Origin of the sequence: Brevibacillus sp. HB1.1 (assembly GCF_013332445.1) — a bacterium.
GTDB lineage: Bacteria > Bacillota > Bacilli > Brevibacillales > Brevibacillaceae > Brevibacillus > Brevibacillus porteri.
Genome location: NZ_JABMIV010000003.1, coordinates 459,808 through 564,254, shown reverse-complemented (window position 1 = coordinate 564,254; position 104,447 = coordinate 459,808). Strand labels below are relative to the sequence as shown.

Sequence of the window (104,447 nt, the reverse complement as noted above, 5' to 3'; positions counted from 1 at the left end):
TTTTTCCTCATCGCCCAGAGGCGACTTTCTTAATTTACCACATAACCACTTGTGAAATCAAGTGTTTTTTTAAACTTTTTTCTCGGCCGCTCTGCGTTAGCGCAGCAGCAACGTTTGTTAATATAGCATGGATCACAAATAGAAGTCAACACTAATTGAAAAATTTTTATCCCATTAAAATAAAACCTGTTTCTCTGTCGCCATTTCCCCCTTCTTTGCATACGATCTCTTGGATCAACAAGCGCTGAAGCATCTTATCTATCACGAGAGGAATCTCAATCTCTGCCTCTTGAATCATCGGGTGGTTCATCAACTCTTCCAAACGCCAAGGCCCTGATTTCGTCTCCATAAGCTCAACCAGGTATCGAACAGATTCCTTTGTTCTGGATGCGATCCAAAATTCAATTGCCAGTACAAGTAGTTCAATTCGCTTCTCCAATGCTTCTGCATTAAAAGATAGCTCCTCATACAACTTATAAATAGAAGGATCTATCTGTTTGACTTGCGTCCATAATGCTGGCTGAGGATGATCTCCCGCTTCATATACAATGAGACGAGCCAAATAGTGAATCGTTTGAATGGCAGAGTGATGCGCATCCAGCATCATGCCTTGCTGCAAAAACTCTTTTGTCTCGTGGAAAAAACGAAGGATTTGGGAATACTCCTTACAGATATGTTTTTTCTGAAGAGAAGATGACAAACTAGCCAGGCGCAGCTTCATTTGTTTCATATAATGCTCTTTGTCCCAAACGATTTCTGCCCTTCGAAGCATCTCGGCAAGTCGTTCATCCAAACCACAGATGGCTCCCTTCTCCAGCTGCCACGTGCTGATTTGCTGCTCGATGATTACTTGTTCCTGAAAAAGCATGCGACGGATTTTACCATCAGCTTGGGGCTCATTTACTACGACGAAATAAAAGATTCCCTCGCGAAAGGGGACTAGCATATCCGAATCATTCAAAACAAGCACCGCTTGCACATCCAAACGCTGCTGGAGATTTTTCAGATACGTCTGCCTTACAGTCATGCCTTGTTCCTCCCTGCCCCCTGGGTTGAACTTATGGATTCTACAAGTCTTGTCCGTTTCCTGCTTGTCAACAGACAAATCCTTTGTATGCTATACTATAGGGTAGGAGGAATGATCATGAAAAATACAGAACGCCTGAGCAAGATCAAACGCATGCGCACATGGGGCAACTGGAGCATGGTAATCGGCATTTTGCTGATGTATACAGGGTACGCATTTTTTGCAGGTTATTTGGACTTTATTCCTTTACTTGGAAGCCTCTTAAAAGGCTCTTACATTTTTATGACGCTGCTTTTGATCATCGGGTTCATTCTGACAATGGGCAGTACAGTCTTGTTTATGATTTCCGGGATGGTCTCCACTTCGGCTCCACAGGTGCAATGCCCTTCATGCCAAAAAGTCACGAAGATGTTGGGTAAAGAAGACGCCTGTATGTTTTGTGGACAACCTTTACGCATTGAAGACGGACATCCTCAACAAAACCAGACATAATATGATTCCTTTCATCTATACGTAAAAAGCCACCTGCTTTTTCCCGAGCATTCGGGGTGCAGGTGGCTTTCTTTCGTGAAAGCTGTCTGTCTTTTATTTCAGAGTCTCGTCAATTGCTTGCCATATCTCCGGCACCTCAAAACCACGGCGCCAAGAAGCTGCACCCGCCAAGTCGTACTTATTGACGATCTCCATACGCTTCTTCATAGAAGTTACATCTTCTATCCACATTTTATAGACGTTGCCATCCTTCGGGTCTTTGTACTCCACGTAATGTTGACCGGAAGCTTCATCCATAACTGGCGTCAGCTTGCGTTCGTTGATCCATTCCTGGGCTTTCGTCATGGAATAAGCTTTGGAGCTAACCTTCACAGTGCCATCAGCCTGCTTGGCTTCTGTCCACAAGCGTGTGTAAAAAGGTACACCCAGCAGCAGTTTTTCGTTAGGGACCTCTTCCAACACTCCTTGCAAGCCTCGCTCCACCCATGGCAACGATGCGACAGAACCAGCTTTTGGACTCGCTGCCCAATGCTCATCATACGTCATCACCGCAACATAATCGACGACTTCGGCCAAAGCTTTCCGATCCAGGAACATGGACCATTGCTTAGCGTTTGACTTGATCGTCACATCTATGGAAACGGTCAGTCCTTGCTGATGGAGATACGGCGTCAGCTCCCGAACAAACTGAACGAGTTCTTCTTTCTCTTCTAAATACACGTTCTCAAAATCGATGTTGATACCATCGAGATCGTATAGATGAGCGTAGTACAAGAGTTGGGCAATTAACTTATCTCGCTTGTCATAGCTGCTGAGAACGGACTTCGTCCAATCAGGATTAAAGCCGTTTGTAACTAAACCCCAAACCTTGTAGCCCCTCTTATGGGCCCATTTGACGTACGCAGGATCGGCTCTGTTCAACAGATTTCCATCTGCATCCTTCATTTCAAACCAAGTAGGAGAAACTACATTTACCCCTGGTAGTGCACCAATTTTTGAAACATCCGGATTTTTATTGACGACGTGCTCCCATACGAGGTTGATCTTGCCCTCAGGCTTCCAAGTAGCGTGTTGTTGTCCGGTAGCAGTCGAATGCTCCAGCTGGACTTTGCGCACATCCGTCATCTCAATACTTTTCTCTGAAATGAATCCTCCTACTCCCGAGGCGTTTAAAACGCGATACCAGTTTTCCTTTTTGCCAAGAACGTCGACAACCTCACCCGCAGACAGCTCTGCTACAATCGGGGTTCGGTGAGAAGCACCGGTACGGACTGCTTGTTTTTCCTCGGCAGCGATCACTTTCGCTTGCTGGATTTCGTAGCCCTCTTTTTCGACGACCAGGACACCCGTATCTGCTTTTCGCTCAAAAGAATAAGGATACAGCTTTTCCAAAGGATCCAACGGGACATAGCGTGTGCCGTCGACCTCTTTCACCGGAACGAGTAAATCCACAGGTTTTTTGTTCAGATAGGCGACAACTTCTCCGCTCTCCATCCGAAGCACCTTATCCTTCGTCGTGACGATAACGGAACGTGTGGGCTCATCCCAAAAAATCGCTGGATCAATGTTCTCTTTAATGAAATCAAAGGGCAGCAATATTTGCTCTGATTCCAATATATACGAGGACTCTTTCCGCGAGCCTTCGTATACAATCACATTTTTATCTCCATCATACGGCTGCACATGCTCAGTTGAGGCACGGAGCACAAAAAACCAGTAAATGCTGCCGAAGATGGCCAACAAGAGAAAACTTAACAAAAACATCGTGCGAAAAACCCTTCGTTTTCTTCGTCTTGGTCGCAGAGTTCTACCCGACTCCCTGCTCATAATCTCCACCTGCTTCCCGGTACATAAGCCTGTCTTCTGACTTGGGCTGTATGATTTGACTCATTATTTCGATCATAGCGTTGGTTCAATCCATTCACAACCTTTTGTATTCTGGTAATTCACGGACAAGCTTCCTACCAAGAAGAAGACGTATGAGAAGCCAAAAGGTTACAGATATCGACAGAAAGGGTTATGTCCCCCAAAAGCAAACACCCCCTGCATCACCGGGATTATCCGATTCAAGCAGGAGGTGCTCATCCATCCAATACATTCTTAGTGGGGATTCTTTTGACAGGAATCACAAACGCCATAAACTTCCATACGATGCCCGGTTACTTTGAAGCCGATGTCTTTGGAAGCAGCTACTTCTGCATCCCGCAAATACGGAAAGTGGAAGTCTCTGATTGCACCACAGGTGGAACAGATTGCGTGATAATGATCTTCTTCCACATTGGCATCGAATCGGCTGGACGCATCCCCGTAAGTGAGCTCTGTAACCAATCCAGCATCTTTAAAGACTCGCAGATTGTTGTAAATCGTTGCAACGCTCATATTCGGGAATTTGCCTTCAAGGGCTTTATATATTTCGTCAGCCGTCGGGTGAGTCATCGTTTCCAGCAAATAGGTCAAAATTGCATGGCGCTGTGGTGTCATGCGAACCCCGGTATTCTTCAGGATTTCAACAGCTTTCTCCACACGTTGTACCATCTTGTTACACCCCACAGTCTTTCGCAAGACAAAAGAACAAGCTTCTCTAATGTCATTGATTAGAATTACTATAAATAAGTGTACGTCTAGTCGGCGAAAACTGTCAATATCCATTCATCCGATTTGAAAAGAAAGAAGTGGAAAATCAAGTTTTTCACTTTGCTTTTGCAGGCTTTTTGGTTGCAGGTTTTTTGGATTTTTTGGCTTCCGCTTGTGCAAACTTACACATGGATTGGATTGTACAGCTGCCGCACTGTGGATTGCGCGACGAACATACACGTCTGCCGTGCCAGATTAACCAATGATGCGCATCCGTCCACTTCTCTTTTGGAATGCGTTTCATGAGCTGACGCTCCACTTCGTCCACATTGTCGCTATTCGCAAGGCCTAACCGGTTTCCGACGCGGAATACATGCGTATCCACCGCAATCGCAGGAATTCCGAATGCATTAGACAAAACGACATTTGCAGTCTTTCTCCCTACCCCTGGCAATGCTTCGAGCTCGGCATGCGTTTGCGGAACTACACTATTGTATTTTTCGTACAAGATTCTACAGGTCTCTAAAATGTTTTTACTCTTATTCTTATACAACCCGAGACCTTTTATATGCTCTTCCATTTCTTCCTGTGTCAAATGAAGGTAATGCTCCGGCTGGTTTAGCTGCTGGAACATGGGTGCCGTAATCTCATTCACCCGTTTATCTGTACATTGGGCAGAAAGAATGGTCGCAATGAGAAGTTCAAACGGGGTTGTATAATTCAATTCACAGTGCGCATCCGGATAAAGCTGCTGCAAATTATCCAAAATGTCGGCCACAGGTACTTTGCGTTGTGCCATAAATATATCCCCCTTTTCCCTACATTATACCGCCTTGGTCAACACAGCGATCGATAGCACCACAAGCTGCACCTGTTGTACAATAAGTCTGGAAGGATTTAACGGGAGGAGGTTTTCCATGAAAGTATTCCTGACTGGTGCCACAGGGTTTGTTGGAAGGGGTATACTCGAGCGCTTGCAGGCAGAAGGATATGAGACGGTTTGCCTCACCAGAGCTGGTTCAACAGCTAAGCTTTCCTACAACGAAACCGCCAATGCGCATATAACGGAAGCAACTGGCGATCTATTTAATAAAGAATCACTGATGAGAGCGATGCAAGGCTGCGATGCTGTCATTCACCTCGTCGGAATTATTCGCGAACAACCGGGGAAAGGCATTCTCTTTTCGCGTATCCATGTAGAAGGCACAAAAAATGTACTGGAGGCCGCCAAGCAAGCTGGAATCAAACGTTTTGTCCATATGAGTGCTCTGGGTGCACGTGAAAACGCCACGAGCGCCTATCACCGAACCAAATACGAAGCGGAGCAGCTTGTTCAAGCAAGCGGTATTCCGTACGTCATTTTCCGTCCATCTGTCATTTTTGGTCCTGGGGATGAATTCGTGAACATGCTCGCCGATCTGGTTCGGTTACCTATCACACCGGTCATTGGCGATGGCTCCTACCCTTTGCAACCAGTTGCTCGCAAGACGGTGGCCGATGTATTCGTCCAAGCCTTGAGCAGACCCGAATCAACCAATCAAACCTACGAAACAGGTGGGCCCGAACCACTCTCCTACGAGCAAATCCTCGATACGATTGGCGAGGCCATCGGTAAGCGGAAGGTCAATAAATTTCACATTCCCCTTGCTTTCATGAAGCCTGTGGTAAATATGATGGAGAGATTCCCCTTTTTCCCGATTACCAACACGCAGCTCACCATGCTGCTAGAAGGAAACGCATGTAAGGACGGAAAGCTTCTCTACGATACTTTTCACACAGAGAAAATCGACTTTCTCCCGGGAATCACCACTTACCTGCGGACCAAATAAAAAAGGGAAGCCCCCTGCTTGATCACAGGGGGCTTTTGCCTATTCGTGCAGCGTTTTCTCAACTGCATCTGTTTCTTTATTAATATGACGAGCCACAACGAACAGATAATCAGACAAGCGGTTGAGGTATTTGACCACGGACGGGTTTACCTGCTCCTGCTGTGCCACATGGACTGCTTTGCGCTCTGCACGTCTGACGACCGTACGCGAAACATGGAAGGCTGCCGCAGCCGGATGTCCGCCAGGCAATATAAAATTGGTGAGCGGAGGCAACTTTGCATCTAGCATGTCAATTTGCTCTTCCAGAAAAGTAACGTCTTCTTCTGCAATTGGCCAGCCTACCTTTTTGCCTTCTGGCGTCGCCAGCTCAGCCCCTACATGGAACAGCTTTGTCTGAATGACATGGAAGACATCCTGCAATTCCTTCCATTCTTCTGTCGCAGGCAACAGAGCCAGTGCCAATCCAATCTGCGAGTTGGCTTCATCGCACGTACCGTATGCCTCTACACGGTCCGCAAACTTAGGCACGCGGACACCTGCAACCAGTGACGTCTCGCCCTTATCCCCTGACTTTGTATAAATCTTCATTCCGAATCCCCTCCACAGGTTCCGTTTACAAAGCTTCTGCGACCAGAATCAACTCTGAGCTATTCGCATCAAAAGGTGTCTTTGCAAAAGAACCGTATCGTTGTGTGACCTTCAAGCCGTTTAAACGAAGCAGATGATGGAGCTCCGCGGGGAAAATATAGCGGAGAGTAAATCGGCCCCTCACCCGTTCCGTTATAACTCCCTGTGCATCCGTACGCTCGTATATGCGTGTCACTTCGGACAGTTGCTGAAAATGGTCATAACGAGTGTAATCCCACATCGCAACCTCTTCCCCCGACGGGAGTGGATACGTGCCACGCAAGGACATTTTTTCATTTTCCTCGTAAAAATGATGAATCTTGGGGACAAACACGTTCATGATGAACTTCCCGCCTGGAGCCAGATGCTTGCGAATGCACGTCAATGCCTTCATTTGCTCTTGAACATGCAACAGGTGCAAAAACGATCGAAAAGGAATCATAATCAGCGAAAATGACGCCTGCAGATCAAAGGTGCGCATATCCCCCTGCAATAGCTTCAAGCCGGATGTTACACCTTGTTCCTCTGCTTTTACCTGAGCCCTTGCCAGCATATCTTGGGATAGGTCAATTCCGGTAACGTCGATGCCAGCCTGCGCCATCGGAATGCTGATTCTTCCGGTGCCGCAAGCGAGATCTAGCACGTTTCCCCCTGCCAGCTTGGCTTGTTCCAGATAGAACTCAACATCACCCGGAACACCGCGTTGAGTGAGATCATAGTAGTCAGCCCATTGATACATATTGCTCATCTGGCCCTCCTATGCTTGCATTTCTTCTGATTGAAGGTAGGCCATAACGAGCTTTGCCGTGTTATCGAGTGCTTCTTTATGTGTACGTTCATGGGAGTGGGATGCATCTACTCCCGGTCCGATCAAGCCATGGACAACGTCATATCCGGCTCTCAGTGCAGCACTCGCGTCAGAACCATAGTAAGGATAAATGTCCACTTGGTAGTTCAGACCGTTCGCTTGTGCGAGCTTGGTCAGATGGCTGCGCAATCCGTAGTGGTACGGTCCAGTGGAATCCTTCGCACAAATGGACACACAATACTCATCTGTCGTCTGTCCATCCCCAATCGCGCCCATGTCGACAGCCAGATACTCCACCACGTTGGCAGGGATGCTGGAGTTGCCGCCGTAGCCGATCTCTTCATTATTGCTGATAAAAAAGTGCGTAGTGTAAGGCAGCTTCACACCGGATTCACTCAGTTCTTTTAGAACCCCCAGCAGCACAGCTACGCTTGCTTTGTCGTCGATATGGCGGGACTTGATGAAGCCGCTATCCGTTACCGTCACGCGCGGATCAAAGGAGACGAAATCTCCGACGGAAATCCCAAGCGCAAGTACTTGCTCTTTGTTTGTGACCTTTTCATCCAGCCGAACTTCCATGTTCGCCTCATTGCGCTCAGCTTTCCCCGCTTCTGAGCTGTATACATGCACGGAAGCTTTGGTAGACAAAATCGTACCAGTTACAAGACGACCGCTACTAGTCTCTACAACGCAGTGCTCCCCTTCAATCGCATTGAATGCAAATCCACCGATCAAGGTCAGCTTCAAACGTCCGTTGCTCTTTATTTCTTTTACCATCGCGCCCAGCGTATCGACGTGAGCGGTCAAGAGTCTTGCTTTGTCGTTATTGGCCCCCGCTACGGTTGCAACGATTGCCCCTTTATTTGTCTGTTTATAGGAAACGCCAAGATTTTCTAACTCTTGTGCAACCCAGGCCATTACTTTTTCCGTATTGCCAGACGGACTTGGGATGTTGGCCAATTGGCAAAAGCTTTGTACAACATATTCTGTGGATACACTCATTTGTATGTTCCTCCATTCGCCCGTTGCGAAATAAACGTTAGGATTGAAGCTCTTCCTTAATAAATTGAAGCACTTCCTGTACATGCCCTTTGACCTTTACTTTTGCCCATACTTTTGCAATGTTGCCTTCTTTGTCGATGACGAACGTCGTGCGTTCTATGCCCATATACTCTCGTCCGTACATTTTTTTCAATACCCACACACCATAAGCCTCTGCCACTTGGTGATCCGGATCTGCCAAAAGTGGAAAAGGCAATTCGTGCTTCGCGATAAATTTGTCATGCGATTTCACAGAATCCGGACTGATTCCGAGAACAACTGAATTCAGCTCAGCAAAGCCCGAATGGAAGTCACGAAAGTCGCATGCTTCTGTGGTACATGTCGGCGTTTGGTCCTTCGGATAAAAATAAAGCACTATATTTTGTCCATAAAATTGGGAAAGTGAGAGGGTCTGATTGTCGCTCGCCTGCAAAGTAAATGCAGGTGCAGCTTGTCCTACTGCCGTCAAACTTTTCCCTCCTCTCGATAATATCCTGTTTTCGCTGGTCCCATTTTACCACAATCTAGTAGTCACTTCATCCGCATACAAGTTGCGCTTTGATTCAGAAAAGGATAGAATAAAAAAAAATAAAATTTGGCCTAGTCAGTTGGATGGTGAATTCGCATGAAAGAGTTTTTTGAAGTAACAGATCCAGAAGCGCTAAAATCGCTTGCTATAGCGGAACGGGTTAAAATTTTGGAACTCTTTGAAGATTTGGAGCCCAGAACGGCCAAACAAATCGCTACAGAACTAGGCGAAAATGCTGCACGGCTACATTACCATGTGAAGGAGCTCGTGCGTGTTGGGCTGCTCGAGCAAGTGGATACCCGGGTAAAAGGCTCTATTGTGGAGAAATATTATGAGCCTGTTGCCAAGGTCATTCAGGTCAAGCTCCAATTGATGATTGAAGAAAACGCTCAACAATTAAGTGATGTCATGTTTACTCCGTTTCGTACTACGGAAAAGGATCTCATGCGAACTCTCAATCGCTTCGTCGCAAGTGACCAAGATGTTCGGAAAGAATACCAAAATACGTTCGCTTTTAATTTGACTGAATTTTATTTGAGTCAAGATGAACGCAATCAATTTGTGGAAGACATCTCTGAGCTGTTGCAAAAGTACAAAGGGTTCAAATCGGAACCTGGCCGTCGAAAATTCAAGTTTTTCGACATCCTGTTCCCATTGACTCCAGCTGACCCAACAGATGATTCAGATGACCCTTTTGATGATTCAGATGAGTAAGTCACCAAGAAAACCATCAGATACGATGGTTTTCTTTCATTTTCTAATCAAAGGAGGACTCCAATGCGGACGATCTTGTTTGATTTCGACGGCACAGTTGCCGATACCCTCCCCTTGATCTTCACCGCTTTTCGCTCTACCTTTCAGCAGTTTTTGCAGGAGCATTATACCGACGAGCAGATTGTAGCTCTCTTTGGCCCCACGGAGATAGGCATTTTGCAAAACGAGCTTCCCCCACATGCGCATGACAACGCCCTCGCTCATTTTTATCGTGTATACACAGATGAACACTCCCGCGTACAAAACCCGGAAAATATCCGAAGCATGCTCGACGAACTTCACTCAGCAGGTATCCAAATGGGAATCGTAACAGGAAAAGGACGAAAAAGCGCTGACATCTCCCTTCGAGAATGGGGATTAGATTCGTATTTTTCCGTCGTGATCACAGGGGATGAGGTCACACATCCAAAGCCTCATCCAGAAGGTATTTTTACCGCTATGAAACAGCTAGGCGCTACGCCTGCGGAAACCATTTTCGTAGGCGACAGTGATGCTGACGTGTTGGCTGGTCGAGCCGCTGGTTTGCGAACAGTCGGTGTGGATTGGCTTTTGGTTACACAAAAGTCGGGAAAATTCGATCCCGAGCCTGACTACCACTTTACGGATGTGCACGCTTTTACCGATTGGATACTCAGACGCTAGATGAAAAAAGGGTGTGCCCTGCCGCCGAAGCGTGGACACACCCTTTTTTTGATTAATACGCCCGTCCGAACCAGACGCTATGCTGTGAGTCTTTACCGCAGCAAATGCAGGCTTTCTTTCGTACAAGAGGCTCAAACGGGATGTTGCGAGAGGTGAACTTGGTTTCCTCTTTGATCTTCGATTCACAAGCATCATCCCCACACCAGCCAGCTAACACCCATCCACTCAGCTTGTTTTCGCTCTCGCTTTTGGCAATATGAGCGGACAGTTGCTCCAGTGTATCGATCCCCAAATGTGAGTTCTCATCACGGAAGGCTAGTGCTTTTTGGAACATATTTTGCTGAATCTCTTCCAACAGTTGTACAACTGTTTGCGCGATACCTTCAAGTGAAACCGTCACCTTCTCCCCTGTATCACGTCGAGCCAGAATGACTTGACCATTTTCCACGTCGCGTGGGCCGAGCTCCAGACGCAGAGGAACCCCGCGCATTTCCCACTCATTGAACTTCCAGCCTGGTGTTTCTTCACGAAGATCAGCACGGACACGCACTCCTGCGGCCTTGATCTCGTCAAAGAGTGGATCAAACGCCTCCATGACTTTCTCGCGCTGCTTCATCGGACCGACTGGGATCATAATAACCTGTGTCGGAGCCATGCGAGGCGGCAACACTAGACCACGGTCATCGCCATGCACCATGATCATCGAACCAATCAGTCGCGTAGAGGTTCCCCATGATGTGGTGTGAACGTACTTGAACTGATTGTCACGATCCAAAAACTTGATTTCAAAGCCGCGCGCGAATTTATCGCCCAAATAGTGCGAGGTACCCGCTTGCACTGCTTTGCCATCCTTCATCATCGCTTCAATGGAATACGTGTCGACAGCACCAGCAAAGCGTTCACTTGGTGTTTTTTGTCCCTTCCAAACTGGAATGGCCAGCTCCTGCTCGACGACCTCTCGGTAAATCTCCAGCATTTGCATCGTTTCCTGACGAGCTTCCTCCTCTGTCGCATGTGCCGTGTGGCCTTCCTGCCAGAGAAATTCCGATGTCCGCAAGAACGGCATCGTCCGCTTTTCCCAACGAAAAACGTTTGCCCATTGGTTGATTAATACAGGCAGGTCGCGGTAGCTCTGAATCCATTGGCTGTACATATGTCCGATGATCGTTTCGGAGGTTGGACGTAGCGCGAGCTTTTCCTCTAGCGGCTCGCCCCCAGCCTCTGTTACCCAAGGCAACTCTGGATTGAAGCCCTCGATATGCTCTTTTTCTTTTTGAAAGAAGGACTCGGGGATCAGCATCGGGAAATAGGCATTGCGATGTCCTGTCTCTTTGAAGCGCTTATTCATCGCCTCTTGAATTCGCTCCCAGAGCTCAAAGCCATCCGGCTTGAACACGATGCAGCCGCGTACCGGTGTGTAGTCCATCAAATCCGCCTTTTTAATGGCATCGATGTACCAACGCGAAAAATCCTCCGATTGCGGTGTAATTTCTTTTACAAACGCTTTGTCCTCTTTCATCCGTCTACGCTCCTTTTTGATCTTACGTAAAATGCAAAAAATCCCCCATCCCAAAAAGGGACGGAGGATCAACTTCCGCGGTACCACCCTGATTGACTACAGCATAGCCATAGTCCTCTCGATAACCCGATAACGGTGGGCATCCGGCTAAGCTCTTCACCAGCGGCTTCAGGATGGGGTGCAGTTATCCTTTACGTATCAGCCTTCCAGACTAGGGCCGACTCTCTGTCACGGGGAATAGCTGCGGGTCCTTTCATAGCCTTTTGTGACTATCTATTAACTAAACATATTAGCGAGTCACATCGTGGTTGTCAATTGTTGGTACGCGCAGCGATTCTGGAGCCGAGCTTCACGTAGATCGGATACGCGACCACTGAAATCATAACACCTTTGAAGAGATTGAATGGTACGATTCCGTACAGAACCAAAGACCAGATACTTGTCGCATTGAACATGGTCAAGAGCTGTTCAATCGGCATTTGATAAAGCACAGCGTACGCAGGCAACAGCACATATGCATTTGCCACAGCCATGACAATCGTCATCAACAGCGTTCCCAGAGCAAGACCAGTCAGGAAGCCTTTTTTGCCTTGGCCGAGACGCTGCATGTAGACAGCCGCAAAAATAAAGCTTGATCCTGCTACGACGTTTGCGAGCTCACCGATCAACAGACCGTCTGTATTTTTGAAGAGCATGTGCAATGTATTTTTTAGTACCTCGATAATAACGCCAGCTACAGGTCCGTACATGAGTCCCCCGATCAATGCTGGGAGTGTACTGAAGTCCAGCTTCAAAAAGCTTGGCATCAGCGGAACAGGAACCTCGAGATACTGCAGAATAAATGCAACGGCCGCCAGCATGGGAATCGTCACCAGCTTTTGGGTTGCACGTGTGCGCGAAGAATGCAGCGCTGTTTCTTTCATGTTTACCATCTCCTCATTTTTCTACTCCTTCTTGAGGAATGGCAACAGTCGTTGTAGGCTCACACGTCTTGTTACACAAACAGAATAAACCCTGTGGCTATAAGTTCCACAGGGCATTTGCAAGCGTATGACAAAACCGTGCGCAAATAAAAGGTACAAGAAACAAGAGGGCTTGCCTCTACGTTCTCGTCCCGTTTGCACAGGCAAACAAGCACGTGTGATAAACGTACTGTCGTCATCCTTCTCCCATCCAGACTGTACTGTCGGCTCTGGAATCACACCAGATCCTGCACTCCGTCGCTATTTGCAGCTCGGGAGGCTCGCGGGCTTAACATGCACAAAGCATGATCACCGCCGGTCGGGAATTTCACCCTGCCCCGAAGGAATGTGTAGTTGTATACAGCATATTATACTGCTGTTTTTTGATTTGACAATAGAGGAAACTGCCAGCTCGACACTTTTTGTTTATTTTTCCGATGAGTTTAGTTTGAATAACGAATAAAAAAAGACACTTGCTAACTAGAGAGCACTTCATGCTATCATTCGCTTGTACAATAGAATCGGCTCCTCAAGGGTGGTCGCGGCTCATCCCCATTTGAAAGGGGGTGAGGCCTGTGGTAACGAATGATCGGACTGCTTTTCCAGTTTGGGTTGTTCCTGGTCGCTTTAATCGGCTTGGTTGTTACCTTGACCAAAAAGAAATAGACCGCCCTTGAGTTGACAGCTCTGCGGTCTATTTCACAACATAGTATTGAGCCGCACCCCTTTAGGGGAAGCGCCTTTTGTACCGACCGTTCCGGTTGCCGCCGGGACGGTCTTTTTTTACCTTATGCTTTTCGATCTCGTTACATCCAATATTACCACAACGACTTCAGATTATAAATCATCAAGAACCTGCTCCCCGATACTTCGTGACACCCCAGTTCCAAACGAGTAGCCCAATCCCAAAGAAAATAATAGCCACTACTGGCGTCATTGCCGCATAGGTGTACCAAACTTCCTTGCGCAAAAAGTAAGCCGCCGGATAAACACCCACGAAGGCAAACGGCAGCACGTAGGTAAGCACAAAGCGTATGGCCTTGTTGTACACGTCTACCGGATAGCGCCCATACTGCTGGATGTTGTAAATCATCGGGGCAATCCCTGTCCGCGAGTCAGAAAAGAAGCTAACCGCAGCAATCGCGGTGTACACGCCACCGTAAATCAGTGCCCCGCTGATCGAGAGCCCGATAAAGATGAACACGTCGTACCAGTAAAACGACAAATCGAGTTGAATGGCAGCATACCCCATGATGATGATCCCGGTTATGACTCCAAAAATGCGGTCTGGCGCAATCGACTCGAGGCATACCTGTGCCAGATTGTGAATCGGTCTCGTCAGGATACGATCCATCTCGCCCCGAATGATATACCGTTCGTTGAAGTCCCAAAAGCCAAAGAACATCGAGAACAACGCGTATGGAACCAAAAAGAAACCATAGATAAAGATGATCTCATCACGCGTCCAATCCCCCATCAAAGGAACATGCGTGAACACGACAATAATAAAGACGAGATTGATCAACTCTGAAACCAGATTAGACACAAAATCCCCGAGAAAATCCGTTCGATAGGCAAGTCTCGTCTTGAAGTACTGGCTCAGGTAGTCGGCAAAAATACTGAAAATATGTCTCATGTTTTGCATGCTCTACCCTCCTTGCACAACCAGCTTGTTGCGGGCAAGACGCCACATCACCAAGATGGGAACCAGTATGACAAACATCCAGATGACCTGAAAACCGATCAATTCCCAGGAACGTTCCGTTGTAATTGCTCCTGTGAAAATCAGGCTCGGATAGTAGTTAACCGCCTGAAATGGAAGGTAACCCATTACCGTTTGCGCCCAGCCCGGGAAAAAGCTGATCGGAAGCACGAGACCAGACAACAGATCCACTACGACCCGCTTGGCTCGCATCATACCATCGTTTCGGAATAGGAAGAAAGTCAGTAAGCCTGTCACCAGATTGATTTGTGTATTGATCAAAAACGCACACATCAAGCTGATCAAATACAGTCCCCATCCTGTCCCTGTCGCCGGGAAGCTAAACGGAATAATCAGGCTGATAAGGAAGATCCCCGGACCCGCAAAAAAGAGAAAGCGAAAGATCCCTTCCCCAAACGCCTGCGCCGTTTTCACGGACAAATAATTATAAGGGCGTATCATTTCGATCGCGACCTTGCCTTCTCGGACATCCTGGGCTATTTCTGTATCGATGTTGTTAAAATAAAACGCCCGCGACATCCAAGCAATCGCAACGTAGGAAGTCATCTGTTCCACTGTAAGCCCGCCCAGCTGCTGCTGGCCTCCGTAGATCGCTCCCCACAAAAAGTAGTACGCACCGATGTTGATCGCGTAGATAATGATCCCGCTGTAATAGTTCACACGATAGGCAAGCATCGTCAAAAACCTCATGCGGATGAGTTCCATATAAAGCTTACGCATGGCTGGCTACCTCTTGGTCGGAGGAATAAATGTTGCGAACGATATCCTCTGTGCTCGTCTCTTCGATTTTCACGTCGCTGACTTCAAACGATGACATGACTGTCGACAAAACAAAGGGCAGCATTTCCTGACTCCGCGCTACTTTTACACTGAGGGTAAAATCATTGATTTGCTCGATCTCACAAGGCATCTCTCCCAATGCCTGACGGAGTGCGGCTGTTGAAGTGCGCTTTTTCATTTGGAAGGACACCTCTGTGCCATTGCCCCATTTTTCTTTGAGGTCATTCAGCAAGCCATCGAAGATCAGCTTCCCTTTGTCCATGACAAGCACGCGTTTACAGAGTGCTTCGATGTCTGACACATCGTGAGTCGTCAACAAGATCGTCATATTTTCCGTCTCATTCAGATTGCGGAGAAACTCCCGGATTTTTTGCTTAACGAGCACATCGAGTCCAACTGTCGGTTCATCGAGAAATAGCAGGCGTGGCTTATGAATCAAGGAAGCAGCCACTTCACAGCGCATCCGTTGTCCGAGACTTAGCTTGCGTACTGGCTGACTGACGAACGGAGAAATATCCAGCTCCTCAATCAAACGCTCCAGCCACTTTTCTCCTTCTGCCTCGTCTACCTTATAAACACTTTTCAACAGACGGAAGGACTCTAGCGGAGATAAGTCCCACCAAAGCTGAGAGCGCTGCCCGAAAACAACTCCGATGGATCGAACGTAGTCTTCCCGCTGCTTGAAAGGCACATAGCCGTTAATGACGATTTCGCCGTCGCTCGGGGTCAAGATTCCGGTCAGCATCTTGATCGTGGTCGATTTTCCGGCACCATTTTCCCCTATCAGTGCGAACATTTCCCCTTCCTCTACTGTAAAGGAAAGGTCATCCACCGCATTTACCGTCTTGTACTCCCGACTGAACAAATCACGAAAAGCACCACCAAGACCCGGTCTGGATTGATGGATGCGGAAATCCTTTTGTAAATGATTTACCTGAATCATGGAATACCGTCCTTTTTTCTTCGCTTAAATACCATTTGTAGTGTATATGAGCCAATCGAATTGTGCAAAAGGCAAACTGCACCAAACTGTTAATGAAGAGAAAGGATCATTCCCGTTTTGTCGTCTGACTTTTTGAAGCGGATATAGCGGATGCACTCGGGATCGTTGTTTTCCAGAGAGATGAGCTCGTCTGTATAACGTTGCAGCCCTTTATGTACGATCGGCAGCACCGTCTCTTCCCACTTCGGCTGTGCTCCACCTAAAGCTCTCGGCATGAAAAGACCATCCGTTGCCAGCACCAATGCCTTCACGCCAACTCGATTCATGCGGCCATACTCTATAAAATCCCGACAGGCAGCATCACCATTCAACACTCCGTAGCCTCCTGGTCCATTCGCCTGATAGCGGTTATGGATCAGGATGTCCATACATCGTTCGTACAGCTCTGTTCGCGTACACAATCCTTCTTTGATTCCTTCTTCCCACTTCGCCAAGGCTGCCTGTTCCAAATGGCTGACTTGCGTATGCGTCAGGGGTCGTACCGTGTCATCATCATAAACGGCAAATATCATGCAATCTCCCAACTGCGCGTACTCGATATGGGCATCTCCTACACGGACGACTGCACAGGCCGCTCCCCACAATGCTTCCTTTTTCTCAAGATCAATGCCGCTTTGCCGCATCTGCTCCTGAAGGGCTACGTTTATCGTCTCCAAATAATCGTGCAAAGCTGCATCCTCAGGCATTGCTTCCAGTTGCTTTTTTACGAGCTCAGCCGCGATAGCTCCGCCTGTCTGTCCTGCTGCGTTCTCATACGGAATCAGCGACGTAATGCCGTCGATAACCGCATACACATGCTTGACCTGCTGAATCACATAGGCGTCCTCATTGCTTTTGCCGCTTCCTTTCATGGAGATGCTCTCAAGTTTCATGATGACCCCGCCTTTACCCATGGAGTGATTTGCTTGAAAATTGTATCATTTTTCCTTTCCTTCATCTATAGCTCTCCGTTCATATCCAGTTGTTGAACAGCTGTGGTAAGATAATGAAGGACTTTTTACAAAAGAGGTAGTTTCAAAAGAAAAGAGGGAATATGCATGAAACGTGAACGATCCGCGCAACTGCACGAGGAAGCACTCGACGTCATTCTAGGCGGGGTAAACAGCCCTTCCCGCTCTTTCAAGGCTGTAGGCGGGGGAGCACCCGTAACGATGGAACGTGCCCAGGGCGCGTATTTCTGGGACGTGGACGGCAATCGATATATTGACTACTTAGCAGCATATGGCCCCATCATTACTGGCCATGCACATCCACATGTGACCGAAGCGATTTGCGAAGCAGCTGCCAACGGAACCCTGTACGGTACTCCTACTCCATGGGAAATTACTTTCGCAAACATGATCCGCGAAGCAATCCCTTCGATGGAGCGCATTCGTTTTAACAACTCCGGTACAGAAGCAGTCATGACCTGCATTCGTGTAGCACGTGCCTATACCGGACGTGTCAAAATCATCAAATTCGCAGGCTGCTACCACGGTCACTCTGATTTGGTGCTGGTTGCAGCTGGCTCCGGACCATCAACCTTGGGGATTCCAGACAGTGCGGGTATTCCACAAAGCATCGCCAGCGAAGTCATTACGGTACCTTTTAATAATGTCGAAGCATTTGCAGAAGCTATGAACAAATGGGGCAGCGAAACGGCTTGCGTCCTCGTGGAGCCGATTGTCGGCAACTTCGGTATCGTGGCACCTGAGCCTGGCTTCTTGGAAGAGGTTAACCGCATTACGCATGAAGCAGGCGCACTTGTCGTCTACGATGAAGTGATTACGGCCTTCCGCTTCTGCTACGGCGGAGCACAAAACCTCCTCGGAGTCGAGCCTGATCTGACTGCATTGGGCAAAATTATCGGTGGCGGTCTGCCAATCGGTGCTTATGGCGGTCGTCGGGAAATCATGGAACAAGTCGCCCCACTCGGACCTGCGTATCAAGCAGGAACAATGGCTGGTAATCCTGCTTCCATCCGTGCGGGAATCGCCTGCCTGGAAGTATTGAAGCAGCCGGGCGTGTACGATGAATTCGAACGACTGGGCTCCATGCTTGCGAACGGAATCACCGAGGCAGCCAACAAACACGGCGTAACCATCCAGCTCAATCGTGTAAAAGGGGCATTGGCTGTTTACTTTGCGGACGAGCCTGTTCATGATTATGATGCAGCTCAGAAAGCGAATGGAGAAATTTTTGCCCGCTTCTTCCAGCTGATGCTGAATGAAGGTGTATGCCTGGCACCATCTAAATATGAAGCTTGGTTCGTGACCACAGCTCATACAGAAGAAGACATTCAATTCACCATCGCAGCTGTAGACCGCGCCTTTTCTCAGCTGTAAACCATTCCCACGTCCTTTCGCATCCGTCCAAGGAAATAATAAGCGTGTTCGCGATTATGTTTTCGAGGAGGATATTTCGGTGTCCAAAGGTGAAAAATCATATCCGCAGGCTCCTGAAAAGACGTTGGATTCCAAAATGAGCAGTAAAATGCTCGAAGTGACCGGCTTTCAAAACCCGCGAAAAACCGAGCACCACAAAACTCAAAATCACGACAGATAATCAAGAAAACAGACACATTCCTAATCATGATGACGAGGAATGTGTCTTGTTTTTTCGCATGTGGCAACATTGTCAATAATGGTCAGAGATTGTACAATAAAATAGTGAAACTGTCATAGGACTTATTCGTATACATGAATATGGGACAGAATGAAGTAGTAAGGTTACATGTATGGCTTAGCAACATTTCGTTTTCATAGATTACAACGAGGAGTGAGTGTGGAATGTTTTTCCATCCTATGGATTTCCTGATTCTGATTGCATTCGGACTGTCGCTCTGGGCACAGTTTCGTGTGAAAGGAACTTTTAACAAATTCGCCGAAGTTCCTACCTCCTCCGGTCTTACCGGTGCAGAGGCCGCCCGCCGCATGCTCGATGCGAACGGCTTGACGAACGTTCCTGTTCAACATATCCCAGGTACATTGACTGACCACTACGACCCGACTGATCGTGTCGTACGCCTGTCTGATCCTGTATACTTCGGCAACTCGATTGCCTCTCTGTCCGTTGCTTGTCACGAGGTCGGCCATGCGATTCAGCACAAGGTCTCGTACCCGATGCTGGTAGCACGCCATCGCATTTTCCCGGTAGTCAACCTGGTGTCCGGTGTAGCGCCATTGCTGCTGTTGGCTGGTTTCTTCTTTAAAATGGCTGGACTTTTGCTCATCGGGATTATCTTCTTCTCCGGAGCGGTTGCCTTCCAGCTCGTCACACTGCCTGTCGAGTTTAACGCAAGTAGCCGTGCGAAAGATCTGATGCTCAAAATGGGCTTCATTCGCAATGAAGAAGAGCGTGGCGCAAGCAAAGTACTGGGCGCAGCCGCTCTGACGTACGTAGCTGCTGCTCTGATCTCTGTTCTGGAGTTGGCGAAATACATCATGATTTTCCGTAGCTCTGACGACTAATCCGTTTAATGAAACGGCAAAGGTACAGCTCTCTCACAGGGGGGCTGTACCTTTTTTCATAAGGCTACGTTACAATTAGGCGGGGGGTTTTGCACATGCGAATTGGAATCATTGGATTAGGCAGTATGGGACAAATGCTGGTGAAATCGCTCTGTAAAAGCGGTGTGATCCAGCCCGAGCATATCACCGTCTTCAATCGAACAAGAGAAAAGGCTGAACATCTGCAGGCATCACATGGTATTCTCATAGCCGAAAGTGCGCAAGAGGTGTGCAACCAGACAAATCTGGTCTTTCTCTGCACAAAGCCACTGGATATCCTGCCTGTACTGCGAGAGTTGTCTATCCCTGAAAGTGTACATATCGTTTCTGTGGCAGCAGGTGTTAGCATCGATGATTTGGAAACCGTCCATGCTGGTGCCGTAAGCAAGGTAATTCCTACCGTCACTTCGCAAGAGCTGCATGGTGTATCTCTATTTACATGCAGCAGTCGAACAAGTGCAGAGGATCGAGATGAGCTTCTCACTCTCCTGTCTTCCATTAGTCAATCACAGGAAGTATCCGAGGTCGAGATTGAAACAGCGACGATCCTCACCAGCAGCGCACCTGGACTGATCGCAGGGATTCTTGATTCGTTCGCGCAGGCAGCCGTTCGCAAAACACCAGAGCTAGACCTGGATACGGCGAGAAGCATGCTGGTGGAAACGATGCTGGGAACCGCTCTTTTGCTCAAAAACGAACAGCTTAGCTTCGACCAACTGATCGAACGTGTGGCTACCAAAGGTGGCATTACCGAGGAAGGCTTGCGTGTTCTTGACAAGACGCTTCCTTCTGGGTTTGACGAGTTGTTTGCGATGACAGAATCCAAGCACGCTGCTTTGAAGATACTTGTCCAACAACAAATAAAAGCATAAATCGCGGATAGGAGAACAAGACGATGATCATCGGTTGGATTGGTTTGGGAAACATGGGCATACCAATGGCTAGCAATCTGCTGGCTGCTGGCTACGACGTACGTGTCTGGAATCGTACGCCAGGAAAAGCTGCACCATTGGTGGCATTGGGTGCGAAAGAGACAGCCGCTCTGTCAGATTTGGTAGCACAATGCGATGTACTGTTCACGATGGTAAGCGATGATGATGCAGTAAAAGCAATCTATACTGGCACAGACGGTCTCTTGAGCCTGTCCATTCAAGGCAAGCTTGCAGTAGATATGAGCACGATTTCACCGGATACATCCCGTTATATCGCAGAGCAAGCCCAGGAAGCTGGACTGCGCTTTCTCGATGCACCTGTGTCCGGTAGCGTAGGGCCTGCCAAAGAAGGCAAGCTCGTCATCATGGTAGGCGGAGAGCAGGCTGATTTTAAGGTAGCCAAGCCTATGCTGGACAAGCTGGGCAAAGCCGCGTTTTATTTGGGACCAAACGGAGCGGGTACATCTGCGAAGCTGGCGATCAACCTGCTGCTCGGCATTACAGTACAAGGTGTGTCTGAAACATTACTATTCGCACGATCCCTCGGCATTGGTACGGAGCAAATGCTGGACATCATTTCCGAGAGCGCCGTAGGAACACCACTCATTCGCGGAAAAGCGGCTTCCATCCTCGCTGACAACTATCCGGCTGCCTTTGCCCTAAAGCATATGGCCAAGGACCTTCGACTTGCGAATGAAGCAGGCGTCTCTACCCCATTGGCTGAATCCGTAAATGCGACCTATCGTCATGCATTGGAAGAAGGCTTGGGCGAGCTGGATTTGATGGCGATCCTGCGTCATCTCGAGGGAAAATGATACTCCCGCCACTTACCTACCGGTTGGGGTGGGGGGTTCTTATGTGTCGTCGTTACTGGACTATGTACGTACAGTGTTGCAATTATTTTTGAAATCACCGCAAGAAAGCGAAGCTAACAAAAAAACAGGTCAATCATGGTTGTATCTGACCATAATCGACCTGTTTTTTGTATCGGAATAGCACTTTTTAGGGTATAAAACTAAAACATTGATGTGCGTACAAATAAAATGAAAAAGTCTTTATTCGAATACAACTTGAGTTAAGTCTACTTAGATTCATCTGCCCTACTCATTCGGCACTGGGTGGGGTCTACTCATCAACAAACCGCAATAGGATAAAAAACCACAATACGGGTGGCTATCTCGTATTATGGCTATGTTGGGTGTATTGTACGATCTTGTTGTTGAGGTCGTAAATAGGCTTACAAAAAAATCTTGATTCTACCCATTATTCTTCAATGCTATATTTCTCTTTAATTCTTAATAAATATTCGTTAATTTCATCTTTTTTATCTTCGTTCTTTTCAATATAGAAATTACATGCTACCTGTAAGTAATCAAATAGTTCTTTATAACTGACAATATCATAAGTATCATCTACACCATAATAAAACAAAATGCAATTCTCACCAAAATACCCTTCATCCCCTACATCGTATTCATCAGAATATATAACTCCTATATAATCTCGTCTCTCAACATACTCGTTAAAAAAACCTTCTAATACCTTAACAAAGTCATATTCCAATACAAAATCACCAAGAACATCAATGACTGAGCCTTTTTCAAGTCCTTTTTCTTCGTACATGAGAATCAACTTATTCTTATCGTCGTAAACAGTGGTCATTATGTTATCTCCTTAATTTTCTTCAAATTTCAATACCGGATAAAAGTTTTCGATTTCTCCAGTATCAGTATTTTTTATTCCTTCAAACTTCAACCCATTACTTGAAACTCCTTGGATTTTTTGCTTATTTGTTTGACTTTTTAATTGATTGACTCTTTGCGATTTTATTCCTTCTTCCATTGCCTCTTTTCCTAATCGAACAATATCGTCATTGGAAATTACATTAGGGTCATATATGGTTTTCTTAAGAGGTGGCTTATCTTCTTTTGGTACAACTTTATATTCCCCTGTTCCTTTTCCTTGGTAGTTCTTTACTTCAACCTTTAATCTATATTCAATATCATATATTCCCTGGATATCCGGATGTTCTTTTCTTCCTATTTCTTCATATCCATATTTCCCATTTGTGTCAAAGAATTTCTTAAATTCCTCATAATTATGCCCACCACTAACACCTTTCCAGTCCGTACATTTTGTAACTTCTCCGGTTAAATGTTCAACATAGTAACCTTCTTTATACTTAAGATTACCCGTCCCCTCATTATCTCGCTTATTATTTCTATTATTCCCATGATTATTGTTATGCCCGCCACCACCATTCCCGTCCACCGAAAAGAACATCGGCCTACCTGTATTAGGAACCAGATTGGAAAATCCTTGCATAGCAGCTAAAAAACTATTAACCATCTCTTGCATTTCTTTCAACGCATCTTCAACAGTCTTCGCCTTTGTTTTGAACTTCCCATCCAGCGTTTCCATATCTTTTTTAATAGAGTCAAAAAGTCCGAATAATGGAGTTTCATTTCCGTCGCTTCTATTGCTTCCGTTGCTTCCGTTGCTTCCATCGCTGCCGTTACCGTCTGGCGTACGATCCCTTTTTGGTCCATCTGGCGTCAGTTTGGCTGCTGTAGTCACTGTCTTCATAGCGGCTCCACCCATTCCACCTGACAGTCCACTCACGATTACCTCAGCACCTATGACATTTACTCTTCCCGTATTCCTACCTCGTTGGTAGCTTTCCTCCAGTGTTCTTTTTAGCTTTGCTTCTTTACCTCCATGCTTGTCTTCGAACTGGTGTAGCCAATTCATCCCGACCGGAATAACGTAGTCCTGCATGACGCTCTCACCGACTTTTTCACCAGCCGCTTGTATATCTTGACCGATTTCAACGAACGACTTCTCGCCCTGAAACACATCTCCTACATATTTTGCCGCACTTGTAGCTTTTTGTTCTGTTTCTTTTGCTAAGTTGTTCCCCTCGGTTAACGACTTAACCTCCGTTCCCCTGATGTTGGTGACCGTCTCACCCTCATCACTCGCTAACAATTGTACTCCCGTGTAGGCAACATCGGCAACATCTACGGCAAAGTTCCATAGCGACGACAGGGTCTCTTCAACGACTTCCCCTTCCCCTTTGGATTCCGCCGCATCGTGATCTGCGAGTCGTTTATCTACCGCGCCCTGCCAGCCTAGACTCTTCATATCTTTTTCAAACGGACTCAAGATAGGATCAAACGTCTGGCTCTTCTCCGCATCCAGAAGAATCTGGTCGCTACTCGTGCCGTTCTCTTCTACTAATGCGATCGTATCCGTAGCTGTATCGAGATACATCCCTTCCGAACCCACCATGTAGACAGCGGCACCATTTACATTCAGTTCTCCTGACGCGTGAATGTTTACATTCGTGGTACTGTTCAGACTCACACCCCAGAGGCTACTCAGCGAGATTTCCAACGCACCTTCTTTGGCGGTCATCCTCAGTTCTGTGTCTCCCATGGTGAATTCTTTTCCTTGTGGGTTGCCAAACGATTTGACTCCCGGGTCCACCATTCGCTTATCGTTCTTCTCGACAAAGCTTCCCTGTGGCGCATGACGGACGGAGTTGATAACCATCGCATCGTCCTCATCGGCACCTGGGAAATACAATTTTACTTTAGAGCCGATCTCCGGCATGAGGTATAGGATTTGGTTGCCTTCCGCCCCATACGGGAACCACTGTGCCTTGCTCTTATCTTGCGTTTTATCGATAGTGAGATGGATTTTGACTTGGTTTCGTCCGATTTGAATGATTTTCCCGTCGATAGCGGCACCGATGATGGCTTTGTTATAGATCTTCTTTTGTTTCACACTTTTGCGAGTTGCGCAAACATACGTCCATCTGAATAGACCATCTACCATGCTTGCTATTCGCTTGGTAATAGCGAAGGTCTGCCCCTCTCGCAACACTTCATCCCCAAGCTCTAAAACATCGTCGTGTTCAAACGTGTAGGTTCTATATGGTGCGATGGACTGGTTAACCTCGTATGGCCTGTCTTTCAGCTTGATCTGCTTTCTTCCCTCTGGTAGACCGACCCAGAAGCGCACCTTATTCGCACTCACATCTGGTACGAGGACAGCCCCTACGTGAGAGGCAATTCGTTTTAAAAACACCCAGTCCGTCTCTTCGTATTGCATGATGTATTTGCCCTGTTTGAGATCATCGAAGGCGTTATCGATCATATCTCCACCAGGATACTTCGACACGAGCTCATCTACAATACTTGAGTACAATCGGCTCTCGTCTTGAAATGAACACATTTTCACGCTCATATCCATGGCATAGGTATGCGATACAGCTTCCACCGTCAAATAGTGGACATCACGGACAACCTTGATCTCCACATGATGTAGCCGTCCGATAAATATCGACTTCTTCTGCTTTCCTACCTTCTGACACAGCTCAATTACGTCCTGGCTGCTTGCTCTATGTATAATCTCATCTTCTTTTTCTTCGGGAACAATACCTGTAAAGCGTAATTTTGCGTGTTCGCCAGTTTGATGGACAAATTCCAACCGATCAAGTCGGATCGTTCCATAGGACCAGACAATCTGTATATCCTGATAGGTCATGACTCCATCAGTTACCTGCATAAACTTCTCTCCTTCAATCACATCAATCCTGCCCATCCTTTTCAATCGTAATAATCCCTTTGACAGTACAAATCAGCTCCGACTTACTGAGCAATGCTGGCTCGTTTTTTACGAGTACATCGTGCTTTCCATCCGTCCACTTGTTAGCTATCATTGGTTTACATACGGTTCCTGTGTCCCTGCAAATACCAAAACATCCAATATTGGCATCGACAACGTTATCCGCAATATTCATGACCGGTTTACCACGTGCGTATACTCCGTGGCATTGCGGTAAATTTAAAAAGCTGGTGTCTGTTCCCTCACTGCATTTTACGGTTGCCCCACGTACGACATAGGAATACTCACCGTGTGCCTTCGGAGCCAGAAGTTGAAGCAAAGGCAAAAGCATCTCCCTACTCCCCTTTCGTTACATAACATTGCAATAACTCATACCAGTCGCATCGTTCGAATCAAGGCTCTAGCTAATGGCTGCCATACAATCACTTCGTCAGCTGCGAAATGGAAGCTACCGAGCAGCATTCTCTCCTTTAGTGCAGTAACAAACAAGATTTGATAATACTTCCCGTTCTTTAGCGGTATGACGAATTCGCTACTCGCCACCTTCACTTCACTGAGCTCAATCACTTCGTTATGTACGACTTGCAAGCCCGCTTGCTTTTTTTTCAACTGAATCGTCATTGTACTCAAAAATTGCTCTACATCGTCCATCTGTATGAGGTGCGTCATATGTGTCAGACCAAACATGACTGTGCCTTTTTCATTTTTGTAAGTCATCTGATCATGCTGGTGAGTTGTATTTCCTTTTGATTCGATCCCTCTAGGAATCAGCCACATAGACGTGGGGAGATGAATCGCCATCTGCTCGTCGAAAAATAGCTTCTCTTCACAATAAATCGTTTGCCCTTCGTACTCAATGACACCAAGCTGCACTCCTGCCAGCCATTCTTCAGGTGACATTTGTGCCATCTTCTCTTCTACTTCCTTGATTTCACGTCGTTTCTGGATGTCATTCCAGGCATCCAAGATCTTCTCATCCCAGTAGACGGTCATGACTCCCTCCGTTACGCCTGCTCTACTTTTTGTAAAACGAAGCCCGTATAGCTTCTACGCAGTAAGCTTTCTGCTGCATCGAGACTCACCACGATATACGGCTCCAAAATTCCTTCAATGGCAAAAAAATGATGCGCCTTGACCTTTTCGCGGTCTAACACAAGTCTCTTTACGGTTCCATTTAGATAAAACTCGCTATCCTGTGAAAGACAATCCAAGGTAGGTATTTGCATGACCCAGTACACGTTTTGTGAGCCAGATCGCTTGTCTATCAAATGGACACATTTCCACTGAATTCTCGGATTGTATTTCTCGATAATCGACTTCATCTGTTGTGACATCATAGGCACAGGCTTTTCCAGCCAGTCTGTGTACTCATTGAAGCTATGTTCAGCGACATCTAAAATCGAGACAAGCGGGAGCTGTGCGAAGCTGTCTTCATTTCGTAGACCCTGCGGTTTCACCTTTTGAGCGATTCGACTGTCATCCATGAGTTGGTAGTAATCTCTCATGTCATCCCGCCCCCTTGATTTGATCTCGTGTGGAACCATCATCGATATGCACATCTTCGCTAAAGTCTTTAAACTCCCCGACTCTGATGCGCAAACATTTCGCCTTATTTATCTCCGAATACTCTGGGAGTTTTATGGCTTCTTGGATCGCTATCCGGATCAGATCCGTCACCATTTGACTAAAACAGTCCAAACGCTTCCATACCATATGCTCCACATCCGCTGTGTGTAGAACACCGATGTACTTTTTACGCTGCTCATCTAGAAGACGAATCAACGATGAAATCTCTTGAAAAGCCCAATTGGCGTCGTATCTGGCATAGCATTCGACAGGTTCCCAATACCACTGATCTGTATAAGCCTCGATGAGGTAGGTATATGTACCTTCCAGAATAGATGTCCTCAGCATGGAGTAATGAATAAATCCAACTGGTGCTAGCTCCTCACGATCCTGCATGACTTTGATCCGACTTGCGATCTGTCGAAACGACTCCACAAACTCATCGACGAGCTGGGCTTGATGTTGATGGAAAAATAGCTGGACTGCCGCCACTCGTTCTGCCAAAGCAGGTAAAAACACCTGGTCGTGCAGATGCTGGAGTGCTTCTTCTTTCATCATGACCGTGTGTTCCTCCCATTAGTTCATTTTTATCTCTGATCCCTTGATCTCGATCTTTTCATTTAATGAAATGGTGTTTCCTTTTCCAATCAGCTCGATCTTATCGGCTTTGACGCGTAGCGTTTGCCCGATCAGATACGCCTCTTTACTAGCACTAATGCTCACATTTTTATCACTCACGATCTCGATTCCGGTATCATCGCTGATTGTGATAGACATACCGCCTGCTGATATCACGATCTTATCTGGCGCCAGCATGATCTCCTTGCCGTATTTCGTGCGGAAGGTCTTCACAGCCGGATCTTTCATCCGATCGGGACCCGCGCCCGCGCTCGGTCTTGAGCTACTTGGAGCGGAGGACTTTTGGGGAGCCGGAGATTTGGCATCTGGGTTATCTCGGAGCACCGAGCTGATGGCAATACCGTCCTCTTCCTTTTTACTCGGGAAGTAGATTCGTATCTGGTCGCCTATTTCCGGCATGACATACCAACCTGTATTGTTCTCGGACGTATAGATCGTCGAATAAGGGAACCAGTAAGCGGTACTCTCATCCTGTTGATCATCCATGTCTAGTTTGGCTCTGATATTATCTTTTTGAATCTGAAGAACGCTCCCTTGGATAGAGGCACCGATGATCGCGTTGTTATACATTTTCTTGCGCGAGAGTCCCTTATGTGGAAAGAGCTTGTAGATATGCGTCAGTATTCCTTCCTTCATTTCAGTGACGGCTTCTCCGACGACAAGCTTCTTGGACTTGAAGCTCACTTCATCACCGACTTCGAGGATCTGCGGGCTTTCCACTTCATATACCGTAAAATCTTGATCATCAATTCCTGGCACTCGGTTTTCCGCAGCGCTCTGATATTCCCCCACCCTCTTTTGTACCGTATAATGCGCGACCTCTAGCTTGCCTTTATCCTTCCCTTTGGGCAGACCGAAATAAAATTTGGGTAGATCAAAAGCCGTTGCAGGCACCAAGCCTGTATAGAATCGCGAAGCCATCCGCTTGAGAAACTGCCAGTCGGTTTCTTCATATTGCATCACAAACGTATTGATTGCCTTGCCGTTCGTGACCGAATCAATAAAATCGGCTTTCCCATATGAGGACAGCACCATTTTGACTAGCGCCGCATAAGTCATCCCTGGATTTTGGAATGAGCGTTTTCTCGGTTTGACATCCAATAAGTAGCTATGTGAAACAGCCTTCACTGTTAGGTAATAAATGCCCCTGACAGATTGGATGTTTACATTCGTCACGATGCCTTGAAACCATGGCTTCGGCTGCCCCTTCTCGTCCGTCAAAGCTATTTTGATATGCGTTTGTTCATTTGTTAGATTCACATAGCTGTCTTTCAGCTCATCTGGAATAATGCCCGTGATCGTTACCTTCGCGTGTTCGTTCATCTTTTTAACCACTTTTAGTGATTGCAAATGCGTGAATTTGTAAGGTGTCACTTGAATATTTCCATAGGTTAAAACCCGATTACTCACGTAGACTCATCCCTCCGTAGATATATCCAATGTTCTATCTCCTATACCAAAATAGACCATTCTTGATAGATAAATTAATGGTAGTAGTTGTTTCGATTACCATAAATAAGCATAAAGTCCTTTTTTTATTTTCAACCTAGTGCTTTTTACCCTGTTTTTGGAAATGTCTAATTGCCCTACCTACTTGTTGACCATATCCTGTAACTACTAACACATAGGTAGCTGGGCTACAAGAAGAAGCACAAAACGCACCGACTATATGGACAACCTTTGGGGTGTTTTATAATGGAGAATTCATTACGCACGAAATATTGAGCTCAAACAAATTTGACAAATTACTAACAGAGCTTTTATTAGATGAAAAAAAAGAAAGACCGGAATTCTCTCCGGTCTTTCAGGCTATTGCTTGGCCTTCAGCCACGCATTAAAAATCTTTGCTTCCTCTACTGCCCGTTGATCTGACCATACATCACCGGGTTTGTTGCCTTCCCCGATCATATAGCCTGCAAATGGCATTCCGACGAAAGAAAAAACATAATGAAACTGCTGGATTAGTGGCAGCCCCTTTAATCTGGGCTGGTCTCCACCAGTCGTAATGACATATGCCTGCTTTTGTCCGAGAGATTCTTTGAAGGAATAACGCTTGTCACGCAAGCTCTGCGACCAGCGATCCACATAGTTTTTCATATGCCCTGACATGCCGTACCAATAGATGGGCGTAGAGAAAATCAGAAAATCATGGGCGAGTACCGCTTCTGTCACTTCATCGTAATCATCCGCGACTGCATCGAAGCCTCCCTCGTCATGCCTTTGGTCGTGAATCGGGCGAATGTTTTTTTCTCGCAGACGAATACTGGTGTGCGGTACGCCGTCCAATGCCAAATTAGTCAATTGCTCCGTGTTTCCTGCATCTCTTGAGCTTCCATGCAATACGAGAATGTTCATGTGCTCACCCATCCTTACATCTTTGTTTGCTCCTTTTATTGTATGGGGAAAGAAGGGCTTTCTCAAACCTTAAAGGGCCTAACCGATTCTTTAAACTGTCGGACGACCACCTCCAAACAAAAAAGGCTGCCTTCCCAGTAGAAAAGTCTACGGAAAGACAGCCTGTTCTGTTTTAATTTACGGAAACCCCACTCGAATGCTCCGTCTGCTTTTTTTGCAAGCGCAACGCAAAAAGGAAAGCAACGAGTAACAATCCAGCAGATACATAATAAACAGCCCGGACTCCCTGCCATTCAGCGATAGCCCCCATCACCAAGGCAGAAGCGCCAAAGACAAGTAAATCAATCGTCCCCTTCGCTGACATGACATAGGGCAGTGCTGATTCCTCAGTCTCTTGCTGCAAAAGTGTCTGCTTGCTTACATGCACCATTTCCAAAAATGGGCCCAGTGCAAAGGAAAACAGCAGTGCCACAAGAGCGTTCGTACTGCTGCCAAAACAAAAGGTAAAGAATCCGACGCCAATCGTACCGCAAATGATCCAGCGAAATAAATGGCGACGCATCCGCTCCGCATACATCAATAGCAGCGTCCCACCTGCAATGGCTCCAAGCATGTAACCGGCATTGATGTAGCCCCACCATTCTTCGCCTTGTCCAAGCACATCGAGGACAAATGGCAGCATAATCGCAGCGATCCACACACCCCCCGACAAGCCGATCACGATATCCATTGCGACCAGCAGTCGCAGTACAGGTACATCGCGAATTGTCTTCCATCCAGTGAGCCAATTTATTGTCGCCTTAGCTGCCTGTTCTTCACGCGGCTTTTCGCTTGCGGGTACAATACCTGTCATCGCGATCGTTGCCACAACATAGGCACCAACCGTTCCCCACAGAACAACACCTGCTCCCAGCCAAGAAACGAGTAATCCCCCTGCGGCCCAGCCAGCAAAATGAACGGTTTGATCCGAGGTGGCAAGCAACCCATTCGCTCGCATGAGGTCTTCTCGTCCGACCAACTGCGGTACCATGGCATTACGCGCAGGGTTTGCCCAGCCATCCATAAAGGCGATGGTTGACCCCAATCCGAACAACAGCCAGATCCACTCTCCCTGCTCTCCTACACCGCTGCTGACAGCTAATGAAGCTGCAGCCAAAAGTATCGTCTTCAAGCCTTGCGACAGCACGAGCATGCCCGTCAACGACAATCGCTGAAACACCAACGGAGCCAACAAGCTGCTCACAGACTGCGACGCTACGATGACAACCGGAATAAACGCCGTGTACATGACAGAGCCAGTTGCAGCGTAGATGATCGAAATAAACGCGACAATATAAAATACATCCCCAAGGTTGGCCAATGTCTGACCCGCCCAGAGGCAAATAAAGCGTCGATGCCACATAAAGCACACCCTCCTGTCGGTTCAGGACCAGCCTATACGTCCTGATGGAATATGAAGTTATTCACACCGACTCGCCATCACAATGGAGGTGCACCTCTTTTCGCGAAAATTACCTTTTATTCTATTCCAGAATCAGAATGCTGTACAGATTTGTTTCGGAAAAAGCTGTAGTACACCCAGCCTGCGTTAATAAACAAGAAAGCACTCGTCATGTAAAAGACTCCGCTAATACTCACATAGCCTGCCAAAAAGCCACCAATCATCGGTCCAAGCATGCTGCCGATACTGACGAAGCTGTTGTTATAGCCGTAGACACGACTGACCATATGTACAGGTGTTGCTCGTCGCAGCAAAGCATTGACGGATGGAAGCAATCCTCCCAGCGATAATCCTAACAAAAACCTGAGCGCGACCAATTGCCATACCGTATGTACCAGACCTTGTGGAATGAAGATGATTGCGGCAGCCAAAAGCGAGAACAAGAGCACCTTTTGCGAACCAAACCGATCTCCTAAACGCCCCAGCTGTGGAGAGGCAAAGACGTTTGCTACCCCCATGCATGCCTGGACAATACCGGCCCACAGTGCTACCTTTGCCCCTTCTGATCCAACCAATTGCGAAATGTAGATCGGCAACACAGGGATAATGCTAAACAACGCAAACTGGATCATTACGGTTACAAAAAAGAGCGCCGGGAGTTCTTTGGAAGAGAAGATCATCTGAAAATCTTCCCGTAGACTCGACCGTTCCTTTTTTTCAGGTGGAACAAAATTCTCTTTCACCATAAACGTAATGACCAAGGTCGCCAGTAATAATACGCAACCGGTAATCACAAAAATCATCCGAAAGCCGATCTTCTCCGCGAGAACACCGCCAAACAGCGGTCCCATAATGGTTCCAGCCGTAATAAACGACTGAAGCAACCCTGTTGCATAGCCAATTCGTTCTTTTGGTACAGAGGATGCTACCAATGCGGTACTGGCAGGGATGATTCCCCCTACAAGTCCATTGAGTAGACGAAGGGCCAAAAGCTGCCACAGACTTCCCGCAAAACCAGTCAGTGCCATGGTAATGGACATGAAAAATCCCGAGCGCAAAATCATGATCTTGCGCCCGTGCTTATCGGCCAAATTTCCCCAAATAGGTGAGACGAGGCCCGCCGTCAAAAAGTTGGCTCCAAAAATAATCCCCGCCCAAGCCGTTACTTGATGAGGGTCTTCAATTCCGAAATCCTGCTGAATGTAAAGCGGTAAAAAAGGCATGATCATGCTCATCGCCACCATGACGAAAAACAAGGATCCGCAGAGTACATATAAATTACGGCGCCATATCTCCATCGGATTTCCTCCAATCCCATCTGCTTATCCCAGTTGCGGGTCGGATGTACTTCCTAAATCTTGCACACTCCACAGGCCATAATATACTCCCTTTCTCGCAAGCAATTGCTCATGCGTGCCTTCCTCAACGATTTGTCCCTCTTTCATGACAATGATTTTGTCCGCATGGGTAATCGTCGAAAGTCGATGGGCCACGATGAGCGTGGTTCTTCCTTTTGCCAACCTAGACAAAGACTCCTGAATCGTGTGCTCTGATTCCAAGTCGAGTGCAGACGTCGCTTCATCCAGGATCAGAATACCCGGGTCACGCAGGAAAACACGCGCAATCGCGATTCGCTGCTTTTGTCCGCCCGAGAGCTTCACGCCACGCTCTCCCAGCTCCGTATGGTACCCATTCGGTAATTCGCTAATAAAGTCATGGGCATTTGCCGCCTTCGCAGCTTCTTGCACAGCATTGTCATCCGCATCAGGATTGCCCATTAAAATATTCACTTTTGCTGATTCACTAAACAAAATATTATCTTGCTGCACCATCCCGATGTGGTGACGCAAATTTTGCTGCTTCACATCGCGGATATCGATGCCATCAATCGTAATTTTCCCTTCTGTCACGTCCCAAAAACGCGGGAGCAAGCTAATCAGAGAAGATTTTCCGCCGCCTGACATCCCGACAATTGCAACCGTTTCGCCAGAAGAGATGTTCAGATTCACATTGTTCAAGACGAGAGGGCCTTCCTCCCGATAGCGGAAGGACACGTTCTCGAAGCGGATTTCCCCGTGAATGCGTTTGGTTGCAGGGTCGACAGGCAGCTCCCCCGCGTTTGGCTTGTCGACGATATCGTACGATTCATCGATAAACTCGAACATCCGATCCATCGAGGCAATTGCCTGTGTCAGCACCGTACTGGAATTGACCAAGCGTCGCAGCGGCGTGTACAAGCGATCCAAATAAACATAAAACGCAACCAACGTCCCTACGCTCATGCTCCCGCCAATAACTTGATAGCCAGCATAAGCAATGACCAGGAGCGGTGCGATATCCGTCACCGTATTAATTACAGCAAAAGTTCGAGCATTCCAGCGTGTTTGCGCCAGTGCCTTATCCAAAAACTGATTGTTTTCCTTTGCGAATTCCTTGCTTTCCTGCTTCTCCAAGGCAAAGCTGCGGATGAGCGCCATCCCATTGACGCGTTCGTACAAATATCCTTGCAAACGCGCCAGTGCCGCAGAACGATCCTTGGTTAATTGACGCAAGCGCTTGTAGAAAAATTTGACTGAAATACTGTACAAAGGGAAAACGACAATCGCCACAAGTGTCAGTTCCACATCCATGTAGAGCATGATCGCCAGTGTCAGGATGATCGTAATCAGGTCCAACCAGAGATTCATCAATCCCGTTTCCACGAAGCTTTTGGTTGATTCCACGTCGTTAATGACGCGAGAGATGACCTCACCCGTTTTTGTATTGTTGTAGTAGCGCATCGACAGTCGTTGTAAATGAGAAAACAATTGATTGCGGATGTCAAACAAGATACGACTGGATACCCACTGTGCATAGTATTGCCGGATGTACTCAACAGGGGCGCGAACGACGGTAAATAACAAAAAGGCCCCGAGCATCAGCCAAAATAACTGTTTCAGCTTTTCCTCTTGAGGAAGCGGACTTGGCAGCAGGTCATCAATGACGTATTTGATAAGAAGCGGCAGAGCAAGTGGGATCGCAAACTTTATAATACCAATGAATATGGTGCCCAATATTTGTTTCCAATAGGGCAGGACATAAGCCAAATAGCGGCGTATGCTCAACCATCATACCTCCTTTGCAAACAAGGAAATCCCTCCCCCGGTCATTCGGGAAAGGGATTATTCCTCATCATCTCGCACTAAAAGATAACGTTCGTACCAACGTTGGACGAAACCGTTTTGAAAAGGGCCACGTCGCGCGCTTACCCAATCCAGCACCTCTCGCAATGCTGTCTGCACTCTTTCCACAACAAATGGAGGATAGTTCATCTGTTTGCTGTGCAAAAGAAACTCCTCTTCGTCGAGAATCGAGTACGTCATATCGGGAAACACTTTTACGTCGAGATCATAGTCTATGTAGCTAAGCAATTGTCCCTTCATGCTGAAGGGCGAACCAATGTTGCAATAATAATAAATACCGTCATCACGAATCATGGCAATGGTATTGAACCACTGGCCTCTACCAAATGTACAAATGGCCGGTTCACGCGTACGCCATTCCCGCCCGTCTGCTTCTGTCACCTTGACCCGATCATTTCCCCCAATCACCACCGCATCACTGGTATGAATCAACGTAGATTTGTCCCATATGCGGTGCAACGAATGGTCATGTTTATAACTTTCTATGCGGATATTGGAGCCCGGAGTTGGTGACATGACTCTCCCCTTTCTTCTCTTCTCTATTTGAATGGGGACAAGCCTCCTTTAAGAAGAGAGCTTTTTGGAAAGTGTAACATATTTTTGTACTTCATAGCCAAGTGAAAGGTAAAACGGAAGGACTTCCGGATTTGATTGATTGACCATGATCAAGACGTTATTGACACCTCGTTGCTTGAAACGCTTTTCAATTGCTTCAACGAGTTCGCGACCAATACCTGAGCCTTGCATCTCTGGAAGTACAGCCAATCGGTAGAAATAGGCACGTGCACCGTCGATCGTGCCAACCACGACCCCTACAACTCTGCCTTCCATTTCTGCAACCATTACCAGATCGCTGTCCCAAGCCAAATGCTGGGCCAAATCGTTCAATGACTCTTTGTCCGATTGGTCCAACCCCGTCTCCTGCCAAATACGTGTGATAGCCGAATAGTCACCGAGTCGAAACGGACGAATCAGCATGTGTTGCCTCCTTCGTAACCTTCTTCCTCTATTGTACAACACATGGACAACTTTGTCTTGTGTCGCAACACCACAAAGTCTCCAACTCCATACTCCAGCTTCAATAAATCATTATGTCAAAAGAGAAATACCGCCGTCTACAATCAATGTTTGTCCGCGAACCATCCACGCTTTGTCAGAGAGCAAGAATATCACCGCATTAGCCAAATCTTCCGGCTCCACAATACGTCCTGCTGGCGTACGCTCTGCTGAGCTACCGAGCAATTCTTCGCGATTCGGGAAATGTTTGAGTGCATCCGTATCCACCGCTCCGCCAGAAACAGCGTTTACTACAATATTATGCGGCGCGAGCTCGACTGCCAAATAACGAGTAATCGCTTCTACAGCTGCCTTCGATACGCCAACCGCTGTATAGTTGTCGAGAACGCGAATGGACCCAAGGCTGGACAAGCTCACGATTTTTCCGCCGTTGCCGCCCTTGATCATTAGTTTTGCCGCTTCTTGCGCACAGAACAATAGCGCCTTGCTGTTAATTTCCATGGTCCAGTCCCAATGGCTTTCTTCCAGCTCCATCAGCGGACGCAGTACACCCGATGCCGCATTGTTCACAAATACATCCAAGCGACCGAATTCCTGGTCAATTTCTGCGAACAACTCTTTGATTTTTGCTACATCCCCTACATTGGCTTTGATCAGATGGACACGAGCGCCCTTTGCTTCGAGCTCTGCTGCTGCTTCTCTTGCCGCAGTGCGGTTACGCAAATAGTTCAGCACCAGGTCATAGCCCTGTTCCGCCAATTGAAGCGCAATCGCTTTTCCGATTCCTCGCGTTCCGCCAGTAACCAGTGCTACTTTTTTCGTTGTATTCATAAAAAGATTACCTCCCGATCTGACCAACTATTAATAGCAGGTACTAATAAATAAAAATCACTCATTCATTATACAACTCCACCTGCGCTTTTTCTACCTGCGGAAAAAATCCCGGCATGACTTGATCCTCTCGACTATAGCCATACTAAGCTCGCAGTATCAGGCAAACCACTACCACATAAGGAGGAATGGCAGGGTGTACATAGGTCGGGAATTGTCTGAATTAACCATGGTGCCACTGGCTGATTGGGAAATGAATGAGCTGCTTTATTACCATCACAGCTTTTCACAACTGGCAGCTTATCTCAGTACAGAAGGAGCCTCTCTTCACGTCAAAGTCATCCATGAGCTTGAATCCCGTGGGCCAGTGAATGGAGACAGTGGGGGATGGGATCATTCCTCGTCACCTATTTACGATTAAGTAAAAAACCCGGCTGCTCGTGTATGTAAACACGGCGCCGGGCTTATTTTTATATACGGAATTTGCCGAGCTGGTTTTGCAATTCCTCCGCGAGGTGTTCGAGAGAAACGGCTGAGGAAGCGATCTCTTCCATAGAGGCTAGCTGCTCCTGGGCAGCTGCGGATACACTTTGTGTACCATCAGATGCTTGCAGTGTCACTTCGGAAATATGGCCAATGATCTCAACCACTTGCTGTGCCCTTGTGGAGAAATCACGCGTCGCTTCAGATACCTGACCGATTTTCTCTGCCACTTCATTGACGGCTGATTGAATTTGTCCGAAGGACTGGCCAGCTTCGTTCACTTTTTCAATACCTTCCGTTACTTCATGCTTACTCTGATCCATAACGATCACAGCATGGTTTGTCTCCGCTTGAATCGCTTTGATCAGTTGACTAATTTGTTGTGCTGAGCTTGCGGATTGCTCTGCCAGCTTGCGTACCTCATCAGCCACCACAGCAAAGCCTCGTCCATACTCCCCTGCTCGAGCCGCTTCGATTGCTGCATTTAATGCGAGCAGGTTGGTTTGATTAGCGATGGCAGTAATCACATCCACGATGTTTCCAATTTCTTGGGAACGCGTCCCCAGATTATCCACAACTTTTGCCAGACCGTGAATCGATTCGCTAGATGCGTTCATTTGCATCACAGCCGATTGAATGGCTTTGTTACCGGCGACTGACAATTCTGATGATTCCTGAGCTGCGCTGAATACATTTTGAGTATGCTCTACAATCTGACCGATTCTTGCCGACATTTGTTCGACTGCTGCATTCCCCTCCTGCGTATGGTAGACTTGCTGCTCGGTTCCCTCCGCCATTTCTTGCATGGTCTCTGCGATCTGTTCTGTCGCTTTGCTTGTCTGATCCGCACTGGCCGCGAGCTGCTCTGCCGAAGAAGCCAGTTGCTGAACAGAATCATTCACAGAAAGGAGCAAGGAACGAAGAGATTCCGCCATATGATTGAAGGCTTTGCCCAACGTACCCAACTCATCGTCACTTCGTATAGCTACTTGTTGTGTCACATCGCCTTGGCTCATTTTTTCCGCTGCTTCTGTCAACATACGCAAAGGACGGAGTAAAGAGCGCAAAATCACGTAAATGGCTCCGCCAGCTACCACCAGTGCAGCAATGATAATCACGAGCATCGTGTAAAAAATCGGACTTGCTGCTTCTGCTGCTTCACTTTCATACATCACGCCTATAAGCTTCCAGCCCGTATTTTCGTTCGTAGTAAACACGGCTTGGACGGGATTTCCTTCGTGCTGAAATTGTAAACGACCTGACTCTTCTGCATATACTGTATCCGTCCAAGACGCTGCAACCTCAACGCCAGACTCTCGATTTGGATTGACCAGCATTTTTCGGTTTTTATCCAAAATCGCCATATATCCTTGGGTACCGATTTTCGCTTGCTTGACCGTCGCGTCCAGCGCTGTCAGTTGAATATCAATTCCAAGTACACCAGATTTATCAGGCAAGGACATCGCGATTCCCAACACAACTTTTCCGGTTATGGCATCAATGTATGGGTCCACAATGACGCTCTTTCCTGGTTGCTTCATGGCGGCTATGTACCAATCCCTCTTTCTTGGGTCGAATCCGTCGGGAAGCTTGGAATCAGTCGCAGTCAACATGCCACCATTCTCATCCCCGATATACGCTTCACTCACTTCTGGGTTCATCGCGAGAAAACGCTGCAATTGCTTTTTCGTTTCCATTTTGGTCTCTTCCAAGATGTCATGGCGTACAATATCAGAAGCAATCCATTCCACATTCCTCGATTGCTCCAGCAGTGTGTGGTTCAAAAGCGCATCTATCAACCGAACGTTTTCAGAGGCAGTCGTAAGCAATTCATCAGACAACTCTGCCTTGGCACTCTGATAAGAGAGCAACCCGAGCAAAAGCATGGGGATCACTAAAATTGTGGAAAATGTAGCGATCAGCTTGGATTTTACAGTGAGTCTGGGGGTTTTCATTCGCTAGCATCACCTTTCTGCGTGTCATGATTGTCCTATATTGATACCCGCTATATGCCTAATGGTAAACCTTCATTTGCCCACTAAACTGCACATTCGTTTATTATTTATTATTTTTTATTATATTCAGAATATACTTTCTTCTAGAAATAGGTAAAAAATCGCTTTACAACAAGAAAAAAATGCCATATTCTAAGAGTACGTTCCACACACTACTACTACTACCACTACTACTACGGAAAGAAAGGAGGCAGCACCATGATGATGATAGCAATGAATCCAAATCCAGCTCTTATTGATCGTCTTGTGGATGTTTTAACTGAATATAGCAGCGCCTCCTGGGTCGACGAATTCCAGTAGTATTCGTACTCTTCAACATTTCCATTTCGTCTATTACCGACCACAGGCGTTGTTGCTTGTGGTCTTTCTATGCCCTTCAAAACGGCATGTCCGTTTGTTGATGCCAGAAGACCGCAGGCTTTCGCCCGTGGTCTTTTTCTTTCTCTTCAATTAACATTTTCCACCTTGAAAGGGGGTGATTGGTAATGGTACTGAACTTTTTGCTTTTCACAGTCAAGATTGAACGCAATAAGGAACAAGCGGAGACACTTTTCGCAGAATCTGCTCGCTGTCGTTATCTCGAAGAACGCGCCGAAGAACATGCTTTTCAAGCAGCACAATTTGTGAGCCGTATTTAATGGACGAAACACGATTACTTGACTACAGGAGGGATTTTAGTATGAAAAACAAACAACGGCGTCAGATGATGAGGTTTACGGGAGTCAAAGCGATAGATGGTAGCTGACTGCACCAAACTAACGGGATGGGAGGGATACACTCATGTACATTCCAATGATTTTCTTCACAATCATAATTGAGAAACGGAAATTGACACCGAAGCAAATTGAAGCAAAATACATGCAACAGCAAGCGCTGAAACGCATCGAAGAACAAAAGCATCAGATCGTCACACAATTTCCAGAGTTTTTGATTCGATAAAAAGAAACGGTTTTACAAAGATCATGTCTGCGGGGGCATGATCTTTTTATTTTCCACTGCTCTTCCCCTCTCTCGAAGCTTTATAATGGATTCAAAAGAGAAAAGTGGGGAGTGAAATCATGGAGTATCAAATCGTCTTTATAGACATTGATGGAACACTCGTCAATGAAGAGAAAATCATACCACCGGATACACTCGAAGCGATTCAAGAGCTACAAAGAAACAAGATCGAGGTCGTCTTAGCAACAGGCAGAGCTCATTATTATTTTGACGAGCTTGCCCAGCAGTGCGGCATCGATTCGTATATCAGTTGCAATGGCGCATATGTCGTCTATCAAGGAAAAACCATTTATGATCGCCCCATCCCGACCACAACACTCGATCAATTGCAGCAGATCGCAGACCAGCACGACCATCCCATCGTGTTTCAAGGCAGTACGGCGGGCTTTTCTACTCATAAGCAGCATCCTTATTTGGATTGGACCTTTCAGCAATTGAAGCTTGATTCCCCTGATCACAATGCAAACTTCGCCCATTCTGAAAATATTTATCAGGCGCTGTTGTTTACACCAGAAGCGCACGAACAACAGTACAGAGAAGCGATTCCGGCTCTCTCGTTTATACGCTGGCATGAGTATTGTATGGATGTTTTTGCGAAAGGCGGTTCAAAAGCCCTCGGTATTGAAGCCCTCCTCTCGCATATCGGGCTTGCGCCAAGTAAGGCGGTTGCTTTTGGAGACGGTCTGAATGACAAAGAAATGCTGTCTTATGTCGGGATGGGAATCGCGATGGGCAATGCGCATGAAGCTTTGTTGCCGCATGCCAATTACGTAACACGGCACGTCGATGATGGCGGGATATCTCACGGCTTGCGTCACATCGGTCTGATGAAATAAAAGCTGCCGAGAAATGCTCGACAGCTTTGCCTAATCGTTATTTTTGTCCCAACAGCTCGCGAATTTTTTGATGCGCCATCGGGATGGTGTAAGCATCTAATTCCTCCCAAGCTGCGTATCTTGCATGAGCGGGGAGCTCTTCCCCTTCGATCCAGTCACAGGACCATACTTGCATGTTCCACTGCAAATGGGAGAAGACGTGCTGAACCGTACCGAGTGGCTGCATGACTTCTACATCAATTCCGAATCGTTCACGCAAACCAACTGCAAGTGCCTCCTGCTTGGCAGCATCATTTTCCTGTTCGGTTTCAACAGTAGGGAATTCCCACATGCCGGCGAGAAGCCCCTGATCGGGACGCTTGTTCATCAATACTTTGCCGTCGCGAATGATAATGCCTACTTGCAGGTCAACAGGACGTGGAGGTTTGGCTTTGCCTTTGACCGGCAGCTCTTCTGCCACTCCCTCCTGACGGGCCATACAGTAGTCAAACACCGGACAGGTCAAGCATTGCGGAGTGCGCGGCACACAGACCATCGCTCCCAGCTCCATTAAAGCCTGATTGAAATCACCAGCTCTCCCCGCTGGAATGACCTGGCGTACGAGATGCTCGATTTTGATTCTCGTGGCAGGCTTGGCGATGTCGTCCGTTAAATACAGCAGACGTGAAAAGACACGCATAACATTTCCATCCACAGCCGGCTCCGCCTTTTCATAGGCAATGCTAAGAATGGCACCTGCTGTATACGGACCGACACCTTTTAGTGTAGCGATCTCTTCTGGTGTATCCGGCACAACTCCTCCATAGCGAACCGTTACCTCGCGGGCTGCGGCTTGAAGATTGCGCGCGCGGGAATAATAACCGAGCCCTTCCCACGCTTTTAAGACATCATCCTCGGGCGCTTTCGCTAAATCACTCACCGTCGGAAATTTCTCCATGAAATTCGCATAATAAGGTTTAACGGTCTCTACGCGTGTTTGCTGAAGCATGATCTCCGATACCCAGATTCGATATGGGTCTTTGTTGATCCGCCAAGGCAAATCCCGCTTTTGTGAGTCGTACCAGGCCAGCAAATCTTGGGCAAAGCCAAACACATGAAATTGTTCAGGAAGGGTATATTTCAAGCTTTCTTTTTTTCTTGCCATTTGCGTTTATTCTACTCCTTTTCATCCCAGTTCCGCGGGACGAAACGCCCACACATGCAGTTTCGCAGCTCCGCCGGAAATACAGTCGCAAAAGTCTTGGTCTGCCAAACGGTTTGCCTTGATTTCTTCGTATACGTGAACAGTCTCGACCTCAAACGTTTCAACAAACAGACCGGGCTGATCCAAGCCCTCCATTGAGCGATACTGACGTGCACCCATCGCTTCCATTCGCTCAGACATCGAGGAGAGCAATCGCAGAGCGTGACTCCGTTTTTCAGTATCCAACTTGTATTCAATGAAAACCGTTAGCATGCGACATGTTCCTCCTTTAACGATTCAACGCTTTCATCATACCCTTCCCACCCGGTGCGAACAAGCACACAAATATTTTCAGAACGGGCGGGAATTAAGCTTAGGCAAACGCTATAATAAACAATAAAAGTGGAAGGAAGGGAGGAAGACAACGATTCCATGGATACAGCCACACATTTTGCCATGGGCTTTGGATTGGCCGGGCTCGCCTATCTTGATCCTGTCGTAGCTTCTACTCCGTCACTTGCAGTGGCCGTCATGATCGGTACGGTCATTGGCTCGCAGGCACCTGATTTGGATGGCTTAGTCCGCCTTCGTGGTACCGCTGCCTACATTCGCAACCACCGAGGTGTTTCTCACTCGGTTCCGGCTTTATTTCTCTGGACGGGAGCCATTTTCGTTCTCATCCAGGCCATGATGCCACAGCCCCATTGGCTGCATTTGCTCGGCTGGATATTCCTAGCCGTCTGTTTACACGTCTTCGTTGACTTGTTCAATTCCTATGGCACAAAGGGCCTGTACCCGTTTCGCGACAAATGGGTGGCTCTCAACGCCATTTTCATTTTCGATCCGTTCATTTTCGCTGCTCATCTCGTCGGCTTTATGCTATGGGCAGCAGGTGCGCATCCAGGACACGTCTTTTTATGGATATACGTGATCATTGCCGGATACTATTACTGGCGTTGTCAGGCGCAAAGACGAACGACCGAGTTGGTTCGTCAGCGAATCGGCAAAGCTGGTACCTTCACCATCATCCCTACGCTTTCCTGGACGTATTGGACCTTCGTCGCCAAGACAGACCAGCATTGGTATGTAGGTGAAGTCATTTCAGGCGACGTCGTCATCCTGGACACCTTCTCCATCAAACCGGAAAATGAGCGGATTGCGGCAGCCAAGAAAAGCTACAAAGTCCAGTCCTTCCTCGCTTTTACCCATCATGTGCATGTAGAAACAAAGGAGCGCTCCTTTGGCTATGAGGTCAAATGGATTGATCTGCGCTACCGCTCCCGTTTTCAAGGGAAAAGTCACTACATGTTCGTCGCCGTGGTCTACCTCAATTTTGATCTGACCATCCGCGATTCCTTCGTCGGTTGGATCCACCACGGAGAAGAACAGCTTACCAAAAAATTGGATTCAAAACGCTCGTAATCGACGAGACTGCCGCCCCTGCCAGTAGAGGGCGGTTATTTTTTTGTCATCTGACCCGTTCATTTTTACCAAAATTGCACCTGTTCTCCTAGTCAAATACCCATTACGATCAAAATAACAACGACAGACTGGGGGACTCGACATGATACCAATTCGTTATTCCAAGCGTACCATTACTGATCAGGAGCAAATTGACCAGTTTTTGCAAGTGGCTAAGGTCGGCCATCTCGGCTTGTCCAATGAAATCGAGCCGTACATCCTCCCTTTGAATTTTGCATGGTGGAATGGCTGTATTTATTTTCACGGCGCAGATTCTGGCAGAAAAATCGAGATGATGAATGGCAACAACCGTGTATGTTTCAGTGTTTGCGAGGAGTACGGCACAATCGCCTCACCTGTGCCTGCCCATATCGATACGGCTTACATGAGTGTATTTATCGCTGGGACAATTGAGCGTGTTTCTGAACCTGAGGAGATGCGCGATGCGATGCAATCCATGATCGACAAGTACGTACCCGGCTACTATTCAGAAGCGTTGCCTTTGCAGCATGTCCTCAAGTATCGTTCTTCGATGGGCAGTACGACCGCCATCTTCCGGATTACGCCTACCGTGCTGACCGCCAAAGGTAATCCACTTTCCGAAGAGAAACAGTTCTATCCAGGCAGAAAAGTCGAGATGGATGTATAGCAACGAAAAAAGACACGCTCCCTTTTCCTAAGAGCGTGTCTTTTTCTTGACTGATCTTTACTTATTATACGGAGCACTCATTCCTGTCGAAATCGCGATTCGGTTCCAGCTGTTGATCGTATTGATCGCCATAATCAAGGCAACGTACTGATTCTCGTCAAAATGCTCGCGGACCTGCTGATAGAGCTCTTCCGAAACGCCGTTAGCCGTAATGACAGTGACAGCTTCTGTCAGAGCAAGGACGGCCCGCTCTGCCTCTGTGTAAACCGCAGATTCTCTCCATAGGCTGAGTAAATAAATGCGTTGCTCTGTTTCACCGAGTTTGCGTGCATCCTGTGTATGCTTATCCATGCAAAAAGCGCAGCCGTTGATTTGGGAAGCACGAATTTTGATCAGCTCAATCAGTTTTTTGTCCAAGCCGCTCTCATTCACGAAATTTTCCAGCTTGAGCATGGTTTGTAACGCCTCAGGATTTGCTGCACGATGATTGAATCTAGCTTGCATCATTCATCTTTCCTCTCCACTCGAATTTGCTTTCAATCTCAAAGACGAGTGAAGCGTCCTTCTTGTGACGAATCATCCATTTTCTTTTTGCAAATGGGCAAGCTTATCTGGATTGACCATCATGTACAAGCGTGCAATGCGATCTTCTTCTTCATTCATTGTGATCTGGATGATCATTTTCAGCTGACCTTCGGAGTAGACGGCAATCCCATCTTGACCATTGATCGAGCGAATCTGCATCGTAGCATGAGAAGCCCACCTCGGCCATACACCCATCCAGAAGGCAGTAATCCGCTCGTCTGAAAAGATGGGATGAATAGCCGCACGGACTTTCCCTCCACCATCGCTGACAAACACAGCATCTTTTGTCAAAAGTCCGATCAACGACTTCGCATCTGATTGGGAGATGGCCTGCATCAGCTGTTCTACCAAGCTCGAAGTCCGATTCGACTGAGGGACGATCGCCTGATATCCTGCTTCAGCCAGCTTTTTTCTCGCAAGGCTAAACTTCTTACGACAGTTTACTTCGGTCATTTCGAGCATCGCTGCAATTTCGCTGTATTCGTAGTCGAGTGCCGTTCGGAGCACAAAAACGGCACGTAGCGTCGACGGTAGATTCTCTAAGAGAACAAGCAAGCCATACGAGACTGTTTCTTCGGCAATCACTGTTTGCAAGGGATCATTGGTTTCCGAAGCGTCCAGCATCGGCTCCGGCAGCCATTCCCCTACATACTGCTCCCGCTTCCAACGGGCTGATTTTAATAAGTCCAGACAACGATTGGTCACCGCTTTGCACAGATAGCTTTTTACATGGTGAATGTCTTGGATGTCGGTACCTGCCAGCGCAAGAAACGTATCCTGTACAATGTCCTCCGCCTCCGTTACCGAGCCAGTCATCCGGTACGCAAGGGAAAACAGTAATGATTTATACTCCCGATAAACATCCCCCATGTGCACTGTCATTATTTCGTATCACCAAACTGCCAAATGGTGTGACTGAGACTTCCATAACGGATGCTCATATGCAGGCGCTTCGCTGTACGTTCATCGTCTGCAGCTCCCATGACGTACACAAGCGGAACAAAATGCTCGGTTCCATACGCGGGAACAGCTTTTTCGGCATGTGGAGCAAGCTCACGGTAGTTGGCGAGATCCTCGACATTCCAGTCAGTCAATGTTGTTTGCAGCCAGTCTTCGAACTGCTCCGCCCACTCAAAGGTAGCACTATCGGACTCTCTCAGGTTCATATAGGAAAAATTATGGACGGTTCCGCCACTGCCGAGGATCAGAACGTCTTTTTCGCGGAGCGGACTGAGTGCTTTGCCGATCTGATATTGCTCTGTCACGGTCAGGTTCGGATTAACCGATAAGGCAACAACAGGAATATCTGCATCCGGATACATATGGCGCAGAATGACCCAATGTCCATGATCAAGTCCGCGTGTCGTGTTGAGAGCAACTGGTACGCCCGCTTCCTGAAGAAGGCGGACTGTTTCCTCCGCTATTTCTCGCTCTCCTTTTGCTGGATACTCAATCTCATACAACTCCTGCGGGAATCCGCCAAAATCGTGAATAGTCGGGAAGATATCCATCGTTCCCACCGTTTGCTCAAAAGCTTCCCAGTGAGCCGAAAACATGACGATTGCTCGCGGCTTGCGTGGGAGCAGGCTAGGCAATTGGTTCAGTGCTTCTGTATAGGCATTGTTTTCTATGGCAAGTAACGGGGCACCATGTGCAATGAAAAAAGACGGCATCATTTGCGTACACTCTCCTCTATACTTTTTAAACTTAGTTACTTTTAGTAAGTATTATATCTCATAATCACTACGGTTACAAGTGTATCCTAAATTGATGCCGTTTCTTTTCTCTGAACAAAAAAAGGCTTGCCGCTCTTAAAGAACGACAAGCCTTATGACAGGTAAAGTTACAATTACTTCGCTGCTGCGAAACGCTTGCTAACTTCATCCCAGTTTACAACATTCCAGAACGCGCCGATGTAATCAGGGCGTTTGTTTTGGTAGTTCAGGTAGTAAGCATGCTCCCAAACGTCCAGACCAAGGATAGGTGTTTTACCTTCCATGATTGGGCTGTCTTGGTTAGGAGTAGAGCTAATTGCTACTTTTCCGCCTTCTGCAGTCAGCCAAGCCCATCCGGAACCGAAACGAGTAGTAGCTGCTTTTGCGAATTCTGCTTTGAAGTTGTCAAAGCTTCCGAAAGCCGCGTTGATTGCGTCAGCCAGTTCACCAGTTGGTGCGCCGCCGCCATTCGGGCTCATGATTTCCCAGAACAGTGTGTGGTTAGCATGGCCTCCACCGTTGTTGCGAACAGCAGTGCGGATGGACTCAGGCAGAGCATCCAGATTGCTGATCAGCTCTTCAATGCTTTTACCTTGCAGGTCAGCGTGTGCTTCCAGAGCTGCATTCAGGTTGTTAACATAAGTAGCATGGTGACGTCCGTGATGGATCTCCATGGTTTGAGCGTCGATATGTGGTTCCAAAGCGTTGTGTGCATAAGGCAATGCAGGAAGTTGATGTGCCATTGTAACATTCCTCCTCAAATTATGTAGGTCAAGCTTACGCCTTCATTATACTGTAAGCCAAACAGTTTTTCAACAAATCGGTATGCAAAGTATATTAATCTATTTATTATTTCAAAGATTTCTATCTTGAAAACAAAACCGAGCGTGCTAGACTTGGATTATTACAAACGAAGAGAATCAGGTGATATTTAGTGGAAATGGACTTATCAACGATCGTACTTCTCGCTGTCTTTGGATTCATTGCAGCATTCATCGACAGTACTGTTGGTGGAGGCGGACTCATCTCCCTCCCCGCTCTGCTCGGTCTAGGAATGCCACCGTACCTTGCTCTTGGCACGAACAAATTGGCTGGTACGATTTCATCAGCCACCAGTTCTTACACCTTTATCAAGAACGGTAAATTTGACAAGAAGCTCATGCTGATCTTATTTCCCGTCTCCCTGATCGGCGCCTATTTCGGAGCGAAAACAGTTCTGTTCGTTCCCCAGGAGTTTTTGAAGATCCTTGTCGTTATCATGATGGCACTCATTTTCGTTTACACCCTTTTCAACAAACGTTTCGGTCAAGATTCCAACTACAAAGGGCTGACCAAATTTACGCTAGGCATCGGGATTCCTTTTACCTTTTTAATCGGATTTTACGATGGATTTTTCGGGCCTGGAACCGGTTCGTTCTTTGTTTTTCTAATGGTGCTTTTGTTTGGCTATGATTTTGTGATTGCGGCCGGCAATGGCCGAATTTTGAATCTGGCCAGTAACATTTCAGCGCTTTTTGTCTTCACAATGGAGGGCAAGGTTGTCTTCATGACTGGTCTTATCATGGGGATCGCGATGCTGTTGGGCGCTAACCTTGGTGCCAAAATGGCCATCAAAACGGGGGTACGTTATGTTCGTCCATTGTTCTTGGTCGTATCCATTACCTTAATTGTGAAGATGGTGTATGAGTTGATTTTTACTGGTTGATATAAAAAGACCTTCTTGCACGTTACTGTAGTGGTGGGGAGGAAACAGGAGAAAACGCTCAGCTTCTAAGGCGACCCGCTGTGGGATTGACTGCCCGACTCCATGCAAAAAGCGAAACCGCGTCCAAAGTAGTCCATTCAGGAAGTTTTTCAGAGGTGGACGCTTGAGAGCGTGTTTCGCTTTTTCCATTCCGTCTCGGTCGGTGTCCCTAAGATCTTCGCTTATTTCTCCTGTTTCCTCTACGAGCTTTCCATGCTTAAACGGGTTTTAGAAGACTTTAAATCTTCAGCAACGACAGAGAAGAATATTTCCAGACGTAGCGACTTGTGGAGTCCTACCGAGCGGAGAAGGGATTCGCGGGCAAAAGAAACGCAACGTGCCCGCGCTACGAAGTGGCTACCACTTTTGCGTTTCCCCGCGAATCCCTTCGGAGCGGGCAGTCTTATCCCCCAGCAGGACGGAGCCTGGAGCCTAGACTGGAAATATTCTTCTCCCCACTACAGCCATAAGCACGTGATGAGTCAGCCTGTAACCATCTACAGGCTGACTTTTTATGTTTGGCTCTTAGTTTGGCTCTTAGTTTGGCTCTTAGTTAGCCCCGGCTGCAACAACTTTGGCCTGATGATCACGCACCGCCTGATTGCTCGCCGCCATAAACGCCTGCGCGACCGCCATCAGTACATCTCGATGCTCGGCAACTCCTTTAAAATGACTTCCGTTAGCGCTGACCGTCACGATCGCTTCGCCTGTCGCATGTTCTCCCGACGACAACGAATACAGCTCCATGTCCGTAAACTCTACGTCGAACGGCAGTGCCTGCTTGATGCCTGCCACCAATGCCTCGACAGGTCCTTCTCCGGTGCCCGAGTATGCTTGTTCTTCTCCTGTCACATTGTTCGTAATGGTGCAGGAAGCCATACGACTTCCGGATGTGCCGGTGAGCACTTGCGCATTGACCAGTGTGAACGGCTCCAGTACCGCGTTCACGGTATGTCCTACCAGCTCAAGCAACTGATGATCCTGAACAACTTTTTGCTTGTCAGCCAGCTCTTTAAATTGGACGTACAGTGTCTCCATCTGTTCGTCGGTCATCTGTATCCCGAATTCGTTTACACGGTGCTTGATGGCATGACGACCGGAGTGCTTTCCGAGAATGATCATGTTACGAGGTACGCCCAAGCTCTCCGGGTCCATGATTTCGTATGTGCTGCGCTCTTTCAAGAGGCCGTCCTGATGAATTCCCGCTTCGTGCTGAAAGGCATTGCGACCGACAATTGGTTTGTTGAAAGCAATCGGGAAGCTCATGGCACGGCTCACCTTTTGTGAAGTGGTGTAAATGTGCTCTGGTCTGATGCCAGTCTCAGCATCCAGTGCTTCTTTGCGCGTCTCAATTGCCATTACCAGTTCTTCCAAGGAGCAGTTCCCTGCTCGCTCACCGACCCCGTTGACCGTTACTTCGACTTGGGTGACCCCAGCACGAATTGCAGCCAAACTGTTTGCAACCGCGAGTCCCAGGTCATTGTGGCAGTGTGCACTGAACTCTACCTTGTCGCTGCCACGGACATTTTTCATGACACGAGTGAACATGGCTCCGTACTCTTCCGGTAGCGCATATCCGACCGTATCGGGGATGTTGATAATGGTTGCTCCTTCTTCGATCGCTGCCTCGATCATCTCAAACAGGAACTCATCTCCAGTACGGGTCGCATCCATCGGTGAAAATTCGATCCGGTCTACAAACTGTTTGCCGTACGCAATCATCTCGCGGGCGATTTTAATCACCTGCTCTCTCGACTTACGCAGTTGGAAGTCCAGATGAATGCTGGAGGATGACAGGAACATGTGGAGTCTGCGACGCTCTGCCGCTTGTGTAGCTCGAACGGCTGCATCGATGTCCTCTTTCACCGCACGAGCAAAGCCACAGATCTCCACGCCGTGCACCTCTTGCGAAATACGTTGCACCGCCATGAAGTCACCAGGACTGGAGATCGGGAAGCCCGGTTCAATGACATCCACGCCGAGGTCTGCCAAATGCTTCGCTATCACGATTTTTTGCTCCGGAGAAAGAGACGCTCCTGGTGCTTGCTCTCCGTCACGCAGTGTCGTATCGAAAATATGAATTCTTTTTGCCATGGGTATTGCCTCCTCATTTTTCGTTATTTTCTCAATAAAAAAAGCCCGACGTCTCCATATACAAGAGACGACAGGCTTTTGGCTGCCGCGGTACCACTCTCGTTGATCCCCTCTTTTTTCAAAAGAGAATCCACCTCGCTATCCCGATGACGTGGGACGATCCGTCAAGGTCTACTGTCTATGTTCAACCTTGCCGCTCCCGGGTGAGATTCGAGCATTTCCTGACTGCGTCGCACCTACCCGCAGCTCTCTGGACAAGAAATTCGCTTTACTAGCTCCCGTTCTTCGCGTTTGCTCTATGTCGTTGTGAAAATCAAAAAGGCCTGCCGTCTCTATCGAAGAGACGACAGACCTTGTCTATCGCGGTACCACTCTCGTTGACCCCAGCTACTCGCCAGAAGTCCACCTCATGTACTGATCCTAGTCGATCAGCACAACCCAATCACGGAGGTTAACCGTCAGAACTTACTGCTCGATGCAGCGCTACATCTTGTTCAGTCCTGCCGCTCCCGGGCGAGCTTCACTGGCTTCTCTGACTGCGTTGCACCATCCCGCAGCTCTCTAAACAGATCAGACCACTTACTGTTCCCGTTCTTCGCGTTATTGTTATTATTGTTTGAAATTTTATTCGGTTTATATCTGGTTGTCAATGGAGTCTAGCGATAAAAATATTTTTATTAACCCAATCAATGGAGTTCTCTCACCGAGCTGCGGCCGAACTGTCTGTAATAAAGGAAGGCGAGACCCAGTATCACGAGTACTAAAGCGGAGTAAATATTGCTATAGACGGACGCTCCAGGATAGCTATTGAGCAGATTCCAGCTCACAGCAGCTCCTCCATCAATCGATTTGCCGAACAAGGTAGCTGCAAGTGCACCTGCAATAAAGTTCAGCATTGCCAACAGTCCCATACCGACGCCGATCTGTTCCTTTGGTAGAGTCTGCGAGATTGCGTTTGACATCGAAATCATCATAAACGATAGTCCGACATTGCCAAAAATCAGAAAAACGGCAATGAGAAACGGAGATACTCCCGCAAAGGAAGAGAAGAGCACAAAGCTGCTCAAAAGCAACCCAGACGCTGTGTAAAATAAATACGAATTCCCTTTCTTATCTGCAAGAATCCCGGCCTTTTTCCCCAAGAACGCGGTCACAATTGCTCCCGGTACCATGACAAAGCCGATGAGTCCTGTTGCCAGGTGATTCACATTGGCCAACAACTGTGGACTAAGGAAAGCGAACGAATAGCCACTCCCTATCATCAAAAAGGCAATGAACAGCCCGAGTGAATAGCGTTTGCTCCGGAATAAGCCAGGGCGAACAAAAGGTTCTGCGGTCGTCCGAATTCTTACCAAGAACAGAACGAATGAGAGGATGCACCCCAGTGCGAGCAGCAAGCTCTGATTCGTAATAGCCAACAGAAGCAACGCAATCGTGATTGCGAGAAGCCCACCGCCGATCCAATCCATTTTGACGGCTTGCTGCTCCTCCTCCTCCAAATACTTACAGAAAAAAGGCACGGCAAAAAGCGTGAACAACGGCATGCAGAACAGCCATCTCCAATCGAGCAGACTGACCAGCAAAGAGGAAAGAACGGGACCTAATGCGCTACCGATTGCCATCCCGGTCATTGAGATCCCTAGAGCTCGCCCCCTACTCTCCGGGGGAAAATAGCGCACCGGAATAATGGAAGACGTCGCCGGAACAACCGCAGCTCCTGCTGCCTGCACAATTCTCCCGAAAAGCACCATGCCATAATTATGAGCGAAAAATCCGATAAGGGAGCCGATAGCAAACAGAATTAATCCGAATGTAAGCAAATGTTTGAGCTTGTAGGAATCGGCTAGCTTTCCGTACATCACGGTTCCAACCGCATAGATTAACAAAAAGGCAGACGTCACCCAGCTTACTTGGCTAAAAGATAAATGAAATTCTGTCCTGATTTGCGGTAACACGATATTGAACATCGTAGCACTCATCACTGTAATCATGAGGGTAAACACGAGTACGCGAAGTACTTTTTCAGCAGATTGTTGTTGTGGTTCGCTTTGCATATTGGAAAGACACCTCTCGTTATCACCGATTTCTTCCCGGGAAGGTGATTGTTTGCCTTGCTAGATGTAGTTTATAATGATTTTAAAATAAACGAAAATATATCTTTTGATATGCAGTTGATATACCTGAGTATATGGAGTTGAATCGAATGGAATTGTTGCAATTGCACTATTTCCGGACAGTGGCCAAGTGGCAGCATATGACGAAAGCCGCCCAAGAGCTGCGGATTGCTCAGCCTGCTCTCAGCAAAACCATTGCTCGGTTGGAAGAGGATGTCGGGGTTCCGTTATTCGACCGCGAGCGAGGACGTATTCGGCTGAATACATTTGGGAAGGCGTATCTGGAGCGTGTAGATAAAGCACTGAACTTGTTGGAGGAAGGTCAAAAAGTCGTATCGGATCTGGCCGGAATGGAACATGGTCGTATTCATCTGGCAACGTCAACCTTGGATTTGTTATCAGAACCGTTGGGGAAGTTTCTCGCCCTCCATCCCGATGTACACTTCCAGATCACGCAAGCCAGCATCGAAGAAATGGCAACCCTCCTGGAGTCAGGCGAAGTGGATATTTGCTTCACGCATTTGCCGATCAGAGTGCCGGATGTTTTGACTACGCCCGTATTGAAAGAAGATATTCATGTAGCTGTCCCCCGCACACATCACTTAGCCAAACAAAACAGTATTCGTCTAAGTCAGCTGGCTGAAGAGTCATTTATCGGCTACAGGGAGGACTTTCCCATCCAAATGCTGTACGATCAGTTCTTTCAAAAAGCAGGGATTACCCCCAAATTCGCTTGTCGGGTAGATGATCCAGGCTCTATACAAAAGCTGGTCCGCGCAGGTCTTGGCATCGCCCTCTATGGCTGTATCAGTCGAGAAGAAGACCCTCACCTTGTCATGGTTCCGATCGAACACCCGATCTGCCAGCGACATTTTCAAATGATTCGTCACGAAAAAAGATATCTCTCCCTGGCAGCACGCAAATTCTGTGATTTTATCGTCCAGTATTTTGCTGATTCTCTTGAAAAATAAGCCCCTTCCCAAAAGAAAAAAAGCCTGGCATCATTCGCCAGGCTCTTCCCCTACTCTTGTTTTCTTTTTTTCATACGTAAAATAATGCCGTCAATGAGCAGTCCAATCCCCGCTCCGTAAAAAGGGGCCGCAAACCGAGTTCCTTCAGCAAGCGGCAGGTCTTTCAAATACACGATAAACACCCCGATTATAAAACCGATCATCGTGTAGCGCAGCCGGGTCGCCCCCATCAAACGACACTCCCTTTCACGCTACTTCCCGAATTTATTTGGCATTTTCATGTTTTTCATCGTACGGCTCATTTGTTTAAGCTGCTTTTGGTTGAGATTCATCCCCATTGAACGGGCCATGGCTTGAAGCTGCTTGTCGTCCATTTGCATGTTGGACATTTGTTTTTTCAATAAATAAGTCCCTCCATAAAATCCACCAGCGAGACCGATTAACAATGTAACAATTGGAATTACCCAGTTGTACCAAGCCATCAATACATTACCATCCTCTATACGTAATTATGAACTCTTTTATTGTACCATAGTTGAGCTATCTTCTGTAAATTGTGATTAGAAAACTTGGAAAATGAGAACACTGCCCTCAACAATATCTTTGTCTCAAGCATATTCTAATAGCAAGAGGTGAAGCAACTATGGCTCCAATTGTGATTCTGGACGCTGGACACGGTGGCAGCGATCCAGGTGGAGGAAACAACACGCAGTTTACCGAGAAAGATATGAATTTGCAAATATCGCTCTATCAATATAATCGCTTTTTGGCTCTAAATATTCCTGTCGCTATCACACGGACAACCGATGTGACTCTGACAAGTGAAGCTCGGACTGCTCTGGTTCGCAACAGCGGTGCTCGCTACTGTATAGCGAACCACATTAACTCAGGTGGCGGTCGAGGCTCCGAGGTCATTTACTCGATTTACGGGTCCCCAACCTTTCCCCAATTGATCCAGGATGCCCTGGCAGCGGAAGGGATGCCAAATCGACGCATTTTTACGCGGACACTGCCAGATAATCCGCGGCTCGATTACTACTTCATGCACCGGGAGACTGGCAGCGTAGAGACGGTTATCGTCGAGTACGGCTTTGCTGACAATGCTTTGGACGCAAATAAACTGCAACAGGATTGGCGAGATCTCGCGGAAGGGGTAGTCCGAGCATTTTGCACGTACGCCAAACTTCCCTACCAGCCCCCTACGTCTCCTACTTCTACTCCAAAACCTACTGCAGCACCGACTCTTGCTCCCACCACTTCTCCTGGAAACGGGACGGTCCCTGACTGGAAGCAGGAAGCTGTCAACTGGCTGTATGATCAAGGCTTATTAACCGACGAACAATGGCGTAAGCAGCCTGACCAGCCTCTGCCGCTCTGGGCACAGGCTGTCATCCTAAAACGTTTATTCGAAAAGCTCAAAACGTAACGTAACGTCTCCGTTTAATCGTCGGTCTTAAAACGGGTCAGCGGCGTATCCATTAAGCCCGAATAATTTCTCTTTGCTGGCACACTCACCAATTCGTCCTCTGGGTAGCGGTAGGCGGTTAACATTCCGCCGAACACACATCCTTGGTCGATGTTGATGGTGCCATTTTTTCGTTTTGGTTCTGGATGCGGATCATGTCCCCATACGATGATGGGCGAGGTCACTTTTCTCTCTTTTGCCCATTCTCTGCGGATCGGGCGTCCATCTGGTCCCGTCCCTGCCACATCGCCATATCGGCAAAACGTGTAGACCGCAGGTGAATCCATCCCTATGTAATCATCACGAATCCCCGCATGAACGGCGACTGCTACTATTTTTTCATTCCGTTTGATGATCATGTGCGAAGGAGAAGAAAATAGCAATCTGCGACTCTGCTCTCGTAGCAAGGAGGCCTTCTTCGGCCCGTATTCTTGCTGATACAGCCGAATCTCCTCTTCTACCTTTTCATCTCCATGTGCCAATGTCACTGGTCTGCCATCCAACCAGCGGGCTACTTTCCACCCATGATTACTATCCACCATCTCAGCCAGGCCTGCCGTGACATGATGGTGAAAAAATTGCAGCATTTTGATTGAGTAAGGTCCACGACTCGTGATATCACCGAGGGAAAGGAGCTTTCGGCCGTGGGGATGGCGATAGGTCCCGTCTGGGGTTTGTTCATATCCCAAGCGTTTGAGCAATTCTATAAATTCGTCGTAACAACCGTGAACATCTCCAACGATATCCACACCATCGTCAGCCGAAAGCACCTTGGAGCGTGTTTGAGGTTTGTGCCTCATAACCCGTCCCTCCTTTCCGTAATCTCTCATTCGTTACTTACTATCTTTACCACATCTACGAAAAAAACTCACGGTTTGTATACAAGAAAACTGTTTAAACAAGTAAACGCGCGAAAGAGCCCCTGTTTACCGAGGAGCTTTTTGGCGCGTTTACTTATACATGATGCTATGTGATTAGCCTAAGCTATGCGTATGCACGTAAATGGCCGCTTGCGTGCGATCCTCCACATTCAGCTTGGCAAGAATGTTGCTCACATGAGTCTTGACCGTTTTGATCCCGATAATCAGCTCATCTGCAATCTCCTGGTTGGACTTGCCCTGACCGATCAGCTTCAAAACCTCCAACTCACGCGGCGTCAGTTGCTCATGGGGATGGGACTCTTGACCGTGACGGAAACGGGCCATGATTTTTCCTGCTACCCTCGATTCCAAAACTGGCTCACCCGCCGCAGCAGAGCGGATTGCCTTTGCAATCTCGGCTGCACGCGAAGTCTTCAGCAAGTAGCTGAATGCCCCCGCTTCAATGACCGGATATACCTTTTCGTCATCAATAAAGCTGGTCAAGACGATAACCTTACTGGATGGACAGCTTTCACGAATACGCCGAGTCGCTTCCACACCGCCGATGCCTTCCATAACTAAATCCATCAAAACGACATCCGGGCGCAGTTCTTGCGTCATCCGCACCCCTTCTTCTCCACTGCCTGCCTCTGCTACGACTTCAATATCGTCCTCTGTAGACAAATAAGCAGCCAGACCCATCCGAACCATTTCGTGATCATCTACCAGTAGTACCCGAATCACCTAGCCTTCACCCTTCCCGTTCCGTCTGTGACATTAGAGGAATACGGACCTCAATTTGCGTCCCCTTCCCAATTGCCGAGTAAATCTCCATAGAGCCTCCGACCTCTGCTACGCGCTCTTGCATGCTGCGCAAACCGTAGGACGTCATTTTCTCCCCATCCGGATCAAAACCAACACCGTCATCCGATACTCGCAGGCGAACCTGCTCTTGCAGCGTAAACAGCTTCACTGTAATCTGGGTAGCTCTGGCATGCCGCAATGTATTGGACAAGGACTCCTGCAAAATACGGAACAAATGATCCTCAATTCCACTCGGCAAGCCTTCGACGTCTTCGATCTCCCAAGACAGCTGCATGGTATTTTTACGCGTCAGCTCATCTAAAAGTTCCAGAATGGCTTCCTTCAATGACTTGTTTTGTAACGTAGCCGGGCGAAGATGCAAGAGCAATGCCCTCATCTCCGCTTGTGCTGCTGCTGCCATCTCTTCGACCAATTCAATCTGTTGTGCTGCACGTTGCGGATTTTTTTCTACAAGCCGTTTCATCGCCGCAGTCGTCATCGCGATGGCGAACAGCTGCTGACTGACTGCATCATGCAGTTCTCTCGCCAATCTCTGTCGCTCCTCTGTTACCGCTGCATGCTTCAATTGCTCTGCGAGAGCCGCATTGTGGTTCGACAGCCGCTGCAAAGATGCCACTTGCTCTTCCCATTGTGAAGCCAAGCGATTGATCTGCCATCCTAATTCGCCGACTTCATCGACGCCCAATTCTGGAACCCGATACGACAGCATCCCGCGCCCAAGCTTCATGGCAGCTTCCCACAATACACTGAGTCTCTTTTTCAACAAATTGCCAATGATATAGGAAATGATCAATGCCACTAAGACACCTGCAGGCAAAGAGACAACAAAAGCAGCAAGCTGAATCAAGCCCTCTGGATCGGCAGGCAGATTGATGCCTATATATTCTTGAAGCCACCACATGAAGTTGCGGTCGCTAATCATTTCGTTGTACCACCGATGAATCCCGGGGTGGTCTCTCCATAAAAAGTATAGCCAAAAGAAACAAATAAACGCGGCAGTAATTGCACTGACGGCCAGTAACATGCCATAGCGCACGTATTGCCACTGAATACTTGCCAATCGCTGTCGACGCATCCGCCAGTACCTCCTAGATGTACTTGACTTTTATATCGCCGACAAGCAGCGAGATATGCAAGTTTACTTTTTGCAATGCTTCATCATACTGATCTGAACGAATCTTAACACTGCGATTGATACCTCCCTGACGGTGGCTTAGCACCTCCAGGTCACCAATACTCAACCCTGCTGTTACCGATACAGGAAGATCCACAGGGACATAAATCGTCACATCGCCTATCCAGCCCTCTACGACAAGAACTGCCTCATCCCGCATCAGCACTGCCCGGGAAAGATCAATCACAACATCCCCGATTCCATGCCAGACATGCAAGTGATTCAGTTCAAAACGCCCCGAGGTCAGGTGATAATCTCCAATCAGAGAACTGCGGGAATCTTTTGGCAACGTGTCGTCAGGTGATGAAGACATTCTTTCGTGATGTGGAATTTTGCCACCAACATGCTTCCATTTGTTCCAGCTGTCTAGCCAAGGGCGCTCCTCTGTGGAAACCTTCACGTCACTCGGAACACTCGCATCACTTGTCACAATCGTCTCCGCAGCAGATGAGGTCCCCGTATCACCCAATGGTTGATTCACACGGTGATCTCGTCTGCTGTTCTTGCCCCGAATCAACTGAAACCCGAAATAAATAAACACGATTGGCACTGCAATCTGGAACAAATCATCAACCCCGACACCAAACCACATATCCATCGCGATGATGGTCCCCAGGGAGAATAGAATCCCTCCGCCAATCCGATTTTTCTGCCCCCACAAACGAAGGCCGAAATAAATAAGCACCATCGGCCACAAATCAAACAGACCGAACGAAATGATACCCAAACTGTCTAATAAAAGGCCGATTCCCGTAAAAATAATCAGGATACCAGCCAACATTTTGTGCAAACGGGACAGTTTCACAAAAGTCTCCTCTCTCACGCCCCATGCTGATCGTTTTCACTTTGACCATTACGACATGTATAGATGAATGCAGGCGGAATGTTCAACAGGGTAAAGTCGATCTTGACCCAGGGAAAACGACCCTGCAACTCAGCTTGGAGTTGTAGCGAATATTGGAATGTAATAAACAGGCCCCCTGGCTTCAGTACAGATTGAACTTCGTCCAGAATTGCTGCCCGCAGCTCTTGTGGAAAATTGGCGAATGGCAGACCTGAGATAATAACATCTGCACCTGCAAGGTTCTGCTCCTCCAAGTAAGACCTAAGTTTAGTCGCTTCCTCCCTGATAGGAAGATCGGGAAAACGTGATTGAAGCATAGAGCGAAAATGGGGATCTCGTTCCACAAGCACGTAATGTGTGCCGGGACGCAAGCGCTGATAGATCGTTTGGGTAAATGCCCCTGTACCAGGTCCCAGCTCCAGGATCACATCGGTTGAAGCCCAATCGACGTTTTTCAACATTTGCTCACATAAAAAACGAGAGCTGGGGATTATACTACCGACGCGTCCAGGCTCAGCGATAAACCGCCGCAAAAAGACCAAGAAGTCCTGCAAGAATCGTACCTCCTAGGGGAAAAGCAGCCTGATGTACACAGGCTGCCGAATTGACACAATCTATTCTACACCTAGTCCCCCAGTTCCTGTCGAATTAGGATTGTACTGGTTTGGCTACCGGTGTTTTTACTTCATTAATGGATGCTTTGATGCTGGCAAGTTCTGCATCGAGATCATCCTTTTCCAGTTCAGACAAAGCGTTCTCCCAAGCGCGGTTCGTTTGGCTCCATTGTCCACTCATTTGCGCTTCTGCTTCCATGCGCATCACTTTTTCTTCCATGCGGGCGAAGCCACGGCCTGCGGACTGATTGCCGATACCGACAACTGCTTGATTGACTTGCTTTTGTGTACGAGCTACTTGTGCACGTGCCATCAGTGTGAACCTTTTCGCACGCATTTTATAGAACTCTTCCTTCAGCTCAGCCAGCTTCTCACGCATTTGCGAAGCTGCCTCGGATGCTGACAGGTAAAGACCTTCGTATTCCGCTGCACGGCCTTCGTACTGCTTCTTGTCAGCGAGTGCTCGACGAGCCAACTCGTCTTCTCCCTCAGTCAAGGCGAGCTTGACTTGACGATCGCGTTTTTCAATCAGAGCATTGGCTTCATCCAATTGCTGGCGGAATTTCTTTTCCAGTGCAACCTGACGGGCAACCGCTACTTCAACTTGTCCGATTTCTACTTCCATGTCACGCATATATTGATTCAGCATTACTACCGGATCTTCCATCGAATCCAATGCATCATTCACCGAAGCTACTGTCAGGTCACGCAAACGTTTAAAGATACTCATTATTTTTTCCTCCTCATCATATCACATCATATTGTTCATCCAAAAGACTCTTGCGACGTAGCGTTATTGTTGTCTTCGTGTTACATGTTTCTCCCAAGTGTCTAGCGTATCTTCCTTTAATACTTTTTGGGCCCATTCACGCTCCCAAGTAGGTGGAGCTTGCTTTGGTTCTTGACTGGGACGCAGTAAGCGATATCCCAGATAAATTACCCCAATGGCCAGAAGCGCGTGAAACAGTAGGTCAAGCTTGCCAATCAGCATCAGGAACCCGAATAGAAAGACGAGGATTCCCCAAAAGCGTGAACCGGTTTGTCCCATAATCTTTTTGGCACCGTATATCATGATCACACCGGGAATGATGAACCCGAGCAAGTCTCCGATATCGATACCCACCAGATCTAGAAGAACCAACCCACCGACTAGCAGCAGAACCAGCCCGAGTAGAACTTTGCCAGACCGTTCGCTCATTACTCGCTTACCTCCATTCGTTTTGCATGTGGTGCTTGTGGAACGTTATGCCCTTATTGTAGCCCTCGGTATAGGCTTCCCATAACGGGCGTGCGGTTGGTTTTTCCCTCCGCCCTTGGACGGAGACAATTTCCTGCCCTAATCGGACGAGCTGTCGCGCAAGGCAGAACAAGCCTGCGTCGAAAGGCGGCTTGCTCTGTCGAGCGAAAACGTTACAGCATTTGACGGTAATTTTGTGACGAATATGTGAACTAACGGATGAAAAAGAAGGAAAAAAAGGACTGGCGTAGAATCTTCGTAAGAGTGCGTGTAAAAAAACATCGAAAAATAGCCGAATTCCGCTTGGCGGAAACGGGGGAACCACGTTTTTGGGGTGAATGGTTGCTACTCCTAGCAGCCTAGGGCGTCCTTTCGACCGAACCCTTCAGCTAACCTCGTAGGCTCACGAAGGGAGCAGTTTCTTTTGCGCAAGGTGGTTTTATCTTTATTTATGGCTGGAATGCTTGCTATGGGGGCAGGCGCTGCACAGGCTGCTGAGGAGAATTCTCTCAATGAAGTAGTCAGCGACTTGTACGGTACCCCTTACAAATCTTCCGGCTCGTCCAAAAAGGGCTTTGACTGCTCCGGTTTCACGCGCTACGTATTTGATGCGTTAGGTGTAGACCTGCCTCACAATTCTGCTTCCCAGTACGAATTAGGTACAGAGGTAGCCAGAAAAGATTTGCAGCCAGGCGATCTCGTGTTCTTTAATACGAACGGTCGCAGCATTTCTCACGTGGGTATCTACATTGGAGACGGCACATTCGTGCACTCGGAATCTGGTCGTGGAGTCGTCAACACCAAGTTGAACGATCCATACTACTGGAGCAAACGTTATGTAGGCGCTAAGCGTCTCAGTGCTCCTGTTCTAGCGAAAGCAGAAACTCCGAAAAAGGTAAAAGCGGTGCAAGCTGCATCGTTGCCGGAAAAACCAGCTCAAAAATAGTCGTTCGGCAAAATAATAAAAAGCCAGGGACACAATGTCTCTGGCTTTTTCTGACGAAATTTAGTACCTGGTCTAAAGAGGTACCCTTACATATTAGAACAACTTAATAACTTACGGGGTTTCTTCCCCTGATGAGGTCAAAGCATGTTATGATAGACAAGACCCATTCTTTGAATGGTATTCCTTATTAATAGAAGTAACTGGGGGTTGTTCCGGTGAAAGATCACATTTTAATTGTCGATGACAATCTGGAGATTATTGAACTGCTAGAAGACATTTTGGAGAACGAGGGCTTCACCGTTTCCTCCGCAGAGAGTGGAGAAGATGCTCTCTCCCTGCTCAGCCAAGGAGAGCGACCTAACCTGATCCTTTTGGATATTATGATGCCCAACATGAGTGGCTACGAGCTCTGCTCTCAGATTCGCCGTGAGTGGGATTTGCCTATACTGTTTCTCAGTGCAAAAGGAAAAGCGGTAGATAAGGTAGTCGGCTTCGAAATCGGCGCAGACGATTACATCACGAAGCCTTTTGATACAGAAGAACTGCTCGCTCGCATTCGTGCCCACCTGCGTCGCTATGAGCGCATTCGCAAGCATACGGAAGAGCAGCCTGAGAAGGAAACAGCCTCTTCTCCGATTACCGTTTTGAAATTCAAGGACCTAGAAATTCATAAAGAAACGTATTCCGTTTATGTATGTAATCAAAAGATTGAGCTCTCTACAAAAGAATTTCAACTGCTCACATTCCTCGCAGAAAATGCGGGCATCGTCTTTACAAGAGAGCAAATCTATGACCGTGTCTGGGGATATGGTTATGGCTCGCTCAATACAGTGACCGTCCATATCAAAAACCTCCGGGAAAAGCTGGAAACAGAGCGTCAGTTTATTAAAACACAATGGGGGACAGGCTACGTATTTATCGGGGAGAAGCTTTAAATGAGCTTACGTAATAAAATTTTTCTCTCCTTCATTGCCTTGATCACACTCAACATCTTGTTGTTTAAATTTGTTTTTCAAGACATTATTGTCGCTCAACTCAAAAATGATCGGCATAATCAGTATCAGGCTGAGAAGGAAGCCGCAGAGAAGGTCATGCTCAATCAACTGCTTCTCGTCAGTAATTTCAAGGACCCAATCGAACGTTTGGAGCTTGAGAAGCAGTTGCCAGACGACGTGATGTACCGCATGCTCGTGAAGGATGCCAATGGAAACACCATCTACAGCAAAACATCGCGCGCCTATAATTTGAAAATGCCTTCTCCCTCCTCATCAAACCGTGGCGATTCTTCCAAGCAAAATGACCTCAAAGTGGTAGCTGAGTACCACTTTCAGCAGGAGCCACCGCGTACAGGGGAGATCGTTGTTTATTTCTACACAGATGATTACGACATGATGGCTACGACAGGGGTTTCCATGATGCTCTGGTTTATTTACGGAAGCATTAGTCTGGTGGGATTGGTTCTGCTCGCTTTGTTCGTTCGCTGGATACTACGGCCTGTGAACGAATTATCGCGCGTCACCCAAGAAATCCAGGAAGGGAAACGGTTAGTGACATTTACGTATCGCTCGCATGATGAATTTGGGCAACTCTTTCGATATTTCGGGGATATGGTTGATGAGCTTCGCTTAGCGGAAGAAAGACAGGCCGAAATGATTGCGTCGATCGCCCACGACTTCCGCACACCTCTCACCACGATCAAAGGGTATGCGTCATATATCGGCTCCGGTCGTGTGACGGATATGACCAAAATACAGAAACAGATGAGCAAAATCGAGCTAAAAACGACGGACTTGGAAAAGCTGCTCGATGAATTGCAGGACTTCACCGCCCAAAGCTCCGAAGTCCGACTCAACATTAATCGTATTCATGTCAAAAGCTTCTTGAGAGGAATCATTGAGGACTATTTGCCGAGGATTAAAGAGGCAGGCCTCACCTTTCACTGGAAGCTGCGTATCTCTAATGAACTACACATCGAAGCGGATGAGACCAAGCTGCGACGTGTCATGGAAAACCTGTTGAACAACGCCATTCACTACAACAAACCAGATGGCTCCATTTACCTTACATGTGATCAGCGAGAAGGACATGTCCTTTTTACTGTGATCGACAAAGGAGAAGGAATCGCCTCTGAAGACTTGCCGAAGATTTTTACCAAGTTTTATCGGGCGGAAAAATCACGAAATCGCAACAGTGGCGGTACGGGCTTAGGCTTGACGATTTGCAAAAGTATCGTCCGGCTTCACGGCGGAGATTTGATGGTAAACAGTGAACTGGGAATGGGAAGCAGTTTCTCCTTCACCATCCCCTTCTTCCACGGGTAGCTTTCACAAGCTACCCTTACTTTATATAGATTTATTCTCAGTTAATTATTTCTTTATATTTTACTAGTAAAATAATTTTTGTAAGCATGTTGCTTTCAGTGATAAATAACCCCCAGTTCGGTATCTGACACAATCGGCGAAACCGTAGTGACAAGATGCCTCTTTTTTTGCCCTCTATTTCCATTTTTTTCTATCTCTTCTCCAAACGCATCGGCAATCCGTTCTTTGGACGCAAGGTGACCAACGGCTCGGGTTCCACTTCCTGATTTGGTTCAGCCAGTCGTAGTCGATATCGCTGCGCGATGGTTGCCAATAGCAAAGCTGCCTCCATCAAAGCAAAGTTGTTCCCGATACAAACACGCGGCCCACCGCCAAACGGGAAATAAGCATAAGCTGGATTTCTTTTTAAAAGGTCGCTGTCAAAACGCTCTGGAATGAATTGTTCAGGCTGCTCATAATAGCGTGGGTTACGGTGCATGACATATTGGCTCATCATCAGTGTTTCACCTGGCTTGTACGTTTGACCGCCGATCTCCACCTCTTCTACCACTTCCCGGTTGATCGTCCAGGCTGCTGGATAGAGCCTCAGCGTTTCCTGTACAATGAGATTCGTATACTTCAGCTGGGGTAGGTCCTCTACTGTCGGCAGCTTTTCACACAGCACGGTTGACAGCTCGTCATGCAGTTTTTTCTCCACCTCGGGATAGGTAGCCAGCAAATAAAAAATCCACGACATGGTATTCGCAGTCGTCTCATGACCAGCTACAAAAATGGTCATGACCTCGTCGCGCACCTGCTCATCTGTCATTCCTTCCCCATCATCTTCATCACGCGCAGCCAAAAGCATCCCCAACAAGTCCTTGTGCTCTTCTCCTTCGCTATTACGACGAGCTTCGATCAAGGAGTAGATCGTTTTGTCCAGCAGCTCACTCGACTCCAGGAACTCCCGATTGCTTTTAGTAGGTACGGACAAAGGAATGTCGATAAAAGAGGAGCCTTTATTAGCCACGTATTTCAAACCGACATCGATGGCATGCCCAATCTGATCGGCACCTTCCTTGACGGTTTTGCCAAACATAGTCTCCGTAATGATCGCAAGGGTTACTTTCATCATGTCCGAGTGAATATCGCGCAGCTCCCCGGTTTTCCAATCCGACATAAGATCAACTGCTTGCCGGACCATCACCTCTCCGTAGCTGGCGATACGTTCTCGATGAAAAGCTGGCTGCATAAGCCGTCGTTGTCGTAGATGCTTTTTTCCTTCACTGGTGAGAATTCCATCCCCTACGACAGGTCGTGCGGACTGCAATGCTTTTCCTTTTCGAAAATGCGCCTGCTTGCTGACCAAAACCTCTTTGATATGATCCGGATTCGTTAACAGGTAAACATGGCGAGAAGGACCAAAGCGAAAATGGACGACTTCTCCATGCTCTTCTACAGCGTCGCGGATGAACTGAAGCGGCGATCGGCGAAATGCCATCAAGTTCCCTGAGATCGGAAGGCCTTTTGGGCCGGTGATCGTGATATTCATGTGTCTCCTCCTTTTTACATGCAAAATCCTACCGATAGTATCCGGCACGATAAGGAGATTATGCGAAAAAAAGCCACCCGAACTTCGGATGGCTTACGAAATCATTTTGTTTATCGTGTAACAGGTTGATCTGTACGCAACAGACGAGAAGCAATCAGTCGCTCGCGGACCTTGATGCCAATCAGAGAAGCCAGAACTGCTTTGACAACGCCTACAATGAGGAAAGGTGTTGCACCAAATGCGACAGCTTTATCCCATGGAATGTCCATGACATATTTGAGTTGTACTGTACCAAAAGCGAGTGTGACAAACATGCCAATGATATTGGCGATAATGGCGTTTTTCAGGTTGAATCTTGTTTTCTCCAGGTAGAGTCCGGTCACATAAGCGGTTGCAATAAACCCAAATATGTACCCGCCTGATTTACCGACCAATATTTGCAATCCACCTTTTGCCTCGCTGAATACAGGCAATCCGACTGCACCGAGTAAAACGTAAATAACCAAAGCCAGTGTCCCGTATCGTCTTCCCAAAATGGTCGCCGTCAGCCCTACTGCTAACGTCTGCGCGGTAATCGGAATCAACGGCAAGGGAATAGTCACCTGCGACAATACCGCTGTCATTGCGGCAAAGATGGCAGAGAGCAACAGCCATCTCAAGCGTTCGTTTCTCATGCGTACTAGCCTCCGTTTTGTTAACTGAAAATGTTATAAGGTTAACAAAATAATAATACGCATCTGCCCTTTTGTAAATCCCCGTTCTGTCCGCTTACCTTTTTGCTTGTTGATCCATGTATAGTTGCAGCTTTTGAAGGGACTGAACCGTATAATCGATTAATTCGTTCAGGTCATCGATATTGCCTTCATCAATTTTTCGATGAAAGTCCAGCGTCACCTGGTTGGTTATTTGCTTCGGTGGCCAATCGATTCGATGCTCCTCTAGCTTAGCCGATACTTTCTGTGTAATATACGGACGCTGCCCCCAGATGTCATTGAGAATCGATGTGATTTCTCTCGCTTCTGCGGGCACATCTCTGTAATCTTCCATCTGCAAGTAAAAATGGATGCAAATCGTACATCCGATATGATCTGTCAACGGCTGTTCTAGCTGCTCGGCTGCAATATCAGCTAACTGAGTACGAAGCTGCATCTCAGCACGAACAGCTGCGGTATGATCATGTTGATCAGCCAGCTTGAACTGGATCTGAAACTGTCGATGGAATGTAGCCATATCCATGACATCCGAACGGTTCGTAATCGTAATTGCCCCTTCGAAGTCCCGGTCGTATACCGCACCTTCCAACACAACCCTGATATTGTCAAAAACAAGCGGATGAAACATCTCGCGCCCTCCTTATCCCAAGCAATCGGGCCCTTTCTATTTACAGTATATAGCATGCCTGCTTTCTACTTGTTTTGCAAGCAGACCGACTTCCCCATGGCGGTGCCTCCAGGAGAGTGGTACCATGAGAGTGATCAACCTTTGAGGTGACAGCTATGTTTTTAATCGGAATTCTAATCGTTGTTGCAATCCTTGGTGAAATTATTCATCGTTTGAATCCATGGAAAAAGCCGGAACCTGCCTATGAGGATCTCGTCGCCCAAATCAAACAGACAGACTGGTACCAGGAGTTGTCTCGTGATCAGGCGTGTCGTTACGTTTTGGACAACGATCCTCATGTCCAAGCCTACTATGCGAGTACGTACGAAGCCAAACGTCTCCTTACACAGGAAGGCTTTCAATTGGGGCTGATTGATTACGTCAAGCAGGAAGCTGCAAAACAGGCCGAGAAACCGCGCTGACATGCGAAAAAGCCGTTGTTATGGAACAGCGGCTTTTTCTTTGAATCAAAAAAAAGGTATACCTGCCATGGCTCATGCCCTGTGGTACACCTGTTTTATCCAGTATTCATGTTCGACTTAGCGTTTTTGATGATAGTACTTGTAAGCGTCAAAGGATGCTTGCTCTTGGCATGGTGTGCATTCAGTTGCATACGATTCTGCTTGTTCGTGGATCATCTGACCGCAAGCAGCACAGCATTTTGCTTCGAGATTGCGAAAGAAAGTAGTGATCGGCGTCATGATTAAAACCCCCCGTGTGTTATTATCTGTATTGTATTACAACAGCATCTGTTTTATAAAAGTTTGTTATAATACATTACGCCGATTTATCTTTCTCTCTCGCTCATTCTCTCTTCATTGCTCCTTTTTTCGCTGTATTCATACATTTTTGCAAATTCCGCATCTGTTGTAACACAAGGACCTAAATCAACAAATTGAACAAATATGGATCATGCGTAATCTCTACATAGCGGATACCATGCTGCTTCATCCGACTGACTAACGGCTGATAGTCATCTTTGCATTTCATTTCAATGCCAACCAGCGCTGGACCATTTTCTTTGTTGTTCTTTTTCGTATACTCAAAGCGTGTGATATCATCGTGCGGCCCCAGTACTTTTTCCATAAACTCTCGCAAGGCTCCGGCACGCTGTGGGAAATTGATCACAAAATAGTGCTTCAATCCCTCATGCAGCAGGGAGCGTTCCTTGATCTCTTGCATCCGGTCAATGTCGTTGTTTCCACCGCTGATGACACACACTACGTTTTTCCCAGCGATTTGATCCCGGTAGTAATCGAGAGCCGCAATCGAAAGGGCACCTGCAGGTTCTACGACGATGGCATTGCTGTTATACAGCTCCAAAATGGTTGTGCACACCTTGCCTTCTGGCACCAGCACGATGTCATCCAGCAGCTCCTGACAAATACTCATCGTGAGCTGCCCCACTTGCTTGACGGCTGCACCATCGACAAACTTGTCAATTTCATCTAAGGTGACAACGTCGCGTTGTTCCAAAGCGGCTTGCATCGAAGCTGCTCCGGCTGGTTCCACACCAATGATCTGTGTGTTTGGGCTGATGCCTTTTACGTACGTTCCCACACCCGCTGCCAATCCACCTCCACCGATACTCATAAAGACGAAATCAGCTGGTTCTTCCATGTCATTCATAATCTCGAGTCCGACGGTTCCTTGTCCGGCTACCACCAATGGATCGTCAAACGGGTGGACAAAGGTCCGATCTTCCTGAATGCAATACTTCATCGCCTCTGCGAATGAATCATCGAAGGTGTCACCGATCAATACAACTTCTACATAGGAGCCACCAAACAGCTTGACCTGCGATATTTTTTGACGTGGGGTGGTCGCTGGCATAAAGATCGTGCCTTTGATTTGCAAATGGTTACACGAGTAGGCTACACCCTGCGCATGATTGCCCGCACTTGCACAAACGACACCACGCTCTCGCTCCATTGTCGAAAGATTCCGCATAAAATGATAAGCACCGCGAATTTTGAAGGAACGAACCACCTGCAAGTCTTCTCTTTTCAAATACACGTTGCAGCCGTAACGCTCAGACAGTACTTTGTTTTTTTGCAAGGGAGTCTTCTCCACCACATCTTTCAAAGCATGATTGGCTACTACGATGTCTTCCACTCTGACCGTATGCATATATATGTTCCTCCTAAGTACCTTCTCTTTTGTAGTAGGGACCAGACCAAATCAAAAAGCCCCCGCCCCAAACCAGCTACGCACAATTTGCGCACGGCTGGCTGAGGCAAGGGCATCGCGGTACCACTCAGCTTCTCTGTCTTCCTCACGAAAAACAGACTTAGGAAGTTCACTATGAAACTCCCGTCCGATAACGAGGACGAATTCGTTGTCCTATACTCACTGGCTAGACAAGCTGATTTTCCAGGACAATGCTCCAAGGTGATTTTCAAAACAGGCTGGCGACCATTCTTTCAGCACAGGGAACGGCTCTCTGCACGCTGCTTACTGTTTCTACTCTTCCTTTTCAACGCTCATACATACGAACTATTCGAATTAGTTAAACATTCTACGCCGAAACCCACAAGTTGTCAATCTTCTTGTTATTTGGCAGGAAAGCCATGACAAAAAAACGGGTTACCTTTCGAGCTATTTCACTCAAAACGGTACCCGTTTTTCTATTCGCTACATCCTATACTGCTTCGTAAATCGCTTCGTAACGCTTGCCGATTTCTTCATCAGTCAAACCAGCTTCACGCAGACGGCCGATCAGTGCATTTGCCCAAATCTCAGTGCGCTGCGCCATTTTTGCGTATTTTTTCGCTTCCTTGGTTTTGCGCTTGGAACGATCTTCACCGTTCGACTTGAGGTTGTCGAGGATGAACAGCATGAGCATGGTATCTTCCTCGTTCAACGTCTCCCAGCTATCGTTTAGAAACGCGGTTACCTTTTTGTAGTAGCCATCAAACTCGTCAAAAGAAATCTCAGTATCCATGTTGAGATATTCTTTCATTTTTTCAAATAGATCTTGCATCTAGCGTCACAACTCCCTCATTATTCTCCGCACTATTATAACAAAAACAAAGCTGGACAGGAAGTTACCATTATCTGTGAGGCTTTGTGAGGCACTCTAGACCTTCTCGCATACATGCAACCTCTCTCGTAATGCTCTATAATAGGGAAATACTGAATTGCTTGAGGAGAACGGAACAGATGACAATGCATAAAAAAGAACAAGACGCCAGCATCCGTGTCGGCCAGCAAATGACGCTCACGATCAAGAGCTTGGGCATTAATGGCGAAGGGATCGGCTATTTTAAAAGAAAAATCGTTTTCGTAGAGGGTGCTCTCCCTGGTGAGGTCGTCCATGCAGAGGTGACCGAGGCAAGAGAAAAATACGCGACCGCGCGTCTTTTACGCGTCGTTGAAAAATCAGCCTCTCGCACGAAGCCTCTCTGTCCAGTCTATGCGGAGTGTGGCGGATGCAGCTTACAGCACATGGATTATGCCGCACAGCTCGCGAGCAAGCAGGAAATCGTCATCGAGTCACTGCGCAAGTACGCTCGAATGAATCAGCCACCAGTCTCCCCTACGATTGGTATGGATAACCCGTGGTCGTATCGAAATAAAGCACAGTTTCAGGTGGGCAAGGAAAATGGCAAGCTCATCGCTGGACTGTATCAAACAGGTAGCCACAAGCTCGTCAATTTGGAAGGCTGTCAGGTGCAGCATGAAGCGACAACGAAAATCGTCCAAACCGCGAAACAAATCATCGAAGAGCTCGGGATTCCGATCTACGACGAGAAAAAACGGACGGGCGTCATCCGCACGATCGTCGCTCGTGTCGCTTTTGCCACGGGTGAAACGCAATTAACGCTTGTAACGGCTACCCCAGAAATCCCACGAGTGAAGGAGCTACTTTTGGAGCTCCGTACGAGACTGCCTGAGCTGGTAGGAATCGCGCAAAACGTAAACACGCAAAAAACATCGCTTGTTTTCGGTGACAAGACATTATCCTTATGGGGCAGGGCTTCCATTGCTGAAAAGCTGGGTGAGCTATCCTTCGACTTGTCTGCTCGTGCCTTCTTCCAATTGAATCCCGAGCAGACGCAAAAGCTGTACAATCAGGTGAAAACGGCTGCTGGACTGACCGGAAAAGAGCTCGTGCTCGATTTGTATTGTGGTACAGGGACGATTGGCTTGTGGCTCGCTCCTTATGCCCGTGAGGTTCGCGGGATCGAGCTGATTCCTGAGGCTGTAGAGGATGCCAATCGCAATGCACAGCGTAACCAAGCGGCGAATGCCAGCTTTCACGTGGGTCGTGCGGAGGTCTTGATGCCGAAATGGGCCAAGCAAGGGACTCGACCGGATGTCGTCGTAGTCGACCCGCCGCGGACTGGGCTGGATGATGCGCTGATTCGTTCCTTGTTGGATGTGCAGCCGAAGAAGATTGTGTATGTGTCTTGTAATCCTTCTACGCTGGCGAAGGATGTTGGGAAGCTGATGCAGCGGTATGAGTTGAAGAGCGTGCAACCGGTGGATATGTTCCCGCATACGGCGCATGTGGAGTCGGTTTCACTACTCGTAAGGAAAGATAAATAAAAAATGTAGCAGTGAGAAAAGCCCCCTTTTCCTAATGAAGGGGGCTAAATTTTAGGGTAATCGAAAAATAGTGTGGAATTGTTTTCTGATAACTTTTTTTCAACAATAGCGCCTATTAAAAGAAGATCATATAACAGTATGAAGAACCTTCTGCAATATCTATGATCAATTACAACCAAATACATTTCAGAAACTTTCTTCATCTATGCGTCCTTTAAGTTAGTATGGAAAGGTATCTTCTATTATTGTTTTGGTATTGTTCTCCCAGTCTTCTCTTATCATTGCATACCCAACAGAATCAAATAATTGTCCGCTTTGTCTCCATGATCTACGATTATAAGATTCTTTTACAAATCCGCTATTAAAGAACGTTTTTCTCATCGCAAAATTATCATATCTAGTATGACCTTCGATTCTAATAATATGAGTGTATTTATTGAATATATAAGTACTCAACCAATTAAGGACATCCTTTGCTATTCCTTTGCCTCTAAACTTTTCTTTCAATCGCAAATCGAATAAACATATGGGATCTTCTAAATCAAAAACTCTTATTAAACCAATTTTTGTATGATTATCCATGATCCAAAATGTTTGGTTCCCATTTTCGTTATAATTTCCGTTGGCTAAATTTTCTCTTATAGACTCCTCAGTAGGATTCTCCTGTCCATGAAAACTCCATGTTTCTGATGTTAAAAATTCTACTAATTCATCAACCATTTTATTTTCAAACTCTAAATATATGTACATCGTTCTCCCCCTTGAATACCTACCTTCAATTAATGAAATCCACATACATGAAATTCTTTCACCTGTTAATAGTTAACTAAATGTTTTTTTCGATGAACGTAAGACTATAATTAAAAAGCTTAGCTAGTAACATTAACTTTGTCGATTGGGAAAATGGTGATGAAGATAAAGGAAGTGAAGATTACCCAGATTATATAGTCCAAGTTCAATTTATAAAGACATCCAATAGAGCTGATAGCATAGACACATATGAAGACAACATAAACTTTCAAGTGAGCAGCGAGGTTTGCGGTGGTATGTTACTTTGTGCTACTTACGGAACAATCTATGCCAATAATGAGCTAGAAGTTACGCATAATTGTTAATAAAAGAGTAACTGCCGCAAATACTCGTAGAAGGCCTTGAGAACTTAGGAGGATACATGTCCTGGAGCAAAGTGAAGAAACAACTGGAGAGCTTTCTCTGTCCTGCATTAGATGGAAGGGTCGAATACCGTGCAACCGGTTACCGTTATTTACCTGATAAATCCGGAATTTGTTATATTGCCGTAGATAAAAAGAACGTACTTAATATGAGTGATACAACTAGCTCAATCAAATGGTATCAGACGGAGCAGGAAATTAAGAATGATTCAGATATCCAAATTCCTATCACCAATGAAGAAATTGAAGCGGTCAGAAAAGATACCAAGGGAATCGTTCCAGAGGATCGTCTAAAAGTAATTGCAAGAAGTAGAAAAATATCAGAATATGCAAAGGAGCTTGTGTCAGCACAGGCATCATTAAGTAAATCAAATTTTATCGTTGTGGCTAATAGGTTTTTATCTATTTCTATAGAGGAAAGCATAGAGAGCAATGATATCTTATTAAATATTCTAGCCTTGGTGGACAGAAGAGTTGGAAAAAAGAGGATTTTAAATATGTCCGAGAAGATGAAGTTAAAGCATCCAATTGTGCAGTATTTTTATGAATTACGGCTTAGTACATTGTGAAAATAAATATCGTGTAAATGAGTATCTGAATAATATAGGAAAGCACCCAAGCGTGTATGCTTTGGTGCTTTCCTATCAAACCAAACTGTTAGGAGGGAAAGTAGCCCTTTTTAAATAATTCGTACCATTGATTCAATTCATCGCCTTCTAATACACCCAATCTCTCCAAGATATGTCTTGAAAACTCCAATGCACCGCTTCCATTCGCAGTGATGAGATTCTCGTCACGGATTGACTGACCGTCTACATAATGTTGATCTCCTCTGTAGTTCGGAGCCCCTTCCTTCAAATAAGGTAACGTATTGCCTGTATGTCTATGATTGTCCAAAAATCCGTGATTCCCTAAAAAAGTCGTAGCGTCACAGATGGCAGCGACAGGAATATCCTTGCTCACACAATACTCAACCACTACTTTTGCTTGCTGATTCTTTTCTTCTCTCCATCCCGTTCCACCAGGTATGATTAACATGGCGATATCCAAATTCGAATCGAATTCGCTTACGCTATAATCTGGAAGGACCGTTACCCCCCCCATCGAAACTTTCGGTTCCTGATCAATGGCGATTGTCTTTACACGATATCCTGTGCCTGGCTTGTTTAGCTCAGAACTGACGTAACTTGCCTCCCAATCAGCAAAGCCATCCGTAATAAAAATGAACACTTCCTTCAAAGTGATTCCCTCCTTGTCATGTTTTTACAAATCAATTATAAAACAACTTCACTGACAGTTATGGTCAGGAAAGAAAACGGAATTACATGAACATCTTGAAGCGATCAAGATGAAAACAAAAAACGTAAAACCATCACGACAATAATGCCTACGAGTACAGTTGCCAATAAACTACGTGTTTTTATCGCAATGAAAAAGGTTGGTATAGCTGCTAAAAGTTCAACGTTATTAGTGGAAAAAGAAATTTTTTCATCATGTTTAAATATCTCTTGCGCTACTAGAGCAGCCATAACAGATATGGGGACATAGCTTAACCATCGTGTTGCCCACTCTGGTAATTGAAAACGACTCAGTACCATAAGAGGAAGGACTCTAGGGATGAATGTAACAATAGCTGTTCCTACAATCACCAAAAAAACATCCCATCTTACTTCCATTTTTCCATCACCATCCCTATCGTTGAAGCAAAAATGGTAGCAACAATAACTCCCATACTGCCAGACAACACTGAACTGGCTCCCACAGCAATAACAACTGCGATTATCGCAACAACCACATCACGTTTCATTTTCCTTCGACTTAACATCGAAAGTACCAAAAGTCCAATAAACATCGCTGTCAAAGCAAAATCCAAACCAAATTTTTCAGGATTTGAAATCCATTGTCCGAAGAATGCTCCGGCTATATTAGCTGCGCACCAGTTTAGATAAGCCGTTATATTTAGACCGTGCATCCATTTTTCACTAATGTAATTCTTTTTTGCAGCTTCGTTGATAGCAACACCAAATGACTCATCGGTAAGTAGAGACCCTACTAGCATGTTCCTAAGCGGAGAAAGATGCCGAAAATATGGTGCTAGGGCTGCACTAAGTAAAAGATGCCGAAGATTAACAAAGAAAATCGTAATAATAATGGTGGTAATCGAACTGCTTGCTGCCATCATACCAGCAGCGATAAATTGGGCTGAACCAGCATAAAGAATTAAACACATCAGAGCTATCTCAGCTATACTAAGACCCGCTGTCCTTTCTATAACACCAGCAGCAAAACCAATACTTAAATACCCCAACAACGTAGGGACACAATCTTTTATACCTTGGCGAAAAGTATCCTTATCTCTTACATCTGCCACCGTTTCGATTCGGTCATTCGCTAAACCCATTTTATCCCTCCTTAATCTCACTCACATTGCAGGAGTTATCATCATAACTACTATGAAAAAGTGAAAGAAAATACGGTTCAAATTACTTGAACCGTTTTCCTGTGACCACATGGAACAGGTCAGGATGGTTAATCCAGACAGCTTCGGCTTTCTCGGGGCCAATTTCCTTCACTAATTGTGCAAACATGATGTCGTGCCTGATGTACTCCATTGCTACTAATACTAATGCTGGATCTTGTGTTTTTATAGCCCATGCAGCGGTATTTGGAGCGAAATTGGCTATTAATACTTCTTCATTGTCCCGGGAAACAATGGTTAAACGACCACTCATACGTTCCTCTGCTACTTTAGGAGACATGTAATCATGATGAGTGGTTGCACCTATCTCGGTATCGGGGGCTCCAAACAAAATAGAAAATACAGGGAGCCCCTCTTTTACCCGCTTATCTGCATCCTGTTTAATAAAAGAAACCTGTGGTTGCCAAATTGATAACCATAGTTCTTCTCTGGCTTTATTTATCATGTCAACCATTTCTGTGATAACCAGTTCATCACTACTAATGCGTCGAACCACGTCTACTTGCTGTTCACTTTCTAATGCAGATAGATTTTTTTCAAGATAATCAAATGATTGCTCGAAAGAATTACGCAATCGCGTGATTAATTCTTTAGCTGGCAAAGGCGAGTAGGTCAGAGGTTCAGAAGGTACCGTATAAACTGCTCCTTTATCTAACAATTTCCCTAATACTTCATAAATCATGGAACGAGGTACACCTGATCTTTTACTAATCTCATATCCCGTTATAGGAGACTGCTTTAAAAGTCCGATATATGCTTTGCATTCATATTGTGAGAATCCCAATTTCTGAAGTTCTTTATAAATTTCATCCAAAGAAAACCACCACCTTGCACACTTATCTTTAGTGATTATTGCAATAACCTCTAAGTTCTATGGTGGTTATTATAATAATCACTAATAATATAGTCAATAGGTGACATGAGTCATGGATTGGATGGTTATAATCTTAAGGGAACACCCGCCAATGAAAGAAGTGATATACGATGGATTTAGAAACGATCATGCAAGAGCTGGAAGCTCTCGGCAAGGAACGAACCAAGAAAATTTATCTATCCAATGGTGCTCACGAACCACTTTTTGGCGTGGCTACAGGCGCTATGAAGCCCATGGCGAGAAAAATCAAGATCAATCAACCCTTGGCTGAACAGCTTTACGCTACCGGGAACTACGACGCCATGTACTTTGCCGGAGTGATCGCAGACCCAAAAGCAATGACCAAGGCAGACTTTGATCGGTGGATGGATTCAGCTTATTTTTATATGCTGTCCGATTATGTGGTTGCCGTAACCTTATCTGAAGCAGATATTGCCCAAGAAGTTGCCGATCACTGGATCACAAGCGGCGAAGAGCTCAGAATGTCTGCGGGCTGGAGTTGTTACTGCTGGCTTTTGGGTAATCGCCCAGATCGTGAATTTTCCGAAAGCAAAATTGCCAATATGCTAGATACTGTGAAAAATACGATCCACGCTTCTCCCGAACGAACAAAATACGCGATGAATAATTTCATTTACACGGTGGGGACTTCCTATTTACCACTCCACGATAAGGCGATCGAAATCGCAAAGGCAGTAGGTCCTGTAGAAGTCCAAAAAGACAAAGCAAAAAGCAAGTTCCTAAACGCTTTCGATAATATTCAAAAGGCAGTAAGTAAAGGTCAGCTTGGCTTCAAACGGAAACATGTGAGGTGTTAATATCGTTGGTTTAGTCATGATTCAAACGGAGTAGCCCTTTAGAGGGTGCTCCGTTTTTTTGCGAGCAAGTCGAAGCGCTCTATTTGTAATAGTAGGCGAATGTAAAGGCGATACTGGTCGTATAGAGGCTTTTTTCTTACAAGCGAGATCAAACTCCTTCTCGAGACCGAGGTCAAAATACATCGACTGTGGGATGTAACTACTTCCTGTAGGGATATTATGGTATATAAGTCTCAAAAATACGGTACGAGGAGATGTAATCAGTGAAGGCATTAATCGAATTCAAAAAAGTAACGAAAGAATACAAAATCGGAGAAGTGCCAATCAAGGCGCTTAATGGTGTTGATTTTTCCATAGCAGAAGGAGAATTCGTCGTTATTTTGGGTGCAAGTGGCGCTGGTAAAAGTACGATTTTGAATTTGCTTGGCGGAATGGATATGGCTACCTCAGGTCAAGTATTTGTTGGCGATCAAGAAATCACCAGATTCAACGAAAAAAAATTAACGCAATACCGCGGTGAAAAAGTCGGCTTTGTCTTTCAGTTCTATAACTTAATTCCGAATTTAAACGCTCTCGAAAATGTTGAGTTTGCTACGGAAGTATGTAAAAACCATCTGGATGCGAAAGAGATTTTACATAAAGTTGGATTACAAAATCGTATGAAAAACTTCCCTTCCCAGCTCTCTGGTGGCGAACAACAAAGAGTTGCAATCGCGAGAGCTGTTGCCAAAAATCCATTGCTTCTACTTTGTGACGAGCCAACCGGAGCATTGGATTATGTGACAGGTAAGTCGGTCTTAAAGCTTCTCCAGGATTTGAACAAAGAAACGAAAAAGTGCGTCGTATTGGTCACACATAATTCCGCCATTGCTCCTATGGCTGACAAAATTATTAAGGTAAAAAGCGGAATGATTGAAAGCGTTACCATGAATCATGAAAAGCAAAGTGTGGAAGGGATTGAGTGGTGATAATGAAATTATTTTTAAAATTAGTAAGGGATATCAAACAATCGATCGGGCAATTTATCGCCTTTGTTTTGGTTATCGCAGTAGGAGCCTTTTTCTACGGGGGACTAGTAACTTATAGCAATAATCTTAGTGCTTATACAGAAGGTTATTTTAAAGAACATAACATAAGCGACCTACATGTATTTTACAAGCAAATTTCCAAAAATGATGTCGCTGCTTTAAGTGAAATAGAAGGCATTAAAAAAATAGAAGGACGTTATACCTTTGATGCCACGCAAGCCTTTGATGGTGATAAAGCTTTTTTAAAAATTCATTCCATCCCTGTCAAAAACGAAATCAACACGCTTGCTATGATTGAGGGCAGAATCCCGTCAAGAAAGAATGAGATAGTAGTCGATTCTCGTTATGCGAAAGAACATCTTTTTCAAGTCGGTGATGAAATCAGTATTCGTGCGAATGAAAGAAATCTTACATTTACCATTAGCGGCTTCGGTGAGAATGTCGAACATGCAAAAAAGAACGAAATACAAGACCATAAAACCTACGGAGTCGCTTATATTGCCGAAGAAACAATCTCTGAAATCTTAGGTGGCACCTCCTATAATGAAATCATGATCGATGCTACAGAAGGTTACGATATGGACAAATTAGGTCAATCCATTGAAGCACAATCCAAAAGCCTTACTTATGTAAACCAAGTAAGTAAAGAACGGACTTTCAGCTATTCAAAAATAAAGGAAACGATCCATAATAATAAATTGATGAGTATGGTTATCCCTTTCGTTCTCTTTTTGATAGTAGCCATTATCCTGTTTCTTACCATGTCGAGAATGATTGACTCTCAAAGAAACCAAGTAGGGATTATGAAGGCTTTAGGTGTCAAAAACAGAACCATCATGCTTCATTATATGGGTTACCCTGTGCTGGCAGGTATCATAGGCTCAATCATTGGGTGTGCTATTGCCGCTCTCGTATTTGTTCCATTCGTAACGGCATCAAGTGCAAGAGCCTACTCTCTGCCTGGCATTACCTACTCCCTTTCTTTTTATTCTTTCATCCCTCCCATTATTTTCTCCAGTGCTTTTGGAATCCTAGCGTGTTACTTAAGTGGTAGAACCCTATTAAAAGAACGTGCGGCTCAAGCTATGCGTCCTAAACCGCCAAAGCAGATGAAAACGCTATTGATTGAAAGAATTCCGGGTATTTGGAGTCATCTTTCCTATAGCTACAAACTCATTTTGAGAAATATTTTCCTAAATAAACCAAAAGCTATAGCGAGCTCAATTGGCGTTGTTGTAAGCACGGTCTTATTGATAACTGCTTTTGGCACTCAATCTGCCTTGCAACAAGTAGCTAGCCAAATCGAAGATGTTTATACGTATGATTTACGAGTAGATTATACGATCGGAACATCTGCGGATACGGTAAAGCTCCCCTCCGGTATGAAAAATCGTTATTCTCTATCCACCTTTCCTGTTGAATTCATAAAAGGTGATGAAAAAGATAATGCCACTCTCGTTGTTACGGAAAGAGAAAACTCTCTCATTCATTTCTTTGACGAAAATGATAATCGGATCACCTTAGAAAATAATGGTGTGCTGGTACCAAAATCCTATGCAGACAAATATCATATTTCAGCAGGAGATATCATCCATATAACGTTCAAGGCACCAGAGCTTACAAATAAATCTGTAGATATGAAGGTTTTACATATATCTACGCAGTATTCGAATCCTTCGTTTTATATCACACCAGACTATTTAAAGAGCTTTGGCATAGACTACAGACCAACCTCGCTTTTAGTTGAAGCAAATAGCTCTGTAGATCTTAATAGCGTTCGTACCTTCTTTGAACAAGATCCTCAAGTAGAAACCATCGCTGATAGAGATGATTTAAAGAAAACCGCTGAATATATTTTGAAACAAAACAGCTTTGTATTTATCATGTTTATCGTATGCGCCGTCATCCTCTCCTTTGGCGCCATCTATACGATCTCTTCCATCAACATTTATGAAAGGAATCGTGAGCTTGCAACCCTTAAAGTATTAGGCTACCAAAAACATAAAATAAACAGACTTATCTTTTTTGAAAACATCCTACTCACTACATTTGCGGTCATTGTCGCTTTACCGATAAGTGGCTATGTTTATGCCATGATTGTCAAAGCACTGTCTAGCACCCACCAACAGATCCCGGATCAGTTACATATTTCTATCCTATTGGTTTCTGTTATTCTTGCCTACTTGCTTACGATTCTCTCTAACTTGCTACTTCGTCGAAAAGTAACCAACATCAATATGATTGAGTCTTTAAAAAGTGTAGAATGAGCTGAGCTGTTTCATCCCCATCCCCCAGCAGAATAGGTCATCATCCGTTTCCATCCTATCCCTGTCTTCATACGATAAACAAAAACAGGGAGGAAACGAGGAATGCCCAAAAAAGTCTCGCTTTGTGAGCAGTTCTCCAGAATTATCAGGGGGCAATCCGGTTTTGCCGGCGGAAAATGCGTCGCGACCATCAATCGAAATCAAATAAAAGCGACCATTTTGGGGAAAAGATTTCGCGTTACGTCTTCTTTTTCATTCGAATCCTTCAATCAAAAAACGGGCAAAGCCCTCTGTTTAGGCAGAGCGGCATTCCTACAGAAAGAGGTCAATCCGTTCATTGCAGCCATTCGGAATCAAGGCATAAAAGTCTCGTCTATCCATAATGAATGGTTATTCGATCGTCCCCGCCTGATATATGTAAATGTGGAAGCGGTTGATAAACCTCTTGCTTTCGCAAGAAAAGTAAGGCGAGCATTAGATGCCATTCCTTCATGAGAATAGAAAGAAGCGAGTCCTCTCTGTCACCGCAGGGAGGATTTTTTCGTCTCTAGAACATAACAACTCGATACGCTATAATGAAAAACAACCAAAAATAGGAATTATAGTGAAAATTAGTTCTTACTCACACCTCTTACTAGAAAGGATTGATTCTCTTGGATACACAGATCATCGATATAGGCGTAAACCTGATGCACCGTTCCTTTCAGCAAGATCGCGATGAGGTCGTTACCAGAGCTGAGAAGCAAGGAATTTACCCATTAATTTTGACAGGGACAAGCTTGAGAAACAGTATGGATGCCTCCCGATATGCAAGTCGCTCCAAAGGAAAGCTGTACACTACGGCAGGTATTCATCCTCACGATGCAAAAAGCTGTGATGAATCGACGATCAAAAAATTAAGAGAACTGGCATCGCTTCCCCATGTGGTAGCGATTGGAGAGTGCGGGTTAGATTATAACCGTGACTTCTCGCCGCGTGATATTCAAAGAAAGTGGTTCATTGAACAAATTTCCCTGGCCACAGAGCTTCAACTGCCGTTGTTTTTGCATGAACGCGATGCTCATCTTGATTTTATCTCGATTCTGAAAGAGCATCGTCAAAATATCAATCGTGCGGTTGTGCACTGTTTTACCGGAACCTCCAAGGAAATGGATACGTATTTAGAAATGGACTTTCATATCGGGATTACGGGATGGATTTGTGATGAAAGACGTGGGAAACATCTTCGGGAGCTTGTCCAAAAGATTCCCTTGAATCGTTTGATGATTGAAACGGACGCGCCATTTTTAACCCCTCGTGATTTGAAAGAAAAGCCTGTGGATGGTCGGAATGAGCCAATGTATTTGAGACATATCTTACACGCGGTCGCACAATGTATGGGGTTGAGCCCTGAGGAAGTGGCCAGCGCAACTACCAAGACTGCGAAAGAATTTTTTAACGTATAGGTAGTTTTCGCAGGAGGGCCTCGCGCCCTCTTTTCATTTTGTGACAAGACAGTAAAAATAGAATTGCAGAACCAACGCTTTCGAAATCGTCCGAACTAAATATTTCATCCCATGCCTCACTAAAACAATCCCTATCAGCGAGCTCTTCTTATGGAGCGAAAATGTGGATCAAGAACAATCAACTGGTCCCACAAGGCTGGGTTGTTACCGATCGCTTTAACACGCAAATTCAAATCACTTTTATGGGCTAAAGACCGCTACTAGAGTGGGACGCGACTAATCTGCGTCCCGCTTTTTCATTGCGGCTGTTTTTTGACTCATCTATTTTTTTACAACTCGATTACATCCCCATGCTATGCTTTACGGGAGGTGATCCAAAGTGGCAACCATCCTAATTGTCGAGGATGAGATTCCAATCAATGAGCTCATCAAAAGAAACCTACAAGCAGTGGGACATAGATGTATTTCGGTAATGGACGGAAAAGCGGCACTGGAGGAGATGGACAAGCACGAGGTGGATCTCGTTGTGCTGGACATTATGCTGCCGGAGTTTGATGGATATGAGGTTTTCCGCCAAATTCGTGGGACGCCCACTATTTTTTTGACAGCGAAAAGTAGCCTGTCGGACAAGGTAAAGGGACTGACTCTCGGCGCAGATGACTACTTGGTGAAGCCTTTCGAGATGCTGGAACTGCTGGCGCGCGTAGATGCGGTGTTGCGACGAACGAAGAAAACGAGCAAGACGTTTGAACTCGATGGGGTCCGAATCGAATTTGAGAGCAGACAACTATTTCTCCATGATCATCCGGTAGATTTCACCCCCAAGGAATTCGAATTGCTGGAAGTCCTGGTGAACAATCGGAATATTGCCCTTTCCCGTGAAAAGCTGCTGGAGCTCGCATGGGGCTATGACTATGTTGGGGATACAAGAACAGTGGACGTTCATATTCAAAAGCTGCGAAAAAAGCTGGACATGGAATCCCGAATTAAGACAGTCTATAAAATGGGGTATCGTCTTGAGGTCTAGATTAACGAAAAACTATTACAACTCCCTAACAACTCCATGACGATTCGATAATTCCTCCCTCTTATACTTCTAACTGTGATCACAACCAAATAATGAAGGAGAGGTTCATATGAAAGTCAAACAAACCATTTTGGCAGTCACCGCAATTATTGGCACCAGCACATTGCTGTTTCAAGGATTCGTACAGGTCGTAACGGCTTCGGATTTCAACAAAACGAATACGATCCCTACCAGCTATGCGAATTATGCAGTTGCTTCCTCCCAAACGCCACAAAACAGTTTGCCGCCCGGATACAAAAAAGCGAATTATACCGTGAAAGCCATGAACAACCAAATGCCAACGAGTAAAGACCTTACAAAAGAAGCGGCGGCGGAAATCGGAGCGAAAGCTATTTGGCGGATGTATGACCAGAGCCTGGAAGGAAAGGTGGTAGAAATGACATACCAACCCCCACGTGAAGACCTTCCTCGCGCACACTGGTGGGGTGAAGTAAAATTCAATGACAAGCTCAATTATTATTTCTCGATCGACGCTGTTACCGGAGAATATTTCAGCATGTTCCGTGAGAGAACGTTCACAGAAAAAGCGACCTACGATGAGGAGCTTGCGAAAAATCCGCAGGAGTATGTGGACCTAGCCAAAAAGGCAGCAGAAAAGTTCAATATTGTCAACGGTCCAGTCAAGTCCGCTGTATACGAATTCCAAAGCATGGTCGAGAACAATGACCCCCTCCTATCGGCGAAGATCACAGGCGAGAACGGTGAAATCGCCACTGTGTATATAGCGCGCAAAGATAAAGAGTTCATCGGCGCCACCTATCATGCTAAAGAAAAGTACAAGGACCACCCCAACCAAATAATATCCTATCCTGAGATCGCCGAGCCAAAAAAATAAGGAAGCCTTTTCAGCCGCCACACCGTGCTGGCGGCTTTTTCCCATGAGTTGCGAGCTCTCTCATGAAACCAGAGGTGAAACGAAAGGAAATCTATGAAATACCGGACCTTTTTAACAACCCTTGCCCTTTTTTTATTTACATTCAACCTAGGGATCGTCATTATATCGATCACGACCTTCAAAGACACAATCCATCGTGCACAAGAAAGAAGCTTGGATGAGCATTATTTCATCACCTCTGCGCTCCTCCAAGATTTTTATGCGGTAGGAGGACGCGGAACGGATATCGACAACTCCATCCCGTCTCTGCTCCAGCCTTACAGCTATCTTGCCGGGGATCAAAACGTGACATTGGTACTTTTTAAAGACAAGGAACTGGTCTATTCAAATTCGTCTGTCTTATCGGTCCCAAACGGGTTTCCTGAGCTGCCAGGTGACGGCAGCAGACTCGTTTCTGTGCAAGAATCAGACGGGAACACCTCAGTCCTCGTTTCAGGAAAGCTGCCTGCTCCCTATGATGTATATACAATGGTGTACCTATACGACATAACAGATGAGATTGCTGCCTGGAGGCAAATGAAAAACATGCTGTTTTTCGCAGGCTTGATGGTTTCTGCTTTGTTTGCTTTTGGTCTTCATATATTGCTGTCTAAACTATTTAGACCACTCTCGCAAATTTCACAAACGTCCCGTCAAATCGCGGCTGGTGCGTATGATACCCGTCTTCCCGTGTCTGGACAAGACGAGCTGACTGAAATGGCGCAAAGCTTTAATCACATGGCAAAGGAAATTCAGAGTCAAATCCAGCAGTTAGCGACAGCCGCTCAGCAGAAGCAGCAGTTTATCGACAACTTTGCACATGAGCTTCGCACACCGCTCACGACTATTTACGGCTATGCAGAATACATACAAAAGGTGGCTCGCACAGAAGACGACAAGCTGTTTGCCACAACCTATATCATGTCTGAGAGCCGCAGACTTCAACAGATTGCGTATCGTTTGCTTGAATTGGCAACCCTTCGTGAAAACAAGATCGAGCCAACGACTGTACAAATAAAGCAGCTGTTTCTTGGCGTCGAGCAAGCTCTGTCTCTTATGGCAGCAGATCAAAGCGTTCGGATTACTTCGGAATGTCACTTTGATTCGTTGGAGTGTGATCCTGATTTCATGCATATATTGCTCGTCAATTTCGTAGATAACGCGTTGAAGGCTTGTGGTACTGGTGGACAAATCAAGATGGCTGCTTTTCTAGATCATGGACAAAAAGGAATAATGGTCGAAGATAATGGAAAAGGAATGTCAGCAGAACATCTCCTCCACATAACAGAGGCATTCTATCGCGTAGATCCCTCCCGCACTCGCAATGGCGGCGGGGCGGGATTAGGCTTGACGCTTTGCAAACAGATTGCTGATTGCCATGGGGCAGAACTGAGCTTTTCCTCTGAACCGGGGAAAGGGACAATAGCCAAACTGATCTTCCCCGCCAACTAGATCTATGCGAGAGAACAAAGACACCTGACTGATCATCTGAGGTGTCTCATTTTTTTATTTTGAAAGTGAAAGATTGTCAGCAGCTTTTCCGTCTATACAGTGACAAGGAGGTGTAACACCAGTGGAGGATCATACTGGCGCACGAATCGAGCAATGGTTTCACTCATACAGCCAGGATGTATATCGATTTCTCGTCTATTACACGGGACGAACCGATATCGACGATCTTGTTCAAGAGACCTTTATTCGTGCCCTGAAAGCCATACACGACACAGAGGTTGAGAATCCCAAAACGTGGCTGTTTGCCATAGCACGAAACGTAGCCATCGATGAAAGGCGCAAGACAAAACTGATTAGCTGGTTGCCAGATATCTTCTTGCAGCATCTCGTTTCGCACGACAAAACACCGGAAGAGTCGCTGGAGTTAAGTGAAAACAAGCGTCTGCTTTATGAAATGATCAATCAGTTAAAGTCTTCTTATCGGGACGTGTTGATACTCAGAGGGATCAAGGGATTATCGAGCAAGGAGACTGCGGAGGTTTTGGGATGGACGGAAGCCAAGGTCAATCTCACAATGCATCGAGCGATAAAGTCGATTCAAAACAAACGAAATGTTTCGATTGCGGAGGTGATGAACGATGCCGTCACGTGATGAACAGATTGTTCTGGAAGAATTGAATCAATTCCCGGAGCAACTCCTTTCACGGGAACGAAGCCAAGCAATATTAGAGGGTGTGCGAAAAGAAGGAGGTAGACTTCAAAAAGTGAACAAACGAAGAGTGTACTACGGATGGATGGCAAAAGGATTGATCACCTGCGGCCTGTTGCTCGGTTTTTTCTGGATGAAACCATTTTCTGTACCAGCAGAGTCAACGAGCAGTGCAGCTTTAACTCCCGAAGAGCAAAAGTATTTTACGGCTGCCCAGCAGGCAATCACTACGGCGAGTGGCATTGAGAAGAACTTTCCTTTTGAAGAGATCGAGAAAAACGAAGAGTCCTTTGTTGTACAGACAAAGGATGACGCAACCTGGGTGCTTTTTAAGCCTGATACGACAGAGGTGATTGCCGTCAAAGCAACTTTTGCCATCCAAGAATTGACGGAACCTTATCAAAAATATGTAGAGACTGCACGTGAAGCCTATAGGGTTACGAAACAACCGGTTAACTTCGAAACAACAGAATTTTATAAAAGAAAAGACATAGCTATTCTAAGCTTTGACTTGGATCAAGATCAGGATGTTGATGTTGATTTATCTACAAACAAAGTCATTGATTATACCTTGAATTACAACCCTAAGGATGCAGATCAAAAGTCTCTGGACATCGCGCAAAAAGCTTTGACGCGCTTCACCAATAAAAATGATCTCTCCTTCACCCTAGCCGTAAAATCATCAGATGAGAAAGAGGATAGGTGGACGTTTCACAACGAGCAAGAAAGATATGAGGTGGAAGTCGGAGCAAAAACAGGCCAAGTATATGATGTGCAGCATGTAACGGAACACAAGCATATTATCATCAAATCAATCGATGAAGCGATTCCCGTCACGAAGCCGCTTATTCAAGATATTTTTGGCATAGACACTACTGGGTACAAGGCTTATGGCGGCAAGGATTGGGGCGGCTATATATTGAGAAGTGACACTCCTGGGAAACCACGTTTATCCATAAAGCTTTTTGATAGGGATGTTGGAACGATTTATGGGATCGGTATAGAAAGAGACTGACTTTGAGTTCGGAGGTCACAGCAAAGGAGCAACGGGTTCTATATCGTATATGGAACCCGTTTTGTTACACGCTCATGCTTTCATATATTTTTACTTGCACGTATTTCTTCGATTCGGATTCAAAATTAGCGCATCATCTTCCAGCTCAAACAATTTATCCAACAGCGCATCCAAGCCATGCTCCAATTTATATTCCATCTCTTCTTTATACAAAGGAATCAAGAAATAGGCATGAACCTTGTTCCCATCCTTGGTGGGAATGACGCTGATCTCTTCGGATAGCTGAAACAGAACGACTCCATTTAAGCCAGTGCCATCCGCATACGGTACATAGTCCTCATAATTTGGTATCGTATGTCCGTATCCCAACCACGTATTGTACTGGTGAGGAAAACGAGCCATTTGCTTCATCAGCCTGATCGGCCAGTAGTTGTTTTCATCCTGTAGTGATTCTTGTGTCAGCTCCCAGGAAGCCGGCAAAAATATCATCACTTCTGCTCGATCGAAATTCTCTTCCATCTGCTCCTGTATTTCATCCGGGATCGTCATCGGTAAATCACTCATCCCAGTCGTATACAGAACCCAAAATGGTTCTTCTTCTGTAGGACTCATTACATTCACATCAATATGTATCATATCGGAAATAATTTCGTGAAAAACACTGCTTTCTCTTCCCGCAAATACCGTCTCAAAGTGGGCAACAATTTCTTCTACATATTCCATGGGAGCTGGAGGTTCATAATCAGCTTGTTCGTTATATGTGTAAATCGCAGTGCCGTCCCCTGACTTTTCTCCGTTGTTCGTACCGCCGAATAGCTTCTTGAAAAAATTCATCGCAAATCCTCACCTTCTCATATTTAGACGCTAGGTCCTCTCTATTGTATCGGCATGAGATACACCCAACATTTACCTTATCTTTGTAATTCTTGCAAGGGAATTTCGAATCAACTTGCACAAAAAAGAGGGGCGCCACTCTAGCGCTCCTCCCATTTCCTTCTTATTTCAGCACCATATAGTACCTGATCTCCTCTTTATCTACCTCGAATCCAACCGATTTGTATAGAGACAAAGCAGTTTCATTCGTCGTTTCCACCATGAGATACGCGGATTTCAGTTCATGCGATTTTAGATATCCCAATGCTTGTGTCAGTAAAAACTTCGCAAGCCCACGCTTTCTCCAAGGTTCCTGTACGAAAACATCCTCGACTACTCCTTCTTTTTCCTCCTGCCATGCCATCAAGCTGGCAGCAATCGTGTCGTTTTGACGAATCACCATGGATGTCCAGAGCGCCTTGTTCTTGTATTCAGAAAGTCTTTCAAACCCTAAAGGAGCGTCCGGCCAAATCGTGGCTTCCAGATCCAAGTAATCTTTTTCTTCCTGTGCGCTCTCCATTTTCCAATACGAAAAGTGAAAGTTTTCATTCAGCGTTAACGCGGGGATAGGTTCTAGTAAATCACGCTTCATCTGAAACAAGCTATTCCAATGGGTATAGCCCTTTTGGATAAAAAAGCGGTTGTTTTCTAGTTCGGATGAATCGTTACCGACACACAGCATCGTTTGATATTCACTTGGCAACGTTTCTTTTACTTGCAAGGCTCTTAGAAATAGGTGCTGATACACGTTTTCTAGCAAATCGAAGTCATTGTCTCTTTCCGGTAGCGTCTTCAGATTCAGGTAGATCGAATGCTTATTTGCTGCTGAACGTCCAGGAGGGATAATCGTAATAATACTGACTTGACCCTTCGCCACCATCTTTCCATTTTCAAATGCACAATAGACATTACTCCAGTTTGCTTCTTCACCGACCCACCAAAACGTGGCGTTCTCTTTTGAGGTAACGGCTTGATATAGCTCGCCAAGTAACGAGAAGTCTTACTTTTGAAAATTACGAATATTCATGTCAGTTGATAATTGACTCACAATAATCCCCCTTTCATCCTCGGGGAATATCGCGGGTTTGCGGGCTACTTACGCGAGTTCCCCATCAAAAATTTGCCCTTTGTTAGCATGTACCCAATCACAATAAACGCCTCCTTTAACAATTGTTACCATCTGAATTATCATACCGTGTCCCTTCTTGGCTATCAAACCATTTTTCTATCAGGTTAGAATTCATCTTGCGAGAAAATTAAAAACCAAGTAAACTTTATCTCATTTACTGGTGGTATGAAAATTATGGAAGTGATCAATTTCACAGGCGACTTCGAAAAAATTGGGGAGAAGGAGTTTCCTTATGGACACGAGAATCCCAGAAAGTGTTAGACCATTCTTACATGACTATACGCAGCGACTCATGGCAGAACTGCCTGATGTCATCTACGGTGTGTATTTGTATGGCTCTATTGCGCTGTCAGGCTTCGAGGAAGATAACAGCGATATTGATTTTGTAACGATTTTGCATAGTGGGTTAACGAATACAGAATTAAAAACGCTCAAGAACATTCATTATGCTCTCCAAAACGCTAACCCACTCGCTAAAAGAATGGACGGCATGTATATCAAGCTGGATGACATCGGAAAAACCAATCCATCCTTGGAGCCTTATCCTTACGTTGACAATGGGACATTCAAATCATCCGGCCACTATGATGTTAATCATGTGACGTGGTGGATCCTCAAGCAACAGGGCATTACCGTTATGGGGAAAAGTATTGAAGCATTACACATCCCGACCCAGTGGTTTGATGTCGGGGAAACGATGAAATACAATGTCCATGATTATTGGTCACCGAAAGGAAAAAGCATGCGGAAATTCTTGCTCGATGGTTGGGTAGACTTCGCCGTTTTCACCTTATGCCGAATCTATTACGCGCTCATCCATGAGGACATTATTCCGAAGAGAAAAGCGGTAGAACAGGCTCTGCAAGAACTCCCAAATGAATGGCATCTTTTACTGAAAGAATCCTTGCGAATACGCTACCAACCAAACGAACCATCTTTATTTTCGAACAGATTCAAGCGGGCAAAGGAAACCCAGCGCTTTATACACTATATCTGCGAGCTGTCGCCTAGTAAGAGGGAATAACACCCCACAAAGCATGGCGCACAGATCATCCCAAGACTCCACCTTGGACCAAAGAAAGCGTACAGCGAGCTGAAGCTCTCCGGAAAAGCCGCTTTACATAAGGAAGGAGATTTGCTTGTGAAGATCATGGAGCATTTGCACCTTGAGCATTTTAGACAGATGGAACAACTCGAGCTTCAATACTATGATGCTGAATTTATTACACCGTACCAAGAGAGCTACAATTGGTATTTGTTTCGTCCCGATTCGGTCGTTGCGATCGAAGAGAATGGGCGCATCATCGCTTTTATGAACCTACTTCCCGTCAAGCCGCATATCTACCTGCAAATTGCACAAGGGACGTTTAAAGACAGCCTGATGACGACAGCGGATATCGAAGATTTAACTACTTCTCCCGAGCAAGTCTATTATTTTCTGTCCTGTGTCGTTGTCGATCAATCTTATCGGAAAAGCCCTGCCTTGCGCATGATGCTGCATCATTATCTCGATGTACTGGCTCATGTCGAACAGAGTGGCTGCCGCATCCAATCGATCATCATGGACAATATCACCAAAGCAGGCAATCGGTTCGCTCAGCGCCTGTGCATGAAACATGTCTGCATAAGCGACCACGACTCTCATATACATGCCTCGGACTATGAAGGCTTCAAACAGCATGTGCATGCGAGTTATCCCATGCTTTCTCGCTAAAGGCTTCGCATCGACTTGGTGCGAAGCCTTTTGGCGTATGCTACTTATAGAGTGCCATCCTTTCTCGCAGCCTCTCTTTTGCAAAAGTTCTTAATTCCGCTGGCTCCACTACCTCCATATGTCCGATCATATCCAAAATATCGCGACATGCTCTTTCATAACTGTACAAATTAACCGTCAATTGCTCGTAATCTCCCTGCTGCACAGCGAAAATCACCTCCAGCCTCTCTCGCACGGCCAGCTTTTCAGCATGCAATCTGATCACTACAGGAAAATATTCGACTTCACGACAAGCCTGCTTGAACGCCGCCTCCTGATTCGTCCAATAACCTGCCAACGAAAAGCTTTCCGGAATCTCGCATGCCTCCTCCAGTACATGAACAGAAGGAATCCGCTCGCACTTGAATGTTCGAATCTCCTGGGCGTTTTCACAGTAAGCAACGAGATACCACTCCGTTTTTTTCACGACGAGACCGTAGGGACATACGGTACGTGACGAGCTGCTCCCATCCATTTTGCGGTAGGCAATGACGACTTTGCTTGATCGCCAAACCGCTGCCCGCAAAACCTCCAGATGCGGTATGACTACTCTCTCTTCCCACCACGGCGTCTCATCGAAATAGAAACGCTTCTTCGCTTTCTCGATATCCGGCCGATAAGTCTGCGGCAATGTCTTTTCCAATTTGAGCAAAGCAGACGTTAATTTGTGTCCAGTCTCGGTATCCTGTCCAACATGAATCCCCATCCCGGTCAAATACAAGTGCACGACATCATCGACGTACAGCTGTTTCAGATTGACCGTATATCCTTCCATCAAATAAATTCCACCGCTAGGTCCCGAAGTTGCCGCGATCGGAATCCCTGCCTGGGACAGTGCGTCAATATCCCGATAAATCGAGCGAACAGACGTCTCCAGTGCTATAGCGAGTTCTTTTGCTTTCATTTTTCCTCTTGATTCAATCAGCAGCAAGATCGCAATCAATCGATGCAGTCTCATCCCCAGCCTCCATGACAAAACGACCACTCTATTTTTCAACCCGGTCAAATTGATGACACAATGCTGTCAACAATACAAAGATATCATAGAGCTATCATTATGGGAGGGATGCAAGATGAACATTGCGGTATTAGGAACTGGCTTTGGTGCGTATCATGCGCATCTACTGAAAAAAATGAATGGTGTAGATAGATTAGTAGTTTTCGGTCGGAATGAATCGAAGCTGCAAAAGTTGAAGGAAGAGCTGCATGTGGAAATTACGAAGCATATGGACGAGATCATGTGCGATCCTACGATCGATGTCGTGGATATATGCTTGCCTTCGCAGCTGCATCGGCAATTCGCAGTAGAAGCACTCGAAAACGGAAAGCATGTATTCTGTGAAACACCGGTTTGCTATACGCTAGACGATGCATTAGCCATGAAGCATGCAAGGGACCGGTCGGGGAAAAAGCTGTTGGTAAATCAGTTTATCAAATTTGATCCGGCGTACGCCTACCTTCGCAGCGCTCAGACAGAAAACAAGTACGGACAGCTCCTCTCCCTCTCGCTCAAAAGAGAAACAGCTCCTTTATGGGGGGATCTAGGCTTGTCCTCCATTACAACCAATCTGATGATCCACGAGCTGGACTTCGTAACATGGCTGTTCGGTCGCAATGCCAATATGAGCGCATGGGGGACAGAGTCATCGGATAAAAAACAGTCCATCGTCCACTCGCACTTTCATTACCCTGATGCGCATGCTGAAATAGTCGCCTCCTCGCAGATGCCGACCTCGTACCCATTCACTGTCGGTTACGAGGCGTACTTTGAGAAGGCAAAGCTCGTCTTTCAGGAAGCTGACAGCCATGGTCAGACCGAAACTTTTTTATGGGAATACACGTCCTCAGGCAAGAATGAGCTCGTTCTAGAACCTGTCAATCCGTATGAAGAGAGCTTGCGTCATGCCATTCAATGCTTTGCGGACCATACACAATCGATCATCGATGTTGATCATGCAGTCGAGTCTTTGGAGCTCGCGCTTGCACTACAGAAACAGCTTGCGCGCCAGTAAAGAATCAAAACCTCCATGAAGCGTCTTTTCATGAAAGTTCGTTGCGTGCTCTTTAATTAATGACCTTGCCTGTCGTGGCTTCTATTGCCCATGGCTGTTCTGAATCCCGTCGGATTTGAAAAGCAAGTGCTGGCTCCGCCCCTTTTTCCGCTAGTAAGTATACGAGTTCCAGTGGAGCATGCTGTACAAATAGAACAAGTGCCTCTTCCTTGGAGAGCGTTTTTGCTGTCTGATCCGTATGTATCCAAGATAAATCCGAAAAGTTGCCCGTAAGCTCGGTATTAAAATCCATATAATACCAGATAATGAATCACATGGAAATAGGCGTGTTATGCCGACAACTTTGGGCAGCCAGGGCATATGATGACCAGTAGAAACAAGGCACAAGGCTACTACGGGAGGTAACTAACTTGAATCTGACATTAAATCGACTCAGTCTGACGAATGTGGATGACGCTGCTGGTGTGTGGCAATATGAAGGTGGTAAAGTGTATGATGGAAATAACCATGTAGCCTATTACGCGAGTACGAAGCGCACCGTGCATCAGGGAACTGAAGCGCAGAATACGGCAATGCTCACATTGACAATATTCTTTTATGGTCTCGAGAATATTACGCTCCAAGGAAGTCATGACTACAGCTCTGGCAGGCAAATTGGAAGCGTTAGCGCTGCTTCATCTCAATTTGCTTCTTCTATTGGTAAACAGTTCACAGTATCAGGAACTAATCTCGTTATTCAGTGATTTTAGGCGATCTCAAAACAACTTTTCATGAGAAAAGCCGATTCCCCATCATTTCAGGAGGATCGGCTTTTGAGATTTTACTGGTCAGGGGTAGCACCAACAAAATGCGCAATTTACAACATTAAGGCTCTAACATTGAGTTATTCGTTTTGTGTCGCTTATATTTTGCAGGAGCCATCCGCGCAATTGTCGCCGGATTGCTCGTCTTTTTTCTCGTCGTTCTGTACGAATTTCAGAGCAGGAGCGGCGCTTTCTTCTTCCCATACCTGGTTCAATGCACCTAAAAAGACTTCTCCTGGCTGCGCGCCAGAGACTGCATATTTGTTATTAATGACAAAGAACGGTACACCTGTGACACCCAAATCGTTGCCTCTTTGTTTGTCCTCTTGTACTTGCTCTCTGTATTCGTCTCCTGCCAGCATGGCGAGCGTCGCTTCCTTGTCCAAGCCTACCTCAGAAGCAAGCTGTGCCAGCACCTCATGGTCACCGAGATGGAGCGATTCCGTAAAGTACGCCTTCAGCATTCGCTCCTTCATTTCCTTCATTTTTCCATGGGCATGAGCATAGTGCGTCAAGCGATGCGCATCGAATGTATTGGTCGGAATCATCGTGTCAAAATGATAGTCGAGACCGACGCCTTTTGCCATTTGGGTTACTTGGTCATTCATGCCCTTCGCCTGTGCGAGCGGAATGCTATACTTGGCTGCCAGTACTTCATGCATGTCCATATCAGTATCGCGTTCCATCTGCGGGTCGAGCTGGAAGCTGCGATATACCACCTCTACTTGATCCTTATGCGGAAATTGAGACAGCGCTCCTTCCAGACGGCGCTTTCCGATATAGCAAAACGGGCAGGCAAAATCAGACCAGATTTCAATTTTCATGTTCCATCCTCCTCTATTTGAACGGTGCTGACCAAAAGACAGCAGACCGCACACTACAAAATTCGTCGTATGCACATTATACAACAACGTACGGTACGACTATGCACTTTGGAGGCTGAAAGCTGCACTTTGCCCTTAGCGAGTCATTCGAATGATGCGATCACATATTGTTTCCGCATCTGCTTTGTCATGCGTGACCAGGATCGACGTCATCTTGGCAGCTCGGAGCATTCGCTTCAAGTCATCGCGTATTTTCGTTTTCAGCTCGGCATCCAGATTACTGAACGGCTCATCCATCAACAAGATAGCCGGTCTAGGTGCCAGTGCACGCGCAAATGCGACACGCTGCTGCTGTCCCCCGCTCAGTTCATGTGGATATCGCTTGCCATATCCTTCGAGCTGTACGAGCGCCAACATCTCTTTCAAACGAACCAGACGCTCTGCTTTGGATAAGCGATGCAGACCGAACAAGATGTTTTGCTCGACAGTTAAATGGGGGAACAGCGCATAATCCTGAAAAATCATACCGATCCCTCGCTGCTCTGGCTCCACAAACTGCCCCTGATCGACCAACACCTTCCCATCGATCTGGATGCGTCCGCTCTTGGGTGACTCCAGTCCGGCTATCAATCGAAGCAATGTACTTTTTCCGCAACCGCTATTCCCGAGCAGCCCGACAACTTCCCCCTGCTCCATCTGCAAAGAAAAATCCCGGATGACGCTGCCGTTCCCGCTTGCATAACCAAACGTCAGGTTTTTCACTTCAAAAAAAGTCATTTTGCCTGTCTCTCTCCTAACCAGTGATAGAAAATAACGGAGACGATCCCCACCGCAATAATACAGAGCGACGGAATCGCGGCCTGATGAATTTGTTCATCGCTTGCATATTGATACGCCTTTGTTGCCAGCGTCTCGAAGTTATAGGGACGAAGGAGCAAGGTAAGCGGCAATTCCTTCACAATTTCCATGAACACCAAGATAAAACCAGTGAGCACAGCCCCTTTGATTAATGGTAAATCCACCTTAAAAAAAGTCCGTGTCATGCTCATCCCGAGCATACGTGCCGCTTCTGAATAGCGGTTTCCCGTCTTCTCAAATCCTGCCTCGACTGCATTGAATCCAACTGCAAGAAAGCGGATGATGTAGGCAAACGTCAGCATGAACAAGGACATGCTGAGTACCAGCTTATTGGCGCCCAAACCCAGCCAGCTATAGAAGGAACTCAGTTCTTTATCTACGGACATCACCACCGCCATCACACCGATGGACAAGACTGCGCCCGGAATAGAATAGCCCATGGAAATCAAGCGCGTCAGTGCCACTGCGAATATCGAGCCTCGGGAGAATCGGATGACATTCGCTACGATTACCGCAAGCAGCATCAAGATGGTGATGGAGATACAGGAAATGAATAGCGTATTGCTCAAGAGCTTCCAGAAGGTCTCGTTCAACACTTCCCCATACGTCCACGTCGCCCAGACACTCAACTGCGCAACAGGGATTACAAACGAAAACGAAACAATAACCAATCCGAAGATGACGGCAGCGTACATCGGGATTCCGCGCAATTTTCTGCGTGTGAGCGGCGTGCTCCTGTTCGTAGGCGAGCTGTATTTTTTCCGTTTACGCACGAGACGTTCGACGATAAAGATCCCGATGATCAACGTCATGAGCCAGGCGGACAAACGGATGGCCGATTCTACGTCATACATGCCAAACCACGTCTTGAAAATCGCCGCTGTAAAAGACTGAATCCCAAAATGCTTCGTCACTCCAAAATCATTGAGCACTTCAAAGGCCACAAGACTAGCCCCACCGACGATGGCTGCCTGCGACATAGGCAGGACGATGCGAAAAAAGATATGCGTTTGGTTTTTTCCGAGCAATCTGGCATTTTCAATGAACACAGCACTCTGCTTTTCGAGAAAGGTTTTCGTAATCAAATAAATGTACGGGAACAAAAACAGAGTAAAAATAAAAATAGCGCCCTTCATCGACATAATGTCAAAGTAGCGTTGATCGAGCGTCAGCCCGAATGTATCACGCAAAATCGTCTGAACGCTCCCCGTGTAGCTGAGCATGGAACCGTATGTGTATGCCGCGATATACGGAGGAATCGCCAGCGGCAGTACAAAAGCAAATGAAAAAAAGCGACGCAATGGAAAATCGTAGGCAGCGACCAGCCAAGCTAGCGTCACACCTACGATGATCGTACAGGCTCCAGTACCGAGCACGAGCCATAACGATTGCAACGCGTAATCCAACAGCATGTACTCTTGGATATGCTGCCAGTTTTCATTCTGTTTTTGAAAGAGTCCGAAAAAAATATAAAGAGACGGGAGAAGGGCCAAAAAGGCCCCTATCACGCTCAGCGTTACCCACCCGTTCAGTTTTCGTCTCAGGCTTCTACGCAAAAGTGCTCCCGTCATGCTTATTTCCAACCTGCTTGATTCAGCAGTTCTACCGCTTTTTTGTTATACTCGCCGAGCTTAGCAAAGTCGAGCTTTTGCGTTTTAAATTCTCCCCACTCTTTCAAAAGAGCAGGCTTGTCAGCCTCTGCATTGACAGGGAACTCGTAGCTTCCGCTTGTCAGCATCGTTTGAGCCTCTTTCCCTGTAACGAACTCAATCAATTTCACGGCATTGTCCTTGTTTTTCGCGTGCTTAGTCAAACCAATACCGCTGATGTTCAAGTGTGTGCCTGTCGTTTCTTGGTTCGGGAAGAAAACGCCGATGTTTTGCGCGACTTTTACTTCCTCTGCATCTTTAGAGTTCAGCATTTGTCCAACATAGTAGGTGTTCATGATCGCAACGTCACCGACTTTGGCAACGACAGCTTTTGCCTGATCACGGTCTCCACCTTCAGGCTTTCGCGCGAAATTGTTTACAAGACCCTTTGCCCAATCCAATGCAGCCTGCTCGCCATTCAGCTCAATAAAAGAAGCAACGAGTGACTGGTTGTACAGGTTGGAAGAAGAGCGTACCAATACTTTGCCTTTCCATTTATCTGTAGCCAAATCTTCATACGTAGACAGCTGCTCTGGCTTCACGCGATCCTTCGCATACACGATTACACGTGCACGGGTAGCCATACCGATCCATTGGTTGTCAGGATCACGCAGTTCTTTCGGTACGTTTTTCTCTACTTCGGCAGATTGAATCGGTTGCAGAACGCCATTTTGCTTCGCGTAGTTCAGAACACCACCGTCAACCGTGATGAACAAATCTGCTTCGGAGCTCTCTCCTTCACGCTTCAAGCGCTCAACCAGCTCTTCTGCTGTACCCTTCACTTCATTTACCTTGATGCCTGTTTGCTTCGTGAATTCTGCGAACAGTTTACTATCAATATCGTAATGACGCGCAGTAAATACGTTAACGACTTGCTCTGTGGCAGCCGGCTCCTGTGCCTTTGGTGCTTCTGTTTGTGGCTGGGCAGTATTCGCACCGTTTCCGCATGCAGCAAGCAAAGGCAGTGTCAGCATCGTACTCAGCATGACCGCCAGCATCGATTTTTTTCTCATTTTGATTCTCCCTCTCTATCGCACTGATTATTGATAATGAATATCATTGCCAATTGACAAGGCTTATTGTAACGAACAAAAATGAGAAAATGCTGTGAAAATAAAAAAACACCCCTAATTATTTTTTGTGATAGGTGGATCGGGTGAAACTCACTGACGAAGCGGTACAAAAACAGTCACAGTCGTCCCTTTCTGTTCCACACTTTGAATCGTTATGCTGCCGTTGTAACGCGCAAGCAATCGTTTGGCAATCGCCAGTCCGAGTCCGTGCCCGCTTTCCCCGCTATTTCTCGCTTTGTCTACCCGATACAATCGGTCCAAGACATACGGCAAATCCTGCTCGGGTATGCCGATTCCTTCATCTATGATTTCCATACAGACTACATTTTCTTGCACCTTGGCCCTCACGCAGATTCTTCTGCTCTCCCCGGAATACTTGACCGCATTATCCAAAAGGATCAGTAACACTTGCTCCAGGTGTTCTTCTGATATGGCAAGGATTTCTCCAGCCAAAGGTGCAAGTTCTTGCTCAATCGTAAATGTCGGCTGAATCATGGCGAATTTCTTGATCATGTGACAGACAGCCCGATCCGGATCACGGAGCGCGACATCCTCTTCTATCTCCACATGCTCCGCTCTCGTCAAAGCGAGCAGTTCCTGCACCAGTCCTTTTAGTCTGGCGAGCTCTTGAATCGATGTCTGCAAGGATTCCTCCAAAACAGCTGGATCATTTTTGCCCCAACGCCGTAGCATTCCCAGATGCCCTTCGATAATCGCAATCGGCGTGCGCAGCTCATGTGAGGCATCTTCGACGAATTGTCTCTGTTTCAAAAAGGACCGCTCCACCTGATCCATCATTTTATTGAACATTTTCATCAAGGTCGCAACCTCATCCTGATTATCGTGAAACTGCACACGTTCATGGAATCCTTTTTGCCGGACGTTGCTCATCGTTTCATTCATCGATTGCAGGGGCCTAAGCAACTGTCGCGCGAGCAATCTGCCCCCCAAACCACTTATGATCACAGCGGTCAAGCACCCAATTGCCATGACCTGAAAAAGCGCACCACTCAACTGCTCAAACTCTTTCATATTCTTCAGAATCATGACTGTCCCGTTAAATTGAAAGATCGTAAGCGGACTGCTCATGATCAACAGGTCATCACGCACTTCTTGGGTTTGAGTGCGAATCGACTGAACAGGCGGAAGCGCTGGCAGTGGGATATCTTGAAAGTTTTCCGAGACCACGACAATCGGATTACCCTCTTCGTCCAGAATGCGAATCATCTGGTTTCGTTGATTGATTTTCTCCAGGAAGCTGCGCAACTCTGCGAGGTCCTCTCCCTCAAAAGATTGCTCTTTTTCCAGCGCGTAGTTCAGGAACTCTCGCATCGTCTCTTGCACAACCTGCTGCTCATTATTAAACATCCACTTCTCTACAAAAAAATATTGGAAGCTATTATAGCCAATGAATACGAGAAAAAGCAGAAGTGACGACCAAAGTGTCAGCTTCCATTTAATCGGGAGCTTTAAGAATCTCGATGGTCCTCTCATTTTCTCATTACGTAGCCAATCCCGCGTACAGTCGAGATATAGCTGTCCTCATTGGGAGAATCGATTTTATTGCGCAAATACCGAACGTACACATCGACAACATTGGTCTCGACAGCCGCCTCGAATCCCCATACGGTATCGAGTAGCACCTCGCGAGGCAGGACTCGATTGATATTTTTCATGAACGTCACGAGCAAATCGTATTCTCTTTTGGTCAACTCAACAGGTTGATTATTTTTGGTGACGATACGTCCCTCCATTTGGACCACCAGCCCTCGGTGCGCAAGCAAGGTTTGGGGGACATTCTCCTTCTCTTCCTGACGGCGAAACACAACGCGTATGCGTGCCAACAACTCCTCGATCGCGAATGGTTTCGGAATATAATCATCGGCACCACTATCCAAGCCTGAGACGCGGTCCGTAATGCTGTCTCTGGCTGTCAGCATAATAATCGGCGTTTTTTTCACGCTGCGTATTTTTTGACAAACCGCTATACCATCGAGCCCCGGAAGCATGACGTCCAATAAGATGACATCCCATTCTTCCTGTAAAGCGAGCTCGAGTCCTTTATGTCCATCATGCGCGACTGTAATCGCAAACGATTCATAGCGCAGCTCCAATTCAATAAATCGGGCCATATTGATCTCATCTTCTATCAGCAGCACTCTTTTCACGTTTTGCCCACCCTTTTGCCCATGCCGGGGAATTCCACCTGATTGTAGATGAAAATAATTATCAGCGTCAATGTTCTCCTACGCAGCCCAGTAACCATGTGCCCATCCCTTACATAAGATATGGCAAACTGGATAAATGTAAGGTGGTGTGTAACATGTACGGATATCAGCCTTATGAATACCCATATGAGCATGACTTACGAGCCGTATCCTCACAACATGGACGGAGAACAGGACAATCTTTTGCCGAAATTCAGGGTGGTCCACTGGCACCGAACCTGCACGGCTACGTTGTGTTTACCGATGTCCCCTACGGCACCGAAGTGTTCGTGGAAGTCAGCGGTCTTCCCAATTTCCAGCCTGCTTCCGGCAATCACCTGCAAATCGGGCCATTTGGTTTTCATTTACATGAGCATGGCGTCTGTACGGTAGGAAATCCGGAAGATCCCTTTACCGCAGCAGGCAGTCACTGGAACCCCACGCATCAGCCACATGGCAACCACGTAGGCGACTTCCCCGTGCTGTTTTCCAATGACGGCTATGCACGAATGACTTTTTTCACAAACAAAATCAGTGCAGCAGATGTGGTCGGCAGAAGCGTGATCATCCATCAAAGTCCCGATGACTTCCATTCGCAGCCGGCAGGTAATAGCGGAAAACGACTGGCATGTGGATTGATCTACGCTGGATAACGCTTTACTCGAACAGGAAAAGGGGGCAACTCTGCAAGCTGCCCCCTCCGATTATTGAATCAGTTATCGCCGTAATGTCGACAAATCAAATGCTGGTACAAGCCCTTCCTCGGCTGCACGACCGAGCAAAGCCTCGACTGCTGCATAACCATCGTTACCCAAATTTCTCGTAAACTCATTCACGTACAAGTTAATATGTGCTTGCGCTACCTCCAGGGACAGCTCTTGGGCATGGGACATGACATATTGTTGTGATGCGGTCGGATTCGCCCAAGCATATTCCACAGAGGAGCGCGTCCAATTGGTCAGTGCCTCGATGTCCATTGATTTTTTCGCGATGATGGCCCCCAACGGAATCGGCAAATTCGTATCAGACTCCCACCAGTTGCCCAAGTCAGTCATAAGAGACAGCCCGTAGTTTTGATACGTGAAACGCGCCTCGTGGATCACGAGTCCCGCATCGATCTTGCCGTCACGTACAGCAGGCATAATCTCATGAAACGGCATGACGACGATCTCCCCTACACCACCCGGGACATTTTGTGCAGCCCAGAGCCGGAACAGTAAATAAGCTGTGGAGCGCTCACTCGGAACTGCTACACGTTTGTTGGACAGGCGTGCTGGATCGTTCGCACTCTCGCCAGAATTTCCTTGGGTCAAAACGAGTGGCCCGCATCCTCTGCCCAGTGCACCGCCGCAAGGGAGCAACGAGTAGTTGTCCATCACCCAAGGCAATGCCGCATAGGAGATTTTCATTACTTCTGGGCCTTCCCCCTGTGCAGCAAGCGTATTCGTAATATCGATATCTGCGTACATAATATCGAGCTTTGGCGCTCCCGGAATTAAATCATGTGCCCAGGCATGAAAAACAAAAGTGTCATTCGGACATGGTGAAAACGCAATTTTCATGATAGTACCTCCCGTAGTACAGAGCTTCCCTTTTCCAGTGATTCCAACGCATCTTTTATCCGCCAAGCGGATTTATCCCGCGGTCCAATTGCATTCGATACCGTGCGAATTTCCAGAACAGGTCGTCTGGCAGCCTGGGCAGCAGTCGCAACCCCATACCCCTCCATCGCTTCAGCTAGCGCGTCTGGCATCCGCTGTGCCAAAGCAGCCGCTGTTTCCGCTGTTCCCGTCACGGTTGATAGTGTGAGTACAATGCCTTTTTTGGCGACCAAGCCTGCCACCTTCATTGCTTCCGTGACCCGTTCGACCATCTCTTGATCGACACTTACCCGAGCTGATCCAAATCCCAGCTCGTCCACACTGCAAAAGCCCTCAGGCGTTTCTGCCCCCAAATCCGCACAAATAATCTCTGTCGCGACAACCAGCGACCCAATCTCTGCTTCTCCCACGAATCCACCGCATATTCCTGCACAAATGACCAGATCGTAGTCCGCGCAAGCAAGCGCTCTGGCTGTACTCGCTGCGGCTGCCGCTGGCCCTACTCCCCCAGCGATGACTGTGAAACGCTCATCCCCTTGAATGCCGCGCATTACTGCATCCCGTTCTGCGTCAACGGAGGTCACGATCAGAATGCTTCTATATTGTTGTGACAAAATCATTTGCCCTGGCTCCTTTCAACCGCTTTCCATCTTCCACGTTATCGCTACTTTTCGTTCGTGTAAAGCCGTTTAAAGAGTTTGTCAAAAGACAGGGAAATTATTACAATGATACCTGTTGTGCATTTTCGTTAGATGAGAGGTGACCAATCATGCTTCATCCACCGAATCCAAACACCCATCCCGACTGGCTCGCCCCCCACTCTTTGGCCTGGTACACTCAGCTGGGCGAAATGACTGGTGAATACGTATACCCGTGGCGCTCTACCATTACGGAACCGAATGGCGAGTCGCTTTTTATGGAAGAAATTAGTCGCATGGTTCCGAATCAATCCGTTCTCGACATCGGCTGCGGACATGGTGCATTCACACTGCACTGGACCCGTTCTGTCAAAGAAATTGTCGGCTTAGATGTGACAGAAAACTTTGTGCAAAAGGCCCGCACGCAAACACCCGAAAATGTCTCCTTCGTTGTCACCAATACGAAATATACTCTCCCCTTCCATGACGATACGTTCGATTGCGCCTACAATCGCAAGGGACCTACCTCCGCCTATCCAGATATAGCACGCGTCGTTAAAAGAGGAGGCTCCTTCATCGGATTACATCCGGGCGATCAGTTGTCCGCCGAATTATTCGAATGGTTTCCTCATTTATTTGGTTCACGTCCAGTGGACACTCCGATCCTGCAAAATTTGCAGGAGAGACTCAGACAAGCTGCTTTTCACCGAGTGGATATTCAGACGGTGATCGCCACCGAGTATCTTCAGACCCCGCTCGATGTCATTCGCATGCGTTGCTTCGGACAAAGTCCCACTATTCTCTCGTCCGCCATCGAACAGCACATGGAGAGTGTTATGCCGATTTTTGACCACTATGCGACGTCTGATGGTCTACCAACTACGCACATGTATTACCTCGTTCGCGCGATTGTTTGATTCGTCCTAAAAAAAACCTCCAGCCGCATTTGGCCAGAGGTCTTCACTCCGCTTATCCTTTTAGCAAATAGCTGTTGCCATCTTCATCCTGAAAAGTCGCATAGGTCCCCCACTGCATCTTGTTCAGTTCTCCTTGAAAAACAACACCGTTTGTGCGCATCGTTTCGTACGTCTTTTCAATTTCTGTACATTCAAAAACGATCGAGGCTTTTTGTTCCTGCCAGTTGCTCATCATACTTTTCGGATAGAGTACCAAAGCAGTCTGTGCACCTGCTGGTCCTACCTCCAGCCAACTGCTGTTTGGTCCCATCGGGTGCTCTTGCTTGACTTCAAATCCAACCTTTTCTGACCAGAACACTTTTGCGCGTTGTTGATCTTCTACGTAAACAGCTACCGTTGCCATTTTGGTAATCATCATTTCCTCCTTACTAACTCGAACCTTATCATCCCATTCTAACCGAAAAAAAGTTTACTTATCGCTATCAGCACACCCAAATGTTGACAGCAATTTTACAAGAATTTATATTTAATTACGAAATGTAAGGAACCATGCATTGAATAAGCTTCTCCCTTTCAATGCATCATGTTAGTGTAAAAACAAGTTGCAGGAGGAATGCAGAGTGGGTAAGGATTTTATTGCAGCCGTAAAAGACAGAAGAACGTACTATGGGATCAGCAAGGAAAATGTTGTATCTGACGAGCGTATTAAAGAAATCGTGCAGGAAGCAGTAAAGTACACACCATCCTCATTCAACTCCCAAAGCGCTCGCGTTGTTGTCCTCTTGGGTGCGGAGCACGATAAGCTGTGGAACATTACCAAAGAAACACTGCGTAAAATCGTTCCCGCCGAAAATTTCGGGGCCACGGAAGAAAAAATGAACGCTTTCGGTAGCGGCTACGGCACTGTTCTTTTCTTTGAAGACCAGAGCGTCGTCGAAAACCTCATGCAGCAATTCGCAGCGTACAAAGATAATTTCCCGATTTGGTCCGAGCAATCTTCCGGTATGCTTCAATATGTTGTGTGGACTGCGCTGGAAATCGAGGGCTTCGGTGCTTCCTTGCAGCATTACAATCCACTCATCGATGAAGAAATCCAACAAACCTGGAACCTCCCTAGCGCATGGAAGCTGCGAGCACAAATGCCTTTTGGCAAACCAACCGCTCAACCAGGCGAAAAACAATTCCAGCCTTTGGATGAGAGAGTGAAGTTCTTTTCCTAAGTAACATTTTGTTCAATGTTGTAATGGACGGCTCTGATCATTTCGTATTCGGGCCGTCCTTTCATGTATTGAGCGATTGCTTTCCTCTTTCTTCTGTGATAGTATTAGCTTAAACAAAAGATTCTTATTTAAAGCGTTCACATATTGTAAAGGGTTTACACTTATGTTTGAACCTTTTACAATGTGTGAATTTTATTTTATCCATAAATAAAAGTTACATATTCATTTTATTTTGTTGGAGGTAACACCCATGCAAACAGGTACAGTTAAATGGTTCAATGCAGAAAAAGGTTATGGCTTCATCGCAGTTGAAGGCGGAAACGATGTATTCGTTCACTTCAGCGCAATCCAAGGCGACGGTTTCAAAACCCTCGAAGAAGGCCAACGCGTTGAATTCAACGTGGTTGAAGGCAACCGTGGTCCACAAGCTGAGAACGTAACAAAACTGTAAATTACACATAAAGCTGCCCTTGCGAATAACAAGGGCGGCTTTTTTTTTCAGCTTTTTTTCTTCGCAAAATTCGTTCTTTGTTCCTAAAGAGCAGTTGACATTAGCCATGCCTCCCCATATAATCACTTTATAATGCAGAGTAAAGCAACGGCGCTTTCTAGCATAAGTTTCTAAAATGACACAATAAAATAAACGTGATTTGTATTTTT

Annotated in this window: 112 protein-coding genes, 2 pseudogenes, 2 riboswitches and 3 other annotated features; of the genes and pseudogenes, 44 read left to right on the top strand and 70 right to left on the bottom strand. The window is 46.5% G+C overall.

All coding sequences use genetic code 11. The features are described 5' to 3' along the window. Positions 1–166: 166 nt before the first annotated feature. The gene (locus HPY27_RS12580) at positions 167–1,027 is read right to left on the bottom strand and encodes a hypothetical protein (protein ID WP_174225122.1); all 861 of its coding nucleotides are present in this window, start codon (positions 1,025–1,027) and stop codon (positions 167–169) included. Positions 1,028–1,144: 117 nt separating this feature from the next. Here HPY27_RS12580 and HPY27_RS12575 point away from each other — a divergent pair, with 117 nt between their 5' ends. Further along, complete coding sequence (locus HPY27_RS12575) at positions 1,145–1,519, top strand: YgzB family protein (RefSeq protein ID WP_007728760.1); 375 nt, start codon at positions 1,145–1,147, stop codon at positions 1,517–1,519. 93 nt (positions 1,520–1,612) lie between these two features. On the opposite strand, the gene HPY27_RS12570 is transcribed toward HPY27_RS12575, so the two are convergent. The 3 genes from HPY27_RS12570 to nth all read right to left on the bottom strand — a co-directional run bounded on the left by HPY27_RS12570 (position 1,613) and on the right by nth (position 4,892). Next, complete coding sequence (locus HPY27_RS12570; protein ID WP_173622805.1) at positions 1,613–3,346, bottom strand: glycosyl hydrolase family 18 protein; 1,734 nt, start codon at positions 3,344–3,346, stop codon at positions 1,613–1,615. Between the two features lie 273 nt (positions 3,347–3,619). After that, the gene (gene perR / locus HPY27_RS12565) at positions 3,620–4,054 is read right to left on the bottom strand and encodes a peroxide-responsive transcriptional repressor PerR (RefSeq protein ID WP_017250178.1); all 435 of its coding nucleotides are present in this window, start codon (positions 4,052–4,054) and stop codon (positions 3,620–3,622) included. 154 nt (positions 4,055–4,208) lie between these two features. Next, complete coding sequence (gene nth, locus HPY27_RS12560) at positions 4,209–4,892, bottom strand: endonuclease III (protein WP_017250177.1); 684 nt, start codon at positions 4,890–4,892, stop codon at positions 4,209–4,211. 118 nt (positions 4,893–5,010) lie between these two features. Between nth and HPY27_RS12555 the strand changes: the two genes are divergently transcribed. Then, the gene (locus HPY27_RS12555; protein WP_174225121.1) at positions 5,011–5,922 is read left to right on the top strand and encodes an SDR family oxidoreductase; all 912 of its coding nucleotides are present in this window, start codon (positions 5,011–5,013) and stop codon (positions 5,920–5,922) included. Between the two features lie 39 nt (positions 5,923–5,961). Here the strand turns inward: HPY27_RS12555 and HPY27_RS12550 are convergent, their stop codons facing one another. The 4 genes from HPY27_RS12550 to bcp are packed head-to-tail and all read right to left on the bottom strand — an operon-like array spanning position 5,962 to position 8,867. Continuing rightward, a complete protein-coding gene (locus tag HPY27_RS12550; protein WP_017250175.1) occupies positions 5,962–6,510 on the bottom strand; it encodes a cob(I)yrinic acid a,c-diamide adenosyltransferase in 549 nt (182 codons plus the stop codon). Between the two features lie 25 nt (positions 6,511–6,535). Next, entirely contained in the window at positions 6,536–7,297 is a 762-nt protein-coding gene (locus HPY27_RS12545; protein ID WP_106836549.1) for a class I SAM-dependent methyltransferase, read from the bottom strand. A gap of 9 nt (positions 7,298–7,306) precedes the next feature. After that, positions 7,307–8,359 (bottom strand): M42 family metallopeptidase, encoded by a 1,053-nt coding sequence (locus tag HPY27_RS12540; protein WP_174225120.1) that lies wholly within the window; start codon positions 8,357–8,359, stop codon positions 7,307–7,309. A 37-nt stretch (positions 8,360–8,396) separates the two neighbouring features. After that, positions 8,397–8,867 (bottom strand): thioredoxin-dependent thiol peroxidase, encoded by a 471-nt coding sequence (gene bcp / locus HPY27_RS12535; protein WP_174225119.1) that lies wholly within the window; start codon positions 8,865–8,867, stop codon positions 8,397–8,399. A gap of 156 nt (positions 8,868–9,023) precedes the next feature. On the opposite strand from bcp, the gene HPY27_RS12530 reads away from it, so the two are divergent. Both HPY27_RS12530 and HPY27_RS12525 read left to right on the top strand, forming a co-directional pair. Next, positions 9,024–9,641, top strand: a complete 618-nt coding sequence (locus tag HPY27_RS12530; protein ID WP_017250171.1) for a winged helix-turn-helix domain-containing protein — start codon at positions 9,024–9,026, stop codon at positions 9,639–9,641. Positions 9,642–9,704: 63 nt separating this feature from the next. Continuing rightward, complete coding sequence (locus HPY27_RS12525) at positions 9,705–10,343, top strand: HAD family hydrolase (protein WP_173622802.1); 639 nt, start codon at positions 9,705–9,707, stop codon at positions 10,341–10,343. A gap of 52 nt (positions 10,344–10,395) precedes the next feature. Here HPY27_RS12525 and proS read toward each other — a convergent pair whose 3' ends face one another. Beyond that, positions 10,396–11,862: a proline--tRNA ligase gene (gene proS, locus HPY27_RS12520; RefSeq protein ID WP_174225118.1), complete on the bottom strand. Its 1,467-nt coding sequence runs from the start codon at positions 11,860–11,862 to the stop codon at positions 10,396–10,398. Between the two features lie 311 nt (positions 11,863–12,173). Continuing rightward, complete coding sequence (locus HPY27_RS12515; RefSeq protein ID WP_017250168.1) at positions 12,174–12,785, bottom strand: ECF transporter S component; 612 nt, start codon at positions 12,783–12,785, stop codon at positions 12,174–12,176. 234 nt (positions 12,786–13,019) lie between these two features. Further along, positions 13,020–13,174, bottom strand: a riboswitch (FMN riboswitch). 235 nt (positions 13,175–13,409) lie between these two features. Between HPY27_RS12515 and HPY27_RS30595 the strand changes: the two genes are divergently transcribed. After that, positions 13,410–13,490 carry a putative holin-like toxin gene (locus HPY27_RS30595; protein WP_371814327.1) on the top strand — a complete coding sequence of 27 codons (81 nt, stop codon included), beginning with the start codon at positions 13,410–13,412 and terminating at the stop codon, positions 13,488–13,490. A 181-nt stretch (positions 13,491–13,671) separates the two neighbouring features. Here HPY27_RS30595 and HPY27_RS12510 read toward each other — a convergent pair whose 3' ends face one another. The 4 genes from HPY27_RS12510 to HPY27_RS12495 all read right to left on the bottom strand — a co-directional run bounded on the left by HPY27_RS12510 (position 13,672) and on the right by HPY27_RS12495 (position 17,202). Continuing rightward, positions 13,672–14,469 carry an ABC transporter permease gene (locus HPY27_RS12510; protein ID WP_017250167.1) on the bottom strand — a complete coding sequence of 266 codons (798 nt, stop codon included), beginning with the start codon at positions 14,467–14,469 and terminating at the stop codon, positions 13,672–13,674. A gap of 3 nt (positions 14,470–14,472) precedes the next feature. Continuing rightward, positions 14,473–15,267 (bottom strand): ABC transporter permease, encoded by a 795-nt coding sequence (locus HPY27_RS12505; protein ID WP_173622800.1) that lies wholly within the window; start codon positions 15,265–15,267, stop codon positions 14,473–14,475. Then, positions 15,260–16,270 (bottom strand): ABC transporter ATP-binding protein, encoded by a 1,011-nt coding sequence (locus HPY27_RS12500; RefSeq protein ID WP_017250165.1) that lies wholly within the window; start codon positions 16,268–16,270, stop codon positions 15,260–15,262. Before HPY27_RS12500 ends, HPY27_RS12505 begins: the two co-directional genes overlap by 8 nt. 89 nt (positions 16,271–16,359) lie before the next feature. After that, on the bottom strand, positions 16,360–17,202 hold the full coding sequence (locus HPY27_RS12495) for a protein phosphatase 2C domain-containing protein (protein ID WP_254612885.1): 843 nt from the start codon (positions 17,200–17,202) through the stop codon (positions 16,360–16,362). Between the two features lie 165 nt (positions 17,203–17,367). On the opposite strand from HPY27_RS12495, the gene HPY27_RS12490 reads away from it, so the two are divergent. The 5 genes from HPY27_RS12490 (at position 17,368) to HPY27_RS12470 (ending at position 21,565) form a co-directional block, all read left to right on the top strand. Beyond that, complete coding sequence (locus tag HPY27_RS12490) at positions 17,368–18,654, top strand: glutamate-1-semialdehyde 2,1-aminomutase (protein WP_217437952.1); 1,287 nt, start codon at positions 17,368–17,370, stop codon at positions 18,652–18,654. 79 nt (positions 18,655–18,733) lie between these two features. Then, positions 18,734–18,874 (top strand): hypothetical protein, encoded by a 141-nt coding sequence (locus HPY27_RS12485; protein ID WP_007729817.1) that lies wholly within the window; start codon positions 18,734–18,736, stop codon positions 18,872–18,874. A gap of 224 nt (positions 18,875–19,098) precedes the next feature. Then, on the top strand, positions 19,099–19,779 hold the full coding sequence (locus HPY27_RS12480; RefSeq protein ID WP_047073720.1) for a zinc metallopeptidase: 681 nt from the start codon (positions 19,099–19,101) through the stop codon (positions 19,777–19,779). A gap of 95 nt (positions 19,780–19,874) precedes the next feature. Beyond that, on the top strand, positions 19,875–20,690 hold the full coding sequence (locus HPY27_RS12475) for a pyrroline-5-carboxylate reductase family protein (RefSeq protein WP_174225116.1): 816 nt from the start codon (positions 19,875–19,877) through the stop codon (positions 20,688–20,690). 23 nt (positions 20,691–20,713) lie between these two features. Then, positions 20,714–21,565: an NAD(P)-dependent oxidoreductase gene (locus HPY27_RS12470; protein ID WP_174225115.1), complete on the top strand. Its 852-nt coding sequence runs from the start codon at positions 20,714–20,716 to the stop codon at positions 21,563–21,565. Positions 21,566–22,013: 448 nt separating this feature from the next. On the opposite strand, the gene cdiI is transcribed toward HPY27_RS12470, so the two are convergent. From cdiI to HPY27_RS12435, 7 genes are read right to left on the bottom strand one after another with little or no spacing between them, the layout of a single operon-like run. Beyond that, positions 22,014–22,412, bottom strand: coding sequence for a ribonuclease toxin immunity protein CdiI (gene cdiI, locus HPY27_RS12465; protein ID WP_174225114.1), 399 nt, complete (start codon positions 22,410–22,412; stop codon positions 22,014–22,016). A gap of 12 nt (positions 22,413–22,424) precedes the next feature. Then, on the bottom strand, positions 22,425–25,322 hold the full coding sequence (locus tag HPY27_RS12460; protein WP_254612884.1) for a CdiA family toxin C-terminal domain-containing protein: 2,898 nt from the start codon (positions 25,320–25,322) through the stop codon (positions 22,425–22,427). 22 nt (positions 25,323–25,344) lie between these two features. Next, positions 25,345–25,713: a DUF4280 domain-containing protein gene (locus tag HPY27_RS12455; protein ID WP_174225113.1), complete on the bottom strand. Its 369-nt coding sequence runs from the start codon at positions 25,711–25,713 to the stop codon at positions 25,345–25,347. Between the two features lie 38 nt (positions 25,714–25,751). Next, positions 25,752–26,375 (bottom strand): hypothetical protein, encoded by a 624-nt coding sequence (locus HPY27_RS12450; protein WP_017250155.1) that lies wholly within the window; start codon positions 26,373–26,375, stop codon positions 25,752–25,754. A gap of 11 nt (positions 26,376–26,386) precedes the next feature. Next, positions 26,387–26,887, bottom strand: a complete 501-nt coding sequence (locus tag HPY27_RS12445) for an imm11 family protein (RefSeq protein ID WP_174225112.1) — start codon at positions 26,885–26,887, stop codon at positions 26,387–26,389. 1 nt (position 26,888) lies between these two features. Next, a complete protein-coding gene (locus HPY27_RS12440; protein ID WP_173622792.1) occupies positions 26,889–27,506 on the bottom strand; it encodes a hypothetical protein in 618 nt (205 codons plus the stop codon). Positions 27,507–27,524: 18 nt separating this feature from the next. Then, a complete protein-coding gene (locus tag HPY27_RS12435) occupies positions 27,525–28,997 on the bottom strand; it encodes a contractile injection system protein, VgrG/Pvc8 family (RefSeq protein WP_017250153.1) in 1,473 nt (490 codons plus the stop codon). Between the two features lie 230 nt (positions 28,998–29,227). Between HPY27_RS12435 and HPY27_RS12430 the strand changes: the two are divergent. Next, a pseudogene (locus HPY27_RS12430) lies at positions 29,228–29,425 on the top strand (YoaP domain-containing protein); the annotation flags it as partial. Here the strand turns inward: HPY27_RS12430 and HPY27_RS12425 are convergent. The 7 genes from HPY27_RS12425 to fabL form a co-directional block, all read right to left on the bottom strand. Then, a complete protein-coding gene (locus tag HPY27_RS12425) occupies positions 29,397–29,942 on the bottom strand; it encodes a flavodoxin family protein (RefSeq protein ID WP_173622790.1) in 546 nt (181 codons plus the stop codon). The pseudogene HPY27_RS12430 and the gene HPY27_RS12425 sit on opposite strands and share 29 nt — an antisense overlap. Before the next feature lie 172 nt (positions 29,943–30,114). Beyond that, complete coding sequence (locus HPY27_RS12420) at positions 30,115–31,344, bottom strand: MFS transporter (RefSeq protein WP_173622789.1); 1,230 nt, start codon at positions 31,342–31,344, stop codon at positions 30,115–30,117. Between the two features lie 116 nt (positions 31,345–31,460). After that, a complete protein-coding gene (locus HPY27_RS12415) occupies positions 31,461–32,681 on the bottom strand; it encodes an MFS transporter (protein WP_017250150.1) in 1,221 nt (406 codons plus the stop codon). A 24-nt stretch (positions 32,682–32,705) separates the two neighbouring features. Continuing rightward, the gene (locus HPY27_RS12410) at positions 32,706–34,487 is read right to left on the bottom strand and encodes an ABC transporter ATP-binding protein (protein WP_174225111.1); all 1,782 of its coding nucleotides are present in this window, start codon (positions 34,485–34,487) and stop codon (positions 32,706–32,708) included. Positions 34,488–34,544: 57 nt separating this feature from the next. Continuing rightward, positions 34,545–35,081, bottom strand: a complete 537-nt coding sequence (locus tag HPY27_RS12405) for a DUF402 domain-containing protein (protein WP_007729805.1) — start codon at positions 35,079–35,081, stop codon at positions 34,545–34,547. Between the two features lie 48 nt (positions 35,082–35,129). Continuing rightward, positions 35,130–35,543, bottom strand: a complete 414-nt coding sequence (locus tag HPY27_RS12400; protein ID WP_017250148.1) for a GNAT family N-acetyltransferase — start codon at positions 35,541–35,543, stop codon at positions 35,130–35,132. A gap of 111 nt (positions 35,544–35,654) precedes the next feature. Continuing rightward, positions 35,655–36,413 carry an enoyl-[acyl-carrier-protein] reductase FabL gene (gene fabL, locus HPY27_RS12395; RefSeq protein WP_017250147.1) on the bottom strand — a complete coding sequence of 253 codons (759 nt, stop codon included), beginning with the start codon at positions 36,411–36,413 and terminating at the stop codon, positions 35,655–35,657. A gap of 196 nt (positions 36,414–36,609) precedes the next feature. Here fabL and HPY27_RS12390 point away from each other — a divergent pair, with 196 nt between their 5' ends. After that, positions 36,610–36,834, top strand: coding sequence for a hypothetical protein (locus HPY27_RS12390; protein ID WP_017250146.1), 225 nt, complete (start codon positions 36,610–36,612; stop codon positions 36,832–36,834). Between the two features lie 49 nt (positions 36,835–36,883). On the opposite strand, the gene HPY27_RS12385 is transcribed toward HPY27_RS12390, so the two are convergent. Beyond that, on the bottom strand, positions 36,884–38,851 hold the full coding sequence (locus HPY27_RS12385; RefSeq protein WP_174225110.1) for a methyl-accepting chemotaxis protein: 1,968 nt from the start codon (positions 38,849–38,851) through the stop codon (positions 36,884–36,886). Positions 38,852–39,396: 545 nt separating this feature from the next. Here HPY27_RS12385 and HPY27_RS12380 point away from each other — a divergent pair. From HPY27_RS12380 to HPY27_RS12370, 3 genes are all read left to right on the top strand, one after another. Then, positions 39,397–39,549 carry a hypothetical protein gene (locus HPY27_RS12380; protein ID WP_017250143.1) on the top strand — a complete coding sequence of 51 codons (153 nt, stop codon included), beginning with the start codon at positions 39,397–39,399 and terminating at the stop codon, positions 39,547–39,549. 142 nt (positions 39,550–39,691) lie between these two features. Further along, on the top strand, positions 39,692–39,850 hold the full coding sequence (locus HPY27_RS12375; RefSeq protein ID WP_007729792.1) for a hypothetical protein: 159 nt from the start codon (positions 39,692–39,694) through the stop codon (positions 39,848–39,850). 119 nt (positions 39,851–39,969) lie between these two features. Continuing rightward, on the top strand, positions 39,970–40,746 hold the full coding sequence (locus tag HPY27_RS12370; RefSeq protein WP_174225109.1) for a Cof-type HAD-IIB family hydrolase: 777 nt from the start codon (positions 39,970–39,972) through the stop codon (positions 40,744–40,746). Between the two features lie 37 nt (positions 40,747–40,783). Here HPY27_RS12370 and mutY read toward each other — a convergent pair whose 3' ends face one another. Both mutY and HPY27_RS12360 read right to left on the bottom strand, forming a co-directional pair. Beyond that, entirely contained in the window at positions 40,784–41,890 is a 1,107-nt protein-coding gene (gene mutY, locus HPY27_RS12365) for an A/G-specific adenine glycosylase (protein ID WP_173622785.1), read from the bottom strand. Positions 41,891–41,911: 21 nt separating this feature from the next. Beyond that, entirely contained in the window at positions 41,912–42,202 is a 291-nt protein-coding gene (locus HPY27_RS12360) for an MFS transporter (RefSeq protein ID WP_017250140.1), read from the bottom strand. Between the two features lie 159 nt (positions 42,203–42,361). On the opposite strand from HPY27_RS12360, the gene HPY27_RS12355 reads away from it, so the two are divergent. Together HPY27_RS12355 and HPY27_RS12350 are read left to right on the top strand one after the other, a co-directional pair. Beyond that, a complete protein-coding gene (locus HPY27_RS12355; RefSeq protein WP_017250139.1) occupies positions 42,362–43,351 on the top strand; it encodes a metal-dependent hydrolase in 990 nt (329 codons plus the stop codon). Between the two features lie 142 nt (positions 43,352–43,493). Continuing rightward, a complete protein-coding gene (locus tag HPY27_RS12350; protein ID WP_017250138.1) occupies positions 43,494–44,039 on the top strand; it encodes a pyridoxamine 5'-phosphate oxidase family protein in 546 nt (181 codons plus the stop codon). A gap of 57 nt (positions 44,040–44,096) precedes the next feature. On the opposite strand, the gene HPY27_RS12345 is transcribed toward HPY27_RS12350, so the two are convergent. The 4 genes from HPY27_RS12345 to HPY27_RS12330 all read right to left on the bottom strand — a co-directional run bounded on the left by HPY27_RS12345 (position 44,097) and on the right by HPY27_RS12330 (position 47,082). Beyond that, positions 44,097–44,543 carry a carboxymuconolactone decarboxylase family protein gene (locus HPY27_RS12345; protein ID WP_174225136.1) on the bottom strand — a complete coding sequence of 149 codons (447 nt, stop codon included), beginning with the start codon at positions 44,541–44,543 and terminating at the stop codon, positions 44,097–44,099. Positions 44,544–44,615: 72 nt separating this feature from the next. After that, positions 44,616–45,506, bottom strand: a complete 891-nt coding sequence (gene sigJ, locus HPY27_RS12340) for an RNA polymerase sigma factor SigJ (RefSeq protein WP_174225108.1) — start codon at positions 45,504–45,506, stop codon at positions 44,616–44,618. Next, entirely contained in the window at positions 45,506–46,300 is a 795-nt protein-coding gene (locus tag HPY27_RS12335; RefSeq protein ID WP_106836519.1) for a dioxygenase family protein, read from the bottom strand. The genes sigJ and HPY27_RS12335 overlap by 1 nt, the downstream gene beginning before the upstream one ends. Positions 46,301–46,473: 173 nt before the next feature. Next, positions 46,474–47,082, bottom strand: a complete 609-nt coding sequence (locus HPY27_RS12330) for a superoxide dismutase (protein ID WP_012684750.1) — start codon at positions 47,080–47,082, stop codon at positions 46,474–46,476. Between the two features lie 191 nt (positions 47,083–47,273). Here HPY27_RS12330 and HPY27_RS12325 point away from each other — a divergent pair, with 191 nt between their 5' ends. After that, positions 47,274–48,044 (top strand): sulfite exporter TauE/SafE family protein, encoded by a 771-nt coding sequence (locus tag HPY27_RS12325; RefSeq protein WP_017250134.1) that lies wholly within the window; start codon positions 47,274–47,276, stop codon positions 48,042–48,044. Between the two features lie 588 nt (positions 48,045–48,632). On the opposite strand, the gene HPY27_RS12320 is transcribed toward HPY27_RS12325, so the two are convergent. Both HPY27_RS12320 and HPY27_RS12315 read right to left on the bottom strand, forming a co-directional pair. After that, positions 48,633–50,177 (bottom strand): 2-isopropylmalate synthase, encoded by a 1,545-nt coding sequence (locus HPY27_RS12320; RefSeq protein WP_017250133.1) that lies wholly within the window; start codon positions 50,175–50,177, stop codon positions 48,633–48,635. Between the two features lie 60 nt (positions 50,178–50,237). Beyond that, positions 50,238–50,472, bottom strand: a binding site (T-box leader). Positions 50,473–50,513: 41 nt separating this feature from the next. Then, positions 50,514–50,782 (bottom strand) — a binding site (T-box leader). Between the two features lie 81 nt (positions 50,783–50,863). Continuing rightward, positions 50,864–52,231: an MFS transporter gene (locus HPY27_RS12315; protein WP_174225107.1), complete on the bottom strand. Its 1,368-nt coding sequence runs from the start codon at positions 52,229–52,231 to the stop codon at positions 50,864–50,866. A 149-nt stretch (positions 52,232–52,380) separates the two neighbouring features. On the opposite strand from HPY27_RS12315, the gene HPY27_RS12310 reads away from it, so the two are divergent. Then, positions 52,381–53,262, top strand: coding sequence for a LysR family transcriptional regulator (locus tag HPY27_RS12310; protein WP_174225106.1), 882 nt, complete (start codon positions 52,381–52,383; stop codon positions 53,260–53,262). A 50-nt stretch (positions 53,263–53,312) separates the two neighbouring features. Here the strand turns inward: HPY27_RS12310 and HPY27_RS12305 are convergent, their stop codons facing one another. Together HPY27_RS12305 and HPY27_RS12300 are read right to left on the bottom strand one after the other, a co-directional pair. Then, on the bottom strand, positions 53,313–53,492 hold the full coding sequence (locus tag HPY27_RS12305) for a hypothetical protein (RefSeq protein ID WP_017250129.1): 180 nt from the start codon (positions 53,490–53,492) through the stop codon (positions 53,313–53,315). 21 nt (positions 53,493–53,513) lie between these two features. After that, positions 53,514–53,744 carry a YneF family protein gene (locus HPY27_RS12300; protein WP_012684742.1) on the bottom strand — a complete coding sequence of 77 codons (231 nt, stop codon included), beginning with the start codon at positions 53,742–53,744 and terminating at the stop codon, positions 53,514–53,516. Positions 53,745–53,905: 161 nt separating this feature from the next. Between HPY27_RS12300 and HPY27_RS12295 the strand changes: the two genes are divergently transcribed. Next, the gene (locus HPY27_RS12295) at positions 53,906–54,688 is read left to right on the top strand and encodes an N-acetylmuramoyl-L-alanine amidase family protein (protein WP_173622780.1); all 783 of its coding nucleotides are present in this window, start codon (positions 53,906–53,908) and stop codon (positions 54,686–54,688) included. A gap of 14 nt (positions 54,689–54,702) precedes the next feature. On the opposite strand, the gene prpE is transcribed toward HPY27_RS12295, so the two are convergent. The 7 genes from prpE to HPY27_RS12260 all read right to left on the bottom strand — a co-directional run bounded on the left by prpE (position 54,703) and on the right by HPY27_RS12260 (position 60,242). After that, a complete protein-coding gene (prpE, locus tag HPY27_RS12290) occupies positions 54,703–55,527 on the bottom strand; it encodes a bis(5'-nucleosyl)-tetraphosphatase PrpE (protein ID WP_173622779.1) in 825 nt (274 codons plus the stop codon). Between the two features lie 174 nt (positions 55,528–55,701). Further along, positions 55,702–56,331, bottom strand: coding sequence for a response regulator (locus HPY27_RS12285; RefSeq protein WP_007721557.1), 630 nt, complete (start codon positions 56,329–56,331; stop codon positions 55,702–55,704). A gap of 7 nt (positions 56,332–56,338) precedes the next feature. Continuing rightward, on the bottom strand, positions 56,339–57,487 hold the full coding sequence (locus HPY27_RS12280; protein WP_174225105.1) for a HAMP domain-containing sensor histidine kinase: 1,149 nt from the start codon (positions 57,485–57,487) through the stop codon (positions 56,339–56,341). A 13-nt stretch (positions 57,488–57,500) separates the two neighbouring features. Then, a complete protein-coding gene (liaF, locus tag HPY27_RS12275) occupies positions 57,501–58,391 on the bottom strand; it encodes a cell wall-active antibiotics response protein LiaF (RefSeq protein WP_174225104.1) in 891 nt (296 codons plus the stop codon). Positions 58,392–58,405: 14 nt separating this feature from the next. Further along, entirely contained in the window at positions 58,406–58,984 is a 579-nt protein-coding gene (locus tag HPY27_RS12270) for a class I SAM-dependent methyltransferase (RefSeq protein WP_017250123.1), read from the bottom strand. Positions 58,985–59,078: 94 nt separating this feature from the next. Beyond that, the gene (locus HPY27_RS12265) at positions 59,079–59,774 is read right to left on the bottom strand and encodes a PspA/IM30 family protein (protein ID WP_017250122.1); all 696 of its coding nucleotides are present in this window, start codon (positions 59,772–59,774) and stop codon (positions 59,079–59,081) included. A 63-nt stretch (positions 59,775–59,837) separates the two neighbouring features. After that, positions 59,838–60,242 carry a LiaF transmembrane domain-containing protein gene (locus tag HPY27_RS12260; RefSeq protein WP_017250121.1) on the bottom strand — a complete coding sequence of 135 codons (405 nt, stop codon included), beginning with the start codon at positions 60,240–60,242 and terminating at the stop codon, positions 59,838–59,840. Between the two features lie 319 nt (positions 60,243–60,561). Further along, a riboswitch (cyclic di-AMP (ydaO/yuaA leader) is annotated at positions 60,562–60,701 on the top strand. 4 nt (positions 60,702–60,705) lie between these two features. Here HPY27_RS12260 and HPY27_RS12255 point away from each other — a divergent pair. The 3 genes from HPY27_RS12255 (at position 60,706) to HPY27_RS12245 (ending at position 63,548) form a co-directional block, all read left to right on the top strand. Beyond that, entirely contained in the window at positions 60,706–61,227 is a 522-nt protein-coding gene (locus HPY27_RS12255) for a C40 family peptidase (protein ID WP_017250119.1), read from the top strand. Between the two features lie 215 nt (positions 61,228–61,442). Further along, positions 61,443–62,162 carry a response regulator transcription factor gene (locus tag HPY27_RS12250; protein ID WP_007721564.1) on the top strand — a complete coding sequence of 240 codons (720 nt, stop codon included), beginning with the start codon at positions 61,443–61,445 and terminating at the stop codon, positions 62,160–62,162. Beyond that, positions 62,163–63,548 carry a sensor histidine kinase gene (locus HPY27_RS12245; protein ID WP_017250118.1) on the top strand — a complete coding sequence of 462 codons (1,386 nt, stop codon included), beginning with the start codon at positions 62,163–62,165 and terminating at the stop codon, positions 63,546–63,548. It abuts the gene before it with no gap. Positions 63,549–63,738: 190 nt separating this feature from the next. On the opposite strand, the gene HPY27_RS12240 is transcribed toward HPY27_RS12245, so the two are convergent. The 3 genes from HPY27_RS12240 to HPY27_RS12230 form a co-directional block, all read right to left on the bottom strand. After that, positions 63,739–65,079 carry a cytochrome P450 gene (locus HPY27_RS12240; RefSeq protein ID WP_017250116.1) on the bottom strand — a complete coding sequence of 447 codons (1,341 nt, stop codon included), beginning with the start codon at positions 65,077–65,079 and terminating at the stop codon, positions 63,739–63,741. Positions 65,080–65,189: 110 nt separating this feature from the next. Next, the gene (locus HPY27_RS12235; RefSeq protein ID WP_017250115.1) at positions 65,190–65,753 is read right to left on the bottom strand and encodes a biotin transporter BioY; all 564 of its coding nucleotides are present in this window, start codon (positions 65,751–65,753) and stop codon (positions 65,190–65,192) included. 94 nt (positions 65,754–65,847) lie between these two features. After that, the gene (locus HPY27_RS12230; protein WP_174225103.1) at positions 65,848–66,420 is read right to left on the bottom strand and encodes a hypothetical protein; all 573 of its coding nucleotides are present in this window, start codon (positions 66,418–66,420) and stop codon (positions 65,848–65,850) included. A gap of 155 nt (positions 66,421–66,575) precedes the next feature. Between HPY27_RS12230 and HPY27_RS12225 the strand changes: the two genes are divergently transcribed. Next, the gene (locus HPY27_RS12225) at positions 66,576–66,881 is read left to right on the top strand and encodes a hypothetical protein (RefSeq protein WP_174225102.1); all 306 of its coding nucleotides are present in this window, start codon (positions 66,576–66,578) and stop codon (positions 66,879–66,881) included. A gap of 117 nt (positions 66,882–66,998) precedes the next feature. On the opposite strand, the gene yhfH is transcribed toward HPY27_RS12225, so the two are convergent. The 3 genes from yhfH to HPY27_RS12210 form a co-directional block, all read right to left on the bottom strand. Then, the gene (gene yhfH, locus HPY27_RS12220; protein WP_017250112.1) at positions 66,999–67,160 is read right to left on the bottom strand and encodes a protein YhfH; all 162 of its coding nucleotides are present in this window, start codon (positions 67,158–67,160) and stop codon (positions 66,999–67,001) included. 181 nt (positions 67,161–67,341) lie between these two features. After that, complete coding sequence (gene ilvA, locus HPY27_RS12215; RefSeq protein WP_173622776.1) at positions 67,342–68,589, bottom strand: threonine ammonia-lyase IlvA; 1,248 nt, start codon at positions 68,587–68,589, stop codon at positions 67,342–67,344. 99 nt (positions 68,590–68,688) lie between these two features. After that, positions 68,689–68,948 (bottom strand) — a binding site (T-box leader). Between the two features lie 152 nt (positions 68,949–69,100). Beyond that, entirely contained in the window at positions 69,101–69,442 is a 342-nt protein-coding gene (locus HPY27_RS12210) for a hypothetical protein (RefSeq protein ID WP_017250110.1), read from the bottom strand. A gap of 179 nt (positions 69,443–69,621) precedes the next feature. Here HPY27_RS12210 and rlmD point away from each other — a divergent pair, with 179 nt between their 5' ends. After that, positions 69,622–71,010 carry a 23S rRNA (uracil(1939)-C(5))-methyltransferase RlmD gene (rlmD, locus tag HPY27_RS12205; RefSeq protein WP_174225101.1) on the top strand — a complete coding sequence of 463 codons (1,389 nt, stop codon included), beginning with the start codon at positions 69,622–69,624 and terminating at the stop codon, positions 71,008–71,010. A gap of 219 nt (positions 71,011–71,229) precedes the next feature. Here rlmD and HPY27_RS12200 read toward each other — a convergent pair whose 3' ends face one another. Next, the gene (locus tag HPY27_RS12200; protein ID WP_174225100.1) at positions 71,230–71,760 is read right to left on the bottom strand and encodes a GNAT family N-acetyltransferase; all 531 of its coding nucleotides are present in this window, start codon (positions 71,758–71,760) and stop codon (positions 71,230–71,232) included. A gap of 421 nt (positions 71,761–72,181) precedes the next feature. Between HPY27_RS12200 and HPY27_RS12195 the strand changes: the two genes are divergently transcribed. Continuing rightward, entirely contained in the window at positions 72,182–72,751 is a 570-nt protein-coding gene (locus HPY27_RS12195; RefSeq protein ID WP_174225099.1) for an SF0329 family protein, read from the top strand. An 88-nt stretch (positions 72,752–72,839) separates the two neighbouring features. Here the strand turns inward: HPY27_RS12195 and HPY27_RS12190 are convergent, their stop codons facing one another. The 4 genes from HPY27_RS12190 to HPY27_RS12175 all read right to left on the bottom strand — a co-directional run bounded on the left by HPY27_RS12190 (position 72,840) and on the right by HPY27_RS12175 (position 75,475). Continuing rightward, positions 72,840–73,421, bottom strand: coding sequence for a type 1 glutamine amidotransferase family protein (locus tag HPY27_RS12190; protein ID WP_174225098.1), 582 nt, complete (start codon positions 73,419–73,421; stop codon positions 72,840–72,842). Between the two features lie 104 nt (positions 73,422–73,525). Continuing rightward, positions 73,526–73,858, bottom strand: a complete 333-nt coding sequence (locus tag HPY27_RS12185; RefSeq protein ID WP_106835213.1) for an AzlD domain-containing protein — start codon at positions 73,856–73,858, stop codon at positions 73,526–73,528. Further along, positions 73,849–74,583, bottom strand: coding sequence for an AzlC family ABC transporter permease (locus HPY27_RS12180; protein WP_106835212.1), 735 nt, complete (start codon positions 74,581–74,583; stop codon positions 73,849–73,851). Before HPY27_RS12180 ends, HPY27_RS12185 begins: the two co-directional genes overlap by 10 nt. 82 nt (positions 74,584–74,665) lie before the next feature. Continuing rightward, positions 74,666–75,475, bottom strand: a complete 810-nt coding sequence (locus tag HPY27_RS12175; protein ID WP_174225097.1) for a TrmB family transcriptional regulator — start codon at positions 75,473–75,475, stop codon at positions 74,666–74,668. 170 nt (positions 75,476–75,645) lie between these two features. On the opposite strand from HPY27_RS12175, the gene HPY27_RS12170 reads away from it, so the two are divergent. The 10 genes from HPY27_RS12170 (at position 75,646) to HPY27_RS12125 (ending at position 86,230) form a co-directional block, all read left to right on the top strand. Further along, positions 75,646–76,353, top strand: a complete 708-nt coding sequence (locus HPY27_RS12170) for a DNA alkylation repair protein (protein ID WP_174225096.1) — start codon at positions 75,646–75,648, stop codon at positions 76,351–76,353. A gap of 263 nt (positions 76,354–76,616) precedes the next feature. Further along, entirely contained in the window at positions 76,617–77,321 is a 705-nt protein-coding gene (locus HPY27_RS12165) for an ABC transporter ATP-binding protein (RefSeq protein ID WP_174225095.1), read from the top strand. Positions 77,322–77,323: 2 nt separating this feature from the next. Then, positions 77,324–79,648, top strand: a complete 2,325-nt coding sequence (locus tag HPY27_RS12160) for an ABC transporter permease (protein WP_174225135.1) — start codon at positions 77,324–77,326, stop codon at positions 79,646–79,648. A gap of 102 nt (positions 79,649–79,750) precedes the next feature. Further along, positions 79,751–80,143, top strand: a complete 393-nt coding sequence (locus HPY27_RS12155) for a DUF1259 domain-containing protein (protein ID WP_173622766.1) — start codon at positions 79,751–79,753, stop codon at positions 80,141–80,143. 149 nt (positions 80,144–80,292) lie between these two features. Beyond that, complete coding sequence (locus tag HPY27_RS12150) at positions 80,293–81,093, top strand: TatD family hydrolase (RefSeq protein ID WP_371813462.1); 801 nt, start codon at positions 80,293–80,295, stop codon at positions 81,091–81,093. Between the two features lie 379 nt (positions 81,094–81,472). Then, positions 81,473–82,120: a response regulator transcription factor gene (locus tag HPY27_RS12145; protein WP_174225093.1), complete on the top strand. Its 648-nt coding sequence runs from the start codon at positions 81,473–81,475 to the stop codon at positions 82,118–82,120. 109 nt (positions 82,121–82,229) lie between these two features. Further along, positions 82,230–83,015, top strand: coding sequence for a hypothetical protein (locus tag HPY27_RS12140; protein ID WP_174225092.1), 786 nt, complete (start codon positions 82,230–82,232; stop codon positions 83,013–83,015). Positions 83,016–83,108: 93 nt separating this feature from the next. After that, positions 83,109–84,506, top strand: coding sequence for a sensor histidine kinase (locus tag HPY27_RS12135; protein ID WP_017250087.1), 1,398 nt, complete (start codon positions 83,109–83,111; stop codon positions 84,504–84,506). A gap of 121 nt (positions 84,507–84,627) precedes the next feature. Continuing rightward, positions 84,628–85,158: an RNA polymerase sigma factor gene (locus HPY27_RS12130; protein ID WP_174225091.1), complete on the top strand. Its 531-nt coding sequence runs from the start codon at positions 84,628–84,630 to the stop codon at positions 85,156–85,158. Then, positions 85,145–86,230 carry a hypothetical protein gene (locus tag HPY27_RS12125; RefSeq protein ID WP_174225090.1) on the top strand — a complete coding sequence of 362 codons (1,086 nt, stop codon included), beginning with the start codon at positions 85,145–85,147 and terminating at the stop codon, positions 86,228–86,230. Before HPY27_RS12130 ends, HPY27_RS12125 begins: the two co-directional genes overlap by 14 nt. 90 nt (positions 86,231–86,320) lie before the next feature. Here HPY27_RS12125 and HPY27_RS12120 read toward each other — a convergent pair whose 3' ends face one another. Both HPY27_RS12120 and HPY27_RS12115 read right to left on the bottom strand, forming a co-directional pair. Continuing rightward, positions 86,321–87,064: a suppressor of fused domain protein gene (locus tag HPY27_RS12120; RefSeq protein WP_017250084.1), complete on the bottom strand. Its 744-nt coding sequence runs from the start codon at positions 87,062–87,064 to the stop codon at positions 86,321–86,323. Between the two features lie 163 nt (positions 87,065–87,227). Then, positions 87,228–88,130: pseudogene (locus HPY27_RS12115) on the bottom strand (GNAT family N-acetyltransferase). Between the two features lie 334 nt (positions 88,131–88,464). On the opposite strand from HPY27_RS12115, the gene HPY27_RS12110 reads away from it, so the two are divergent. Together HPY27_RS12110 and HPY27_RS12105 are read left to right on the top strand one after the other, a co-directional pair. Next, complete coding sequence (locus HPY27_RS12110) at positions 88,465–89,256, top strand: nucleotidyltransferase domain-containing protein (protein ID WP_174225089.1); 792 nt, start codon at positions 88,465–88,467, stop codon at positions 89,254–89,256. Between the two features lie 126 nt (positions 89,257–89,382). Next, positions 89,383–89,946 carry a GNAT family N-acetyltransferase gene (locus tag HPY27_RS12105; RefSeq protein WP_217437964.1) on the top strand — a complete coding sequence of 188 codons (564 nt, stop codon included), beginning with the start codon at positions 89,383–89,385 and terminating at the stop codon, positions 89,944–89,946. Between the two features lie 40 nt (positions 89,947–89,986). On the opposite strand, the gene HPY27_RS12100 is transcribed toward HPY27_RS12105, so the two are convergent. Continuing rightward, positions 89,987–90,943, bottom strand: coding sequence for a helix-turn-helix transcriptional regulator (locus HPY27_RS12100; RefSeq protein WP_174225087.1), 957 nt, complete (start codon positions 90,941–90,943; stop codon positions 89,987–89,989). A 115-nt stretch (positions 90,944–91,058) separates the two neighbouring features. On the opposite strand from HPY27_RS12100, the gene HPY27_RS12095 reads away from it, so the two are divergent. Then, positions 91,059–91,997, top strand: coding sequence for a Gfo/Idh/MocA family protein (locus HPY27_RS12095; RefSeq protein ID WP_174225086.1), 939 nt, complete (start codon positions 91,059–91,061; stop codon positions 91,995–91,997). A 52-nt stretch (positions 91,998–92,049) separates the two neighbouring features. Here HPY27_RS12095 and HPY27_RS12090 read toward each other — a convergent pair whose 3' ends face one another. After that, positions 92,050–92,289, bottom strand: a complete 240-nt coding sequence (locus HPY27_RS12090; RefSeq protein WP_254612882.1) for a hypothetical protein — start codon at positions 92,287–92,289, stop codon at positions 92,050–92,052. A 118-nt stretch (positions 92,290–92,407) separates the two neighbouring features. Here HPY27_RS12090 and HPY27_RS12085 point away from each other — a divergent pair, with 118 nt between their 5' ends. After that, positions 92,408–92,740 carry a hypothetical protein gene (locus HPY27_RS12085; RefSeq protein WP_017250076.1) on the top strand — a complete coding sequence of 111 codons (333 nt, stop codon included), beginning with the start codon at positions 92,408–92,410 and terminating at the stop codon, positions 92,738–92,740. Positions 92,741–92,898: 158 nt separating this feature from the next. Here HPY27_RS12085 and HPY27_RS12080 read toward each other — a convergent pair whose 3' ends face one another. The 6 genes from HPY27_RS12080 to HPY27_RS12055 form a co-directional block, all read right to left on the bottom strand. Beyond that, the gene (locus tag HPY27_RS12080) at positions 92,899–93,624 is read right to left on the bottom strand and encodes a DsbA family oxidoreductase (protein WP_173622756.1); all 726 of its coding nucleotides are present in this window, start codon (positions 93,622–93,624) and stop codon (positions 92,899–92,901) included. A gap of 135 nt (positions 93,625–93,759) precedes the next feature. Continuing rightward, positions 93,760–94,401, bottom strand: a complete 642-nt coding sequence (locus tag HPY27_RS12075) for an ABC transporter ATP-binding protein (RefSeq protein ID WP_017250075.1) — start codon at positions 94,399–94,401, stop codon at positions 93,760–93,762. Continuing rightward, positions 94,398–96,053 (bottom strand): ABC transporter permease, encoded by a 1,656-nt coding sequence (locus tag HPY27_RS12070; RefSeq protein WP_174225085.1) that lies wholly within the window; start codon positions 96,051–96,053, stop codon positions 94,398–94,400. Before HPY27_RS12070 ends, HPY27_RS12075 begins: the two co-directional genes overlap by 4 nt. A 2-nt stretch (positions 96,054–96,055) precedes the next feature. Further along, entirely contained in the window at positions 96,056–97,144 is a 1,089-nt protein-coding gene (locus HPY27_RS12065; RefSeq protein WP_017250073.1) for a Fe(3+) ABC transporter substrate-binding protein, read from the bottom strand. Positions 97,145–97,294: 150 nt separating this feature from the next. Then, positions 97,295–98,698, bottom strand: a complete 1,404-nt coding sequence (locus tag HPY27_RS12060) for a sensor histidine kinase (protein ID WP_174225084.1) — start codon at positions 98,696–98,698, stop codon at positions 97,295–97,297. Next, complete coding sequence (locus HPY27_RS12055) at positions 98,695–99,372, bottom strand: response regulator transcription factor (RefSeq protein WP_106835189.1); 678 nt, start codon at positions 99,370–99,372, stop codon at positions 98,695–98,697. The genes HPY27_RS12060 and HPY27_RS12055 overlap by 4 nt, the downstream gene beginning before the upstream one ends. A 155-nt stretch (positions 99,373–99,527) precedes the next feature. On the opposite strand from HPY27_RS12055, the gene HPY27_RS12050 reads away from it, so the two are divergent. After that, on the top strand, positions 99,528–100,064 hold the full coding sequence (locus tag HPY27_RS12050) for a superoxide dismutase family protein (protein WP_017250070.1): 537 nt from the start codon (positions 99,528–99,530) through the stop codon (positions 100,062–100,064). 63 nt (positions 100,065–100,127) lie between these two features. Here HPY27_RS12050 and HPY27_RS12045 read toward each other — a convergent pair whose 3' ends face one another. Next, positions 100,128–100,973, bottom strand: a complete 846-nt coding sequence (locus tag HPY27_RS12045) for a 1,4-dihydroxy-6-naphtoate synthase (RefSeq protein WP_017250069.1) — start codon at positions 100,971–100,973, stop codon at positions 100,128–100,130. Further along, positions 100,970–101,632, bottom strand: coding sequence for a futalosine hydrolase (locus HPY27_RS12040; protein ID WP_106833677.1), 663 nt, complete (start codon positions 101,630–101,632; stop codon positions 100,970–100,972). Before HPY27_RS12040 ends, HPY27_RS12045 begins: the two co-directional genes overlap by 4 nt. 149 nt (positions 101,633–101,781) lie before the next feature. Between HPY27_RS12040 and HPY27_RS12035 the strand changes: the two genes are divergently transcribed. Beyond that, positions 101,782–102,567, top strand: a complete 786-nt coding sequence (locus HPY27_RS12035; protein ID WP_017250067.1) for a class I SAM-dependent methyltransferase — start codon at positions 101,782–101,784, stop codon at positions 102,565–102,567. A 52-nt stretch (positions 102,568–102,619) separates the two neighbouring features. Here the strand turns inward: HPY27_RS12035 and HPY27_RS12030 are convergent, their stop codons facing one another. Continuing rightward, positions 102,620–102,982, bottom strand: a complete 363-nt coding sequence (locus HPY27_RS12030) for a VOC family protein (RefSeq protein ID WP_174225134.1) — start codon at positions 102,980–102,982, stop codon at positions 102,620–102,622. Between the two features lie 205 nt (positions 102,983–103,187). Here HPY27_RS12030 and HPY27_RS12025 point away from each other — a divergent pair, with 205 nt between their 5' ends. Further along, positions 103,188–103,787, top strand: a complete 600-nt coding sequence (locus tag HPY27_RS12025) for a nitroreductase family protein (protein ID WP_174225083.1) — start codon at positions 103,188–103,190, stop codon at positions 103,785–103,787. Between the two features lie 250 nt (positions 103,788–104,037). After that, positions 104,038–104,238, top strand: a complete 201-nt coding sequence (locus HPY27_RS12020; RefSeq protein ID WP_007725380.1) for a cold-shock protein — start codon at positions 104,038–104,040, stop codon at positions 104,236–104,238. The last annotated feature ends 209 nt before the right edge of the window (positions 104,239–104,447 follow it).

Excerpts from the sequence above, each read along its gene's own strand:
- HPY27_RS12580 (WP_174225122.1), bottom strand. The coding sequence starts at position 1,027 with ATGACTGTAAGGCAGACGTATCTGAAAAATCTCCAGCAGCGTTTGGAT.
- HPY27_RS12575 (WP_007728760.1), top strand. The coding sequence starts at position 1,145 with ATGAAAAATACAGAACGCCTGAGCAAGATCAAACGCATGCGCACATGG.
- HPY27_RS12570 (WP_173622805.1), bottom strand. The coding sequence starts at position 3,346 with ATGAGCAGGGAGTCGGGTAGAACTCTGCGACCAAGACGAAGAAAACGA.
- perR (WP_017250178.1), bottom strand. The coding sequence starts at position 4,054 with ATGGTACAACGTGTGGAGAAAGCTGTTGAAATCCTGAAGAATACCGGG.
- nth (WP_017250177.1), bottom strand. The coding sequence starts at position 4,892 with ATGGCACAACGCAAAGTACCTGTGGCCGACATTTTGGATAATTTGCAG.
- HPY27_RS12555 (WP_174225121.1), top strand. The coding sequence starts at position 5,011 with ATGAAAGTATTCCTGACTGGTGCCACAGGGTTTGTTGGAAGGGGTATA.
- HPY27_RS12550 (WP_017250175.1), bottom strand. The coding sequence starts at position 6,510 with ATGAAGATTTATACAAAGTCAGGGGATAAGGGCGAGACGTCACTGGTT.
- HPY27_RS12545 (WP_106836549.1), bottom strand. The coding sequence starts at position 7,297 with ATGAGCAATATGTATCAATGGGCTGACTACTATGATCTCACTCAACGC.
- HPY27_RS12540 (WP_174225120.1), bottom strand. The coding sequence starts at position 8,359 with ATGAGTGTATCCACAGAATATGTTGTACAAAGCTTTTGCCAATTGGCC.
- HPY27_RS12530 (WP_017250171.1), top strand. The coding sequence starts at position 9,024 with ATGAAAGAGTTTTTTGAAGTAACAGATCCAGAAGCGCTAAAATCGCTT.
- HPY27_RS12525 (WP_173622802.1), top strand. The coding sequence starts at position 9,705 with ATGCGGACGATCTTGTTTGATTTCGACGGCACAGTTGCCGATACCCTC.
- proS (WP_174225118.1), bottom strand. The coding sequence starts at position 11,862 with ATGAAAGAGGACAAAGCGTTTGTAAAAGAAATTACACCGCAATCGGAG.
- HPY27_RS12515 (WP_017250168.1), bottom strand. The coding sequence starts at position 12,785 with ATGAAAGAAACAGCGCTGCATTCTTCGCGCACACGTGCAACCCAAAAG.
- HPY27_RS30595 (WP_371814327.1), top strand. The coding sequence starts at position 13,410 with ATGATCGGACTGCTTTTCCAGTTTGGGTTGTTCCTGGTCGCTTTAATC.
- HPY27_RS12510 (WP_017250167.1), bottom strand. The coding sequence starts at position 14,469 with ATGCAAAACATGAGACATATTTTCAGTATTTTTGCCGACTACCTGAGC.
- HPY27_RS12505 (WP_173622800.1), bottom strand. The coding sequence starts at position 15,267 with ATGCGTAAGCTTTATATGGAACTCATCCGCATGAGGTTTTTGACGATG.
- HPY27_RS12500 (WP_017250165.1), bottom strand. The coding sequence starts at position 16,270 with ATGATTCAGGTAAATCATTTACAAAAGGATTTCCGCATCCATCAATCC.
- HPY27_RS12495 (WP_254612885.1), bottom strand. The coding sequence starts at position 17,202 with ATGAAACTTGAGAGCATCTCCATGAAAGGAAGCGGCAAAAGCAATGAG.
- HPY27_RS12490 (WP_217437952.1), top strand. The coding sequence starts at position 17,368 with ATGAAACGTGAACGATCCGCGCAACTGCACGAGGAAGCACTCGACGTC.
- HPY27_RS12480 (WP_047073720.1), top strand. The coding sequence starts at position 19,099 with ATGTTTTTCCATCCTATGGATTTCCTGATTCTGATTGCATTCGGACTG.
- HPY27_RS12475 (WP_174225116.1), top strand. The coding sequence starts at position 19,875 with ATGCGAATTGGAATCATTGGATTAGGCAGTATGGGACAAATGCTGGTG.
- HPY27_RS12470 (WP_174225115.1), top strand. The coding sequence starts at position 20,714 with ATGATCATCGGTTGGATTGGTTTGGGAAACATGGGCATACCAATGGCT.
- cdiI (WP_174225114.1), bottom strand. The coding sequence starts at position 22,412 with ATGACCACTGTTTACGACGATAAGAATAAGTTGATTCTCATGTACGAA.
- HPY27_RS12460 (WP_254612884.1), bottom strand. The coding sequence starts at position 25,322 with ATGCAGGTAACTGATGGAGTCATGACCTATCAGGATATACAGATTGTC.
- HPY27_RS12455 (WP_174225113.1), bottom strand. The coding sequence starts at position 25,713 with ATGCTTTTGCCTTTGCTTCAACTTCTGGCTCCGAAGGCACACGGTGAG.
- HPY27_RS12450 (WP_017250155.1), bottom strand. The coding sequence starts at position 26,375 with ATGACCGTCTACTGGGATGAGAAGATCTTGGATGCCTGGAATGACATC.
- HPY27_RS12445 (WP_174225112.1), bottom strand. The coding sequence starts at position 26,887 with ATGAGAGATTACTACCAACTCATGGATGACAGTCGAATCGCTCAAAAG.
- HPY27_RS12440 (WP_173622792.1), bottom strand. The coding sequence starts at position 27,506 with ATGATGAAAGAAGAAGCACTCCAGCATCTGCACGACCAGGTGTTTTTA.
- HPY27_RS12425 (WP_173622790.1), bottom strand. The coding sequence starts at position 29,942 with ATGAACATTCTCGTATTGCATGGAAGCTCAAGAGATGCAGGAAACACG.
- HPY27_RS12420 (WP_173622789.1), bottom strand. The coding sequence starts at position 31,344 with ATGTGGCATCGACGCTTTATTTGCCTCTGGGCGGGTCAGACATTGGCC.
- HPY27_RS12415 (WP_017250150.1), bottom strand. The coding sequence starts at position 32,681 with ATGGAGATATGGCGCCGTAATTTATATGTACTCTGCGGATCCTTGTTT.
- HPY27_RS12405 (WP_007729805.1), bottom strand. The coding sequence starts at position 35,081 with ATGTCACCAACTCCGGGCTCCAATATCCGCATAGAAAGTTATAAACAT.
- HPY27_RS12400 (WP_017250148.1), bottom strand. The coding sequence starts at position 35,543 with ATGCTGATTCGTCCGTTTCGACTCGGTGACTATTCGGCTATCACACGT.
- fabL (WP_017250147.1), bottom strand. The coding sequence starts at position 36,413 with ATGAATACAACGAAAAAAGTAGCACTGGTTACTGGCGGAACGCGAGGA.
- HPY27_RS12385 (WP_174225110.1), bottom strand. The coding sequence starts at position 38,851 with ATGAAAACCCCCAGACTCACTGTAAAATCCAAGCTGATCGCTACATTT.
- HPY27_RS12380 (WP_017250143.1), top strand. The coding sequence starts at position 39,397 with ATGGTACTGAACTTTTTGCTTTTCACAGTCAAGATTGAACGCAATAAG.
- HPY27_RS12375 (WP_007729792.1), top strand. The coding sequence starts at position 39,692 with ATGTACATTCCAATGATTTTCTTCACAATCATAATTGAGAAACGGAAA.
- HPY27_RS12370 (WP_174225109.1), top strand. The coding sequence starts at position 39,970 with ATGGAGTATCAAATCGTCTTTATAGACATTGATGGAACACTCGTCAAT.
- mutY (WP_173622785.1), bottom strand. The coding sequence starts at position 41,890 with ATGGCAAGAAAAAAAGAAAGCTTGAAATATACCCTTCCTGAACAATTT.
- HPY27_RS12360 (WP_017250140.1), bottom strand. The coding sequence starts at position 42,202 with ATGCTAACGGTTTTCATTGAATACAAGTTGGATACTGAAAAACGGAGT.
- HPY27_RS12355 (WP_017250139.1), top strand. The coding sequence starts at position 42,362 with ATGGATACAGCCACACATTTTGCCATGGGCTTTGGATTGGCCGGGCTC.
- HPY27_RS12350 (WP_017250138.1), top strand. The coding sequence starts at position 43,494 with ATGATACCAATTCGTTATTCCAAGCGTACCATTACTGATCAGGAGCAA.
- HPY27_RS12345 (WP_174225136.1), bottom strand. The coding sequence starts at position 44,543 with ATGCAAGCTAGATTCAATCATCGTGCAGCAAATCCTGAGGCGTTACAA.
- sigJ (WP_174225108.1), bottom strand. The coding sequence starts at position 45,506 with ATGACAGTGCACATGGGGGATGTTTATCGGGAGTATAAATCATTACTG.
- HPY27_RS12335 (WP_106836519.1), bottom strand. The coding sequence starts at position 46,300 with ATGATGCCGTCTTTTTTCATTGCACATGGTGCCCCGTTACTTGCCATA.
- HPY27_RS12330 (WP_012684750.1), bottom strand. The coding sequence starts at position 47,082 with ATGGCACATCAACTTCCTGCATTGCCTTATGCACACAACGCTTTGGAA.
- HPY27_RS12320 (WP_017250133.1), bottom strand. The coding sequence starts at position 50,177 with ATGGCAAAAAGAATTCATATTTTCGATACGACACTGCGTGACGGAGAG.
- HPY27_RS12315 (WP_174225107.1), bottom strand. The coding sequence starts at position 52,231 with ATGCAAAGCGAACCACAACAACAATCTGCTGAAAAAGTACTTCGCGTA.
- HPY27_RS12310 (WP_174225106.1), top strand. The coding sequence starts at position 52,381 with ATGGAATTGTTGCAATTGCACTATTTCCGGACAGTGGCCAAGTGGCAG.
- HPY27_RS12305 (WP_017250129.1), bottom strand. The coding sequence starts at position 53,492 with ATGGGGGCGACCCGGCTGCGCTACACGATGATCGGTTTTATAATCGGG.
- HPY27_RS12300 (WP_012684742.1), bottom strand. The coding sequence starts at position 53,744 with ATGGCTTGGTACAACTGGGTAATTCCAATTGTTACATTGTTAATCGGT.
- HPY27_RS12295 (WP_173622780.1), top strand. The coding sequence starts at position 53,906 with ATGGCTCCAATTGTGATTCTGGACGCTGGACACGGTGGCAGCGATCCA.
- prpE (WP_173622779.1), bottom strand. The coding sequence starts at position 55,527 with ATGAGGCACAAACCTCAAACACGCTCCAAGGTGCTTTCGGCTGACGAT.
- HPY27_RS12280 (WP_174225105.1), bottom strand. The coding sequence starts at position 57,487 with ATGCGTCGACAGCGATTGGCAAGTATTCAGTGGCAATACGTGCGCTAT.
- HPY27_RS12265 (WP_017250122.1), bottom strand. The coding sequence starts at position 59,774 with ATGAGTATCTTTAAACGTTTGCGTGACCTGACAGTAGCTTCGGTGAAT.
- HPY27_RS12260 (WP_017250121.1), bottom strand. The coding sequence starts at position 60,242 with ATGAGCGAACGGTCTGGCAAAGTTCTACTCGGGCTGGTTCTGCTGCTA.
- HPY27_RS12245 (WP_017250118.1), top strand. The coding sequence starts at position 62,163 with ATGAGCTTACGTAATAAAATTTTTCTCTCCTTCATTGCCTTGATCACA.
- HPY27_RS12240 (WP_017250116.1), bottom strand. The coding sequence starts at position 65,079 with ATGAATATCACGATCACCGGCCCAAAAGGCCTTCCGATCTCAGGGAAC.
- HPY27_RS12235 (WP_017250115.1), bottom strand. The coding sequence starts at position 65,753 with ATGAGAAACGAACGCTTGAGATGGCTGTTGCTCTCTGCCATCTTTGCC.
- HPY27_RS12230 (WP_174225103.1), bottom strand. The coding sequence starts at position 66,420 with ATGTTTCATCCGCTTGTTTTTGACAATATCAGGGTTGTGTTGGAAGGT.
- HPY27_RS12225 (WP_174225102.1), top strand. The coding sequence starts at position 66,576 with ATGTTTTTAATCGGAATTCTAATCGTTGTTGCAATCCTTGGTGAAATT.
- yhfH (WP_017250112.1), bottom strand. The coding sequence starts at position 67,160 with ATGACGCCGATCACTACTTTCTTTCGCAATCTCGAAGCAAAATGCTGT.
- ilvA (WP_173622776.1), bottom strand. The coding sequence starts at position 68,589 with ATGCATACGGTCAGAGTGGAAGACATCGTAGTAGCCAATCATGCTTTG.
- HPY27_RS12210 (WP_017250110.1), bottom strand. The coding sequence starts at position 69,442 with ATGCAAGATCTATTTGAAAAAATGAAAGAATATCTCAACATGGATACT.
- rlmD (WP_174225101.1), top strand. The coding sequence starts at position 69,622 with ATGACAATGCATAAAAAAGAACAAGACGCCAGCATCCGTGTCGGCCAG.
- HPY27_RS12200 (WP_174225100.1), bottom strand. The coding sequence starts at position 71,760 with ATGTACATATATTTAGAGTTTGAAAATAAAATGGTTGATGAATTAGTA.
- HPY27_RS12195 (WP_174225099.1), top strand. The coding sequence starts at position 72,182 with ATGTCCTGGAGCAAAGTGAAGAAACAACTGGAGAGCTTTCTCTGTCCT.
- HPY27_RS12185 (WP_106835213.1), bottom strand. The coding sequence starts at position 73,858 with ATGGAAGTAAGATGGGATGTTTTTTTGGTGATTGTAGGAACAGCTATT.
- HPY27_RS12180 (WP_106835212.1), bottom strand. The coding sequence starts at position 74,583 with ATGGGTTTAGCGAATGACCGAATCGAAACGGTGGCAGATGTAAGAGAT.
- HPY27_RS12170 (WP_174225096.1), top strand. The coding sequence starts at position 75,646 with ATGGATTTAGAAACGATCATGCAAGAGCTGGAAGCTCTCGGCAAGGAA.
- HPY27_RS12160 (WP_174225135.1), top strand. The coding sequence starts at position 77,324 with ATGAAATTATTTTTAAAATTAGTAAGGGATATCAAACAATCGATCGGG.
- HPY27_RS12155 (WP_173622766.1), top strand. The coding sequence starts at position 79,751 with ATGCCCAAAAAAGTCTCGCTTTGTGAGCAGTTCTCCAGAATTATCAGG.
- HPY27_RS12140 (WP_174225092.1), top strand. The coding sequence starts at position 82,230 with ATGAAAGTCAAACAAACCATTTTGGCAGTCACCGCAATTATTGGCACC.
- HPY27_RS12135 (WP_017250087.1), top strand. The coding sequence starts at position 83,109 with ATGAAATACCGGACCTTTTTAACAACCCTTGCCCTTTTTTTATTTACA.
- HPY27_RS12125 (WP_174225090.1), top strand. The coding sequence starts at position 85,145 with ATGCCGTCACGTGATGAACAGATTGTTCTGGAAGAATTGAATCAATTC.
- HPY27_RS12120 (WP_017250084.1), bottom strand. The coding sequence starts at position 87,064 with ATGAATTTTTTCAAGAAGCTATTCGGCGGTACGAACAACGGAGAAAAG.
- HPY27_RS12110 (WP_174225089.1), top strand. The coding sequence starts at position 88,465 with ATGGACACGAGAATCCCAGAAAGTGTTAGACCATTCTTACATGACTAT.
- HPY27_RS12105 (WP_217437964.1), top strand. The coding sequence starts at position 89,383 with ATGGAGCATTTGCACCTTGAGCATTTTAGACAGATGGAACAACTCGAG.
- HPY27_RS12100 (WP_174225087.1), bottom strand. The coding sequence starts at position 90,943 with ATGAGACTGCATCGATTGATTGCGATCTTGCTGCTGATTGAATCAAGA.
- HPY27_RS12095 (WP_174225086.1), top strand. The coding sequence starts at position 91,059 with ATGAACATTGCGGTATTAGGAACTGGCTTTGGTGCGTATCATGCGCAT.
- HPY27_RS12090 (WP_254612882.1), bottom strand. The coding sequence starts at position 92,289 with ATGGATTTTAATACCGAGCTTACGGGCAACTTTTCGGATTTATCTTGG.
- HPY27_RS12080 (WP_173622756.1), bottom strand. The coding sequence starts at position 93,624 with ATGAAAATTGAAATCTGGTCTGATTTTGCCTGCCCGTTTTGCTATATC.
- HPY27_RS12075 (WP_017250075.1), bottom strand. The coding sequence starts at position 94,401 with ATGACTTTTTTTGAAGTGAAAAACCTGACGTTTGGTTATGCAAGCGGG.
- HPY27_RS12070 (WP_174225085.1), bottom strand. The coding sequence starts at position 96,053 with ATGACGGGAGCACTTTTGCGTAGAAGCCTGAGACGAAAACTGAACGGG.
- HPY27_RS12065 (WP_017250073.1), bottom strand. The coding sequence starts at position 97,144 with ATGAGAAAAAAATCGATGCTGGCGGTCATGCTGAGTACGATGCTGACA.
- HPY27_RS12060 (WP_174225084.1), bottom strand. The coding sequence starts at position 98,698 with ATGAGAGGACCATCGAGATTCTTAAAGCTCCCGATTAAATGGAAGCTG.
- HPY27_RS12050 (WP_017250070.1), top strand. The coding sequence starts at position 99,528 with ATGTACGGATATCAGCCTTATGAATACCCATATGAGCATGACTTACGA.
- HPY27_RS12045 (WP_017250069.1), bottom strand. The coding sequence starts at position 100,973 with ATGAAAATTGCGTTTTCACCATGTCCGAATGACACTTTTGTTTTTCAT.
- HPY27_RS12040 (WP_106833677.1), bottom strand. The coding sequence starts at position 101,632 with ATGATTTTGTCACAACAATATAGAAGCATTCTGATCGTGACCTCCGTT.
- HPY27_RS12035 (WP_017250067.1), top strand. The coding sequence starts at position 101,782 with ATGCTTCATCCACCGAATCCAAACACCCATCCCGACTGGCTCGCCCCC.
- HPY27_RS12030 (WP_174225134.1), bottom strand. The coding sequence starts at position 102,982 with ATGATTACCAAAATGGCAACGGTAGCTGTTTACGTAGAAGATCAACAA.
- HPY27_RS12020 (WP_007725380.1), top strand. The coding sequence starts at position 104,038 with ATGCAAACAGGTACAGTTAAATGGTTCAATGCAGAAAAAGGTTATGGC.